Here is a 103,720-nt window from a genome sequence, read left to right as displayed (position 1 = left end):
GCGCAGCCAAAGCCGGAATTCCACATCCAGCCCAACCGGCTGGCGGATTACAAGACTGTCGTCCACGTCATGGCCGACGCACAGAGGCTCGGGGTCACCCAGATGGGTATCGTCGGGCAGGAACAGTTCGTCGATCAGTAAGGGAGCATAGAGCTCCGGATAAAAACGGGCGTGCCGTATGGCAGGCCCGTTTTTTTTATGTCAGGTGCAGGTGGCGCTCCGGGAGACGGCTTACCAGAGTTCATAAAAAGAACATCCGGGCAAAAATGTTTGCGGTGTGGGGTGCGCTCAAGGGAACCCAGTTCGCTGTCGGGCGTAAAGTGCGAACAGGGCGGCATTGCATAAAGGGAGCAAGGCATCATGCGCCGGATGGGGGGAGTGCTGGTGGCGGCTACGTTGCTGTGGGGGCACGCAGGGTCTGCGCTGGCCTACCAGCGCACTGTTCATTTTCGCACGCAGGGAGAGGAAGCAACTGTTGCTGGCACGGTCGAGGGGGAAGAGGTCGTGCAGTATAAGGTGCCAGCAAAAGTCGGGCAGTTTCTGCTTGTCGGGGGGCATGCAAAAAGCGCGCGCGTCAACTTCTGGGTGCGTGATCCCGGCGGGACGGAAGTTTACAGCAGCAAGGTCCAGAACGCTGCCTATATTGGCAGGCCCGAGCAGGACGGAACGTATGTTGTCGGGGTATTCCTGCGCAAGGCCGATGCCGCGCGTGGGCAGGCAGCGTTTTTTCGGCTGCGGTTTTCCCGCAGGCCTCAGCCAGAGGGATAAGGGCCGGGCGAACTGATGTGCGCAAAAGCATAGGCACATATCTGTATGGTGCAGGGCAACCGTGCTGCCCGTTGTGATATGGCGGACAAGGTGGTTGGAGTATGTTACAGCGCAAGCGGCAGTGCCCGCGGCTTATGCGCGCGGCGTAACGGAAGAAGAGACTCCATGAGAAAGCCCGAAACAATAGCCAAGTCCCTTATCACGCGGTTTAATGTGGCCGTTGCAGTTAAAATGACCATGCTGTTTGGCAGCATCTGGTGCGTTTATGCCTTTTTTGTCTTTTCTCTGGTTCCGGTTATTGTGCCGCAATGGCAGAACACGCTGCTTTACATAAGTAACTGCATTCAGTTGGTGGCCTTACCTGCCCTTATGGTTGGGAGTGCCGTGCTAAGTCAGGGGGCGGATCAGCGCGCATCGGAAGATCATGCCGCCTTGCTGGAAATCCTGTCCGATGTGCGTGAAGAACTTGCAGATCTGAAGGATAAGACCGCCGGGATCGCCCGGGATACAACCGAAGCTCTGGAGCGCCCGGCAGTTACCGATGTCTCCATTTCCGACCAGACCATCGTGCTGGGGGATAAATCGGACGGGGGCGAAAACTAAAACCATTTTGTGCGCTATATGCCTGCATGCGTGGTCATGTGCATGACGGGGAGATGTGCGCTGGATAAAGGTCATAAAAGGTACCAGACCTTGCGGCTCGTATGGGCGTGTTATGGGGTATCTGCCGTGTTTGTGGGGGCTGCGGGGTCTTCTGCTGCCATGGCGGCAGAAACCGCGTTGGCTGGCAGGGCGCAGGTTGTTACGGTGCATGCCAGCCTTGCGCACCTGCCCGCAGGTGGGGGGCTGATCCGCCCCCAGTCCGAGCCTCAGGCCCAGAGCGTGGTGAACGCCGAATATATTGCCCGTCAGGCTCCCTCTGCCACGGCGTTTGACCTTGTGGCCCAGTTGCCGGGGGCTACGGTAAGCGGGTCGGACCCGTTCGGCTTTTCTCCCCAGAGCAATATTTCTGTCAGGGGGATGAACGGGGACGCCATAGGGTATGTGCTTGAAGGCATGCCCCTGAATGACATTGCCTATTACACGGGCTATCCGAGCCAGTTTGCCGATAATGAGAATTACGAAACCATAAGCCTGCAACAAGGCGCACCAGACCTGAACAGCCCGGTGCTGAATGCGGCTGGCGGGTTGATGACGCTGCGGTTCAAAACTCCGGCGGACAAAGCTGGTGGGGTGTTTGATACCTCTTATGGTTCATACAATACCAACCGCCAGTTCCTGCGGCTTGAAAGTGGTGAAATAGGCCATACAGGCCTGCGGGGCTTTGTCTCCTACTCCCACGGAGCAACGGATAACTGGCGTGGCCCGGGGCGGGATGAGCGCCAGCATGTGGACTTCAAGCTGCTCAAAACATGGGGACAGCAGAGTAATGTTGCCCTGCTTGGGTCATGGAATCAGGCGGTAAACAGCTATTACCCACAGGTTACAAAAGACGCATGGCAGACCGACGGCATACATGGAGGCAACAATCTTGCCGCTCATTATAATGCCGACAATGCGGTAGGGGGAACGGATTACTGGCGTCTGGCCCGCCAGCCCGAGCGTACACTTTACATGGCCGCCCCTGTTAGCTTTGGTCTGGGCAATGGGCTGGAACTGAAGGTGACACCTTATGCGCAGGGGGCCTACGGTAATGCGCCGGGGGGCATGCAACTGCCGAGCACAGGCCTGTTCAACGGTACGGACGCCGTGCAGCTTGCTCCGGCTCTGGCGAACAGCCCCGATGGGTTCATACCCGTGCGGGCGGATTATACGCAGCGGAGCTACCGCTCAGGTTTTACCACGGCACTGGACTGGAAGCGTGGCCCCAATGACCTGACCATAGGCTACTGGTACGATTATGGGGACGATGCGCAAAAGCAGACCTTTGCCATGCTGGATGCCTCGGGGGCGGCCGGCTCCATATGGGGGGGCAACCCCTTGCGCACCGCCGGGGGGCAGGCGTTGTGGGGGGTTAACAACCATACCATTGCCCAGACCAATGCTCTTTTTATAGGCGATCGGCTAAGCCTGCTCCATGACCGGCTGTTGCTGAGTGCCGGTTTTAAGGAAGTCATGTTCTCCCGCACCGGTACAAACGCCATGCCGGGCAGCCGCTATAATATTGACACGAACACGGCCGTACCTTTGCCCCGCCTTGGTGCCAGATTCCAGATAACGCCGCATCATCAGGTCTTTTTGAACGCCACCACCAATTTTCGCACTCCGGCGGAAACAGCGTTGTATGATGTCTATGACCCCACAAGTGGTACGCTGGAGCAAAAAGGTACCGGTAATCTGAAGAATGAATACTCCATTACAGAGGAACTGGGGTACCGTTACGCGGATGACCTGCTTGTGGGGAGCTTGACCCTGTTCAATTACAATTTCACCAACAGGCAGGTTTCCACTCTTGTCATGCTCAATGGTGCGCCGGTGCAATCTACCATTAACGCGGGCGGGCAAACCACACGCGGTGTGGATGTGGAGGTGGGGCTGAGGCCGTGGCACCATATAAGCCCTTATTTTTCGGGTGAGTATCTGCACTCTACAATTGACAATGACCTGTCCTCGGGTTCGGAGGTCCTGCCAACACGGGGCAAACGCTCGGTGCGCTCCCCCACCTTGCAGGCCGCAGCAGGGCTGACATACGACGACGGACATCTTTTTGGAGTGATGACGGTCAAATATACCGGGCACCAGTATGCAACCTTTATGAATGACGAGCGCATGCCCTCCCACGTTACGGGTCATCTGGCGCTTGGTTACCGTATGAAGGATGTATCCGTGCTGCATGCGCCGCAGTTGCGCATGAACTTCATCAACATCACCAACCAGCATTATCTGTCTGGTATTGCCGACCCAACCCTTGCTGCGCACGATACGGTGGGGCGGCGGGGGAGTGTGGTTTCCGGCCAGTCGCCTGACTATTACATTGGCGGAGGTTTTGCCGCCCTGTTTACTGCATCCACCGGTTTTTAAGGCATGAGTGTGGAGGAGCAGGCCCAGTTTGGGGTAAACGGCGTGCAGCAGCGGCGCGACTGGCCCTGCCTGACACTGGATGAAAGCCGCTCGGTCCTGCGTTTTTTCCACAACATGCCGCCCGCGCAGGATGTGGCATGGCATAGCATGCGCCCTTTTTCCGCTCTGGGGCGTGTGCGGCTGGAGGGGCAGGGGGAATGTCTGCTCAAACGCCACCACGTAGCCCTGCGTTCTGTAAAATGGCTGGAGGAAGAACACGCTTTTATAAACCATCTGGCAGGGCAGGGGGCTGCTGTCTGCCCGCCGCTGGTTCTGCCCGATGGCCATACGGCCCTGACGGTTGGGGACTGGACATATGAGGCCTTTTTGCCTGCCCGTGGGGTTGATGTTTATCAGAATGTCATGTCCTGGCAGCCGTATTTTTCGGTAAAACAGGCTTATGGTGCGGGTGTTGCGCTGGGCAGGCTGCATCTGGCGGCAGCCGGGTTCAAAGCCCCTGCGCGTGGGGGGGCAGAGGTGGTGCCTCTGCTCTCGGGGTTGCAGGTTGTGGGGCAGCCAGAGCTGGTGCCTGCCTTGCAGCATTGGGTAGCCCGGCAGCCCCAGTTGCGATCTGCTCTGGCGCATCGCAACTGGGTAGAGGACGTGGAGGCAGTGCTGCTGCCTTTCCATCAGCGTTTGCAGCCCCTGTTGCCCCATATTGTTCCGGCATGGGGGCATGGGGACTGGCACGGCTCCAACCTGTTCTGGACTGGGGATGATGTAAGCACTGTGCTCGACTTCGGCATGGCGGACCGGACCTGCGCATCGTTTGATCTGGCCGTGGCTCTGGAGAGGGCTGTGGTGGACTGGCTGGCCCTGCCAGCCTCCGGTGTTGTTGCATGGGAGCAGGCGGTGGCCCTGCTGGAAGGGTATCAGTCCGTTCGTCCGTTGGGTGCTGGGGAATGTGCACAGGTTGTGGCGTTTCTGCCCCTTGTGCATGTGGAGTTTGCCTTGTCCGAAGTCGGCTATTTTGCCGGGCTGGTGCATGATCAGGCTTCGGCCGAGGTCGCCTATACGGATTATCTGCTCGGGCATGGGCGCTGGTTTGCCAGAGGAGAAGGCAGGGAGTTTCTGGCTCGCCTGTCCGCCCTGCTGCGCCAGACCGCAAGCCAGCAGGGGGCGGAATGAGCACGCTGGAATGGGCTGCCGCCTTGGCCAGCGCCCTTGGGGTCTGGCTGACAGGGCAGCGTATGGTGGTGTGCTGGCCTGTGCTGGTGGCGGCATCGGCCCTGTATGGCATAGTGTTTGTGCGTGCTGCTTTGTACGCGGATGCCGCCTTGCAGGGCGTGTTTGTTGCGTTGTCCCTTTACGGCTGGGCGCAATGGCTGCGCGGTGCCCGCGCAGAAGGGCAGGTGCGTGTGCTCCGCCCCCCCACAGCCCGGCGGCTATGGAGGCATGTGGGGGGCACGGGTCTTGCCGGTCTGGGTCTTGCACTGGTTTTGCGGCACTGGACGGACGATCCAACCCCCGTGGGCGATGCCCTGCTGAGTGCTTACAGTATTCTGGCGCAGTTCTGGGGTGCGTGCCGTTACAGGCTAAGCTGGGCGTTATGGGGGATGGTGGACGTCTTTTACACCGTGCTGTTTGTTGAGCGCGGCCTGTGGGTTACGGCAGTCCTGTACGCAGGGTTTGTGGTGCTGGCGTTGCGGGGCTGGCAAAAATGGGGGCAGGTTCCATAGGGCATGCTCTCCCATACTGACCCGTCTGACCAGCGGGCGTATGGGAAAGGCCAGCCAAACCGCGGTTCAGGAAAAAATAATGGTGCGATGCCCGTTGAGCATCACCCTGTGCTCCGTATGCAGTTTGACTGCGCGTGCAAGGACTTGCGATTCCACCCCCCGGCCTGTGGCAATATAATCGTTGGGGGAGAGGTTATGGCTCACCCGTGCGGTTTCCTGCTCGATAATCGGGCCTTCATCCAGATCAGCGGTCACATAATGCGCGGTCGCGCCGATCAGTTTGACGCCGCGTGCATAAGCCTGATGGTAAGGGCGCGCCCCTTTGAAGGATGGCAGGAAGGAATGGTGGATGTTGATGATCCGCCCGCTTAGCTGCGCGCTCAGAGTGTCCGAGAGCACCTGCATATAGCGGGCAAGAACAATCAGGTCCGCCTGTGTGGTGTGTACAAGTTCCAGCAGTCTGGCTTCCTGCTCCGCCTTGTTCTGCGGGGTGACAGGCCAGTAATAATAGGGAATGCCCGCCTGCTGTGCCGTGGCCTCACTGTCAGGGTGGTTGGAGACAATGGCGACAATCCGGGCCTGCAACCAGCCGACACGGACCTGATACAGCAGGTTGAGCAAAGCGTGGTCAAAGCGGGAGACCATAATAATCATGCGTGGCAGCATGGCTGCATCATGCAGGCGCATGTTCATGCCGAACTGCTCCGCCACGGGGGCCAGACAGGTTTTTATGTCCGCCATGTCATTGGGGGCGGGGGTGAAAAAAGCCAGCCGCATGAACAACTGGCCCGTGCTGCGGTCACTGAACTGGTGGGTCTCGGTAATATCTGCACCCTGCCGTGCCAGCGCCGAGGTCACGCCTGCAACAATGCCAGCCTTGTCCGGGCAGGAAAAAGTAAGAATAAACTGCATAAGGCTTTGTCTGCTCCACAGGCCAGAAAGGAATCGCGCCGTAGTGTGCCAGCCATTCCCATATCTGTGCAATCAGGAGCGTGGGACTGGAGCGTGGTTTGGGCGTGCCGTGGTGGGTAAGTCAGGCTGTGGATGAATTACAACACTCCGACTCGTTGTTGGAATAAGAGGTCAAGAGGGTTTGGTGTCATAAAAGCTTAAAAAAGCTACAAACCGCAGGAAACAGACATTTTTTATACTATTTAAACCCGGAGACGGGTAAGTTTATCCACAGTAGAAGGGGACGGATTACGGGAAAACCCTGTGGATAGTTTTGTGGAAGGCAGGAGCGCGCATATGTTTCATCGTCTTTCTGCATTTGTTCCTTATTTTGCCGGTCTGTGTGCTGGCTGGTGGGGAATGGGTTCGCATTTTATAAAAACCATGTCAGTTAGGCGGCATTCAGGACCAGTCCTGTCCGCCTTGGTGTGGGGGATCCCTCACTCTGCCTGTAACCCGCTGGAGCAGATTTTTTTGATATGCGCCTGACTTTGTACACCGACTATGCGTTACGCACCTTGCTTTATCTGGCCGTACATACGGACAGGCGTGTTTCCATACGCGAGGTGGCCCAGACGTATGGCATTTCCGAAAATCATCTGGTCAAGATCATCCATCATCTGGGGCGCGGCGGGTTTGTGCACACACAAAGAGGGCGCGGCGGAGGGCTGACTCTGGGCCGTCCTGCCGAAGAAATTTGTGTGGGAGACGTCGTACGACATACAGAAGAAGATATGGTGCTGGTCGGCTGTATGACCCGCAATGGGGAAGAGGGAATGCCCTGCCTGCTTGCAAAGGGGTGCAGCCTGCGCGGAGTGCTGGCGCAGGCGCTGGATGCATTTATGGGGGTTCTGGACAAGGCCACGCTGGCGGATCTGCTGCATCCTTATGAGCGGCGCACATTGTTGCAGGCGGCAGAACACCGCCACGACCCTGACCCTGCTGGCAGGTAAAGCGGGCTGCTCCTCGTATGCGTCATGCGTTTGTGTGTGGGGCAGGGCGGGTTACGGTGTTGGTGATACCAGCATGCTGGCATAGGCTGTTGAAGGTCTTCTGGCAGGAATGGAAACAGATCAATGTCGCAGAAATTCAGGATTGCACTGGTAACCGGGGCCACCGCCGGGTTTGGGCATGCCATAGCCTTACGCCTTGTGCACGAAGGATACCGGGTTATTGCCACTGGTCGCAGGCAGGAACGGCTGGAGGCTCTGGCGGAGCAGGTTGAGGCTGGCCGTATTCTGCCGCTGCGGCTGGATATGACGGATCTGCCCGCCTTACGGGCCCTGCCACAGAGTCTGCCGCAGGAGTGGCAGGCGGTTGATGTGCTGGTCAATAATGCAGGGTTGGCGCTTGGGCTGGAAAAAGCATGGCAGACCACTCCGCAGGATTGGGAGACAATGATCGCAACCAACGTAACCGGGCTTGTGGAAATCACCCGGGCCCTGCTGCCCGGCATGATTGCGCGCAATAGCGGGCATGTTGTGTCCTTGGGGAGCACGGCCGGGACTTACCCGTATCCCGGTGCCAATGTGTATGGGGCGACCAAGGCTTTTGTGGACCAGTTCATGCGGAACCTGCGCAGCGACCTGCTGGGCAGGCAGGTACGGGCAACCACCATTGCGCCGGGGCTATGTGGGGGGAGTGAGTTCAGCCAGGTCCGGCTTGGGGATCAGGGCAAGGCCGATGCCGTTTATGCGGGTACAGCCCCGCTGCTGCCGCAGGATATCGCCGAAACCGTGGCCTGGGTGCTTGGCCTGCCCGTCCATGTCAACATCAATCATGTGGAAATGATGCCAACCTGTCAGGCCTCCGCCGGTCTGGCGGTGGACCGGAGTATGCTGGGTTCATAAGCGCTGGGTGCCGCGTTGCCACACCAGACTGGAATGCAGGGCCATGTTGTGGCCGTGGACCCATCTGGTGCAGCAGGGCTAAGCCGCTCCCTGCATAACGGATCAGTACGTTCCGAGCTGCAGGGGGGGGCGCGGTAAAGCCGGGTTATTCGGGTATTTTACAGGCGATACACAGCTTGTTGCCATCCGGGTCGCGCAGATAGGCGAGGTAGAGCGGGCCAACGGGGGTCTGGCGCACGCCGGGCGGGTTTTCAATGGCCTGACCACCGTTTTCCACACCGGCCTTATGCCACGCGTCCGCCATGGCTGGAGTATCCGCCTTAAAGCCGATGGTGCCGCCATTCGCTGCGGTGGCGGGTTTGCCATCCAGCGGTGGGGTTACAATAAACCGCTCGCCATGCTTGCCATAGGTAATGCGGCTTCTGGTGTCGATTTCTGCTGGAGGAATGTTCAGGGCAGCAAAAACGGCATCGTAGAATTTTTTCGAGCGGGCAATATCGTTAGTGCCCACCATGATGTGCGTGAACATGGTCTGTCTGTTCTCCAGTGGTTGGAACACAGGGAGGATGGCCCGCCCCGTTCCACACGGCAAGTCCTGCTCAGCTTATGTCCGCAATGCGTGCAAACCGTTGCTGCCGCCGGATGAACAGTTTTTCCGAAACGCGGAACGCCACGGTCTGCAACCAGCTATGGGGGGGCAGACCAATGATCTTGAACACCATGGTTGTTACGCGGCGCAGGTGCTGGGGCCGGTAGTTGCGCATGGCCCGCACCATATAGGCCGCAATGCAGTGCGTATGGTCGTAGGGTTGGTCCGCCGGTACGTTGGTTGTGTAGTAGGCGGAGGCCAGTTCGTCGTCCTCGGTTTCCGTCACGCGGCCCAGCGCGATGCGGATACGCTGCCAGAGGCCAATATTCTCGCGGTGCAGGTAGCGGTGCATGTGGTCATAAAACAGTTTGAAATGCCGGTACTCATCAGCCGCAATCTGCTTGCACAGTGCTTTGAGCACGGGCTCTTCCGTGGTGTCGGCCAGCGCAGAATAAAAAGAGGATGTGCCGGTTTCCACCATACACCGGGCGATCAGTTCCCCCGTGCGGGAGCCGCGTACGGAGTGGTCAACATCCAGCGGAATCCTGTAAAAATCGCGGTAACGCTGGAATGCGGCCTGATAGTCCCACTCCGGGTCGGCCAGCATGGCCCAGCGACCCAGTGCATCTCCATGCTGGATTTCTTCTTCCGCCCAGTGGTTGGCAGCCGTGCAGAAATCCGGGTCATTGTGGAAGACGTTGTTGAGGTACAGCGCGTAGTCCACGCTGTTGCGCTCCACAACAGCGGCCGCCTTGATGGCGGGGATCAGTTCCGGGTCAACCTTGGAGGGATCAAACCGATCCCATGGCAGTTGATCAATCTGCCAGTGCTTCATGTACCGGACCTCCTGTTGCGCCAGATCCCTGCCAGCCCTGCATGGTTCGCCCTGTTGGAACAGGGGAGGGAGCAGAGGCGGCAGGCAGGTTTTTAAACCATATGGTGCGTTGGCAAAGTAGCGCGTGACAAAAAAATACATCTGTACCCAAAGCGCCGCATCTCCTGCCTGAGTTTGCCCCGTGCGTAGGGTCCGGCGGCATAAGGGTTTATTTATGGCACGGGTTGCTCATGGACTGAAACAGGGAAAAACATGGCACGGCAGATATGACCTGCTGCGCTGAGTGACTTCAGGGGGGAGCGATGCCACCTGCTCTTTGTGGAATATCCGCGTTTTCAGGGAGCATTCAGGCGTTTTCGTGGTTGGTTGAGGGGAGTGTGTCTTCAAACGGGGGGAGTGCGCGAGGGCGGCGTTTGTCATCCAGTGCGACAAAAATGAACTCCCCTTCCGTCACCTTGGACGTAATATGGGTGTGGCGCGCCCTGCGCCATGTTTCCACATGAATGGTCAGTGACGTGCGACCCGTCCGGATGATTTTGGTGTAGATGCTCACCTCATCCCCCACCACAACGGGTTCGAGAAAAACAAGGCTGTTGATCGCAACGGTCACGCACCGCCCATTGGCCCGGAAGGCAGCGGTTGTGCCTGCGGCAAGATCCATCTGCGAGACAATCCATCCGCCAAACACGTCTCCTGCGGGGTTGGTGTCTGTTGGCATGGCCACAACGCGGATCGTGGGCACACCCGGCGGCAGATTGGAACTGGATGAAGGGGGCATCGCAAGTATGTCCTTAAACTCTTTATGGGTCGTCTGGAGTGGCAGAGGTCAGCTTACACGATAAGCAGAATTGCGGCGAGGATACCCCTCAGTTTTGTGTGATCTGCATGTCATCCCTACGCGGTAGCCGTGCATGATCCGCCCGGAGCCGCACGGGGCCACAGGCCTAGTTGCGGATAAGGATGTAATTCACCGTGACGTCGAAGTTGATATGCTGATCCTTCATGTCCGGTGGAACAGGGGGGAGCTGCGCGCCTTCGAACATGCCAACGGTTGAGGCGTCCAGTGCCGGGGTTGAAGACCCGCTCATAAAGACTTTGAATACATGGCCGGAACGGTCGAGAATAACATGGACAGAGGTGCTGCCTTCTTCCCCCCGCTCAGCGGCTTCGGGTGGGTAGAACAGGTGGCGCTGGATCCATGCGTCAATTTCCGCAGCGTAGTCGCTGCTTACGCCATGTACGCTTGTGCGTGAGGCATAATGGGCATTCAGCTGCCCGTTTTCCACCATTGGCCCAATGGACAGGTCCAGCGGGGCGCTTGACCCGCCCGGGCGGCCCCGGTTGGAACGGCGGGGGGCTGGTGCCTCGTTAAATGAATAATCCATCGGGTGCTGGAGCAGGGACTGCAGGTTCTTTGGGAACTGCTGGGATTGGGTGTGCGGGCGCGGTACTGCGTGGCTGCTCGGCTTTGCCGTGGATTTGTGCGGGGTGGGCCGCGCCTTCCGGGGTGTGGTCTGGGGCTTTGGTAACCCGTCATCCGACTGCGGAAGGGGGGGCACGTCCGGTGCCGCCTCACTGGCTTCAGGCGGGGCTTTCTGGGTGTCGGGCTGCTGTTCTGCCGGAGGGGGTGGCGCCGCCTGTGGGGCCGCATTGCCGCTACCAGCTTCGGGCGAACGGGGGCCAACCATACCGCTGGAGGTAGTGGGCTGGGAAAAAACCATTTCCACCGGAGAAGACTGGCTGGCCTGGGGAGAACCAGTCTGCCCGTGGTGCGTCGCCTGATAAAGGAGTGCCGCCAGAAGCAGAAAATGCGCAAGGGCCGAGGCCGTAAACACCGGTCCCAATGTGGGGTCGGCGTATATATCCTTGCGGATCAGGGGGGTGGAGGACCCGCGTACCGGGCTGCCCGGTGGTTTGGGCACGGGCATGAACGGGAACAGCCGTGACCGTTGCCCTGCACCGCCTTCCACTTCAGCCGGTGGGGGGGCGGAAAGGGGGCGTGCAGGTTGCAGGCGGGGTTCCTGCCTGTTGGGCAGGGCAGCATTCGGGCGTGTGGAAGAGCGACGCGTATCGACCATGGACTGCCCGAGTTCTCCCTTGCCCCGCATGAGTATGGTATGCGTGGGTATAGCCCACTTGCCCGCTATTTTGCCATTGCTCAAGCCCCGGTGCTACAGAGAACTTTGCTCCGGGGTGTGTGCAGGTAACGGGCAGGGTAGAGGACCACTCAAGGAATGGTCCGGTGTTGCAAGGCAGCCTGCACTGCCACCAAAGGTGATTTTACCAGATTTTAACGCGTTGCTGCGTCGGCAGGTATAGCTTGTCGCCGGGCTGTACGTTCCAGACATCGTACCATGTGTCAATATTGTGCATGGGCAGGTTTACGCGCGCTTCAGGCGGGGAGTGCGGGTCCGTGACAACAAGCCTGCGGATGGTTTCCTCCCGCAGTTTTTCGCGCCAGACCTGCGCCCAGCCCAGAAATACGCGCTGCTCACCGCTCAGCCCGTCCACCACCGGGGCGGGTTTGCCATTGAGCGATGCGTGGTAGGCATCAAGTGCCAGGGTCAGCCCGCCCAGATCGGCAATGTTTTCGCCCATGGTCAGCTTGCCGTTTACATGCACACCCGGTAGCACCTCAAATGCGTCATATTGCGCACCCAGACGGTCAGCCAGCTTCTGGAAACGTTCGGCATCGTCCTTTGTCCACCAGTCGCGCAGGCGTCCGTGTTCATCAAACTGGCGGCCCTCATCATCGAATGAGTGGGTCATTTCATGGCCGATCACACCGCCAATGGCACCGTAGTTTACAGCCGGGTCAGCCTTGATATTGAAGAACGGCGGCTGAAGAATGGCGGCGGGAAAAACCACCTGATCAAACAGGGGGTTATTGTAGGCGTTCACTGTTTGTGGGGTCATGTCCCATTCGTTGCGGTCCACCGGCTTGTCCAGACGGTCCAGCCAGTAGCGCCATTCAAAGGCCACACCGTTGCGCGCATTGCCGTACACATCGCCTTTTTTAACCGCAAGGCCCGTATAGTCGCGCCAGTGGTTGGGGTAGCCGACCTGAATTTCAAAGTTTTCCAGCTTGCGGAGTGCGGCTTCCCTGGTGGCGGTACTCATCCAGCTATTGTTCTGCAACCGGACCCTGAAGGCGTTTTTCAGGTCGGTGGTCAGTTTTTGCATGGCCACACGGTTTTCGGGGGGGAAGTAGCGCTGCACGTAAACCTTGCCCAGCGCCATGCCCATGGCGGCACTGGTGGCCTGCACGCCCCGCTTCCACCGGGCGGTCAGGGTTGGCTGGCCGGTCAGGGCTTTGGTAAAGACAAACCGGGCCTGTTCAAAGCTGTCCGGCAGGTACGTTGTGGCGTTTTCCACCAGATGGAAGGCAAGCCACGCACGCAGGGTGTCCATGTCCGTTGCGGCCAGCACCCGGGCCTCGCCTGTAATGGCGGAGGGTTCTCCAACAATCAGGCTCCGCTTGTCCATGTCCTGTGCGGGCAGGCCGGAAGCGCTGAGCCATGCAGCCCAGTCAAACCCCGGTGCCTTGGTCCCCAGTTCGGCCAGTGTCATGGGGTTGTAGGTTTTCTGCGGGTCACGCAGGTCCGCGCGGGGCCAGTGCGCTTCGGCCAGTTTGCTCTCAAAAATCACAATGGCGGCTGCGGCCTTGCCGGGTTCGGGCCAGCCTGCGAGCGTGAGCGCTTTTTCGATATAACTCTGGTAAGCCGCTTTTTTGGCGGCAAATGCGGGTTTGAGGTAATAATCCCTGTCCGGCAGGCCCAGCCCGGCCTGATCAAGCGTGAGCGCATAGCGCGTGGGGTCCTTGGCGTCGGGGTTGATCCCCAGCGAGAACGGACCAAACTGGAACGACCCCACTGCCGTACCGCTGAGGGCCGCAAACCCCGCCATGTCCTTTATGGCCCGGATGGCATCCATATCCTGCGCCAGTGGCTGTGTACCCAGACGTTCCACTTCCGCCACATCCATGTAGGAGGCGTAGAAGGTGCCCAGTTTTTCTTCCGTGGTGCGGGGGGTGGCCACCGGGTGGGCGGACAGGTCATCCAGAATGCTCTGGACCCGTGTGCGGGAAAGCTCGGCCAGAGCATTGAACGGGCCGTAGCTGGTCATGTCCGCAGGGATTTTAAGGTGCTCCAGATACGTTCCGTTGGCGTAGCGGAAAAAATTGTTCCCCGGAACAATCGCAAGGTCCCGTCCGGCAAGGTCTACGCCCCATGCGCCAAAGCTGCCCTGTGTCGTTTGTGGCGTGCTCTGCGGCGCGGCATGGGCCTGCCCGGCCAGACTACCCGCGCCCATAACGACGGAAAGCAGAAGGGCATGGCGGAAAAGGGCGCGCAAGGACAGGTCTGGCACAGGGGAACTCCGGTTTCTTTATTATAGTTGCTGACATTACGGATTGCTGGCCGTGTTTCTTATGCAAAACACAAGACAAGTGCCTACCTTAGCCAGCTTGTTCCAGCCTGCCTACCCTCTTGTGGGGGGAAGGTTTCTTAAAAAAAACCTTATACGCGGATACAGGTCTTTTTGATCGGGATATGCATGAATATGCAGTCGAACGGTTGAAAATGAGATGAATTTGGGCGAACAACCTTGCATAAGAGGGCGTGTTTCCGTCATGAGAAAGCCAGCTTTGCCGGGGGAGCATGGCTTGCGTGGTCATGCGGCGGCACATGGGTGGGAAAGGAGCGGATCATTTTCGGGCAGCAAGCATATGGTCTTTTTCTGAGTATGCAGCGCCGCGCGTACTGGCAGCGTATGCTGTGCTGCGTCAGCCTGATCCCGCTCAGCCTGTTTGCGGTCTCCGCGGCACAGGCGCAGAATACGCCCGGCCCTGTAGGCAAACCGGCTGCATTGCCCAAATCCCCTGCCGCACCTGATAAGGCAGAACAGGCAAAACCTGCCCATGTGGCCGCCCGTGGCGTAACCCATGTGGATGTGGGGGCGCACCGGTCCGATTTTGCTTTTCCCGCAGCCCAGCACGAGCCGGATGCCACAACGCATCTGAGCGCGGAAATGCTGCGCAACAGGGACGTTACCACCTTGCGCGGGCTGGAGAGCGTGGCTCCAAACCTGACCATGCAGAGTATCAACGGCACAGCCTCGACCAATTTTTACCTGCGTGGTGCCGGGTTTAATGACTTTACGCAGAACAACATGCCCCCCGTTCTGACGTATATGGACGATGTGGCCTATGCGTACCCCGCCATGAGCAACGGGCTGCTGTTTGATATGGCCGATGCGGCCGTGGACCCGGGGCCGGTGGGTACAAAACATGGCCAGTCCACCACAGGGGGGGAGGTGCGCCTGCGCACCAACGACCCGACGACCACATGGCATTACGGTGGAATGGAGGACATAGCCTCCTACGCGCGGAGCCGGAGCGAGGCTTATGTGTCCGGCCCGCTGGCCAAGGGCTGGAGTTTTCGGCTGGCAGGGCAGACGCGTCAGGGCGGGGGGTGGCAGTACAACCCGACCAATGGCGCACATCTGGGGGATGCGGACCTTTGGGCATTGCGGGGCAAACTGCGCTGGCAGCCCAATGAGCGCACGACCATCCAGCTCGGTGGTCATTTTGTGCAGGATAACAGTCAGGTGGTCACGGCGGTTCCTGTTTACAGGCTTATCGGGTCACAGCCCTTGCCGGATTTCGGGCTGGGACGGCGGGCGGAATGGTCCATGCGGCCAGAGTTTGCAAATCTTGTGGGGCGTGGGGCGGGCCTCAAACCCAGCGAGCATAACCAGTACTGGGGGGCAGACCTGCGGCTGATCCATGATTTTGGTCCTGCCACCTTCACGGCCATCAGTGCGTTCGAAACCGAGCGGCAGGGCGAATACACGGATCAGGACGGCACGGCTCTCTCTCAGGCGGATACGTACCGCACCATAGATGCCAACGTGTTCACGCAGGAAGCCCGGCTGAACGGGGTTGCCCTGCATGGCCGCCTGAACTGGGTTGTGGGGGCATATTATCAGCGCAGCCGCATGAACCAGCAGTTTTTCTTTGATTATACGGATTACTCCGCACGTCAGTACATGATGGCTACGACCTTTGGCCTGAATCAGGAAAGTGTTTCAGAATTCGGGAATGTCAGCTACCGCCTGCCGCATAATGTGACTATCTGGGCCGGGCTTTTGCATGAGCTGGATGACCGGGGCCTTACCAGCCTGAAGTCTCAGATATTCGGCGGAGCGACCCGGAATTTTGACCCTGAGAGTACTGCCGCCAACCAGTTTGCCGGGCAGGTTGGGATTTCGTGGCAGTTTGTACCGCAGGCCTTGCTGTATTACAAAATGAGCAAGGGCTTTAAACCCGGAGGGTTTAGCGCCAACAATACGCAGGTGCAGGCCCAGTTGGACCCGTTTAGGCCAGAGACGGTTCTTACCTACGAACTCGGCCTTAAATCGGACCCCATACCGGGGCGTCTGCGGCTGAATGGTGCTGCGTTTTACAACGACTTTCATAACCAGCAGGTTATCGGCACCGTGCTGATCCCCAATTTTGGCCCGTTGAGCGAAATTACCAACGCTCCCAAATCCGAAAGCTGGGGGTTTGAGGCAACACTGGAAGCGCACCCGTTTGGTCATCTGTTTTTAATGCAGAACCTTGGCTGGCAGCGCGGGGATTTTCAGGATTTTCCGAATGTGGATCGGGCCGCTACCAATGCTTATCACATAAGCCACCCGCAGCAGTGGAAGGCCATTGAACGTAATTTTAGCGGCGTGGATAACGGCTCTCCCAAACTGACCTTGAACGGGGATGCCACATGGCGGCAGCCCCTGCCCCGGAACTACAGGCTGGATTTTGGGCCAGACTGGCAATACAGGGGCAGTCAGGCCATTACCGTGGGGGGCACCGGGTTTTACCGCCTGCCACCGTATTTTTTGCTGGGGGCCCATGTAACCCTGCATTCTCCCTCCCAGTTGTGGGACATAACGGTTTATGCCCGCAATATTCTGGACCGCCGCTATGCGGAGAGCGGGGGCATGGCCACCACAACCTATTTTTATATCCCCGGCGAGCCGCGTTTTATTGGTGGCCGCATTGCCTGCCATTTTTAACGGCTGCAAAAGTCATGGCCTGTAATCTGGCCCATTGAGGGCAAACAGGGCATGATGGCGGCATGACAAAACAGGCCGTTCAGACACAATCCTTCCTGCTCCGGCTGGGAGAGCAGACCGTACATATCCGCCAGACAGGGGAGGGGCCGGGTCTGCCGCTGCTGCTGGTGCATGGCTTTGGTGGCAGTGCAACCAACTGGCAGCTCACCCAGCAGGTGCAGGCGGCCCACCGGCGGGTTATTGCGTTTGACCTGCCCGGACATGGCCAGTCCAGTGCTCTGGCCCAAGCCCCCACACTGGCGCGTATGGCGCAGGTTACAGCCCTTGTGCTGGACGGGTTGGGGGTGAGCAAAGCCCATGTTCTGGGGCATTCGCTGGGCGGTGGTATTGCCCTGTCTTTGCTGGAAAGTGTTCCCGAGCGGGTTGCCAGCCTGTCCCTGCTGGCCCCGGCAGGGTTGGGGCGCACGGTCAACATGGCGTTCATGACCCGCTTTGTGGAGGCCAGCACTGCGGCGGATATGGCGCAGGCCATGGCCATGGCTGTGTATGATCCCAAATTGATCGGGCGGAAGGTTGCGGAGTTTTTAGTGGAAGCCCGCGCCACGCCGGGGGCACGGGCTGCGTTGCGCGCCATTGCGCAGACCTGCTTCCCCCATGGTGAGCAGGCCAATAACCTGCGCCCGGTGCTCAATAATCCGCCATGCCCCGTGCAGATCATCTGGGGGGAGGCAGATCAGGTATTGCCCGCCACGCAGGCACAGGGGATTCCTGCACAGGATAACTGCCATTTTCTGGCCCGCACAGGCCACCTGCCCCATATAGAGCAGGCGGCTACGGTTAATGCGCTGGTAAGGGATTTTTTATATGTGTGTGAAAAATCCTGATTCTATCATGATTTTTCAATGGAGAGGCATAACCCTTTCCCGTTAAAAAATGGGGGAAAGGGGATATGCTTAGGCTCAGGACCTATTAATTTATTGAACTGAGCGAGAGGTTGTGATTCACAGGCTTACCGATGGAGGGTGGGCCTGTGAGTGATGTGTTTATGCTGTCTGAGAGCCAGATGAAGCGGATTGAGCCGTTTTTCCCTCTGGCGCACGGAGTGCCACGCGTGGATGACCGACGTGTTCTGAGCGGGATCGTTTATGTCATCCGTAACGGTCTTCAGTGGAAAGACGCTCCGAAAGCGTATGGTCCGCACAAGACTTTATACAATCGCTTTATCCGGTGGAGCCGTCTGGGTGTCTTTGACAGGATTTTTGTTGCCCTGACAGAACAGGCTGGCCGTTCGAAGCGTCTGATGATCGATGCAACACACCTCAAGGCACACCGGACATCGGCGGCCCTGCTCAAAAAGGGGCTTTTCCCCGCCATATCGGACGGACAAAAGGCGGCCTGAACTCAAAACTTCATGCCGTGTGCGATGATCAGGGCCGACCTGTCCGCCTTCATCTGACTGCGGGACAGGTCAGTGATTTCAAAGGGGCTGATGTTCTGCTGGCGGACCTGCCGGATGAGACAGAGGAAGTCATCGGTGATCGGGGATACGACAGCAATAAAATCAGACAGTCTCTCGCAGACCGGAACATCTCCGCTTGTATTCCATCAAAGAAGAACAGGAAATCAAAGCCACCTTACAATTGGCATCTGTATAAGAAGCGCCACCTCATCGAAAACATGTTCGCAAAGCTGAAAGACTGGCGACGTGTTGCGACCCGATATGACCGCGGCACTCATACCTTCATGTCCGCAATCCACATCGCAGCAAGCGTCATCTTCTGGCTCAAAGAATGAGTCCTGAGCCTAGACAATAATTTCGAGGCAAACGAGGCAGGAGAAATACTATCTTTAACAAAGAGTTTTGAGAACTCTGCCAGAGATGCGTACAGCGAACCACAAGGAATACAAAAAATGATAACCAATAAGAGTTTAACAGATGCCGAAAGAGCAAAAAATGACGCAAAATAATAATGCCAAACGAATATTTTTTACCTTACTTCCCATGTTACTGCTGAGTGGCTGCGTGCACCCCGCGCCACCCAAAATACCATTCAACAGTGCTGAAGTCGCATGGGCTCAAAAACCGGGTCGTGCTACCATTAAAGGATGCGTCAGTGGTGGCGAATTTACAAAATATTATACTTACCAAGTACCTGATGGAAACTATGACTCTTACCCAATAGAAAGTTCATATCGTGAAAATTCGTCCAGAAATTTCACAATAGACCTCCTCCCTGAAAGTGACTATATGTGGATGCTCGCACAAAAAATGGAGCAATATTATTTATTAAATAGCTATCATACATTAAATGATTCCCGATGGGTTGAACCTTCGGTTATTCCTTTTATTCCTCATATTTCTTGTCCTGCAGATGGGCCCGATATTTGTACATCGAGAGGGCATTTTATTTTCAATAATCTTCCTGCAGGAAATTGGTATATAGTAGCTGGATATAATGCGACAAAAGAAGATAACGCTGTGGCAGTTACCGTGCAAAAAATAACCACTATTGAGGGGCAGACTGTTCCTTATGTGTCATGGGTAGGGGCGCGCAGTATTAAGAAATGTTCGCCATAGTCTATGGTGTTTAGTCCCGGGTTTTGATGGTGCATTATTCAGTCAGGAATGGAGGGATGCACTGTGGGACAGATTTTACACGGGAGCGCCCGCACGACAGAGGACGGTCCGTCGAGCGATACACGATAATTAAGAGAGCCTGAGGGTTCTGGCCAGGCGTTATGGGATCAACCCGAAGACGGTTGCGAAGTGGAAGAAGCGCACTGCGGTCGGTGATTTGCCGACCGGCCCCAAAGACGCGCATTCGACGGTGCTGAGCATTGAGGATGAGGCGATCATCGTTGCTTTCCGCCGTCACACGCTGCTGCCGCTGAACGATTGCCTCTACGCGCTCCAGGCGACGATCCCGCACCTGACGCGATCATCCCTGCATCGCTGCCTGCAACGACACGGGATCAGCCGACTACCCGAGGTGACGGGAGACAAAAAAACCCAAGCGCAAGTTCAAGGCTTACCCGATTGGCTATTTTCACATTGATATTGCTGAAGTGCAGACTGCGCAGGGTAAGCTGCGCCTGTTTGTCGCGATAGACCGCACGAGCAAATTCACCTTTGTCGAACTGCACCGAGAAGCCGGAAAGATGATTGCCGCAGGTTTTCTGCGGAACCTGATCGCAGCAGTCCCTTATGCCATCCACACGGTTCTGACCGATAACGGCATCCAGTTCACCAATCAGGCACGGCATCAATACGCCTTCCACCATATCTTTGATCGGGTGTGCGATGAAAACGGTATCGAGCATCGTCTGACAAAGGTGAAGCATCCATGGACCAACGATCAGGTCGAACGGATGAACCGCACGATCAAGGAGGCAACAGTCAAGCGCTTCTATTATGAAACACATGACCAGTTGCGTCAGCACCTCGCGGACTTCGTCATGGCCTACAATTTCGCCCGAAGGCTCAAGACGCTACGCGGTCTCACTCCATACGAATTCATTTGCCAGCAGTGGGAAAAGAACCATCACGGTTCATACATAATCCGCACCATCAAAGCCCGGGACTAAACAACTAGACAATGATTTCGAGGCAAACGAGGCAGGAGAAATACTATCTTTAACAAAGAGTTTTGAGAACTCTGCCAGAGATGCGTACAGCGAACCACAAGGGATACAAAAAATGATAACCAATAAGAGTTTAACAGATGCCGAAAGAGCAAAAAATGACGCAAAATAATAATGCCAAACGAATATTTTTTACCTTACTTCCCATGTTACTGCTGAGTGGCTGCGTGCACCCCGCGCCACCCAAAATACCATTCAACAGTGCTGAAGTCGCATGGGCTCAAAAACCCGGGCATGCGACCATCAAAGGATGTGTCAGTGGTGCCGAATTTACAAAATATTATTCTTATCAAGTACCTGACGGAAACTATGACTCTTATCCAATAGAAAGTTCTTTTAGAGAAACACCGCAAAAAAATTTTACAATAGATCTTCTTCCAGAGAGTGAGTATATGCGCATTCTGGCGAAGAAAATGGAAGTATATAATCTTCGTGTTAATGATTATAAAAACGTAAATGACCCTCGCTGGGTTGTTCCATCAGTGTTGCCTTTCATCCCTCATTTTACCTGTCCTATGGCTGGTCCCAGCATTTGTCCATCGGTTGCTCACTTTGTCTTTTCTAATCTTCCAGCAGGGAACTGGTACATTGTAGCTGCATATAATTCCACGCCAGAAGCGAGAGGAAATGCTGTAAATATACAAAAAATCACGACAGTAGAAGGTAAGACAGTTTCTTATGTGTCATGGGAGGGGGCACGTAGTATCAAGAAATGTTCGCCATAGTCTATGGTGTTTAGTCCATGCGTACGGAGGGGCGCACAAAACCGTCCAGCCAGTCCGTAAAGCAGGCAATGGCGCCACGGAAGGGGCCATGCAGTTCAAACTGATGCTGCCTGTAAAGGGCCATATGCCCAAGGCGTGCGCTCAGGCCATTTAAAAATCCGCCGCCAAAGGTCTTGCCATCGGCAAATGCGCCCCAGCCGTTATAGTCTCCAAGGGCGACAATGGCTCCCCGGTTACGGAAATGGAAGTCCGGAACAGGATTTTTGTTAAAGATGTAGCCCGGCAGGTGGCGGGCCAGATGGTGGGCCTGCTGGCGGGCCACCTGTGCCGTGGGGGCTACTGGCGCATCCTTGATAAAGGAGCAGTCCCCCAGAGCAAACACATGCTCGTCCACCGTGCTTTGCAGATTGGCCTGCACGGTAAGCTGCCCGCCACGCTGGTAATCCAGCCCGTCCATATCCCGCGTGACATCCGGCGCTTTAACGCCTGCGGCCCAGACGCGGAACTGCGCGTTAACACGGTTGCCATCCTTAAGTATAAACCCGCTTTCGTCCGCGCCGCTGACCATGGTGTTGGTGCGGACGGCAATGTTCAGGGCTTCAAGCTGCTTCTGGGCCGCGTCCGAGACATTCTGCGGGAAGGCGGGTAGAATGCGCGGCCCGGCTTCCAGCAGGGTTACGCGCATTTCCGGCGTGACCGGGGTAAAGTTGTACAATGCGCCAATGTCGAGCGCCTTGTGCAGTTCCGCGGCCAGCTGCACACCGGTTGCCCCACCGCCAACAATGGCGATATCGACCGGCGTGCCACGGCCATAGGCCTGAATAATGGCATGGCGGAAGCGTTCGTTAAAATGATTGGCCTCAACCACGTTGTCGAGGAACATGCAGTGTTCCACCACACCGGGGGTGCCAAAGTCATTGGCGCGGCTGCCAATGGCGAACACCACGGCATCGTAATCCAGATGCCGTTCTTCAAGCAGTAACTGGTTGTTTTCTTCCATCAGCGGGGCAAGGGTGATGCGCCTGTTGGCCCGGTCCAGATGCGCAATCTCGCCATAACAGAAGCGGAAACCGTGAGCCGCTGCGTGGGAGACAAACGTAATCCGGTCGTTTTCGTTCCGGGCGGTTCCAGCGGCAAAGCAGTGGAGCATGGGTTTCCACACATGGCTGAAGCCTTTGTCCACCAGCGTGATTTCCAGCCTGCCGGAGCGGCCGAGAGTGTTGCCCAGACGGGTCGCCAGGGCCAGACCGGCAACGCCTCCACCAATAATCACGAGCCGGAACCTGTTTGTCATATCATTCCTGTCCTCTGCCTCCCCCTTTTGGCCTGAGGGGGAGGCTGTTTTGCGGTATGTTATCTGTCTGTGCCACGGCACAGCGTGGCGGGCGGTGGCAGGGAGTGGTTTTGCCCGGCTCAGGCCGCGCTGGACAGGTCCAGCAGCCCGATCACACCATCTTCAGTGCCAAAGCCCAGTGTGCAGCCATCCGGGCTGTAAGCCAGCGCGGTAACAGCGCCAGCCTGCCCCAAGGAGACAGGAAGAACGCGCTGGGTCGTGGGCTCTATCATCACAACCGTGCCATTGGCAAAGCCCGCAGCTACAACGTCCTGCGAGGGGTGGAAGGCAACGCGGGTGCACAATGCGCCCCCTGCGCCGGGGAGCTCTGTCGGGGGTTTGCCCATGGGGCCGCCGCCAAAGAACGGCCACATCACCACAACGTCCGCACCACTGGTGGCCAGCCATTTGCCATTGCTGGAAAAAGACATGGAGCGCACCTTGGTCGGGTAGCCACTCATGCGGATGTTGTGCCCGTCTGCCAGCCGCCAGCCGTGCAGGTCGTTTTCCTGCATGGCGGTTACAACTGCATCCCCATTCGGGTGCATGGCAATGCCCAGATGGCTGCCTTTCCATTCCAGCAGCCGGGCACTGCCATCCTTGGACTGGGTGAACCACAGCGACACACCATTATAGTGCGATGCGGCAAGGCGCTTGCCCTTGGGGTCAAACGCAATGCCGCCAACGGTGGTGGGGTGTTCAAACGTGCGGATAATTGTGCGGCCCGTAGCGTCGCGCAGTTCCACATTTTTGCCCGATGCCGCAGCGATCAGGCTGCTTTTGTCGCTGACAAAGGTGGTAATGTGCTCTACCCAGCGGCGGGTTTTGGCCAGTTCTTCAATTTCGCCCGCAGGGTCAAGGCGGCACAGACGGCCATCATCCCCGCCGGTTAAAAAACTGTCTGCCAGCGTATCGGGGGAGAGGGCCAGCACCGGCCCGTCATGCACCGCGTAGGTTGCCCACGCATTGGGGGTCGTCAGGTCATGCCGGTGGGCGACCATCACATCCCCTTCACCCGTAGTAAAGGCGAACCGGCTGGAATCGCGCGAGGCAACGCAGCCCGTAATTTCTCCCTCGACCTGCCGGAAGGCACCACGCTTTTCAATCAGCCCGCGCAGAAGGGTTTCTGGGGTCGCGCTCATGCTGCAATACAGCTTTCAAGCCCACGGCGGAGCTGTGGCCTGTTCAGGTTGCGGCCAATAAAGACCAGACGGCTCTCCCGGGTTTCGCCATCCTTCCATGGGCCAATGGCGTTGCCATCGGCCATCATGTGCACGGCCTGAAACGCAAAGCGCTCGGGCTGGCCTGCAAAGTCCAGAATACCTTTGGTACGCAGCATGTCTGCCCCTTTTTCCTGCAACAGGGCACTGATCCATGCCTGAAAACGCCCCGCATCCAAGGGCTGCCTGACCTGAAGGGACACGCTGGAAATGTCTTCCTCATGGTGGTGTTCGGGATGTTCAAGAAAATCAGGCGTGTTTTCCAGTACACGGGCCAGATCAAACCCGCCACGGTCCAGTACATCGGTCAGACGCACAGTGCCCTTTTGGGCGTGGTGGATGGGGGCCGAGGCATTAATCTTGCGAATGGCGGCCTCAATCTGGGCAATCTGGCCTGCATCCACCAGATCAGTCTTGTTGAGGATAATCACATCGGCAAAGGCCACCTGCTCGCGCGCTTCGGGGCTTTCGGCCAGCGTGCTCAGAAAGTTAAAGGCATCCACGACCGTCACAACCGCGTCCAGTTTTGCTTTTTCGCGCACGTCTTCATCGGCAAAAAAGGTCTGGGCCACGGGGGCGGGGGCGGCAAGGCCGGTGGTTTCCACAATAATGCCGTCAAACTTGCCGCGGCGCTTCATCAACCCGTTCAGAATACGGATCAGATCGCCCCGTACGGTGCAGCAGATGCAGCCGTTGTTCATTTCGAACACTTCTTCATCCGCGTCCACAACCAGATCGTTGTCTACGCCCAGTTCGCCAAATTCGTTAATGACCACGGCGTATTTGCGCCCGTGTTCGGCGGTCAGGATATGGTTGAGCAAGGTGGTTTTGCCCGCGCCCAGAAAGCCGGTCAGCACCGTAACGGGCACACGGGTATCGGGCGTGCTTGTGGCAGCATTTTCCGGCGCGAGGGATGCGTCAGACATAGGGTAAGCCTCCAATTCAACAATCGTGCTTTTCATATAGGACGCCAGATTATGAGAAACCAGAGAGGCACGGCCCGGCCGCGCCATAATCGGAGCTTCCGTGGCGTGTAAAAAGCCTAGTTTGCGTGTGTGTCCGTGGTGTTTGTAAGGGACTGGGGTTTTTGTTTGGGGGCGGCAGAACGCAGGAACCGCACGGCTAGCGCGCCGTAAAGGGCATGGCTGCACAATGCGCGTGAAACCCCAAAGGCCAAAAAGGCACTGGCCATAAGCGCCAGCGTGATCTGCTGGTTATCGCACATTTCCATCACAATAACGGTTGCGGTCAGGGGGGACTGGGTGACCGCGGCAAAGTAGGCCACCGTGCCCAGCAGCACTACGGCACCGGGCGTGGTGTGGGGCAGAAAATGCGCGATCCACCCGCCCATGCCCGCCCCGACAGAGAGCGAAGGCGCAAACAGCCCACCGGGGATACCCGAACAGTAGGAAATAAGGGTGGCCAGCAGCTTGAACAAAAAGAACGAGGCCGGGTACTGGTCGGAGCCCATAATAATGTCACGGGCCTGCATGTAGCCCGTGCCATAGGTCATGCCGCCGCAAAGCAGGCCGATTATGGCCAGCGCCAGCCCGCACAACGCGGCGAACAGAACGGGGCGCAGGCTGATAAACCGCCCGAATGCCCCCGGAATCCCGCGGGAAATACGGACCAGAAGGGCCGAGAACATGCCCCCGCACAGCCCCCCCACAACTCCGCAGACCACCACGGCCAGCCAGCTTGCCCCAACCGGCACGGCGGAATAGGTGTGGCCGAAATAGGTGTAGTTCCCCACAAGGGCAATGGCGGTTACGCCGGAAACAACCACGCAGGTCAGCATGGTGCCGCTGGTGCGCTGCTCAAAGGAGTGGGCTAGTTCTTCTATGCCAAACACAATGCCAGCAAGTGGGGTATTAAAGGCGGCCGCTACCCCGGCAGCCCCGCCAGCCTTGATCAGGGCGCGCTGCTTGGTCACATCGGTCAGGCCAGCAAGGCGGCCCACCGTGTGCATGATGGACGCCCCCACCTGTACGGTTGGCCCTTCACGTCCGATGGAGGCGCCACTGAGCAAGCCAAGGCAGGTCAGGCAGATTTTGGCCAGTGCAATCCGCAGGGCCAGAACCTTGTCCACAATGGTCATGTCATGCAGGTGCATGCAGGCAATGGCCTGCGGAATACCGCTGCCCTGCGCGCCGCGGAACCATGTGCGGGTCAGCCAGGTGGAAAGGGCCAGCCCCAGCGGGGTCACCAGCAGCATCAGCCAGGGGTTGATGTGCACAAGAATGGTGCGCACATGTGCCGCCTTGTCCGCCAGCCCGGCGAAGGCCACGGCAACCACACCAACCAGAACCGCCCCCGACCAGTACATAAACTTGCGCCGCCAGCTTACGGTGCCAGCCTTGGCGTGTTCACGCAGATGGCGCAGGGACTCTGCGGTGGGTATCACGCTCGCGGAGGGCATGAGGCATCTCTTGCACAAAAGAAAAAAGATGCGACACAGTTTAACATTTCATGCGGCAGAAGAAAGACATTACCGTCTTTTATGACGGTTTTCTGTTTATTTTTCTGCTGAAGAACCGAAGCTGGCGGGGGATATCCCTGTGGGTGGTATGTTCAGGACCGTATTATCGTGCTTGGCGCAGGTTTCCGGTTCTATGTGAATATGGACCAGCGTGCTGCCCATATGCGCGCGCAGGGCGAGTTCAATGCGGTCACATATGTCATGCGCGGCCTTTACGCTCATGGTGCCTGGTACAACCAGATGGAACTCAAGGAATGTCATGGCCCCCACAATGCGGGTGCGGATATCATGCGCCTGAATGGCTCCATGCCCGTTAGCCGTAATAATTGCGCCGATTTCGCCCAGTGTCTGGGCGTCCGGGGCCTCGTCCATCAGCCCGGCAATGGAGTCCCGCATGACTTCCCAGCCAACCCGCAGCACGTTCAGGGCCACCAGCCCGGCCAGAACCGCATCCAGTTGTGGCCAGCCCAGCAGGGGGATCAGCGCAACACCGGCCACAAGGGCCACACCCGTCCACACATCGGACAGCACATGCTGCCCCCCGGCAATAAGGGCGGGGGAATGGCGGGCCTGCCCGGCACGGAGCATGATCAGCCCCCAGCCCAGATTAACGCAGGTTGCCGCCCCATTCAGCAGCAGGCCGTTCCATGGTGCCAGTGCGGGGTGGGGGTTCAGCCAGCCTTCCACGGCCTCGCGCCCGATAACAAATGCGGTAATGACCACCAGCGTTCCCTCGGCCACGGCGGACAGGTATTCCGCCTTGTAGTGGCCATAGGTGTGGTTGTGGTCCGCCGGGCGCTCTGCAACGCTTAACGCCCATAGCCCCCCTGCGGCGGCGACCACGTTGATAATGGTTTCTATGGCATCTGCATGCAGGGCAACGCTGCCGCTTACGGCAAAGGCTGTGTATTTGAGCCCCAGTGCCACAAGGCTGACAAACAGGCTGACAACGGCAAGGCCCCGGTTGCTTCTGGGGAGCGGGAGTTCGGGCATAGGTTCTTGTTTGTCTGGTGTTAGACGGTGTGCGGGTCAGACAGATGGCACGTGGGGCCGTAATCCTGTGTTTCCATCTGCACGGTGGGGTGAGCAATGCCAAAGCGCTTGCGCAGGGTGGTGACAAGTGTGTCGAGCAGGTGGCTATCGCTTTGCGCATCAGCAGCGTTTGTGCTGCGGACCAGATGCACGGTCAGGGCGGTTTCGGTCGTGCTTATGGGCCAGATGTGCAGGTCATGCAGGTCCGCAACGCCGGGGGTGTTGCGCAGAAAGCTTTCCACTGCACTGGGGTCCACCTCACGCGGGACCGCATCCAGCGCCATATCCAGCGAATCCCGCAGAAGGGACCATGTGCTCAGGACCACCACAACGGAAATGGCAAGGCTTATGGCGGGGTCTATCCATGCAACATGGGTCAGCAGCACCAGCCCCCCGGCAATAACCACGGCAAGGGATGTCAGGGCATCGGCCATGAGGTGCAAAAAGGCCCCGCGAATGTTCAGATCCCCTTTCTGTCCGGCGGCAAACAGCATGGCGGAGGCACCGTTTACCACAATGCCAATGCCTGCAACCACCATCATGGTCATGCCCGCAACCGGGGTGGGGTGCATCAGGCGGTGGATGGCCTCCCACGCAACGCCGCCAGTGACCAGCATGAGAATGATTGCATTGGCCAGTGCGGCCAGAATGGAGGAGCGGCGCAACCCATAGGTAAAGCGCACGGTCGGGCTTTTGCGGGAGAGGTACTCGGCCAGCCACGCGGCGGCCAGTGCGAGCACGTCTGAGAGATTATGTCCCGCATCGGCAATGAGCGAGAGCGAATGGGCATAAACACCCCATACCGCCTCGGCCACCAGATAAAGCGAGTTAACGGCAATTCCTACGGCAAAAGCCGTGCCAAAGGAGGTGGGTGTGTGCACGTGGTGGTGGCCAAATCCGTGCTTGTGCGTGCAGGCTGCCCCGTTATCTTCATGCTCATGCTCATGCTCATGCTCATGCTCATGCTCATGCTCATGCTCATGCTCATGCTCATGCGTGCAGGGCGAGGGGCCGGTATGGCCTGCGCAGCCCGAATGGTCCGTATGGTCATGCGTTGGCATGTCTGTGGCTGGCATGTCTGTGGCTGCTTTCATTCACACAAGGGGCCGTGGGGTGGCGCTATTTCAGGGTTGTCGCTTTATCTAGGGTGGGTTGCCGCGGAATGGAAGTGGAATATCCTCCACCGATTGCACGGCAGGCGTTGCACGCCCAAGCTGTTCCAGAATAGGGAAGGAGCCAGAGGATCGTTTTGCCTCATTTGCAATTATACTGGATGAACACGCCCCATGCTCCGTCTGACTGAACTGCGGCTACCGCTGGACCACCCGCCCGAGGCACTCCGGCAGGCGATCTGTGAGCGGTTGGGCATTGGTGCGGATGCGCTGGAACACTATACCGTGTTCAAGCGTGGGCATGATGCACGCCGCCGCTCTGCCATATGGCTTGTGTACACGCTGGATTGCGCCGTGCGGGACGAGGCAGATGTGCTGGCCCGTTACCGGAGCGCGCATCCCGGCAACACCCACGTACAATTCGCGCCGGACATGGCCTGGCATGCGCCCATTACCAATGGCGCAGCCCTTGCCGCGGCGGAAGGGTATAAACGCCCCATTATTATCGGGGCCGGGCCATGCGGGTTTATGGCGGCCCTGATTCTGGCCCGCATGGGGTTGCGGCCCCTGCTGCTTGAGCGCGGCAAGGTTGTGCGTGAACGTACGGTGGACACGTTTGCCCTGTGGCGTCACTCGGTGCTGACCCCGGAGAGCAACGTCCAGTTTGGTGAGGGCGGGGCGGGTACTTTTTCCGACGGTAAACTCTACAGTCAGGTGCGGGACCCGCGCTTTCTGGGCCGCAAGGTGCTGGAGGAGTTTGTAAAGGCCGGTGCTCCGGAGGATATCCTGTATCTGGCGCACCCCCATATTGGCACGTTCCGGCTGGTGTCCATGGTGGAGCACATCCGTCAGGAGGTGGAGCAGGCCGGTGGAGAATACCGCTTCGGGGCCAGGGTGGATGACCTGCTGCTCAACGCATCCACCCGCAAGGTGGAAGGGGTACGCCTTTCCAGCGGGGAGGTGATTGCAGCAGACCATGTTGTGCTGGCCGTGGGCCACAGTGCGCGCGATACGTTTGCCATGCTGCAAAAACAGGGTGTGAGCATGCAGGCCAAACCCTTTTCCATGGGGGTGCGGATCGAGCACCCGCAATCGGTTATTGATACGGCCCAGTTTGGCCCCAGCGCAGGCAATGAGCAGTTGGGGGCTGCCGAGTACAGGCTGGTCCACCACGCAGCCAATGGGCGGGGCGTGTATTCCTTCTGCATGTGTCCCGGCGGTACGGTCGTGGCGGCAACATCGGAGGAAGGGCAGGTCGTTACCAACGGCATGAGCCAGTATTCCCGTGCCGAACGGAACGCCAATTCGGGCATGGTGGTGGAACTGCGCCCCGGTGAGGACTACCCGGATGACCCGCTGGCAGGTATTGCCTACCAGCGCCACTGGGAGCGGCAGGCATTTCTGGCTGGAGGCGGGGATTACCGCGCTCCTGCCCAGCGTGTGGGGGATTTTCTGGCCGGTCGTCCTTCCACCGCGCTGGGGGATGTGGTGCCCTCCTACAAGCCGGGTGTCACGCCAGCGGACCTGTCCACCTGCCTGCCGGATTTTGTGGTGGAGGCCCTGCGGGAAGCCCTGCCCCGGTTCGAGCGCAAACTACGCGGCTTTACCATGGATGATGCGGTCATGACCGGGGTGGAAACCCGCACGTCCTCCCCTATCCGCGTGCCACGGGGGGAGGATGGCCAGTCCATCAACACACCCGGCCTTTACCCTGCGGGGGAAGGGGCAGGGTATGCCGGGGGGATCCTCTCCGCCGCTATGGACGGTATTCGCATGGCCGAGGCCGTTGCGCAGGATATGGCTGGCCTGCCGGTTACTCTGGCGTAAGGGCGTATCCCGCGTGTGCGGGGCTTTAGGGAATATTGGCCAGAAACTCTTCCACCAGTTCGGTAAAGCGCTGGGGGGCATCGGCATGGACCCAGTGGCCCGCACCGCGAATGCTCTCCAGCCGGTAGTTGGGAAAAAGTGCCCGCATGGCCGGGTAGTTATCCGGGCTGATATAGGGAGAGTTTTCCCCGCGAATGAACAGGGTTGGCCCCTCATAGCGTAAGTCCGGGGCAAGCTGGGGCCAGCCCATGATGTCGGGCATGGCGGCCAGAATATCGGGCAGGCCAATGGCCCAGCCGGGGTTATCCCCCTGCCGTATGTTCTGCGCCATAAGCTGGCGTACCGCATCACTCGCAATATAGGGGCGCAGCAGGTCGTTGGCACCGTGCAGGTCCAGATATGGGGGGAATTGCAGCCTGTCCAGAGTGTCGGGCAGGTCCAGCCGGTCAAACCCGCCCTGTGCGGGGGCTATGTCCACCACAATCAGGGCGCGTATGGCGGTCGGGTAGGTCAGGGCTGCCATCATGGCGGTTTTGCCTCCCATGGAATGGCCGAGCATAATGGCGGGGCTGGCGTGGAGGTGCTCCATTGTGTCCAGCACATCCTGCGCCATGGTGGGGTAGCTCATGGGGCCGTGGGGGCTGTTGCCGTGGTTACGCAGGTCCATGGCCAGCGTACGCCGGGTTGTGGCCAGCTTGCGCTGCACAAAACCCAGATTGCGCGCCCGGCCAAACAGGCCATGCAGCAGCACAACCGGCAGGGTTTTTTCGGGCGTTGGGTGTTCGGGGCCGCGCTCGCTCACGTTTAGCAACACTGTTCTGCTCTTTCCTCTGCTCTGGCGCGTATGGCGCATGGTGGGGCAGTTTTGCCCAGCTTTGCCGCTGAATGCGAGGGGCAGGGGCCCGTTTTTTCTTCACCTTCCAGAGAGAGGGCAGGTGTGCCACAGTCAGGCCCGTAATTTATGGTGTGCGAGGGGGGGAGTGCATGCAACGGTGCCTTGTTATTCTCAGCCAACTGGACCAGACCGAGGTTTTGCTGAGTATGGCAGCGCAGGCGCTCACCCGTATTCGGGGGATGCAGCGGATTGATGTGCTGGCCGCGCGGGAACCTCCGGAGCAGATTCTGGGGCGTATGGGGTTTTCCGATACACAGGCCCAGACCCTGCGGGCCAGACAGCGCGAATGGGCCGATGCCCTGCATACCCGCTTCCAGCAATGGCTGGCGCAGGAATATGGCACTCCCGCAGACCGGCTGGGCAAGGTGGAGGTCAACTGGCTGGACCCCGAAATTACGGTGGACCGCATTATTGCAGGGTACGGCAAGGACGCCGACCTGCTGATTCTGGGCTTCCCCGATAACCGGGACAGCGCCCAAAAGCATGTGGCCACCCGTGCCGCCATTTTTGAATCCGGTCGCCCCGTTCTGTTTGTGCCCCCATTCTGGTCGCAGGCCAGCGGGGACCGCATTTTCATGGCATGGAAAGACACCCCCGCCTGCCGCCGCGCGTTCTTTGCTGCCCGCTCCTTTGTGGGGGCAGCAAAGGCGGTTGAGGTGGCCGTGTCCGCCAGTGACCCGCTGCCGCTGGATATTCTGCCCGGAGTAAGCGTAACCCAGCAGCCTGTTGCGGATAGCCGCAATGTGGGAGAAACCCTGCTGGACATGGCCGGAACCTTCCGCGCCGACATGCTGGTGCTCGGAGGGTACCAGCATAACATGGTCTATAGTCGGCTTATGGGCAGTGTGACCGACTATATTCTGGCCACCCCCCGTGTGCCGGTGCTTTTACAGCACTGACAGCCTTGTGGGCTGGCCATCTGGCAGGGAGGTCAGGGTGCGCGGAGTGTTTTGTGCGCAAAGGCCCAGCACAATGCGCCAAAACCCAGCGTGCCCAGAATGGCGGGTACGTTCTGGGGCACAAAGGCTGCAAGGGAAAAAGCATTATCCCGTCCCGTGGCGCCGGAAAGAACCGCCAGTAACACCCCGGTCAGGCTTTCCCCCACAATAAAGCCAGATGCCAGCATGGTGCCGGTGGAACCACCCTCCGGGCTGCTCTGGCCGGTGGTGCTGGTGGCCTGTCGGTTACGGCTGATCCGCTTGAGCACCCATCCCAGTATGGCCCCGCAGGCCAGTGTCAGGCTGACGGAGGCTGGCAGGTACAGGCCCACGGCCACACCCAGCGGCGGGAGAGCCTGCCCCCGGCGGCGCAGGCCAAGGTCGAGCACGACCAGCCCCACCCCAAGTGCTATGCCGGTGCAAAGCATGCTCCAGTCCAGTGAATGGGTAAAAATACCTTTGGCGATCAGTGTGATCAGGGCAGGTTGGGGGGCAGACAGGGCATGGGCCGGGTCCATGCCGGGGCGGGGCATGGCGCCAGTAAACCCGTACGCCTGATACAGCAGGTTGAGAACGGGCGGGATAACCGCAGCCCCAACAAGGCAACCCGCTATAAGTGCGACTTCCTGCTTCCACGGGGTGGCCCCTACAAGCTGGCCGGTCTTGAGGTCTTGCAGGTTGTCGTTGGAAATGGCGATGGTAGCGGTAATGGCCGACAGGAGCAGGATGGTAAACGCTGTGGCCAGTTTCTGGCCATCCGCCATCATGGCGTCAGGTGTCAGGCCCAGAGCCTCAAGCGCCAGAATCATCAGCGCGCACAAGACTGCGCCAATAATGATAATGCCTGAAATGGGGGAGGAGGATGACCCCACAATACCGGCCATGTACCCGCAGGCTGCGGCCATGACAAAGCCGAATACAACGCAGAATACCACAGCCACGCCAACAATAGGCCAGAACCCGTGCGCCACGGGGGCCAGAAAGGCGGCAAAAAAACCAGCCAATAGCAGCATGGACCCCACCATAAGCCCCCCCATGGTGCGGACGGAAAGGTCCTTGTCTGTTGTGGCAGTCAGGCCCGTTGTACGTTGCAGCATGGTGCGTATGCCCCGCAGCACGGGGGGCATGAGCTCGATCAGGGTCCAGAGGGAGGCAATGGCAATGGTGCCAGCCCCCACAAAGCGGACCTTGTGCAGCCATATGTCCTGCGCAAACTGGGCGGGAGGCAGGTGCGCGGGGTTGGGTAACAGGCTGGTCAGCCAGGGCACGCCCACGCCCCATGCCAGTATGCAGCCTGTCAGCATGGCCATGCCCCCGCTCAGACCAACCAGATACCCCGCCCCGATCAGCGCGGGGGAAAACGCGGCACTAAGCTGGAATACGGCACTCCCCGCACTTGCGGTCAGGTTAAGCCCATCGCCCAGCAGGCGCAGGCCACCACTGCAAAACGAAAAAACAGAGGCCATGACCCCGCCGCTGATCAATGCCTGCAGGCCGCGCTGGTTGCTTCTGTCTGCCCCTGCGCGCAGGATTTCGGCCGCGGCCACACCTTCGGGGTAGGGCAGGCTACTTTGTGTTACCAGCGCGCGCCGGAGCGGGATGGTGAACAGTACCCCCAGCACCCCGCCGGCAAAGGACAGCCCCGCCGTCTGCCAGAAGGGAAAATGCGTCCAGAACCCGGCAATAATCAGCCCCGGAAAGGTCGCAAACACGCAGGACAGGGTGCCCGCGGCCGAAGCCTGACTTTGCACCATGTTGTTTTCCAGCAAGGTGCCCCCGCCCATAAGGCGCAGCACGGCCATGGAAATAACCGCAGCAGGTATGGATGAGGCAAATGTCAGCCCGATCCGCAGGCCCAGATACACATTGGATGCGGTAAATACGATGGTAATAAGCGCGCCAAGCAGTAGACCACGGAGTGTGAGTTCCCGTTGGGGGTTCGGGCTGGTCATGCGTCCTGTCTCTCCCGGAGGGTCATGGAGGTTGCGCCATCCATCATGCGGGTGGTCAGGCGTTCCCTCGCGTACGGTCTAAGGGCGGAGGGTTTGCGGGCAGGCCGCAATCCTCCGCTCTTTTGTGCACATACGATGCTCACCGGGATTTGTCTGCCCCAAAGCGGGTCAGAAGGTCAGTTCAATGTTGCTTTGTACAAACGCGCCAGATGTAGCTCCGGCATTGGTCATGGTGTGCGAGGCAAAAATGTATTCTCCGTCAATGCCAAGCGTAATGTGGCGTGTGGCCCGCCAGGTAAAGCTGGCCTGTGGCATGGTGGCTGTGTAGGCCCCGTGCGGGCGATAGGCGTAAAAGGCGGTGCCGCTGGCATAAATGGCATCCTGTCGGCTGTTGCGCCACACGGCGGGCACCTTGAGCAGTAAGGTGGTGTTGGGCGTGGGAGCGATGGTGGCAATGGGGCCTACGTCGATCAGGTTCGACTGACCGATATAGGTGCTTATATCCAGATAGTAGGCGCTGGGTATGTAGGGGGACATGAAGCTGCCCCAGGAACTGTTCTGGTCTTTGTGCATATTCCCGCCAGAGATACTGTCCACCTGTATGCCAATGGCAGGATGGCCGGGCCATTTTGCAAATCGCCAGGAGAGCGTGGCATCAATGGCATAGGCGGAAACAGGGCGTGTTGGTCCGTTTTTGGCCGCGCGGAACTCACCCCCCTGCCACATGGCGCCGACCGAAAATTCCAGCGGGCCAGCATTGCCCCATATGCGTGTGCCCGGCGTGTCGCGGTGGGTGGAGCCCGCAATGGAGCCACCCTCCAGAGTGGGCAGGGCACTTTTGGAGAGAATGAACCCCAGATAGAAAGTATCCACAAACACCTGACTGTTGCGCCCCAGAAACTTGAAGCTGGGTACCGCATAGGATGTATAGGCTCCGAACAGACGCGAGTTCCACCCGACCTGATCGTGGAACATGGCCGAAGGCGCAGTGTTGGTCAGGGTCAGGTAAAACCCGTCTATGCGGAAGTTTTTCCAGAACGCATAGCCCCGCAGGCCATTCCATGAATAGGGCAGGGAAGGGTACACGCTCCCTCCAGTAAAGTAGGGCGGCGCATCCAGAAAGGTCATGCGTCCTGCCATGCCGCCCACGGTGGCGTTAAGCACCTTGCCGCGCACTTCCACAAAGGCCTGTTGCACATCCAGCCGGCTGCGCCAGCGGCCTCCGGCATAGCCATAGTAATTGACCCCCGCCGCCTGACCGCTCATCAACTCCCCATACAGGCGGACATGTTCGCCCAGATGCAGGTCCGCGCCCGTATTCCAGCGGAAGTTGTTGCGGTAGGAAGGCTCTTTTTTGGTCGAGCCAAATCCTGCGCGCTGGTCATAAAAATTGTGTTGCCGGAAGTTGCCGCTCAGTGACAGGTAAATATCGCCTTCCGTGTTGAACGGAATGTATTTGAGCACGTCCATGGGGTCCAGCCGGTTGCGTTTGTCGCGCAGGTTCGACCAGTCTTCCGCCCAGCGGGAGACGGCATAATACCCTACGGTGCCAAAGCCTGCGGCTGCTCCGGTATTGGTGTTGAACACGCCCCACGGTCCCTGATGCAGCAGTGCTGTTGGCAGGGGCTTGAGTTCAAGCGACTGGGGCTGGCCGTAGGCTTCTGGGCGGCTGCTCAGGGGAGGGAGCAGTCGGCTGTTATCCCAAAAACTGGACTGGGGGGGCGTGGATGCAGGGGGGGTAATCGTAACAATGCGCGCTCCCGTAACATGCGCAGGGGCAGTGACGGTGGTGGTGGCCACCGTCGTGTCTGGCTGCGTGTCCGGCTGTGTGTGCGGCATATGGAGATATGCGGCATTAGGCGCGGTTTCGGCCCGGATGGGGGCTGCCCATAGGCAGAGCAGGGCCGAGCCAGAGGCCAGAAGCCCGGTACGCAGCGCCAGAGAAGGCGTGTAACCGCGCAGACCGGGCGAGGGGTGGCGTGCTGTGCCGGTCGGTTTTGGAGCGGTGTGGCTGGTGATTACGGTCATGGGCCGAGGTCACTTCTTGTTATTTTTATCAGGTCCGGTAATTCATTCAAATAATGAATTACTTATATTACCATTATTGCTATAAATGCGCTCATGTCATATCGCATTTGCGTGTGCTGCATTGCTTATACGGAATGCAGCGCTATTTTTCGATAAAAATTAAAAAAATCTGGTTAACAAATCAGTGTTTTTCAAAAATGTTAGAAAAAATTCAACTCAGGCGGACGGAGTCCTGCGCTGGAGTGTGTGCAGGCAGGTTTGCGCGCGCGTAGCCAGACGGATGTCATGGACTGTGGTCACGGCCTGTTCGGCCTGTCTGCGCCATGTGGTGGACATGCCCGTGGGCGAGCAGATGTTTCTGGTACTGCCAGTTGCGGCCGCATTGGGCCCGGTCGCGCTCAGCACCATTGCAGGCTGGCGGGGGAGCAGGCGTTGCAGCGTGTGCTCCAGTGTCCGGGCCGTACGGGCGTCGGTCTGTGGCAGAACGGTAGCCACAATGCGGGCGGCTTCCGGCCTGCCCTGTGCCAGAGCCTGCATCACATCGTCCCACCCATGGGGGCGGGAGAGTGCTGTTGCCGTCTGGGCCACGCCATCATGCGTTGCCATGTACAGCACATGATCCGTTCTGTCGCTCTGTATGGTCGGTGGCAGGGGCCTGTCCTGCGTGGCCATAACACACAGCCCGGCGGACAGGCTGATCAGCAGAGCGGACAAAAGAGGGCGCAGTGCTCGCACGATGTAGGTATCTCCCTTGATGAGAGAGACAGTTGCATGGTGGAAAGTGGCGCGGGCATGGCAAGGGCGTGGCACATCTGCCAAAGGTTGCCCCGCCCGAGCGGGATGGCCTATAGGGTGCGGAACAGATCGGAAGGCGCGCACGCCGGGTTTATGGTCGTTCACCTTTGGCGGGATGATCGGATACGCCCCGTGCCCTGTTTTTCCTGATGCGTGATTTGGCTCGACTAAGGAATGAATGACATGAGCGCTTCTCTTTCTGCTTCAGAGATCACCCGCCTCCAGAGCGCGCTGCGCCGCCTGCTGGGTTCACCTGAACTGACTGTAAACCCAGCCCCGCGTGCAGGTATGTCGGTCGAACTGGCCGTAAAGGGCGAAGTTATCGGCACCGTCCATCGTGATGATGAAGATGGTGATGTCAGCTACGCCATAAATATGGTGGTGCTGGAAGAAGACCTGCCCCGCGCCTGAACTGTAGCGACAGCAAAAAGCCAGTCCGCCGCAAGGGAGGACTGGCTTTTTTGTGGGTTCCGCTCCGCCTGTTTTCAGGTGTTGGAAGGCGTGGCCGATGCCTGCATGATGGGAGCGCGTCGCACGGGCAATTCCACGTTGGTAATTTTCCACTTCCAGCCTTGAATACGCAATTCAACCCGCAGGGGTGTTTCGTGCTCATGGCCGGGCAGGGGGAGTTCCATAACAAACTGGTTCAGCCGGTTGAAATGGACCGAAGCCCGTGTGGCCAGAGATGCAAAGGACGGCGTACCGGACTGCGCCGAAGACGCTGCGGTGGGCAGGGCCTCATCCAGCAATGTGCCAAGGTTGGCCTGCGTGACCGTGGTATCCACTGCGTTGGATACGGCTGTCGTGGCAAAGGATGACCCAAAATCAGGCAGTTCATCCGCTGCGGGCTGGATGTTCAGGTGCAGGCCAGCCAGTGTCTGCCGTTTGAGCGAGGCATCAAGCGCACCCCAGTTGATCATCCGGCCAAGGGCTGCGGCATCGTGGCGTTGCAGGTCGGTGGCGACAGACCACAACGTGACAAAAGGGGAGGCCAGATACAGGCCAAACGATGCAGCCGCCGTGGCAACACACACCCGGCGCGCGGTCTGGCGGCGGGGCAGACTGGCTGGCCGGACTGCGGGTCCGGGCTGGGTGAAGGTTGTCATGTTACACATTCCTCATATGCGTTTGATGCAATTCTTATAAACCAGATACCATCTTCTAACCAGATAATAATGTGTGTGGTTCCCTGTGTTATTACAAAAATGTGACCTTTGTTGCTCAGTGTCTGGGGCATTCATAACGCGTAAGGGGGAGCATATGCCCCGGACTACTCAGGAGCGGATACAGAAGACCCATGCAGCTTGACCTCAGCGAAAATGAAATCCAGCGCTATTCCCGCCACATTCTGTTGCCCGAGGTCGGCGGCACGGGGCAGGTCGCGTTAAAAAATGCTTCCGTGCTTGTGGTGGGGGCTGGTGGGCTAGGTGCGCCAGCAGCTTTGTATCTGGCTGCCGCAGGCGTGGGCCGAATCGGTCTGGTGGATGATGATGTGGTCGAACTGTCCAACCTTCAGCGGCAGGTGCTGCACACCACGCGCGGCGTGGGGCGCAAAAAGGTGGACACCGCGCGTGAGCAGCTGGCCGCCCTGAACCCCGAGATTGTGGTGGAGGCATGGGATATGCGGCTCAATGCCGGTAATGCCCACGATCTTGTCACCCGGTATGACCTTGTGTGCGATGGGTGCGACAACTTTGCCACCCGCTACGCGGTCAACGCTGCGTGCGTACAGGCTGGCAGGGTACTGGTCTCTGCCGCAGTGCAGCGGTTTGAAGGGCAGTTGGCTACATTCAGCCCCACGGCAGGGGGCGGGTGCTATAACTGCCTGTACCCTGCAACAGACGGGCAGGCATCCGGCCTGAGCTGTGGTGATGCCGGTGTGTTTGGCGCGGTGACAGGTGTTATGGGCACGTTGCAGGCAACGCAGGTGCTCAAGCAGATACTGGGCCTTGGCAACACGGGTGCGGGGGAACTGCTGATGTGGGATGCCCTGCGCATGAGGTTTACAACCATGACCCTGACAGCTGACCCGGCCTGTACGGTCTGTGGCGGAGGGCATGCTCATGGCTGAGGTGCATACTCCCCCCTGCGATCTGGCCTTGCTGGTCGTGGAGGCCCGATACGAGCGTATTCACGCGGCTTACATGCTGGCGGCCACGGCTGCGGCTATGGGGCAGAACGTTCTGCTGTTTGGCATGGGGGCTGGAGTATGCGCCTTTTGCAGGGAGTGGAACGGGCTGGATGGAGCCGAAGGCGGGCGCATGCGGGCGCATGCGGGCGTTGCCGGGCTGGATGACCTGCGTGAGGCGGTGGTGGATATGGGAGTGACCCTTATGGTGTGCGACTCCGGTGTAAAAACACTGGGGCTGAAGGCACAGGACCTGCTGGAAGGGGTTGAAACCGTAGGGCTGCCGAGTTTTTTTGACCGGGCTGGCCAAGCCAGACAACTCGTGTTTTAACGGATGAACGTGCATGCAAAGGCAGGTTTGAACAGGGTTGTGACGCAAGTCTGTCCTGCTGTGAAACGTAAAGTCACGTGCGAAGTGTGTGCGGCCTCTTGCCCCCGCGTCACTCTCTTGGCAGGGATGCAGCCATGATGTGCACTCGCTCCTTTTTCCGGTTTCGCCTGCTTGCCTGCGTGACGGGCTGCATGGTGGCTTTTTCTGGCATCACGGCGTCTGCCGGTGTTGCGGCCGATGGTGTGGCGCCTCCGCTCCACAAACACCATAAACACGCCCTGACGGCCCCACAGGCCACAGCCGCGCACAAGGCCGGGAGCAGAACCAGAGGCAAACATGAGACCGCTGCCGCGCGGCGCGGCAAAAAAGGCGCGCACTCCAAAAAGCATGAGGCCGCGAAGGCCAGACCAGCGCACCATGCTCCTGCGCATCACCATGCTGTGGCTGCTGCCACAGGGGCTGCGGCCGCAACGGCTGCGGCTGGTGCCGCTGCGGCGGCTCCCGCATCCGGTACGCCTGACATGGGAGCACCCGATGCTGGCGTACAGAACGACCCCGCAAAAGGGAGTGTAACCGGCCTGCCGCTGCCACGTTATGCCGCCCTGCGCTCGGATGAAGTGAACATGCGGGCTGGGCCGGGGCAGCGTTTTCCCATTCTGTGGGTCTATCATCGCCGGGGTATGCCGGTGCGGGTGGAACGGGAATTTGATGTCTGGCGTCTGGTGGAAGACCCCACCGGGCAAAAGGGCTGGATGCAGCAGGCCACACTGGCGGGTGGGCGCGATTTTCTGATCCCCGGTGAACCTCCCGGGGACGAAACGCCCGTGCCCGCACAGGCCGGTAAGGATGGCGAAAAGGCCTTGCCTTCGGGGCATATGGATGCTCGGGTCGTAGCCAGTGTTGGTACGGCGCAGGACGCGGCAAAACTGTCCGGTGTGGTGTTCATGCGCGCAGGTGCCAGTGAGGATGCCGCCATCGTGGCCGTGCTGCGGCCGGGTACGGTTGGCTCGGTCCGGGAGTGTGCGGCCGGCTCGGCCTGGTGCAAGGTTTCGGTCAAGCAGTATAACGGATGGGTGCCCCGCCGGGCCATCTGGGGGGTGGATGCTGAGGACGTGATCAGCCCCTCCTGAACTTTTCCGGCGGATTGTTAAGGAGAAACTGGTTCATGTCTCTTGTCACAACGCCGGATAGCAAAAAAACAGAGGTCGTGGCCTGTCGCACCAAAATTGTTGCAACACTTGGCCCTGCTTCCTCTGATTACGCAACCATCCGTGACCTTGCTCTGGCAGGGGCGGATGTGTTCCGCTTCAATTTCTCCCACGGCACACATGCCGATCATGCCAGCCGCCATGCTTTTGTCAGGCAGGTTGAGGCCGAACTGGGCCGCCCCATTGGTATTCTGGCCGACATGCAGGGGCCAAAGCTGCGGGTTGGGCGCTTTAGGGATGGCAAGGTCGAACTGGTGCCGGGTGCGCCTTTCCGGTTTGATCTGTCCGACACGCTGGGGGACGCCACGCGCGTGCAACTCCCCCACCCCGAAATTATCAAGGTGGCCACACCGGGCAGCCGTCTGCTGATGGATGATGGCAAACTGGCCGTGGTGGTGGAGGAGGCCGGACCGGACTGGCTGGCAACACGGGTGGAAATTGGTGGCCCGCTCTCCGACCATAAAGGGGTGAATGTGCCTGATGTGGCGCTGCCTATTCCGGCCCTGACGGAAAAGGACAAGGTGGATCTGGCCTACGCGCTGGAACTGGGAGTGGATTATGTGGCCCTCTCTTTTGTGCAGCGGCCGGAAGATCTGGTGCAGGCCCGCAGCCTTGTGGGCGAGCGGGCTGCATTGCTGGCCAAGCTGGAAAAACCTCAGGCAGTGGAAAACCTGTCCGCCATTCTGGCCCTGAGCGATGCGGTTATGGTGGCACGTGGGGATCTGGGGGTGGAACTGCCGCCAGAGAGTGTTCCCCTTATTCAGAAACGGATTATCCGCGAGGCCCGCAGGCTGGGTAAACCGGTGGTGGTGGCCACCCAGATGCTGGAAAGCATGATAACCGCACCAACCCCCACACGGGCGGAAGCGTCGGACGTGGCGGCCGCGGTGTTTGACGGGGCTGATGCGGTCATGCTTTCGGCGGAGTCGGCAGCCGGGCAATACCCGCGTGAGGCGGTGCGGATCATGAACCGTATTTTGTGGCGGGTGGAGCAGGATGCAGGCTGGCAGGCCCAGATGGCCGCAGCCCGTCTTGCTCCGGAGGATTATGTGGCTGACGCCATAGCCAGTGCCACCCAGCAGGTTGCAGCCACTCTGCGCTCTCCCGCCATTGTGGCCTATACGCATAGGGGGGCCACGGCCCTGCGCATTGCGCGTGAACGCCCGACCTGCCCGGTGCTGGGTGTTACGCCCACGGCGCAGGCCGCACGGCGGCTGGCTCTTGTGTGGGGTGTGCGGGCGTTTGTCAGCCCGCCGCACACGGTATCCACCACGGTAGAACGGATGGTGGAAGAGGCTCTGACTGTTGTGGCCCGCGCACAGATTGGCGCTCCGGGGGATTCGGTGGTGATTGCCGCAGGTGTGCCTTTTGGGGTGAGCGGCTCCACCAACCTGATCAGGGTTGCCAGAATTCCCTGAGCGTTATGCGTCGCACTGGAGCCTGCCGGAGGTGACAGCCCCCCCGTTGCAGGGTATGGCGGGAGGTCGAGCCGGGCGCAGGCCGTATGGGCGGCCTGCTGGCAGGGCAAGGCGCAGGGGACTCTCAGATGGTAACCTCATTACGGAACAGGTTGGTCAGGCGTCATGTGCTCAGGGGGTTGTCCGGCCTGTCTGCCGGTCTGCTACTGCCGCGCCTGAGTGGTCCCCGGCAGGCGCTGGCCACCAGTGCGGGTGCGGCGGTTACCGCCTTCCCACCTGATGTAACCACCCAGCCGCCCCGGCAATGGGGGCCGGAAGCGCCTCCGTCCTACGCGCCGGACCCCGATGTGATGGTGATAGACCGCTCTTTCCGCGATCTGATCAGTGGTCATGCGACCATCCATCGTGTGTGGAATGGCGGGGTGTGGCTGGAAGGTCCGGCATGGTCGGCCGAGGGGCGATACCTGCTGTTTAGCGATACCGTTACCAGTCAGCAGTACCGTTATCTGTGGGAGACTGGCGAGGTGACGCTTTTCCGTCCGGAATCCTACCATGCCAACGGCAATACGTTTGATTATCAGGGCCGCCAGATTTCCTGCGAGCATTTTTTGCGCCGTGTTGTGCGTTGGGAGCATGATGGGTCGGTGCATGTGGTGGCCGATCACTTTGAGAGCAAACCCCTGAGTTCCCCCAATGATGTGATTGCCCATCCTGATGGCAGCATCTGGTTTACGGACCCGGGGTATGGAGACAGTCTGGCAGAAGGCCACGCCGACGCCGCCGGAGGAGAGGCCAACCCCGATGGGCGTATTCGCTGGCGGGAGGGCGAGGAACTGATCGGTGCCGTGGGTGGCATGCACAGGCAGCCCGATCACACGTTCCGGGTTGATCCTTCGGGGCGGATTGATGTCGTGTTAACGCAGGACCAGTTGCCCAACCCCAACGGGTTATGTTTTTCGCCCGATTTTTCGCACCTGTACGTTATTTCTTCAGGGCGGCAGAATGGGGCAGGCGGACATGATGGGGATCTGGCCGTGCATGCGTTCGATCTGCACAGGCAGGAGCTTCCCCTTTCCAATCCGAGGCTGTTCACCAATATGCGTTTTGAAGGGGTCCAGATGATCCCTGACGGGCTGAAGGCCGATATTTATGGCAATCTCTGGTGTGGCGTAAGCGGGCCACTGGGCCTGTGCGGGGTGTTCATCTTCAACCCCGAAGGGCATTTGATCGGACGCATCCGCCTGCCTCATGGTGTGTCCAACCTGACCTTTGGTGGCCCCAAGCGGGACTGGCTGTTCATGTGCGCAGGGGGGGCTCTTTACAGCCTTCAGGTGAATACCCAGGGGGCTGGTCCAGCCTGATACAAAGCCAGTTATGGGGAAAGAGTAGATCTTCGGGAAAGTGGATGGCTGGAAGAAATTAAAATACGATACGTTGAGTATTGTAGTTACGCCCGAAAACGCCCCGATGATCTCAAGCCATTGGCGATAGGTTTTGATGACGGGCCATGTTTTGAGTTCATCTGTGCTCATGTTGATGTAGCTTGAAAGCAGCAGGCGCGGCGACCGACATCAGGCAAGATTGGGCAACTGGTGCGGCAGCGGTGTGAAAAGTGGTTTAGCAACGGCATTGGCCGCGGCGTCCACTGACAGTCCCGTCCTCACCAAGGATATCTGCTCTTTTGGAACACAGGATTATAAGGACCAGTTCTTCCCAGTCAGGTTAAGCTGTTGTCTGCATACACAAACAGTCCTGCGTCACCGGTTGGGAGCATGTTACACGCTCTTTTTCAAAATCAGGGGTAGCAGGGCGAACAGGCCGCATAATGTGGCGGCAAAAAGGGCAAGCCCGTGGGGGCTGGCCTGCATGGCCGCCGCACTTATGGCCGGGCCGGTAAAGCTGCCCAGCCCCCATGCCAGCGAACACAGGGCGTATACGGCAATCAGGTCTCCATCGCGGTAGCGGTTGCCTGCCGCGGCCATGGCAACGGAATACAGGCTGGCAAATGCTCCGTCCCACACAAACATGAGCGGGTAGGCCAAGGCAGGCTGGTGCATGACCAAAGGCCAGAGCAACGCGCCACCACAGGCCAGCAATGCCAGAATGATCTGTAAGGCCCGCCGGTTGGTTCTGTCTCCAATCCAGCCAATGGGCACCTGCATGACCGTTGCCCCCAGTAGCATGACGCTCAGCAGCAGGGTGGCCGCCCGCTCGCTCCAGCCAGACTGGATGGCATAGAGCGCCAGAAAGGACGTGGCCGCAGCATCCAGCATGGCAATCAGCAATGTGGCGGTAATGGCAATGGGGGCCAGCGACAGATAACGCCAGAGCCGGTGCCGCGTTGGGGCCGCAGGGGGTGGGGCTACCATCCATGGGGCCTGTGTTAGGGTTGCGGCCAGCAACAGGAGAGCGGCTGTGCCAAAAAAGGGCAGGTTCCCCTGTCTGCCAGTCAGGCTGAGCAGGGCCGGACCCAAGGCGATACCGACAAAAAGCAGCGTGTTGTAAAGCCCCATGACACGACCCCGCGCATGGTTGTCCGTGATCTGGTTCAGCCAGCTTTCGGACAGAACCAGAATGACCTCGCAAAAGGCTCCGAGCAGCACACGCAGAGGGAACCATGGCCAGATGGAGTGACCCAGCGGGAAGAGCAGAAGTGTTATCCCAGCACCCATAAGAGCCAGAAAAATGGCCCGCCGTGGCCCAAGATATGTGGCCAGGCGGGGCATGAAGGGCGCAATGCCCAGAGCACCCAGTGCCTGCATCATGCTGTTGGTGGCCACCATGCCCGTGCCATACCCCCGATCCGCCAGATCAAGCGTAAAAAGGGGAGCGCCCAGACCCATGACCAACCCAAAAACAAGGCCCATAAATGTCAGGGTGGCTGTGGGCCGGAACTGGATGCGCGGATTTAAAGGGGATACGTGCTCCGGCATGCGGTCCTTCGTGGTATTGGCGGTATCGGGGCATGACGTAAATCAGAGGCCCGGTGGAGTCGCACAGGGGGGGGAGCCCGTTGGGGCGCGGCATTGGACCTGTGCTGTGGCGCTCTGGTTCTGACGCACGCAGGGCTCAGGTCAACCCCCATGTGGGACAGACATAAGAATTTTACGTGCATTATGGTGCGGGGAGGGCTATCTGTGCGGCCACGCAAACACCACAGCGATCGCTGACCGCCCTTCCAAGCACGGAGGAGGCGGTAAGGCGCGCAGGAGCAATCAGGCCGACTTCATGGATATCCGCAATATCGCCATCATTGCACACGTCGATCATGGCAAGACCACTCTCGTTGACGAACTGCTGAAACAGTCTGGCTCTTTCCACGAGCATCAGCACGTTGCTGAACGCGCCATGGACAGCAATGATCTGGAACGTGAGCGTGGTATTACCATTCTGGCGAAATGCACGTCTGTTGTGTGGAAAAATACCCGCATCAACATTATCGACACTCCCGGACACGCCGACTTCGGCGGGGAAGTGGAACGTATTCTGAGCATGGTGGACGGCGCGGTTGTGCTGGTCGACTCTGCGGAAGGCGCTCTGCCCCAGACCAAGTTCGTTGTGGGCAAGGCTCTGGCCCGTGGGCTCAAGCCGATCGTGGTCGTGAACAAGATCGACCGTGGCGACGCCCGCCCCGACGAAGTGCATAACGAAGTGTTCGACCTGTTCGCAGCCCTTGGTGCGAATGACGAACAGCTCGACTTCCCCATGCTGTACGCTTCTGGCCGTCAGGGCTGGGCCGATCTGGAACTGGAAGGGGCCCGCAAGGACCTCAGCCCCATGTTTGATCTGATTATCAAGCATGTGCCTGCTCCCGTGCTGGACAAGGAAAAGCCGTTCGCCATGACGGCCACAATCCTTGAAAACGACAACTTTCTCGGGCGTGTGCTCACTGGTCGTGTCGAGCAGGGCCGCGCTCGCATGAACATGCCGGTCAAGGTGCTGCGTGCGGATGGCTCCGTGGTTGAAACAGGCCGCCTGACCAAGCTGCTCTCTTTCCGTGGCCTTGAACGCGTTGCGGTTGAGGAAGTGGAAGCAGGGGATATCGTGGCCGTGGCCGGTCTGTCCGAAGCTACCATTCCGGACACGATTGCCGCCCCCGAAGTGACCGAACCGCTGCACGCCATTCCGGTTGACCCGCCGACCCTGTCCATGACTTTCCGCCTGAACGATGGCCCTCTGGGTGGCCGTGAAGGCAAGAAGGTGACGTCCCGCCAGATTCGTGACCGTCTGTTCAAGGAAACCGAAAGCAATATTGCTATTCGCGTGACCGACAGCCCCGAAAGCGAAGCGTTTGAAGTGGCTGGCCGTGGTGAACTTCAGCTTGGTGTGCTGATCGAAACCATGCGTCGTGAAGGGTTTGAACTGACCATCGGCCGTCCGCGCGTGTTGTTCCGTACGAACGAAGAAACCGGTGAACGTGAAGAACCATACGAAGAAGTCACCATTGACGTGGACGAACCCTATTCCGGCGTGGTCGTGGAGAAGATGTCTCTGCGTAAAGGCCAGATGCAGGATATGCGTCCCTCCGGTGGGGACAAGGTGCGTCTGACCTTCATCATCCCCTCACGCGGGCTGATCGGCTACCACGGCGAATTCCTGACCGATACGCGTGGCACAGGCATCATGAACCGTCTGTTCTTCGGGTATCAGCCGTATGCTGGCACCATTGAAGGGCGTCGCAATGGGTCGCTGATCTCGGCTGAAGATGGCAACACCACAACGTATTCCCTGTTCTCCCTGCAAGAACGTGGCACACTGTTTGTGGACGCTGGCGAAAAAGTTTACGTCGGCATGATCATCGGTGAGCATTCGCGTGAAAACGATCTGGAAGTTAACCCGGTTCGTGAAAAGAAGCTGACCAACATGCGCGCATCCGGCAAGGATGATGCCCTGATGCTGACTCCGCCGCGTCGCATGTCCTTGGAACAGGCTATTGCTTACATTGAAGATGATGAACTGGTGGAAGTGACCCCTTCGGCCATTCGTCTGCGTAAGCGTTACCTTGACCCGAATGAGCGTAAAAAGCGGTCCAAAAGCCGCGAAGGCTGATTAAACAAGGGCCACGCGCAAGCGTGGCCCTTGTTTTTTGTGGGCATAGGCAAACTAAGGTTACTCTGTGGCAAGGATTATTTTTTTTGAGTGCATTACAGGCATGAAAACTAGGTACGTCTTTCTAAAATCAAGGAAAACTGCCCATTTCAGGTTATTTTTTTGTTGAAAATTCCTAAAATGTGGCAAAAATATGGCCTTAGTACGTTAAACTCATAATAAGTGAAAACGTTGCGCAAATTTTAAACGCAGACGGCCTGTCTATGCCGTGATATGCATGAACCCAGAAACCGGTTGAAGGTTTTTTGCACGGGATGGTGCAGTGAAACCAAAGGAATTCTGACCGGTTGTATTGGAGATTTAAGAAATGATTTCTCGTCGTCTGCTCGCCGCTCTTTCCACAGTCGCTCTGATGGGCGCTGCTGTTCCTTCTTTCGCTCAGGAAGCTGCTGCTCCTGCCGCTCCGGCTGCTGCCGCTCCTGCTGCTCCTGAAGCCGCGGCTCCTGCTGCTGCTGAAGAAGGCAAAAAAGCCGACAAGCATGCCAAGCATGCTGGTAAGCATGGCAGCAAGCACCACGCCAAAAAAGGCGCCAAAGGTGACGCTGCTCCGGCTGCTGAATCCGCTCAGTAAGTCTACCATATCCAGCGGTGGGGTGGCATAAGCCAGCCCACTGGTGATGTGGAAGCACAAGCGCCTTAAAATAAAAGGGCCGGAGAAGAAATTCTCCGGCCCTTTTATTGTGTCTGCTGGTTGTAGCCACCGCTTAACCGTAGCGGGTTAAGGCCAGATCCAGCGCGGGAATATCGGTTTTGCGGCCATCAATCATGTCTGCAATCAGGCGACCGGAGCCGCAGGCCATGGTCCAGCCTAATGTGCCGTGGCCAGTGTTGAGCCATAGATTACCAAAAGGCGTGGCCGGGCCAATAATGGGCGTGCCATCGGGCGTGCAGGGGCGCAGGCCGGTCCAGTATGTGGCGGCACTCAGGTCGCCCCCGCCATACAGTTCAGAAAAAGAGAGTTCCAGTGTTTCCCGCCGGTCGGGGCTGAGCTTGAGGTTATATCCGGTCAGTTCCGCCGTGCCGCCCACCCGTATCCGGTTGCCCAGACGCGTGATGGATACTTTGTAGAGCGCATCATTCACCGTAGAAACCGGGGCATGGCTCTCATCCGTCAGGGGGAGGGTCAGGGAATAACCTTTAACGGGGTATATCGGCAGGTGTAGCCCAAGTGGGCGTAGCAGGCGGGCACTGTAGCTGCCCAGCGCCATAACATAGGCATCTGCGCTCAGGTGGCCTGCACTGGTTCTGACGGAAATAACCGTGCCTGCTGTGGCGTCCAGCCCTTTGATGATGGTGTTGTAAAGAAAGCGCACCCCCTTGGCTTCGGCCATGCGGGCAAGCCTTTGGGTAAAGATATGTGCATCTCCCGACTGGTCATTAGGGAGGAATAGCCCCCCTTTGAGCAGATGGGCCGCATGGCGTAACCCCGGCTCGTGGTCAAGAATATCGTCTATACCGAGTAACTGATGGGGTATTCCGCTTTCGGCCAGCAGGCGCATGTCGCGCTGGCTTTTGCTGATCTGCTGGTCAGTCCGGAAAAGCTGGATCAGCCCTTGCTGCCGGTCATCAAAGGTCATGCCGGTTTCCTCGCGCAGGGCGTCAAGGCAGTCGCGGCTGTATTCGGCCACGCGGAGCATGCGGGCCTTGTTGAGTGCGTAAGACTGCGCGTTGCAGTTTTTAAGCAGTTGCCGCATCCAGCGCAGCATGGCCATGTCCAGCCGTTTGCGAATGACCAGCGGGCTATGGCGGGGGTGCAGCATCCATGTCATGGCCTGCCAGGGCAGGCCGGGTGCGGCCCAGGGGGAAGAATAACCGGGCGAAACCTGCCCCGCATTGGCAAAGGATGTTTCCAGAGCTGGGGCAGGCTGGCGGTCTATAACGGTAACGTCATGGCCCAGAGCGTTCAGGTACCAAGCAGAGGTCACGCCAACCACGCCTGCACCAAGGATAATGATTTTCACGGCTGCATCCTTATAAGAGGATGGGAGAGAACTCTCCCGCCAGTATGGAAACGGGGCCTGCGGGACACCCTGCCTTTACCCCCGTACCCGGCAAAGGCGGTGGCATTATGGCAGGCGGCCCGGCAGGTCAAACGGTGCAGATTACGCGGTGGGAACGCCCTTGCTGGTCGAATATTCAAAGTGCAGGGCCTGCTCGGGGTAAATAATGGGGTGAATGGCGTGGGCAGCCATGGCGGCCTCGCTAAAGCCTTGCAGGATCAGTTTGAGCTTGCCGGGGTAGGTCGCCACATCCCCAATGGCAAAAATGCCAGCAAGGCTTGTTTCGCAATTGGAGGGAGTAACGGGAATGGTGGAACGCTGGGTATCCATTCCCCAGCGGGCAACAGGGCCAAGGTCGGTTGCCAGACCAAAGAAGGGCAGCAGCACATCTGCTTCCAGTGTGCGGGTGGCGCCGTCCATGTCAATCACATCCACGCCGTTCAGCGCACCATTGATGCCTTGCAGGCCGTGGAGCTGGTAGGGCACCACTTTTTCGATCTGCCCGGTGGCTACGGCTTCATCAAGCTGGCGCAGGCTTTCCGGTGCACCACGGAAGCGGTCGCGCCGGTGCACCAGATAAAGCTTTGCAGCCGTGTCCTTGAGGGAAAGCGCCCAGTCCAGCGCGGAATCCCCGCCGCCAGCAATAACGATGCGCTTGTTCTGGAAGTCTGCCTTGCGGCGCACATAGTATTGCACCGCGCCACTTTCCTCATACGCGCCAAGGCCATCCAGCGGGGGGCGGTTGGGGCCAAAAGCGCCGGCACCGGCGGCAATAATCACGGCTTTAGCGTGCAGATGAGCACCCTTGTCCGTGGTGAGCGAGAAATCCCCGCGCTGGCCGCTCAGCCCCTCGACCCGGTGCCGGAGCAGGCGGGGAATATCAAACGGGGCAATCTGGCGTTCCAGATTGGCAATCAGTTCGGCCCCTTCCACGGCGGGGCAGGCGGGAATGTCGTAAATCGGTTTTTCGGGGTAAAGGGCCGCACATTGGCCGCCCACTTCGGGCAGAACATCAATGAGCACGCAGCGCAGGCGCAGCATGGCGCATTGGAAAGCGGCAAACAGCCCGGCCGGGCCTGCCCCTATAATGGCTACGTCTGTTTCTGCGGGGATGACTGACATGCGCAGGGTCCTGCTCTTAAGGTTATGCTAAGATTCAAAGCCCTGTTTTGCGTCAGCGCCGGTTTGGACGCAATGGCAAAAGGCATGGTTCCGAGCATATTTGGCAGGCTCTGCGGTGCGTGCTGGTGGGGGTATAAAAAGCAGGCCCGCATGTGCGGGCCTGCCAGTATGGGTTCAGGCTTTGGCCAGTTCTTTTTTCAGCCGTTCGTCCAGCACGTCCAGGAAGTCCTGAGTGTTGAGCCACTGGGCGTTTTTGCCAACAAGCTGGGCAAGGTCCTTGGTCATCTGCCCGGCTTCCACCGTATCAATGCACACTTTTTCCAGCGTGTTGGCGAAATGCACCACGTCCGGGGTGTTATCAAACCGGCCGCGATAGGCCAGCCCGCGAGTCCATGCAAAAATGGAGGCAATGGGGTTGGTGCTGGTGGGGTTGCCCTTCTGGTGTTCGCGGTAATGGCGGGTCACCGTGCCATGGGCGGCTTCGGCTTCCACCACGTCGCCAGAGGGGCTGAGCAGGACGGATGTCATCAGGCCCAGACTGCCAAAGCCCTGCGCCACAATGTCGCTTTCCACATCGCCATCGTAGTTCTTGCAGGCCCACACATAGCCACCGGGCCATTTGAGGGCGCAGGCCACCATGTCATCAATCAGGCGGTGTTCGTAGGTCAGGCCCAGTTTTTCAAATTCAGCCTTGAACTCGTTTTCATACACCTCGGCAAACACGTCCTTGAACATGCCGTCATAGGCTTTGAGGATGGTGTTCTTGGTGGACAGGTAAACCGGCAGACCGCGGTCGCGCCCATAGGAGAGGGAGGCCCGGGCAAACCCTTCAATGGATGCGCGGGTGTTGTGCATGCCCAGCGTTACACCGGGGCCTTTGAAGTCGTGCACATCCAGCGTAATGGGCTCTCCCCCGTCCTCTGGCACATAGTTCAGCGTGACCTTGCCGGGGCCGGGAATTTTTGTTTCCACAGCGCGGTAGATGTCCCCGTAGGCATGGCGGCCAATCACGATCGGCTTTGTCCAGTGGGGCACCAGACGGGGCACGTTGGAGCAGATGATGGGCTCGCGGAAAATGGTGCCATCCAGAATGTTCCGGATGGTGCCATTGGGGGAGCGATACATTTTTTTCAGGCCGAATTCCTTCACCCGGGCTTCGTCCGGTGTGATGGTGGCGCACTTGACTGCAACGCCGTAGCGCTTTGTGGCTTCGGCGGCGTCAATGGTGACCTGATCATTCGTGGCGTCGCGGTGTTCTATGCCCAGATCGTAGTATTTGAGGTCAATATCCAGATAAGGCAGGATCAGCCGCTCGCGGATGAAGTGCCAGATAATGCGGGTCATTTCATCCCCGTCCATTTCCACAACCGGGTTTTTGACCTTGATTTTAGCCATGATTACCAATCCATTTCCGACATGGTTTTCTTGTTCGTTCTCACAAATGCTGCGCAATCTGTATGACTGTCATACACTGTATGGATTGAGCACCTTGCCACAGCCGTAAACTGTCTCGCACTTCACATTCGGGACAGGAGAGGCGGATTTTAAGCGTATATCTGGCGGAAACAGGCCGTTTTTGCATCGGATTGGCCCTCTTCATCACAATCTGGTCAGGTCCGCAGGCGGTGGGGTGCGGGAGGCTTTGGCTCTGTGACCGGGCGTGGATTAATGGCCGGGTGCGACTGGAACCGGCTGCAAAATAGGGTCCATGGGAGTGGACATCTGCGCCTTCTGCTGCGCAATGGCCGAGTTTTCCTGTTCCTGAATAAGCCCGATCTCACTCCCGAACTGATCGGGAGTGTAAATGCCATCACGCAGGTGCCGGGCGGCCTCAACCCCTTTTGAGGCACCATCCATGTAAATGGGAGCGTAGGGGCCGTAAGCCTGCCCCCCGTATTTTTGGGTGGCTCTGGCCAGGCAGGTCATCAGCCTGCTCATGTTATCCTTGGCAACCTGTCCTGGGCGGGTCTGGTAGGTGTCCAGACAAGTCTGTTTGGCCCGGTACAATGCGGCCTCAGCCGGTGGCGTGTTGGGTGGGGCCACGGGGGCAGTGCAGGCCGGAAGCATGATCAGGGCGAGCAGGCTTAAGGGGGGCAACGTGCTTTGCATCCTGTGATTTTATGCCATTGCCACGGTGTTGGAAAATACACCAAACCGGGATTCTGGCCTGAATCAGCCTGATGCCTGCATTTTTTGTGGGGGGGGGCTGATGAAGCCTGCGTGTTTACGTAATTGCTGCATGTTTGCAGCCGTATTGCCCCACATGCCATGCGGTGCTGTCGCTATGGCAATCCAGAGACTGGTGGGTTTGGAAAACCTGATTTTAAAAGGGAATATGCTGGGGCGAACGACGGGACTTGAACCCGCGACCACCGGTACCACAAACCGGCGCTCTACCAGCTGAGCTACGTCCGCCGCACAGCAAGCGGACGTTTAGAGAAAAGAGTGTGGTCCGTCAATTGGATAATTGCGGAATGAGTGGAAAAAACCGTTTTACCGGTTTTTCCACATCTCCATGCGGTTCAGTGCCTCTATGAGCACTTCGGGGCGTTTGCAAAAGGCAAAGCGGATCAGGTTGCGGGGTGGGTTATCTGCATAAAATGCGGAAGCGGGAATGGTGGTAACCCGCGCCTGCTCCGTAAGCATGCGGCTAAAGGCCACGTCGTCCTGCCCGTTGGCCAGCGGGGTAATGTCGGCCATGATAAAGTAGCTCCCCTGATAAGGCAGCACACCAAAGCCCAGACGTTGCAGGCCGGACGCAAGGATTGTGCCCTGCGTGGCCATGTCCTGCGCAAGGGTGGTAAAATAGGCTGTGTCCTTGTTCAGCCCGAATGCTACGGCGCGTTGCAGGTTGGGCGGGGTGGCAAACACAAGGTTCTGGTGGGCCTTGGCAATAACGGCAGCCAGTGGGGCTGGTGCCGTGGCGTAGCCCACCTTCCAGCCGGTCAGGGAAAAACTTTTGCCTGCGCTTCCAATACGCACGCAGCGCTCACGCATGCCGGGCAGGGACATGAGCGAGATGTGCGGGGTGTTGAACACCAGATGTTCGTAAACCTCATCGCAGATGGCGAACGTATCGTGCTGCTGTACCAGCGTGGCAATAAAGGCCAGCTCGTCTGCCGTGAACACCTTGCCGGTCGGGTTCATGGGGGAGTTGAGGATAATCGCCTTGGTGCGGGCGGAAAAAGCATCGGCCAGCGCCTGCCGGGGCAATGCCCAGTCTGGTGCCTGCAGCCGCACAATGCGCGGCACGCCCCCCAGCTGGCGGATAACGGGCAGGTAGGTGTCGTATAAGGGTTCCATCAGTACCACCTCATCCCCCGGCTCGATCAGGGCCATAAGGGATGCCGCCAGTGCTTCCGTTGCGCCGGATGTAACCACGACTTCCGAATCGGCATCGACCGAAATACCCTGAAAGCGCAGATTGGCCTGTGCCACGGCCGCGCGCAGTTCGGGTAGTCCTGTCAGGGGTGCATACTGGTTCTGTCCGTCAAGCAGGGCATCGGCTGCAAGGCGAATCATGTCCTGCGGGCCTTCCTGGTCAGGAAAACCCTGCCCGAGGTTAATGGCGCCATGCTGGCGGGCCAGAGCGGACATGACCGTAAAAATTGTAACAGGAAGATCGGCAAACTGCCTGTTAAAAGCTTTTGTCATTACAAATTCCCTTGCCCGGCAGGCGGAAAAGAAGAAAGAAGGAGGCGGACCCGAAACTGTCGGGGTGAAATTTCTGTTTAATGCTTTACCGATACAAATCCGCATCTACCCGATTGCCCGACGGGTCAAGCCGTGCAAGTGTGTTTGGGTCTGATGCCTGAAGTTTGTAACGGGTCAGGCATGAGAACAAGAGAGTACAGGCCCCCATGCGGGTCCAGCAACGGTGTGTTGACGACGCGAGATGAAAAAGATCGAGGCCATTATAAAGCCCTTCAAGCTTGATGAAGTGAAGGAAGCCCTTCACGAGCTCGGGTTGCAGGGTATTACCGTGATCGAAGCCAAGGGTTTCGGGCGCCAGAAAGGCCATACGGAGCTTTATCGCGGCGCTGAATACATTGTTGACTTTCTTCCAAAGATGAAAATTGAGGTTGTCTGTCCCGCTTCCATGGTGGAGCGCGCTGTGGAGGCTATTTCCACGGCGGCGCGCACCGGACGGATCGGTGATGGCAAAATTTTCGTGATTCCGGTGGATGATGTAGTTCGAATCCGCACGGGTGAGCGAGGGGAAGACGCGATCTGATCCCTGCTGCATGCCAGCAGGTTCAGGCAAGGCGGGCTCCACAATTCCACGGCATGTTTCCGCAGGGTGCGGAACATAAACAGGCTTTTTAGGTGAAGAGAGCATGGTGAAGAAAACAGCTTCGGCGGGCGACAGCAAGGCTGCTGCAATTGCCAAGGTTTTTGACCTGATTCAGGAACATTCGGTCGAACTGGTTGACCTGCGGTTTACGGACACGCACGGCAAATGGCAGCACACGTGCCAGCACGTCAGCACCATTGAGGAAGACAGCTTTACCGACGGCTTTATGTTCGACGGGTCTTCCATTGCAGGCTGGAAAGCCATTAACGAAAGCGACATGGTCCTGCTGCCCGATCCCACATCGGCTGTTATGGACCCGTTTTCCGCCCGTCCGCAGCTTATCCTGTTCTGCGATATTATCGAACCGTCCACCGGGCAGCCCTATAACCGCGACCCGCGCTCCACCGCCAAGCTGGCCGAGCAGTACCTGAAGTCCTCCGGTCTGGGTGACACGGCCTTCTTTGGCCCCGAAGCCGAGTTCTTCATTTTCGATAACGTCCAGTTCGGCACGGGCCCCAACTACGGCACCTACCAGCTCGACAGCATCGAAGGGCCTGATGCGTCCCTCAAGGACTACCCCGAAGGCAACATGGGCCATCGCCCCGGTGTAAAGGGTGGTTACTTCCCCGTTGCTCCCGTTGACAGCGAAAGCGACCTGCGCGCTGAAATGCTGGCAACCATGGGCGAAATGGGCCTGGCCATTGAAAAGCACCACCATGAGGTTGCGCAGTCCCAGCACGAACTTGGCACCAAGTTTGAAACGCTGGTCCGCTCCGCCGACTTCATGCAGATTTACAAATACTGTGTGCACAACGTGGCGCACTCCTATGGTAAGACCGCCACGTTCATGCCGAAGCCGATCTTTGGCGATAACGGCTCGGGCATGCATGTTCACCAGTCCATCTGGAAAGACGGCAAGTCCACCTTTGCTGGTAACGGCTATGCGGACCTGTCCGATACGGCGCTGTACTACATCGGCGGGATCATCAAGCATGCCAAGGCGCTGAACGCCTTCACCAACCCGTCCACCAACTCCTACAAGCGTCTGATTCCGGGCTTTGAAGCGCCTGTGCTGCTGGCATATTCCGCCCGCAACCGCTCCGCTTCGTGCCGTATTCCGTACGCAACCAGCCCGAAGGCCAAGCGCGTTGAAGTGCGCTTCCCCGACCCGACGGCCAACCCTTATCTGGCATTCTCCGCAATGCTGATGGCGGGTCTGGACGGTATCAAGAACAAGATCCACCCTGGCGATGCCATGGACAAGGATCTGTACGACCTGCCGCCCGAAGAGCTGAAGCAGATCCCGACAGTTGCTGGCTCCCTGCGTGAAGCGCTGGAAGCTCTGGCCGCTGACCACGAGTTCCTGCTGGCTGGTGGCGTGTTCACCAAAGACCAGATTGAAAGCTACATCACCCTGAAATGGAATGATGTGTACCGCTTCGAACACACACCGCACCCGATTGAGTTCGAAATGTACTACTCCGTCTAATCTCTGGCCCCTCGGGGCTGAGGAATGGATGACGAAAAGGCGCGACCCTTGGATGGGGGTCGCGTTTTTTTTGTGACTTATCCTGAAATGAAAATTTATTCATTTTTCGATTATAATATGATAGATTTCTTCGCAAATAACATTGATCAACTCTGAATAACCGTTTCACTCCAGTAAAATGGTTTTCTGCAACGTAAGGAGAATGCCGGTCATGCAAGGCGGCCGTTCCCGTAGTCTGTCAAAAATCACGGCGCTGTTCTGCGTTGTGCTTGGTTTTGTTCTGGCGGGGGGAGGCGGCTGGCTGGCCGTGCTGGGTGGCTCCGCTTTTTACGCGGTATGCGGTCTGGCTCTTGTGGTAACCGGGGGGCTGCTCTGGATGCAGCGGCGCGAGGCATTGTGGCTTTATGCGGCCGTTGCCGCAGGCACACTTGTCTGGTCCGTGGCCGAAGCGGGGTTTGACTTCTGGGCACTGGCACCCAGAGGGGATATTATTCTACCGCTGGGAGTGTGGCTGCTGCTGCCTTTTGTTGCTGGGGCGTTGCAGCCGGCATCCCTCTGGAACCGTGTTCCCCTGCTGGCGGTTATTGTGGCCGGGTTGGGCGTCTATGGTTATGCACTTACGCAGGACCCGCAGGATGTGACGGGCGTGCTCCCGCGTGCACAGGCTGTCCATGCGGGTGTGCAGCTTCCGGGTGAGGTGGCCGCTGTACCGGCGCAGGACTGGCCCGCCTATGGGCGCACGCAGGCGGGGGACCGCTATTCCCCCCTCAATCAGATAACAACGGGCAATGTGGATAAGCTCAAGGTTGCCTGGACCTTTAGAACCCACGACCTGCGCGGGCCGGATGATCCGGTGGAAGTGACGGATGAGACAACGCCGATCAAGGTTGGCAACACGCTCTACCTGTGCTCCCCCCATCAGGTCGTGTTCGCGCTGGATGCGGCGACTGGCAGGCAGGTCTGGCGGTTTGACCCCAGGCTGGTGGTTAATCCGACGTTCCAGCATCTGACCTGCCGTGGCGTGTCCTATGCGCTAACGCCCCCCCATGCCGCAGACGGTGCAGAGGCGCAGGACGGTGCAGCAACGCCAGCCATCTGTGCTGCGCGTATTTTTCTGCCCGTCAATGACGGGCGGCTGCTGGCGCTGGATGCAGAAACGGGTCAGCTCTGCCCGGCCTTTGGCAATAAGGGCGTTGTGGACCTGACCGAAGGCATGCCTATGCGCGTCCTTGGGTTTTATGAGCCAACATCTCCCCCTGTGGTCACGGACAAGCTGGTTATTATCTCTGGCGCGGTTACGGATAATTACTCCACGCACGAGCCCTCGGGTGTGACGCGGGCGTATGACCTGTATAGCGGCAAGCTGGTCTGGGCGTTTGACCCGGGGAATGAGGACCCGAACCAGCTCCCCTCCGACAGCCACGAATACACGCCCAATTCACCCAATTCGTGGATTGTTTCGGCTTACGATGCCAGACTGGGACTGATCTATATTCCCACCGGTGTGGCGACGCCCGACATATGGGGTGGCAAACGGACAGATGTGCAGGAGCGGTACGCATCAGGCATTCTGGCGCTGGATGCCCGGACAGGGCACAAGGTCTGGTTTTACCAGACTGTTCACCACGATCTATGGGACATGGATATGCCAGCCCAGCCCAGCCTGATCGACTTCAGGCAGGAGGACGGCACGGTCATCCCCGCGTTGTATGCCCCGGCCAAAACAGGCAATATTTTTGTGCTCGACCGCCGTAACGGGCAACTGCTGGTGCCAGCCCCCGAGTTGCCTGTACCGCAGGGTGCCGCGCAGGGCGACCATGTCTGGGCAACCCAGCCGTTTTCTCAACTGACTTTCCGCCCCAAAAACAGGCTGACGGATGGGGATATGTGGGGTGCCACCATGCTGGACCAGATGGTATGCCGCATCATGTTCAAGAAGCTGCGTTACGAAGGACCGTTTACGCCGCCTTCCGTGCAGGGCACGCTGGTTTTCCCCGGTAATCTGGGTATGTTTGAATGGGGTGGTCTGGCCGTGGACCCCGTGCGGCAGGTGGCGTTTGCCAACCCCATAGCCATTCCGTTTGTCTCCCGTCTTGTGCCGCGCCCGACCGATAATCAGGTTGTGCCCGCAACCACGCATGACCCCGCCGCAAGTGGGGGAGAGAACGGGTTGCAGCCCCAGTACGGCACACCATTCGGGGTGGAACTGCATCCGTTCCTGTCTCCGCTTGGTATTCCGTGCAAGCAGCCCGGCTGGGGCTATGTGGCCGGGGTGGACCTGAAGAGCAACAGCATCATCTGGCAGCACCGGAATGGCACAACACGGGATAGTTCTCCCCTGCCATTTGGCTTTAAGGTGGGCATTCCCTCCCTTGGCGGGCCAATTATTACCGCAGGTGGGGTCGCGTTCCTGACCTCCACAGCCGATTATTACATCCGCGCCTATGATGTGACGACCGGCAAGGTCCTGTGGGCGGACCGTCTGCCCGCGGGTGGCCAGTCCACCCCCATGACGTATGAGGCCAATGGCCGCCAGTATGTTGTTACGGTTGATGGCGGACATGGCTCCTTTGGCACGAAGGAAGGGGATTACATTGTGGCCTATGCCCTGCCTGAAGCATCCCGCTGATAACGGGTAGGGTCACGGAGTAAGCCTTGCAGTTCCGTGCGGGATCGGTGATCCTGCATGGAATGTGGAATGACCCTTATCTGGAAACATGCTGCCGCTCCGCCCTGCACAGGCTCTACCTTGCCGGTGCAGGTGGCCGCCCCTGCGGCCTGATGGATGGCCCATGCCTTGAGCGGCTTGAGCGCATGGGGCTGGCTGAGCGCACGGCACAGTCACGCTTTGTGGCAACAGATGCCGGGCTTGCCCGCCATGCGCGGGACGTGCTCAGGCATCAGGGCAAGCCTGCACCCACTTCATCCTCCCGGTCATGATCGCGCAGTCGCAGGTCTTCTGGCATACGCTGGACATGCTTGCGCGCGAGCGGGGGTTTACGCCTTCCGCTCTTGCGCGGGCGGCGGGGCTGGATGCCACGGCGCTCAATCCTTCGCGCAGGGTGGGGGCGGGTGGTGCCATGCGCTGGCCGTCACTGCCCACGCTTTTGCGGGTGCTGGACGTTTTGCAGGTGCCGCTGGCGGTTTTTGCCCGCTCCGTTGCAGGGGAGGGGCTGAATCCGACCATGCCGGGCGAAGGCGGGGGACTGTTGCGTACCCTTGCGTATTCCATGCTCCAGCAGACTGGCGTGTTCGACCAGCACGGCCTGCCCTGTGGCCCGGTGTGGGAGCAGGAGGCCTCGCCCGGTCAATGGTGGGGTGAGCCTGATGCGTATGTTGTGCGGGTGGATACTGATGGTATGGAGCCAGTCGTGCGTGATGGCGGGGCAGTTGTTGTGGTGCCGTCACTTCCTCTGCGGGAGGGGGACAGGGTTCTGCGGCATGGCCCCGGTCGTGAGCCTGTTATGGGACTGATGCTGTATGGACCGGAAGGGCCAGCCGTTTGCTCTTTTCGCGGGGGCGAGGTGCATGCTCCTCCCGTGCGGGAGGATAAGGTGTGGGTGCACAGGATTGTCATGATGACGGTTTGAGAAAAACACTTTTTAAGGAGTATAGGGAGTGTTTTTTTAAAGACTGTGCCGAATAATGTTGCATAGATGGTGGTTCTGACGGCATTGCTGGTCAGTTTTGGGTTTTTTATAGCAGATTATTTTAAAATGTACTGTTTTTTCAATATGTTGAAAATTGGGGCATGCGTCGGATGAGGGTTGTAGGGTGCATTATTGGGCAGCATGACCTCGGGCTGGTCTGTGTGGCCGTCGTGTTGTGCATCTCTGGTGCCGGAGTGACTGCCTCTTTGTTCCGGCATGCTTTGCAGGCCAAAAACAACCAGTGGTACGCGTGGCTTTTTTTGACTGCTCTTTCAGGCGGCATTGCAATCTGGTGCACACATTTTGTGGCCATGCTGGGGTACGTGGGCAATACCCCCGCACGGTTTGATCCTTTGCTGACCAGTATATCCCTGCTGATTGCTGTTTTTGGCAGCACAGTCGGCTTTATGCTGGCGACCTGCCGTTTTGCCCGTTTCCTGCCCGAACTCGGCGGCGTTACTGTCGGGCTGACTATTGTGGCCATGCATTATACCGGCATGCTGGCTTACCGCGTGCAGGGGCAGACATTATGGAACGTGCCCTGCCTTGTGCTTTCGGTGCTGGCGGCCATTGTGCTGTGTGTGCTGGCTGTGCGCGCCGGGGTTCGGCCCGGGCGGTGGGCCAGTGCCTGTATGGCCGTTGTGCTGGCGCTGGCGGTTCTGTCCGTCCATTTTATTGGCATGGCGGCCTACCATGTGCAGGCTGGCTCTTCTGTCATGCAGAACATGGGCTACTCCGAGGATTCGCTGGTTCTGGCCGCGGCCATTGCCATCATGTCTTTCCTTATCCTTGGGGGTGGGCTGGTCAGCGGCATGATCGATGATAGTTCACGCGCGGAGTCGGTGGAAAAGCTGCGGCGGATGGCCCTGCACGACACGTTGACCGGCCTGCCCAACCGGCTGAACTTTCATCAACGTCTCGACCGTGAACTGGACTGGGCGCGTGAGAACAACGGCAGGCTGGCGCTGATCGGGATCGACCTGAACAGATTCAAGGAAATTAACGACCTGCGCGGCCACAGTGCGGGGGACGAGGTTCTGCGTATTCTGGGGTGGCGGTTGCGCGGATTGCTAAATAACAGTAGCGGCGAGTTTGTTGCCCGTACCGGAGGGGACGAGTTTCTGGCCCTGTGCCGTGTTGTCTCGACCGAACAGATCAAGGTTTTTTTGCGCAGGCTGGAGGAAGTCCTGTTCAAGCCCATCCGGTTTGAGGATACGGAAGTGCGGCCCGGTGCCAGTCTGGGCGTGGCCATATGGCCCGACCATGCAGCGGACAAGGAAACCCTGATCAACAATGCAGATCTGGCCATGTATCGCGCCAAGGCCGATCGGGGGCGACATCCGTGTTTTTATGAACCTTCGATGGATGAAAAAGTGCGTATCCGGCGCAAGCTCTCCGCGGACCTGCGGCAGGCGGTCGAGACCGGGCAGTTAACCATCTGCTATCAGGTGCAAAGAGTGGTCGCCACGGGAGAAATCCGTGGCTACGAGGCACTGGTGCGGTGGGAGCACCCCACACAGGGCACCATTATGCCGGATGACTTCATTCCGCTGGCCGAAGAGAGCGATCTGATCCTGCAGATTGGGGAATGGGTGCTCCGCTCCGTCTGTGCCGAGGCCGTGCAGTGGCTCCAGCCCTATACGGTTGCGGTCAACCTGTCGGGCATGCAGTTTGTCCACTCGGATATCGCCCGCATTGTAGCCAATATTCTGAAAGAAACAGGGCTGCCCCCCCAAAGGCTGGAACTGGAACTGACGGAATCGACCTTTATTGCCGATCAGGCCCGTGCTTTGCAGGTGCTGCACCAGATCAAGAATATGGGGGTCAGTCTGGCGCTGGATGATTTTGGCACGGGGTATTCCTCGCTGGATACGCTGCGCCGTTTTCCTTTTGACCGCATAAAAATTGATCGCTCATTTTTTGGGGTCATGCAGACCAGCGAGCATACACAGGCGATTGTGCGTGCGGTTCTGGCTTTGGGCAGGGCGTTTGGCACTTCGGTCATGGCGGAGGGGATCGAGACCGCGGAACAGTTGAGCATGCTCAATGCCGCCGGGTGTTATGAGGCTCAGGGGTTTCTGCTGGGACGGCCCGCGACACTGGCCGATATTGTTAAAAAAGGCCAGATCACCATGAGTGGTGCCCTCTAGTCAGCGTGTCCGGCAGGGGTGCTGGCAGGGCAGAGCACCTGTGCGTTAAAAAAATGTGCTAAAGTGGTGCCCAAGGCAGAGGAACAGGCTGACTTTTCTCTTTATTTACCGTAAAGGGGCAGCATGACCGACGTACCCCTTTCGCTCATCCGCAATTTTTCCATCATCGCCCATATCGATCATGGAAAGTCCACTCTGGCCGACCGCCTGATTCAGGCGTGTGGAGCCCTGACTGCCCGCGAGATGACCAATCAGGTTCTTGATAACATGGATCTGGAGCGGGAGCGTGGCATTACCATTAAAGCGCAGACCGTCCGGCTGGCCTATCCTGCCAAGGATGGCAAGACCTATGTGCTGAACCTGATGGACACGCCCGGACATGTTGACTTCGCCTACGAGGTCAGCCGCTCTCTGGCTGCGTGTGAAGGCTCGCTTCTGGTGGTGGATGCCTCTCAGGGGGTGGAAGCCCAGACCCTTGCCAACGTGTATCAGGCCATAGACGCCAACCACGAAATCGTGCCCGTGCTCAACAAGGTGGACCTGCCCGCGGCAGAACCTGAGCGCGTGAAGGCGCAGATCGAGGAAGTGATTGGCATTCCCGCCGATGATGCGGTCGAAATTTCGGCCAAGACCGGCCTGAACATCGAAGGTGTTCTGGAGGCTGTGGTCACCCGCCTGCCGCCCCCCGTAGGGGATGCGGAAGAACCGTTGCAGGCCATGCTGGTGGATAGCTGGTACGACCCCTATCTGGGCGTGATCGTGCTTGTGCGGATCAAGGAAGGCCGGCTGAAGCGGGGCATGAAGGTGCGCATGATGTCCTCTGGTGCGGTGCATCAGGTGGATCAGGTGGGTGTGTTCGCCCCGCGCATGACATCGGTGGAAAGTCTTGGTCCGGGCGAGATGGGGTTCATCAACGCCGCCATCAAAACCGTGGCCGACTGCAATGTGGGGGACACGATTACCGATGACCGCCGCCCCGCCGCGACGCCGCTTCCCGGCTTTAAGCCCTCCATTCCGGTTGTGTGGTGCGGTCTTTACCCCATTGTCTCGGATGATTTTGAAAAACTGCGCGACAGCCTTGCCAAGCTGCGCCTGAATGATGCGTCTTTCCATTACGAGGCGGAGACATCGGCAGCCCTTGGCTTCGGTTTCCGCTGTGGCTTCCTTGGCCTGCTGCATCTGGAAATTATTCAGGAACGCCTGTCCCGCGAGTTTGATCTCGACCTTATCGCTACAGCGCCGTCCGTTGTGTACAAGGTTTACCGCACCAATGGGGAGATGGAAGAACTCCACAACCCGGCCGACATGCCCGATGGATCTCTGATTGAAAAAATCGAGGAACCCTGGATCAAGGCCAACATCATGGTGCCGGACGAATATCTGGGTGCGGTCCTGACCCTGTGTACGGAGCGACGAGGGACACAGGTGGACCTGACCTATGTTGGCAACCGCGCCATGGCTGTTTACCGCCTGCCCCTGAATGAAGTGGTGTTTGATTTCTATGACAGGCTCAAGTCGCTCACACGCGGCTATGCCAGCTTTGATTATCAGATGGATGGGTACGAAGAGGGCGACCTTGTACGCATTTCCATTCTGGTCAATCAGGAGCCGGTTGATGCGTTAAGCTTCATAGCCCATCGCTCCGCCGCGGAAACACGGGGCCGGTCCATTTGCGCACGGCTGAAGGACCTTATCCCCCGGCAGTTGTTCAAAATCGCCATTCAGGCCGCCATTGGCGGCCGTGTGATCGCGCGTGAAACCATTGGAGCGCTATCCAAGGATGTGACGGCCAAATGTTATGGTGGGGACATCTCGCGTAAGCGCAAACTGCTGGAAAAGCAGAAAGAAGGTAAAAAGCGCATGCGCCAGTTCGGTAAGGTGGAAATCCCGCAGAGCGCCTTCCTTGCCGCGCTCAAAATGGAGCACTAGCTATTCAGTACCGGCTGCTGCCATATATGTGGCCGGTAAACCCTGGTCTGGCAGTGCCGGTGTAATCGGGGCTGACACGGTTTTTTACCCGGTTTTGCCGGGTTGGAGAATGCAGCGGGTTCATGAACAGCACAACGCCCCTTACCGTTGGTGACCACCCGCATGCCAGTTTTCCCGAAGGGGTGGAACTGGACTGTGGTGTAACACTGGCGCCTGTTGATATTGCGTATTGTACGTATGGTCAGCTTTCGGCCAACAAAGACAATGCCATTCTCATCTGTCATGCCTTTACCGGCGACCAGTATGTGGCGGAAACGCACCCCCTTACGGGTAAACCCGGCTGGTGGGAGCGCATGGTCGGGCCGGGCAAGCCGATTGATACAAACCGCTTTTTTGTTATTTGCTCCAATGTTCTGGGTGGCTGCATGGGCAGCACGGGGCCGCGCTCCCCAAGGACCGACGGGCAGGAAGCTCCGGGCGAGTTATGGGGCACTGCGTTCCCCCCCATTACCATCCGCGATATGGTGCGCGCCCAGCACAAGCTGGTGCGCAGTCTGGGCATAGAGCGCCTGTTTGCCGTAGTGGGCGGTTCCATGGGGGGTATGCAGGTGCTCGAATGGGCCGTGACCTACCCACAGATGATGCGCGCCGTGATGCCCATAGCCACAGCGCCTTTCCATTCAGCCCAGAACATTGCGTTTAACGAGGTCGGGCGGCAGGCTATTATAGCCGATCCGGACTGGCGGGGCGGACGTTACTGGGAGGCGGGTGTCGTGCCCGCGCGAGGGCTGGCTGTGGCCCGTATGATGGCGCATATTACCTACCTGTCGGAAGAAGTGCTGACCCGCAAGTTCGGGCGGCGCATGCGGCGTGGGCCAGTTGGCGGGCAGGGGCCGGAAGGCCCGGTTTCTACATTCGGTGATATTTTTGAGGTGGAATCCTACCTGCGCTATCAGGGTTCAAGCTTTGTCCGCCGGTTTGACGCCAATTCCTACCTGAGCATCACGCGGGCCATGGACTGGTTCGATATTGCCGCGGATCATGATGGAGACCTGACCCCGGCCTTTGCAGGCACGGCAGTCCGGTTTTGCGTTGTTTCCTTTTCCTCGGACTGGCTGTTCCCCACATCGGCCGCGCGTACGTTGGCCCGTGCCCTGAACAGGGCCGCTGCCAATGTGTCGTTCGTCGAGATTGAAACAGATAAAGGCCATGATGCCTTTTTGCTCGAAGAACCGGATTTTGACCGCACGGTGCGCGGCTTTCTGTGCGGTGTGGCCGAACATGCGGGGTTGTTCTGATGCGTCTTGACCAACGCCTGATTGCGGACATGATCGAACCCAAAACCCGTGTGCTCGACATCGGGAGCGGGGATGGCACACTGATCGGCCATTTATACCGCGAACGTGGGTGCGATGCGCGTGGCATTGAACTGAACATGGAACTGGTGACACGCTCCGTAGCCCACGGCCTGCCCGTTGTGCACGGGGATGCGGACCACGATCTGGCCTATTACCCCGACCATTCGTTTGATTATGTTGTGCTTCAGCGCACATTGCAGGCTGTGGAACGCCCAAGGGAAGTGCTGCGGCAGATGCTGCGCATAGGGCGGTATGCCATTGTGTCCTTCCCCAATTTTGGGCACTGGCAGTTGCGGCTGCGCCTGCTGCTTGGCGGGCGCATGCCCATGACGGCCGTATGGCATACCCCGTGGTATGAGACGCCCAATATCCACCCCTGTACGATTCGGGATTTTCTCGAACTCTGTCGTCAGGATGGATATATCGTGGAAAAATGGCTGGCTGTGGATGAAGATGGCGAGCGCGCTCCGTGGCGGCGGTCCATACGGCTGGCCAATCTGTTTGGCGAACAGGCGCTGTTTCTGCTGCGCAGGCGCTAGTGTAGTCTGGCCCGGGAGTGGTACAGAGCGGGATTTATGGGCGGGTATTAACAGTCTCCTGAAAAATAAGTTAGAATTCAGAGCATTCATTTCCTCTTCAAGTCGAACGGCGCATGGAGCGGATGTACAAAAATATATTGAAAATACTAGTTATATGATAGGAAACCTGTATATATCAGGTGTCTGATAATCGTGATTTGCAGATGGTGTGACAGTTCTGCGGGCTGCTTATTTTCGGACCGATATGGTACGGAACCCTTGCAGGGCGCACACACTGCTTTTATATAATCCTTTCAGGACAGTCTGTGCGGGATGCATGATTCCGAAAATTTCTTATTCTGTCTGTAATGTAATAAAATTCATGCTGACCTGTCAGTAAGGTCTGGCTTAGAGACGGTTCTGCTCTGTTTTAATTCTGGTTTTGCAGTGCGTGACTGAAAGTAAGGCGGACGTGACTCGTTTTCAGGTGCATGGAGAGGTTGCCCCTAAATGACTACTTTTTCGGATCTGAAACTAGCTGCACCCCTGTTGCAGGCGCTGACGGACCAGGGGTACGAAATACCGACCCCAATCCAGGCGGGTTCCATTCCCCATCTGCTCGAAGGGCGTGATCTGCTAGGTCTTGCGCAAACGGGCACAGGCAAGACCGCGTCTTTTGCACTGCCGATCCTGCAGCATCTGCATAACAACCCCAAGGCTGCAACGCCCAAGCAGCCGCGCGTTCTGGTGCTGGCTCCCACGCGTGAACTGGTTGCCCAGATCAGCGACAGCTTTAAAGCCTATGCGCGTTACATGAAGTTTTCTCAGGCCGTGGTGTTTGGCGGTGTGGGGCAGGGCCGACAGGTTGAAGCCATGCGCCGTGGCGTGGATGTGCTTGTAGCTGCACCCGGCCGCCTGCTGGACCTGATCGGTCAGGGTTATATTGACCTTTCCGGGCTGGAAGTTCTGGTGCTGGACGAAGCCGACCGTATGCTGGATATGGGCTTTGTGCGCGATATTCGCCGGATCATGAGCTATGTTCCAGCCCAGCGGCAGACCCTGCTGTTCTCGGCCACCATGCCAAAGAGCATTGAAGATCTGGCAGCCTCCCTGCTGAGCAACCCGGCCCGCGTGGAAGTGGCCCCACCGTCCAGCACGGTGGACCGTATCCAGCAGGCCATTATGTTCGTAAACGGCACAAGCGACAAGCGCGATGCGCTGCTGACCATGGTCGAATCTGACAAGGTTGCCCGTGCCGTGGTGTTCACGCTCATGAAGCATGAAGCCAACAAGGTTGCCGAATTCCTGAACAAGAACAGCGTCGTGGCCGAAGCCATTCACGGCAACAAGTCTCAGGGCGCACGCGAGCGGGCCATGAAGGGCTTCCGTGCAGGTTCGGTCAAGGTTCTGGTGGCAACGGATATTGCTGCCCGCGGGATTGACGTGGACGAAGTCAGCCACGTGTTCAACTATGACCTGCCCAATGTGCCGGAAAGCTATGTGCACCGTATTGGCCGTACGGCCCGTGCCGGGCGCGATGGCTGGGCTGTTTCCTTCTGCGATGCGGAACAGCGCGCATGGCTGAAAGATATTGAAAAAACAATCGGCAAGTCCATTCCTGTCGTCCGCGATCATCCGTGGCATTCAGAAGAAGCCGAGTTCTCCACGCAGCGTCCGCCCGTTCTGGGTGGTGGTGGCGGCGGTGGCCGGGGCCGTGGTGGTCCGCCGCGCAATGGTGGCGGTGGTGGCGGTCGTGGTGGCCCGCCGCGTCGTTCTGGTGGTGGACGTCCGGGGTCTTCGCACAGGTCCGGTGCTCACGCCTGAGCATGGTGAGGTGCAGAAAAGCCGCTACGGTTTGCGTAGCGGCTTTTTTTTATGGTGGAATCTGGCGTGGTATTCTTAATGTTATGGAAACGGGGCAATGATCACTCAGAGTTCGTGCGCCGTCCTGTGGTAAAACCATAACACGCAGGGAATCCGGCTGTACCCATTTGGAAGCGTCTCCCCCAAGGAGAATGTGATCAATAAAACTGCTGCCGTCCTGGCAGGGGCTGGCGCGCCCGGCTGTAACAAGTTCCAGCGGTGTGATCTGATTCAACGCCATGAACAGGGGGTCCGTGCGCGTCATGCGGCGATTAAAATCCCCTATGATAGCAAAGGCTTCCTGATTTTTTGCTCTTTGGACCAGCCAGTCCTGAAGTGCGCGGAATTGCTGGAACAGAATGGGGCAGGAATGGTGCGTTTCGGATAATGGGTTGTCCCAGCAGCCAGTTTTAAGATGAACAATCAGAACCCGTAACTCTGCGCTCTCCGTGCTTACAGTAACATCCAGCCCACTGCGCAGGTGGTGCTGTGCCGCGGTGGGGCTGAGTGCCAGAGCGGTTACGTCCGGGTTGCGTCTTACGCGCAGGCCTTGGCGCACCGCAAGAGCGGTATGCTGGGGAATGTCATCCCCGGAAAGAAAAAGCTGATAATCCTGCGTGCCAAACAGACGGGCAAGTGTTGCCGTATCCCCTACTTCCTGCAAGCCGATCAGGTCGGAGTGCAGGCGTTTGGCATAGGTGGCTAATGCGACAAGGTCATCTGCTGTTCTATGGGGGATGTCGGATGGAATTTGCGGCGCGTGCTGCATCTGGCTGTCCAGCAGCCATTCCACGTTCCATGTGCTGATTTTCAGGGTTTGCGCAGGCGTTGCAAAACTGGTGGCTGGCAAAAAAAAGCCGACACCCGCCAGAACGATCAGGCCCAGACGGTGTGCCGGCATGCAGAAGAGCGAAGTGTCAGGCAGTTTCCTACTCGGTCTGTTCCTGCAGTTTTTCAATAATGCCACTGATCGGAACAGTTGTGCGGGTCTGCTCGTCCAGCACCGAGATTTCTCCGGTACCAATGTCGTAGAACCACCCCTGCAGGAACAGCGTGTTACGCGCAAGCCCTGCTGCAACGGCAGGATGTGTGCGCAGGTGTGCGAGCTGGAGAAGGACGTTCTGTTCAGCAAGGCAGCGCACGGTAGCAGGCCCGGCATCCTCGGAATGCAGGGTGTTCATCGTGGCGGCCCGTGCGGCTTCGGCGTTGCGGAGCCAGCTGCGCACGGTGGGCATTTTATCCAGCCCGTTTTTTTCGGGTTCGAGCAGCGCTTTCATGGCGCCACAGTCGGAGTGGCCGCACACGATAATGGAGGATACTTCAAGCCCGAGGACCGCATATTCAATGGCGGAGGAAACACCCCCCAGCATTTCCCCATATGCGGGAACAAGGTTGCCAATGTTGCGCAGAATAAACAGATCACCCGGTTCGGTCTGGGTGATCAGGTTAGGGTTGATGCGGCTATCGGCGCAGGCAATGAACAGCGCGCCGGGAGCCTGCCCTTTGGCCAGACTGGCAAACAGGGCTTCCTTCGCGGGGAAAATTTCGGTGTTGAAATGCTCAACACCACGCAGGAGAGAAAGCAGCTTGCTTCTGGCTTCGGAACATGTCGGCATCAGTTAACTCCAGAAAACCTTGACGTTTGGCCTGTAGCAGCCTCATGGCCCTCAACAGGGACAATGTTAGGCCAAACGTGTGAGGAACAGATACGTTTTAGGGCATAAAGCAAAATTCTGTTTTGTAATATTGCATTTAGCTCAGCGGATCATCCTCGGGTTCACTCATCTGGTCAGCCGGGTGGCGGACTGGTGCAGGGTTGGTGCGGGGGCGGTTGGATTCGGTCTGGCGGCGTGTAAAGTTGGCGCCCAGAGAGGCGAGTTCAAGGAACTGGTCGGCCTGCCTGCGCAGATCATCCCCGATCAGGGGCGGGGAGGAGCGCATGGACGAGGCAACGGAAACGCGTGTACCCTGCCGCTGCACGGCTTCTACAACCCGGCGGAAGTCTGAATCCCCGCTGAACAGAATGGCGTGGTCTATATGTGGGGCCATTTCCATCATATCCACTGCGATTTCGATGTCCATGTTGCCTTTGACGCGGCGTTTGCCGGTCGAATCCGTAAATTCACGCGCAGGCTTGGTAACAAGAAAATAACCGTTATAGGAGAGCCAGTCTGTCAGCGGTTTGAGCGGGGAGTAATCCTCCGTGTCCAGAATGGCGGCGTAATAATAGGCGCGGATTATATGCGTTTTGGCAGCAAAAAATTCGAGCAGCTTTTTGTAGTCAACGTCAAATCCAAGGCTGCGCGATGTTGAGTACAGGCTGGATCCGTCAATAAAAAGACAGGTTTTTTCATCTTTTTTCAGGTTCATGAGTATAGTCCTCTAAATACATTCACTGTTGTTTCTTTTGGGTTTCGATTATGCGGAAATGAAATTTTTATCATGCGCTTCGTAATGAAAGCCCCTCTGGCTGTTAGTTTGCGGGGCACTCTTATAAAAGAGGCTCCAATTGTGTTCAAAACAAGATATTCCACTCAGGTGTGAGACATTGGATGGCGGAAGAGAGAAATCATACCAGATCGGTCCTAATAGCAATAGGTGCAAATCTGCCTCAGGGAGGGCAATCCGCGCTGGAAAGCTGCGAACAGGCCGTGCAGGCTCTGCGGCATGTGCCGGGGTTGCGTGTGCAGGCTGTTTCCCGCTGGTATGAGAGCGCGCCCATGCCGCCATCGGGGCAGCCTCCTTATGTGAATGGGGTTGTGCTGGGTGTGACGAGTCTGCCTCCTCTGGTCTTGCTGGATCATCTTCAGGACATAGAAACGCAGCAGGGCCGTGTGCGTTCCGTGCCCAATGCCGCGCGCACGCTTGATCTGGACATTATAGATATGGACGCGCTGTGTCAGACGGTGGAGCGGCTGGTTCTGCCGCACCCACGGGCTCATGAGCGCGCCTTTGTGCTGTACCCCCTGCACGATGTGCAGCCCGGCTGGGTGCATCCACGCACCGGACAGCCGCTGGAGCAGATGCTTCAGGCCGTTAAAGGGCAGGAAATCCGGGTGATCGGGTAATAAGCCTTTCCTGTCGGGGGTGGATGCGGTAATATGTCCTTTCTGTCTTTTTTATCTTATTTCTGTGCTGAACTGTCTGGAGGCTCTTCGTAATGGCCCGCGTCACCGTCGAAGACTGCGTTGAAAAGGTTCCAAACCGCTTTGAACTGGTGGTGTACGCCGCGCAGCGCGCCCGCAACATCTCCCGTGGCGAGGAGCTGACCATCGACCGCGACAACGACAAGAATCCCGTCGTTGCCCTGCGTGAAATTGCGGACGAAACCGTGCAACTGCCCGCTCTGCGTAACGATCTGATCCGTTCGCAGGCCCGCGAGCCCGAACCCGAGCCTGTGGAAGAAGATGTGCAGGATCTGGTGCCGACCGAACAGAACATTTTCGGTCTGCAGGAAGTCTCCGCCGAGGAAGAAGCCGCCGATGACGTGCGTGCGATTGAAGCGGCTCTGACCGGTCGCGCACGGCGGTAAAAGGCGCGTGGACCAACCGGGCGGCGATATTCCCGTTCACACCTCTTCCCCCGGGCGGGAGGGGGGTGCCCCGGTTGAGGCATCCATGGTGCCTGTAATCCCCCTTGCGCGTGAGGGGGAGATCGGTTGCGAGCGGCTGGTTGCCAAGGTGCAGAGTTACGCGCCGCAGGCCGATGTCCAGTCCATTCGTCGTGCGTTTGATGTGGCTAACCGGGCGCATCAGAGCCAGATGCGCGACAATGGCGATCCCTATATAACCCACCCTCTGGCTGTCGCCATGATTCTGGCGCGCTTCAGGCTGGATGTGCAGTCCATCTGCACGGCTCTGCTCCATGATACCATCGAAGATACTGGCGTTACGTATGATACGTTAAAGGCCGATTTCGGGTCGGTTGTGGCTGATCTGGTCGATGGTGTTACCAAGCTGACCCGGCTGGAACTTCAGTCTGACCGCACCAAGCAGGCGGAGAATTTCCGCAAGCTTGTGCTGGCCATGTCCAAGGATATTCGTGTCCTTCTGGTCAAGCTGGCGGACCGCCTGCACAACATGCGCACCCTCCATTTTGTGGAGCGGCAGGACCGCAGGCAGCGCATCGCGCGTGAAACGCTCGATATTTATGCGCCGCTGGCCGAGCGTATTGGTATGGACCGGGTCAAGACCGAACTCCAGAACCTCTCCTTCGCGCAGCTTGAGCCCGAGGCCGATACCACCATCCGCACGCGCCTGAACTACCTGCGCGGGCAGGGGGCGGATGTTATTGAGGACGTGCGGCGCGAACTGCTGCGCCTGTGCCATGAAGCGGGGCTGAAGGACGCTCAGGTTTCAGGGCGTGAGAAATCGCCTTATTCCATCTGGGAAAAAATGCAGCGCCGGAATGTGGCGTTTGAGCAGTTGTCCGACATCATGGCCTTCCGCATGATCGTGAACACGCGCGAGGACTGCTACATGGCGCTGGGGGCAGTGCATGCCGCCTACCCCATGATTGCAGGGCGGTTCAAGGACTACATCTCCACCCCCAAGGCCAACGGGTATCAGAGCCTGCATACAGGGGTTACGCTGCGTTCCCCCCGTAACCAGAAAATAGAAGTGCAGATCCGTACGCAGGCCATGCATGATGTGGCCGAAAACGGCGTTGCCGCCCACTGGGTGTACAAGGAAGGTGGCACCAGCAGCCCTGACGAGGACGGGTATGGTGGCGTACGCCGCCCACGCTGGGTGCAGGACCTGCTGGAAATTCTGGAAGCCTCATCCGCTCCCGATGAGTTTCTGGAAAACACCAAGCTTGAACTTTATCAGGATCAGGTTTTCTGTTTTTCCCCAAAAGGGCAGCTTATCTCGCTCCCGCGTGGGGCAACGCCGGTTGACTTTGCCTATGCGGTGCATAGCCAGATCGGGGATACCTGCGTAGGGGCTAAGGTTAACGGTCGCCTTATGCCGTTGCGGCATGAGCTGGAAAACGGCGATCAGGTCGAAATCATGACCGCCCGTGGTGGCGCGCCCTCTCCGTCATGGGAGCGGTTTGTCGTTACGGGCAAGGCGCGCGCGCGCATCCGCCGTTATGTGGCCCAGCAGCAGCGTCAGGTTTCGCTGGATAATGGACGCGCAGCACTGGCCAAGGCCTTCCGTCAGGAAGGTGTGGATGGCTCCGAAAAGATCATGGAGACCACGCTCAAGGCGCTCAAGCAGAGTTCCTTGCAGGATCTGTATGTTGCGGTTGGCTCCAGCAACCTGAACGCGCGGGATGTGGTGCATGCCGCCTACCCCGAACTGCGGCGTGTGCAGCGTGTGCCGCGCATGCTGGCTGGCCTGCCCGGTGTGCTGGGTACGGCAGGACCACGGCCACGCGGTGCGCCCGCCATGCGCCGTCCATCGGGTGGAGCGGTGCCGCTGGTCGGGCTTGGGGCCGGTGTTGCCGTGCATTATGCAGCCTGCTGCCACCCCTTGCCGGGGGACCGTATTGTGGGTGTGGTGGCAACGGGCAAGGGCGTGACCGTGCACACACGCACCTGCCAGACGCTGGAAAGTTTTGCCGCAACGCCCGAACGCTTTTTGGATGTGGACTGGGATTACGACGCCATGGCGCGCGCCGGTGGAACCGGGCAGATGCGCGTTGGCCGTATCAGCATCGTCGCCGAAAACGAAGGGTCTGTTCTGGCATCCATTACCAATACGATTTCCAAATGCGATGCGGCTATGGTCAACCTCAAGATCGTGCATCGTCAGCTCGACTTTACCGAAATCCTGCTGGATGTGGAGGTGCGTGACCTGCGCCACCTGTCCTCTGTTATTGCCGGGTTGCGGGCTGTATCGGGTATTACGCAGGCGGACCGGGCCAAGTCATGACCCTGCTGGCAACTGGTGTGGACCTGTGCGACATGCGGCGGATCGAGCAGGTCATGGAGCGGTTTGGGGAGCGTTTTCTGGACCGTGTTTTTACACCGTATGAGCGTGCCAAGGCTGAGCGGCGTGTGGGGGCTGCCAGAATAGGCACTTACGCCAAACGCTGGGCTGCCAAGGAGGCATGCGCCAAGGCGCTGGGTACGGGCTTTGCTCACGGGGTTGCGCAAAGCCAGATCGGGGTGGAAAACCTTGCATCGGGCCAGCCGGTGTTGGTGTTAACGGGCGTTGCGGCCCGGAAGCTGGCCGAGCTTGTACCCGCAGGCCACAAACCTGAACTGATGCTGAGCATGACCGATGAGCCCCCTTATGCGTTTGCACAGGTGTTTATCTCGGTCCGCGCGGGTTGACATCACACCAAGCGCACGGCTTGATCCGGCGGATTTTATTTTTCTGGCATGATTATGGGAGCAGATGGGGCAGCGCATGAGTAAATCGGAGACTTCTCCAACTGGAGCGCAGCACGCTGTTACCGTCAGACATGCTGTGGTGGAATATGTGCGGACAATTTTAACGGTCGTGATCGTTGTTGTTTTTGTCCGTACGTTTTTGTTTGAATCCTTTGTCATCCCCTCCGGGTCCATGATCCCCACCCTGCAGGTAGGCGACTACATCTGGGTGTCCAAATACAGCTATGGCTATTCGCGGTTTTCCCTGCCGTTTTCACCCGACCTGTTTAACGGGCGGGTCTGGGCAGGGCAGCCGCACCGGGGCGATGTGGCCGTGTTCCGGTTTACCAAAGATACGTCCATCGATTACATCAAGCGGGTTATCGGCCTGCCGGGGGACCGTATTCAGGTAACCGGGGGGCAGCTCTTCCTCAATGGTGTGCGGGTTCCCTGCACGCAGCCGCACGCTTATGTGGCGCAGGATGAAACGCGCATGCCCATGGAAGGCGAGGCCTGCACGGAGGAACTCCCCCTGCATGACGGGCAGGGAGTGGTCCGGCACGATATTCTGAAATTGACCAATGATGGCCCGCAGAATGACACTCCCGAATACGTAGTCCCCCCCGGCTACTTTTTTGCCATGGGTGACAACCGTGATGACAGCGCAGACAGCCGCTTTGTGGGGGATGGCCCCAAGGACCTTGGCTTCGTGCCCATGGAAAACCTTGTCGGCAAGGCGCAGCGTATTTTCTTCTCGGTCGAAGCCGCACATCCCATCTGGCAGGTCTGGTACTGGCCAGCCGAAATCCGCTGGGCCCGGCTGTTAAAAGGCGTGATGTAAATGAGTGCTGGCCACTCCACGCCGCAATATCTGGCGTCCATGGCATTGCAGGAGCGTCTGGATTACCGGTTTGCCGACCCCTCCCTGTTGCAGGAAGCGCTGACCCACCGTTCCGCCGCGCACCAGAAGGCGGGTGGGCGTAGGCGGAACAAAACCAAGGGGGCTGGCTCCAATGAGCGGCTGGAGTTTATAGGCGACCGTGTTCTGGGCCTGCTTATGGCGGAACTGTTGCTGGAACGGTTTCCGGGTGAGCAGGAAGGGGCTCTGGGCTCGCGGCTTGCGCATCTGGTTTCACGTGCAACGCTTGCGGATATTGCCGAGCAGCTTGGCCTGGCCGAAGCCCTGTCCGTTGCGGAGCATGAGGCCCGTGCTGGAGTGCAGACCGCCGCCAATGTTGTGGCCGATGGGCTGGAAGCCGTGCTTGGCGCGGTTTTTCTCGATGGTGGGCTGGCTCCCGCACGCAAGATTGTACGCGCATGCTGGAAGCGGATCCTCGATGCGCAAGCACTCCCCCCCAAAGACCCCAAAACCGCATTGCAGGAATGGGTTCTGGGGCGTGGGCAGGGTTTACCGTTTTACGAAACAATAGGGGCCGATGGCCCATCGCATGCGCCCCTGTTTGTGGTGCGGGTCAGTGCTGGTGGGTATTCGGCGGAAGGATGTGCAGGGAGCAAGCGGGCAGCAGAAAGTTCTGCCGCGGCAACCCTGCTGGAAAAACTTGGAGGCAGCCATCAGGGCTGAAGCAACAGGCATGACACAAACAACACGTTGTGGCTTTGCTGCGCTGGTGGGGGCACCAAACGCAGGCAAATCAACACTGCTCAACCGTATGGCGGGTGCCAAGCTCTCCATTGTCTCGCCCAAGGCGCAGACAACGCGCTTCAGGGTGCTGGGTATTCTCATGCGCGGGGCCAGCCAGATTCTGCTGGTGGATACGCCCGGTATCTTCAAGCCGCGGCGCAAGCTTGACCGCGCCATGGTGGCCGCCGCCTGGACTGGCTCGGATGATGCGGACATAACCCTGCTGCTGGTGGATGCCCGCACAGGCCTGACCGAAGCCGTGCAGGACATTATTACCCGTCTGGCGCAGGCTGGGCGCACCACATGGCTGGTGCTGAACAAGACGGACCTTGTGCCTGCGTCCGCCCTGCTGCCCCTTACGGCGGCAATTACCGCAAAACTGCCCGTTGAGCATGTGTTTATGGTCAGCGCGCGCACCGGTGGTGGTGTGGACGACCTGCTGGACAAGCTGGCTGCCAGCCTGCCCGAAGGCCCGTACCTGTACCCCGAGGATGATCTGACCGATCTGCCCGACCGCCTGCTTGCAGCCGAGCTGGTGCGTGAGCAGATTTTCATGCAGACGCATGAGGAAGTGCCCTATGGCACCACGGCCGAGACCGAGAGCTTTCAGGAACGCCCCGATGGTTCGGTGCGGATTGAGGTCACAATTTACGTTGGCCGCACCGGACACAAAGCCATTCTGATCGGGAATGGCGGGCAGAAGATCAAAATGATCGGCGAGCGGGCGCGCAAGCAGCTGACCAGCCTGCTGGAACGCCCGTGCCACCTGTTTTTGAATGTCAAGGAACGTTCTGGCTGGGATGAAGAACGGGCCCGCCTGCGCGCCATCGGGCTGGATGACGTGCCATAAAGCACGGCTTGGCGCTTGTGGCCGTGCGCCTTGGAGGATAAGAGAGAGCGATCTTACACGCTGCGCGCCTGCGCGTGGCGGAGGTCTGTTTTTTGTCGGACTTTGCATGATTGAGGGCCTATGACTGCTTCTGTCTCTGAAACGCCAAGGCGTAAACGTGTATTGCTCAAGGTGTCTGGTGAAGCCCTGATGGGTGAGGGCGCCTTTGGGGTGGAACAGAAGACGGTTGAGCGGATTGCCAAGGATGTCGCCGAGGTCGTTCGCGGCGGTACGGAAGTGTGCCTTGTTGTGGGTGGTGGCAACATTTTTCGTGGAGTGGCCGCCGCGGCCAAAGGCATGGACCGCGCGCAGGGTGACTATGCGGGTATGCTGGCAACGGTCATTAACGCCCTGCTGCTCCAGAATGCGCTTGAACGTGAACTGATCACAACGCGGGTCATGTCCGCCATTCACATGTCTTCCGTGGCTGAGCCGTATATCCGGCGCAGGGCGGTCCGGCATATGGAAAAAGGCCGGGTGGTTATTTTTGCCGCAGGTACGGGCAACCCCTTCTTTACCACGGATACGGCAGCAGCCCTGCGTGCGGCGGAAATGGAATGCGATATCCTGCTTAAAGGGACGCAGGTCGATGGCGTGTATTCGGCCGACCCCAAGCACGATCCCAGCGCCACACGGTATGATGAACTGACATACATGACCGTGCTCTCCAACCAGTTGAGCGTCATGGATGCCGCAGCCATCAGCCTTGCGCGTGAGAACAGGCTGCCGATTATTGTCTTCAATATTGGCGAGGAGGGCTCGTTCGGCCGCGTTATGCGCGGCGAGGGCGCATTCACGCGGATTATTGAAGCAACCTGACATCATGTAAACCGCTGCCCGTTAAGGCAGCACGCGGAATGAACTAGGGCGGAGGCAGGACAGCACAGTGCCTTCGCGACAAAACGGGAGAAACCGCCGTGTCTGACTTGAATGACCTGCTTGATGACATCAAGCGCCGTATGGATAGCGCGCTGGAAAGCCTGCGTCGTGATTTTTCGGGCCTGCGCTCCGGCCGGGCCAGCCCTGCTCTGCTCGAACCCGTTCGGGTGGAAGCCTATGGGGGGGAAGTGCCGCTTACGCAGGTTGCTTCCATTGCCGTGCCCGAAGCGCGCATGATTACCGTACAGGTCTGGGACCGTGTTCTGGCCGGGGCCGTGGAACGCGCCATCCGCGATGCCGGGCTGGGGCTGAACCCCGCCGGTGAAGGCCAGACCATCCGGGTGCCTATTCCGCAGTTGACCGAAGAACGCCGTAACGAACTGGCAAAAGCTGCCGCACGTTATGCGGAAGGAGCCAAGATTGCCGTCCGTGGTGTGCGCCGCGATGGCATGGACAAGGCCAAGGGCTTTGAAAAGAAAGGCGACATCAGTCAGGATGACGTCAAGACATGGTCTGACGCCATTCAGAAAACGACTGATCAGTATGTCAAAAAAGTAGATGACATGCTTGCCGAAAAAGAGAAGGAAATCAAGCAGGTCTGAGGACCTGCCTGAACGGGGCCGGTTTTATTCCCGCTGAACTGAAACGGTGGATTTTTTCCTGTCATGTCTTCCTTGCCAGCCGACAGAAAAGCGGTCGTCCCTTCGCATGTTGCCATTATCATGGATGGCAACGGGCGCTGGGCGTGTGAGCGGGGGTTGCCGCGTCTGGCAGGGCATCGTGCCGGGGCGGATGCCGTGGCGCGGTGCATCAAGGCGGCCATTCAGCGTGGTGTGCCCTATCTGACCCTTTATGCGTTTTCATCTGAAAACTGGTCACGCGGTCCCAAGGAAGTCTCGGATCTGACCGGCCTGTTGCGCTACTATCTGCGCCACAAGGTCAAGGAACTGCATAGCGAGGGCGTCTGCCTCCGGTTTATTGGTGATCTGAGCCGGTTTGACACGAGTTTGCGTGAAGAACTGGCCCGAGCCGAAGCCATGACCCGCAATAACGGGCGGCTGGTGCTATTGCTGGCTCTGTCCTACGGGGGGCGGGGGGATATTATGCAGGCGGTCCGGCGCGTTGCGCAGGAAGTGCGCGATGGCTGGCTAACCCCTGACCAAATTGATGAAAGCCTGTTTGCCAACCATTTGTGGACCGCTGGTGTGCCTGACCCCGATGTGGTCGTGCGCACGAGCGGGGAATACCGGCTTTCCAATTTCCTGCTCTGGCAGAGCGCATATGCGGAACTTGTTTTTCTGGATGTGTTCTGGCCAGACTTCAATGAAGGGCATTTTGCAACGGTGCTGGATCTTTATGCCCGCCGTGAGCGGCGCTTTGGTGCGCGGCCGGTGGCCTCGCCATGACAACGGCCGGGCAATCCTCCGCATGGCGGGACCTGCGGCCGCGTGTTCTGTCTGCCATGGTCATGGTTGCGGTCGCGGGTGGCTGCATCGGGGCAGGCGGGGTTGCCTATGTCCTGATGGTGCTTGTGGCCATGGGCGGTATGGCGTTTGAGGCGGCGGGACTTTTCAAACTCCCCGTCAGGAGCTGGCGGGGCGGGCTTTATGTGCTGTGGGCGGTCTGTGGCGGGCTTTCTGCTGCAACCGGGCACTGGCGTTATTTTATTCTGTTCAGTATCGGCTCATGTGTATTTGGCGCGGAGCTGTGCGCCATGATGTGCGTGATCATCACGGCGGGTACGGCTCTACTGTGGCTGCGGGTGGGAAGTATCTGGCCTGTTCTGTTTGTTGTCGCCGTTGTGGTGGCGAGTGATACATCAGCCTACATGGCAGGCCGCCTGATTGGCGGGCCAAAGCTGGCCCCGCGCATTTCCCCCGGCAAAACGCGCTCTGGCGCTTTGGGCGGGTTTGTGGGGGCTGTGCTTATGGGGGGGGGCATAGCGCTTCTGTCTGGTCTGGGAAGTGTGAAGATGGCGCTGGTCTGGGGAGGCATTCTGGGCGTGTCCGCCCAGCTTGGAGACCTGGCCGAAAGCGCCATGAAGAGGGCGCTGGGCGTTAAGGATTCCGGCACGCTACTGCCCGGCCATGGTGGTCTGCTCGACCGGTTTGACGGTCTGGTTATGGCTGCACCTGTTGCTGCCGCCGTTTCCATGACCGTGCCTGATGCGCCCTTCTGGAGTGCTGGTCTGCACGATCTTGTTTATAGCCTTGTTTCTGGCATGTCTGGTTAGTCCAGTCCTTGGCTTTTGCCCTGCATGGTCGGGGCCTGTGTTATTTTTCGGGTTTGGAAAGACAAGACATGAGAACCGTAACCGTTCTGGGAACTACCGGCAGCATTGGCTGCTCTACCGTGGATCTGCTGGAGCAGGCGCGTGACCAGTATCGGGTGCGTGCGCTTGTAGGTGGTAAGAACGCGGCCAAGCTGGCCGAGCAGGCCCGCAGCCTCAAGGCCGAGCTGGCCGTGCTGGCTGATGAGAGCGCCTATGCTGAGCTCAAGGCGCTTCTGGCAGGGAGTGGTGTTGAGGTGGCCTGTGGCCGCAAGGCGGTCATAGAGGCGGCTGGTCTGCCGGCAGACTGGACCATGGCGGCCATTACTGGCGCTGCGGGGCTGGAACCTACCCTGGCCGCTGTGAAGAACGGCAACAGCATTGCGCTGGCCAACAAGGAAGCGCTGGTCTGCGCGGGGGATGTCATGCTCCGTGCGGTGCAGGATGCCGGAGCAACGCTGCTGCCTGTCGATTCCGAGCATAATGCCGTTTTTCAGTCCATGGCGGACCGGCAGGCCGATCAGGTTGAAAAAATAATTCTTACCGCCTCTGGTGGCCCTTTCCGCAATGCTTCGATTGATGTCATGCGTGCGGCTACGCCGGCTCAGGCACTCAAGCACCCGACATGGAGCATGGGGGCCAAAATCAGTATCGATTCCGCGACCATGTTCAACAAGGGGCTGGAGGTTATTGAAGCGGCCCGTATTTTCGGCCTGACCGAAGACCGGATAGATGTGCTGGTGCACCCTCAGTCCGTGGTACACGGTATGGTGCAGTACACCGATGGCAGCCTGATTGCGCAGATGGGGTCGGCTGACATGCGCATTCCCATCGCCCACACACTGGCATGGCCGCGGCGTATGGCCACGACTTCCAGCCGTCTGGACCTTGCCGCCTTTGGCACGCTGGAGTTTATTGCCCCTGACGAGGTGCGTTTTCCCGCCCTGCGTCTGGCGCGGCAGGCCCTACGGGCAGGCAGGGCTGTTCCGGCCATTCTGTCCGCGGCAAATGAGATTGCGGTTGAAGCGTTCCTGAAAGAGCAGATCGGTTTTCTGGACATTGCGCGCGTGGTCGAGGATACCATGAACGCGCTTGGAGCTCCCCCGGCTGACACGCTTGATGCCGTGCTCCATTGGGATGCGGAGGCCCGGCGCGTTGCAACCCTGCAGATTTCTAGCGTGGTTGCTTGAGAAAGCCGCCTTCAGTCCCGATATCGGAGGAATGATGATACACGAATATCTACGCACCCTGATTTCCTTCGTTTTCGTGCTGGGCGTGCTGGTCACCTTTCACGAACTGGGGCATTACCTCGCTGCCCGCTGGCGCGGTGTGCATGTGGAGGTCTTTTCGCTCGGGTTTGGCCCGGCCCTGTTCAAATGGCGTGACCGGAGCGGGACGGAATGGCGTATCTGCCCGATTCCTCTTGGCGGATATGTGCGCCCGCACGGGTTTGATGACCCCGAGAATGCGACCGAAGAGCAGAAGGCCGCATGGATTCCGGGCCGGACTTTCCATGATAAATCCGTATGGTCACGCGCCATCGTTATTCTGGCCGGGCCGGTTTTTAACTTCATTCTGGCTTTTGGGCTGTTTGTGCTGCTGTTCGCCACGACTGGGCAGCCGCATGTGCGGAACGAGGTCGCCTCCGTCCTGCCCGGAAGTGCCGCGCAAAGTGCGGCCCTGCAGAAGGGTGACGTTATCCTGCGCATAGGCACGCACGATATCTCAGGGGTTGAGGACGCACAGGCCACAGTGGCGCAGGTACCGGGGCAGAAGACAACATTGCTGGTGCAGCGCAATGGCCAGTCGCTGGAAATCCCCCTGACCATTGGTTCCTCGCAGGATTCGCGTGGTGGGCCAGCACATGGCCTGCTGGGTGTGGTCTTTGCGGTTGAGCCGGGTAAGGCTCTGCCGTTGCCGCAGGCTGTCTCTGCCGGGGCTAAGGCCACGTGGAATACTATTGTGCAGACGCTCAATGGCGTGTGGCAGATTTTTAGCGGGCAGCATAGCGCGCGGGATTTGGGCGGTCCGCTCAAGATTGCGCAGCTTTCGGGGCAGGTTGCTCAATATGGGTTTGCCAGCCTGCTTTCCTTCATGGCGCTGCTGTCTGTTAATCTGGGTCTGATCAATCTCTTTCCCGTTCCGCTTCTTGATGGTGGACGTCTGGTTTTTTATGCCATAGAGGCAATAAGAGGGCGTCCGGTTTCCAAACGGGTGCAAGAGGTTAGTTTCCAGACCGGGTTTGCTGTGCTGGCGGGCCTGTTCTTGTTTTCGACGTTCAACGACCTGTCCAGCTTCGGGTTGTTCAGATGGATTGCAAGGCTCGCGGGATGATAGTGAACCGGGCGTGAAGGGAAGGCTTGCGTGACAAGGGTAATTTCGGATACGTCCCTTGCGGGCGAGACAGGAACGGGAGATAGGCTTCCGTGCTGAACCGACCCCGATGGAGGGAGGCAGATCTTGACGGGTAAACGTTCGGCCCTGTTCGTTTCTGTCTGCATGTTGCCTTTTTTCCTGCTTGAGGGACGGGGGGCTATGGCCGCCCGGAACCAGGACACACAGGCACCAGCAGCTGTTGTTGCATCGCCCGAGGGGGATGCCGAAAGTCCTCCAGCACCTCTGCCAGCTGCTCAGCCAGCCCCGGTGGGCGTGATTGATGAGATCCGCGTCTCAGGCAATACCCGTATCGAGACCAACACGGTCTTGTCCTACATGGTTGTCCGTCCGGGTGATCCGTTTACGCAGGATGACCTCGATCGTTCCCTGAAGACCCTGTATGCAACCGGGCTGTTCAAGGATGTGACCTTGCGGCGTGAGGGGAATACCCTCCTCGTCAAGCTCAAGGAAAACCCGATCGTCAACCGGATCGTGTTCGAGGGTAATCATGCCGCCAAGGATGAGGACCTGCGCAAGGTGCTCTCCCTGCGTCCGCGTGCGGTCTTCTCGGCGGAAACAACGGCGGATGACCGGCAGCGTATTCTGGAAGTCTATGCCCAGAAGTCCCGCTTTGCGGCTGTGGTGACACCCCAGATCGTGCGCCTTGCGCATAATCGTGTGGATGTGATCTTCCAGATCAATGAAGGCCCGAATACCAAAATCCGCAAAATCGCATTTGTTGGGAACAAGGCTTACAACGAGGCCGAATTGGCTGGCGCGATTTCCTCCAAGGAAACAGCCTGGTACCATTTTCTGGGTTCGTCTGACGAATATAACCCAGAACGTGTGAAGTATGACGGGGAGCTGCTGCGCCGGTTTTACCTGCATAACGGGTATGTTGATTTCCAGATCAAGGATATCAAGGGCGAACTTTCGCCTGACCGTAAATCCTTTTACATTACCATCACAATGGATGAGGGCATCCGCTACCGTCTGGGCAAGGTGGACATCCGCTCCAGCCTGCGGCACGTGCCTGCCAAGTCGCTGCGCAAGTATGTCGAACTGTTCCCGCACCAGTGGTATGACGGCAAGGCCGTGCAGGACAACGCGACCGACATGGAGGAACTGCTCCAGTCGGAAGGACATCCTTTTGCCGTGGTGCGTCCGGTCATTGCCCGCAACCCCGAAAAGCATATTGTCAATCTGCTCTTTGACGTAAGCGAAGGCCCACGCCGGTATATTGAGCGGATCGACATTAACGGCAACACCATTACGCAGGATAACGTGATCCGCCGGCAGCTTCCGTTTGCCGAGGGTGACCCCTACACAAGCAGCTACAAGAAATACGCCAAGGAAGGGGTCCAGGATCTGGGCTACTTCAAATCGGTGGATGTAAAGGACGCTCCGGGTTCCTCTCCCGACCGTGCCAACGTGTCCGTTAACGTTGTGGAGAAACCAACGGGCGAGTTCTCGCTTGGTGGTGGTTACTCCACCGACGTGGGTATTATTGGTAACGTCGGGCTCAAGCAGCACAACCTGCTGGGTACAGGGGTGGATGCCGGGTTCTCGGGGACTGTTTCGTACTACCAGAAGCAGGCGGACCTTTCCGTTACGGACCCGGTCTTCCTCGGGCGCAATCTGGTTGTCGGTGCGGATATCTTCTTCATCGAAAACAATTACCAGACGTATCAGAACTACTCGGAAGGGCGCTACGGTATTACCCTGCGCATGGGGTATTCGTATAACCGCTATCTTTCGCAGTCGTGGAACTACAGCCTGATCCGCCGCTGGGTAGGGGATATGTGGAGTGAATCCTCTCCCTATGTTCAGGAGCAGAAGGGCAAGTCGCTTCTTTCCCAGCTGAGTACCACGGTCATGTATGACCGGCGTGATAACCGCATGCAGCCGCATAGTGGTTACTTTGTCTCTGTGGGTGGGGACTTTGCCGGTATTGGCGGGGACGAAAATTACGTTCGCGGCAAGATCAACGGTGCTTACTACATTCCGCTTGACGACCTGACCAACAGCCATAACTGGACAATCATATTCCGTGGCGGCACCGGCTATCTTGCGGACTGGGGCAGCAACGGCCGTCATGATATTATCGATAACTTCTATCTGGGTGGTAATAACCTGCGTGGCTTCCTTGATGGTGGTGCAGGTCCACGAAGCGTAGGTAACGCAGCCCATCACTCCGAAGATCTGATCGGTGGGCGGTTCATGTACAACGCTACGGCGCAGCTGAACTTCCCGATCCCCTTCCTGACAGAAATGGGCGTGGGTGGCCGTGCCTTTGTGGATATGGGGTCCGTGGCCGGTTTGCGTGTGAAGCACCTCTACACCAACCCCGCGACTGCTGGTGCAAACTATACGGCCGTATCGGGTGACATGGTGAGTCCACGTGTCAGTGCAGGTGCAGGTTTTTCATGGAAAAGTCCGTTTGGCCTGCTGAATATTGACCTTGGTGTGCCGGTCAGACGCAGCTATAATGACCGTACACAGCTCCTTCGCTTCGGCTTCGGCCAGCAATTCTGAGGTAATGATGCGTTTCAGTTCAAAAGCTGCCCTTCTGGGGGCTGTTTGCCTTTCTTTTTCCGCAGCCCTCATCCCTGCTGCTCAGGCAGAAGGTGGGAATGGCTGGTTCGTGCCCAAAAGCCAGCCTGCAGCACAGGCACCGCATCCTGCCAGCCGTAATGCCGCTCCTGCTCCCGTTGCATTGCCCGCGCCTGCGGCTGATAGTCAGGAAGCAGCCGATCAGGCGCCTCCGGTTCTGCCCTTGCCGCCTATTCCCAGCGCCCCTGAAATTGCCAAGGAAGCGCCTCCGCCCACTACCATTATTGGTGTGATCAGCGTATCTGGCGTTATGCGCCAGACTTCTGCTGCCATGCAGGTGGAACGTGTTCTGGGTGCCCGCCGCGATGCGCTGGCACAGGATCTCCAGCATGAGCAGGCTGGCTGGCGTGATGAGCAGCAGACGTTGCAGGCTCAGGCCAAATCCCTGACATCTGACCAGATCCAGACCCGTGAACGCAGCCTTCAGGCCAAGGTCATGAAGGCGCAGCGCGACTTCCGCAACCGTAACCGGATTATTCAGGAAGCGGCTCAGGTTTCTCTGGGGCAGATCGAGCGTGAACTGGTGCAGGTTATCCAGAAAGTTGCCGCCGCGCACGGCATGAACCTGGTGCTGCATAGCGAGCAGGTCGCCCTGCATGTGGATGGTCAGGACATTACGAACGAAGTGGCGGCAAACCTGAACAAGGTTCTGCCTAGCGTCTTCATTCCCGATGCCAATGTAGACCCCGAAGAACTGGCAAAATCCGGCAAAATGCCTACAACGGCTGATGGGGACCCGCAGATGGTAGCGTCCGGTCCGGCTCCGGCGGCCCCTGCTACCCCCGCCGGGAAAAAATAAGCATGGTGGATTGCAGGGCGTCTTCCGGCCCGGCTGATCCGCGTTTTTTTACGCGCGTCGGACCTTTTGATGCATCGGTACTGGCAGAAGCAGCCGGTGCCGACCTGCGACCTCCCCGACAGGGGAGTTTTCCGCAGGAGGGGTATGTCGGCATAGCGCCCTTGCAGGTGGCCCGTGCGCGTGAGGTGAGTTTTCTGGATAACCGCCGCTATGCTCCACTGCTGGAACATACACAGGCTGGTCTGGTGATTGTTGCCCCAGCTTTTGCGGACAGGGTGCCAGAACATTCCGCAGCCCTTGTAACGGCCACGCCGTATCTGGCGTGGTCGCGCATTGCGCGGCTGTTTCATCCACGCCAGACGGGCAAGGGTGGTGTTCACCCTTCCGCAGTGGTAGATCCTTCCGCGGTTGTAGACCCCACGGCGGAGGTGGGACCTTTTGTGGTTATCGGGCCTGACGTGCAGGTTGGGGCTGGCTGTATTATTGGGTCTCATTCCGTTTTGGACCACGGTGTGCAGCTTGGTGCGGAATGTCGCATTGGCTCCATGGTGACGTTGTCTCATGCTCTGGTGGGGGACCGCGTTACCATTCTGCCCGGTGCGCGCATTGGGCAGGAAGGTTTTGGGTTTGCGGTCGGGCCTGAGGGGTTTGAGAGTGTACCCCAGCTTGGTCGTGTTATTATCGAGCATGACGTGGAAATTGGTGCCAACAGCACCATTGATCGCGGCTCGGTTAATGACACGGTCATTGGTGCGGGGTCCCGGCTCGATAATCTGGTCCAGATCGGGCATAATGCCCAGCTTGGGCGTTGCTGTATTGTGGTGTCGCAGGCTGGTATTTCTGGCTCCACGGTGCTCGAAGACTACGTAACGGTTGCCGCTCAGGCCGGTCTTATCGGTCACATCCGTATTGGTGCCAAGGCGCGCATTGGTGCGCAGTGTGGCGTCATGTCGGATGTAGAGAGTGGTGCAGATGTCATAGGTAGCCCCGCCATGCCGTTCCGGGAGTTTTTCCGTAACGTGGCGGTGCTGCGCAAGTTGGCAAAAAAAGCGTCTGGGTCGGCCAAGGGCGATTCAGACAAGGTATGAACTTATCCCGGATTGCGGTCCGGTACAGAGGGTGGTTTAGGGGACGTGGAGACACAACAAGAATCCCGGCAGGACGGCAAGACAATCGCACGGATTGATGTCAACCGTATCATGCAGGCGATTCCTCACAGGTATCCTTTCCTTCTGATCGACAGGATGGAAGATATTGTCCTGGGGGAAGAAGCAACTGGTATCAAGAATGTCTCGGTTAACGAACCGTTTTTTCCGGGGCACTTTCCCGGACGGCCCGTTATGCCCGGCGTCCTTATTGTGGAGGCCATGGCCCAGACTGCGGCAACGCTTGTTGTTCTGTCGCTCGGGGAAGCCTTTGAGGGCAAGCTCGTCTATTTCATGACGATCGAAGGGGCAAAGTTCCGCCGCCCCGTAGAGCCGGGTGACCAGCTGCGTATCCATGTGGTCAAGGAACGGCACCGCTCCAATGTATGGAAGTTCCGTGGGGAAGCGCGTGTTGATGGTGTTGTGGTTGCAGAAGCAACCTTTAGCGCCATGATCATGGGGTGATTTTTACGCTTGGTGTGCCGGTTGGCTCAAGATATGCTTCAGCCCGGTTCGCTTTTACCGGCCGGCAGTCTGGAGCATGCGCCCAGTGTTTCTGTGTTGCAGGTCAGGCGGAATATAAGGAACTGAAGTGGTGCACGCTGTAGAGGAAGCCAGGCAGACGCTTGTTCATCCAACGGCTCTGGTTGCCCCGGGGGCAAAGCTTGGGCAAGGCGTGGTTATTGGTCCGTGGTGCTCTGTTGGGCCAAATGCAGTTTTGGATGACGGGGTGGAACTGATCTCCCACGTTGTTGTGGATGGGCATACCCATCTGGGTGCGTATTCGCGCTACTTTCCGTTCTGCACGGTGGGTATGGCGCCACAGGATCTCAAATACAAAGGCGAGCCAACCCGGTGCGAGGTCGGGGCCCGTACGGTTGTGCGTGAGCATGTGACCATTCATCGGGGGACGGCCACAGGGTCTGGCGTTACGCGTGTTGGTCAGGATGTGCTCATCATGGCCAATGCGCATGTCGCGCATGATTGCGTGCTGGGTGACCGTGTGATCATTGTCAACAATGTGGTCATGGGTGGCCATGTGACGATTGGCAACGATGCACGGGTCATGGGGTCTGCCGCCATTCACCAGTTTGTCAGGATCGGGCATGCCGCGCTCGTGGGCGGAGTGGCCGGTGTTGAGGCCGATGTTATTCCTTATGGGAGTGTACTGGGTAACCGTGCCAGACTGATTGGCCTGCACTGGATATGGCTGCGCCGTAACGGTGTGCAGTCGGTCGAAATCCAGTTGATGCGCAAAGCCTTTTTTACCCTGTATCCCAAAGTCTGTGGCGATCTGTCCTTTCAGGCACGATTGGCGCATGTGCGTCAGACTTTTGGAGATAATGGCCGGATTCGGGAAATTCTGGATTTTATTGATGCTCCCAGCCATCGCGGGCTCGTGCGCCCTGCACGGGGTGGCGCTGCTGATCAGGCGGAAACCGAAGGCGCGTGAGTGCCCCGCCAACAGCGGTTGGCATTCTGGCAGGGGGAGGTCCTCTGCCAGCCAGAGTGGCAGAGGCAGCGCATGCCGCGGGCCGACCTGTTTTTATTATTGGATTTGAGGGGTTTGCCGACCCTGCCACGCTAGCACCCTGGCCGCATGAATGTGTGCGTCTGGGGGCTGCGGGCCGCATGTTGAGCCTGTTACGTGCCCATGCCTGTTCCGATCTGGTGCTGATCGGTCCTATCCGCCGTCCTTCCCTGCGTAGCCTTTACCCCGATGCCGAGGGGGCCCGTATTCTGGCGCGTCTTGGCAAAGCCCTGTTCGCAGGGGATGACGGCCTGCTGGCAGCCCTTGTGCGTATTCTGGGGGAAGAGGGTTTTCAGGTGCGTGGCGCACATGAATTTTTATCCCACTCCGTGGCTGAGGCAGGTGTGCTGGGCCAGTCAAGGCCGGATGCGCAGGCTCTGGCAGATATCAAGCACGGCGTAGCCGTTACCCAGGCACTCGGTCGGCTGGATATAGGGCAGGGCTGTGTGGTGCAGAACGGCGTTGTGCTGGCCGTGGAGGCTATGGAGGGTACGGATGCCATGCTGGCGCGCTCAGGGGTGTGTCGGCAGCCCGGAGATGGCGGTGTGCTAGTCAAGCTGCTCAAGCCGGGGCAGGAAAAAAGAGCCGATATGCCCACCATAGGGCCGACAACCCTGCGGAATGCACATGCGGCAGGCTTGCGCGGGATTGCGTTTGAGGCCGGGAACACCCTGTTAACAGACCGTGCCGCCTGTGTGGCGGAGGCCGAAAGGCTGGGTTTGTTCCTGATCGCCATAGATCCGGCAGAACTGCATTGCGTGGAATAACGGCGTAAAAGAGTTCTTTGTTAAGCTGAGGGGAGGAACATTATGTCCAGTTTTTTGCATACGATGGTGCGTGTTCGTAATCTGGAGCAGAGTCTGGCATTCTACACGCTGCTGGGTATGCGCGAGTTGCGTCGCCGTGATGTGCCAGAAGGCAAATACACCCTTGTTTTTATTGGCTTTGCAGATAACGCAGCAGGTCAGGCGGAAATTGAACTGACCTATAACTGGGGGCAGGACGATGGGTACGAGGTTGGTACAGGGTTTGGGCATTTTGCCATAGGCGTGGCTGACGTTGCCGCTGTTGTGGAACGTGTTCGCGCAGGGGGTGGCAAGGTGGTGCGGCCTGCCGGGCCAGTCAAGTTTGGAACCAGCATCATTGCGTTTGTGGAAGACCCGGACGGTTACAAGGTGGAACTGATCGAACGCCCGTAAGGCAGCGTTTAATCCGTTTTGCGCTGCTTGAGGCGGGCAGTCAGGCGGTCCAGCGAATCATTAATGGTTTCGGCCGCTTTTTTTGTCGCAGGGTCCGGGCTGAGCGCCAGTTGATCCGCAACCAGCATAACGGGCGAAATAATACCACGAATGTCATGGCGCAGCTTGGGGTCGTTCTCCCCTGAGGCTGCGACAGGGCTGGGTGAGGCGTCTTCCTGTCTGGTAGGGGCGGGTCCAGACTGACGTGTCGCTATCCATGCCGCACAGGCCCCTGCGAGCCCCACAATTACGGGGGTAAGCCTATGCGGCGCGTCTATCTCCACAGCCAGCAGGCAGGCCAGAACAGGCAGGCCGATAATGGCCGGAATGGCCCAGAAGCGGGTGGAGGAGAGAGGCATACGGCCTTCCATCATGCGGGTGATCGTGCGGGGAATGGGCGTGCGACTCTGCGCTGCACATTGACGTTCTTCTATCTGAACTTTATAAGCCGCGACTTCAAGAGAGAGTGGCTCGTACTGCGGCCACTGGCGAAGCATATTCAAACTGAAGGGAGTGCAGCCATGAAGCGCACTTATCAACCGTCCCGGCTGGTCCGCAAGCGTCGTCACGGGTTCCGCACCCGTTCGGCTACCGTTGGCGGCCGTCGTATTCTGGCAAACCGTCGTTCCAAGGGCCGCAAGCGTCTTTCCGCGTAAGCGTTGCCCGGCAGTCCGGTTTTGATGGACTGGTCTGAAGGTCAGGAGCAGCCAGCAGCAGGGGCGCAAGCGTCCATGCGGCTAAAGAAGAGAAAAGAATTTCTCTTCATGGCGGCCAAGGGGCGAAAAGCTCCAGTGTCTGGTCTTGTCCTTCAGCTTTTCAGGCGGCCCGATTCGGACCCTGCGCGTGTTGGTTTCACGGTAACCAAAAAAGTCGGGAATGCCGTGGTGCGTAACCGGGTGCGCCGCAGGTTGCGTGAGGTTGTGCGCAGAGTGGAAGCCGATACACCGTTAAATGGGCTTGATCTGGTGCTGATAGGGCGGGGTGCCACGCGCGACCGCTCTTTTGACGCACTGGTGGCCGATTTTCGGAAAGCGTTGAAACTCTGTATGCGGGAGTCGTGAATGTCCCGTCTTGCATTCCTGTCAATCCTGCGCTGGAACACGGTTGTGCCGTTCAAGACCGCCCCTTGGGGTGGGTGTTGAGTTTTCCACTTTTGTTATGTGCAGGGGGCCTGTAGGCCAGAGCTCATGGATTCAAAACGTCTCATACTGGCAACGCTGTTGTCAGCTCTGGTCCTTATCGGGTTTGATTACTTCTTTCCCCAGGCTCCGGCACACCAGCCTGCTCCGCAGGTAACGCAGAATGTGGCCAGCCAGACGGCTCCGGCCTCGGCGGCTGTGGCTGGCGCGGGTCAGGCAGCAACCGTGCAGGCGGCCAGTGCGGCGGTGGCGGATGTGCCTGATGGGCCGGATACCCGTATTGCCATTAATGCGCCGTCCGTTCAGGGGAGCATCAACCTGCGTGGTGCCCGGCTGGATGATCTGGTGCTCAAGCAGTACCGCGAAACCGTAAAGCCCAACAGCCCGGACGTACGCGTTCTCAGCCCTGTGGATACCAAGCGGGCTGATTATGTGGATTTTGGCTGGCGTGCCGCATCGTCCGATGTGCCGGTCGCCCTGCCTAACGCCCACACATTGTGGAAAGCCTCTGGCACGCAGCTTGATGGCGAACACCCGCTGACCCTGAGTTGGGACAACGGCGCAGGGCTGACGTTTGAAGTCGCTCTTGGGGTGGACAAGGACTATATGTTCACGGTCACCCAGCGCGTACACAATGCAACGGGGCAGAGCATTGCCCTGTACCCCTACTACCGTGTGAACCGTGGTTACACGCCGGAAGAAACCGGCGGCATGCTGGTGCATGAAGGCCCGATTTCGGTCATTGATGGCCGCCTGAACGAAGGGTCCTACAAGTCCGTCCGTAATGATGGTGTGCCGCCTGAAAACGTGGCCTGGAGCCATCAGGGCACAGGTGGCTGGGCCGGGATTACCGACAAGTACTGGCTTATGGCCATTGTGCCCGATCAGGCTGCCAGCGTGGTGGGGACGTATACGTGGCAGGCTGCGCAGACGCAGTATCAGGTCGGGTTTACGGCAACCGCTCCCATGCAGGTAGGTGCGGGGCAGACCATTTCCACGCAGGCGCATGTGTTTGCAGGGGCCAAGGAAGTGCGGCTGCTTGAGCAGTATGAGCACGACCTGCATATTCCGATGTTCTGGAAGGCCGTGGACTTCGGGTGGCTTTCCTTCCTGACCCGTCCTGTGTTTTTTGTGCTGGACTGGCTGAACAGCCATCTGGGCAGCTTTGGTCTGGCCCTGCTGACCTTTACGGTTATCGTGAAGGTGGCCTTCCTGCCGCTGACCATCAAGCAGATGCGCATGACCTGGAAGACCTCCCGCCTGAAGCCGCAGGTGGACCTGATCCGGGCACGCCACAAGGATGATCCGGTGGTGATGCAGCAGCAGATCATGATGCTGTATCGCAAGGAAAATGTCAGCCTGTTTGGTGGCTTCCTGCCTCTGTTCATTCAGGCTCCCGTGTTCTGGTGCCTTTACAAGGACCTGTATGTCACGATTGAAATGCGGCATGCGCCCTTTATCGGCTGGGTGAAGGACCTTTCTGCTCAGGACCCGACCAATATCTTCAATCTGTTCGGACTGATCCCCTTTGATCCGGCACAGATCCTGCCCATGCTCACGCTTGGGGCGTGGCCCATCATTTACGGTGCGACCATGTTTGTCATGCAGAAGGTCAGCGCCAGTTCCACCAGCATGGATCCCGCACAGCAGAAGGTGATGATGTTCATTCCGCTGCTGTTTACCTTCTTCATGGCGCGGCAGCCGGTGGGGCTGGTCATTTACTACTGCTGGAGCAACGTGCTGACCGCCATACAGCAGATTATCATCATGGGTCGGCTCAAGGCAGCGGACGCCAAGCCCCAACTGGTTGCCAAAAAATGACGTATCAAGAGCCTTCTTTCCGCGAACTGAAGGACGAAGCAGACATCGCCGCCGCTCTGGAAGAAGGGCGGCGGCTTTTTGCCGGTTCATGCGATTTTGTGTTTGGTGCCCAGAAGCTGGGCCAGTTGCCACCGCAGACACTGCCAGAAATCGCATTTGCCGGCCGCTCCAATGTAGGCAAGTCCAGCCTGATCAATACCCTTACAGGGCGCAAGACGCTGGCCCGCGCCTCGTCCGAGCCGGGGCGGACCAAGCAGCTCAACTTCTTTGATCTCGCACAGCGCCTGATGCTGGTGGACATGCCCGGTTACGGCTATGCCCGCGCTGCCAAGTCCGTAAAGGAAGACTGGCAGGAAATGATGTTCGATTACCTGCGTGGCCGCCCCAGCCTGCGCAGGGTCGTCCTGCTGCTGGATGCACGGGTGGAAATGAAAACGCATGATCAGGAGGTTATGAAGCTTCTGGACCGTGCGGCTGTCAGCTTTCAGGTTGTGCTGACCAAGTGTGATGATGTTAAGCCCACTGCACTGGCGCGCAAGCAGGCTGATGTAGAGGCTGAAATTGCACGCCATGCAGCCGCTTTTCCGCATCTTTCTCTTACCAGCAGCCAGACCGGGCTGGGTATTGAGGCATTGCGGGCGGAACTGGCAGAGTTTGCCCTGGCGTGATCAGGGATTATGGACAGACGACGGCAGGATTTTCACAGCATGACTGAACCGAGACTTCCTTCTACCGGCGACAAGCATGATGCTTTGCATGAAGCTGCCGTGCTGGCCAATGCCCTGCCGTATCTGCGGCGCTACGCGGGGGATACCATTGTGGTCAAGTACGGTGGCCACGCAATGGGGGATGTAGGGCTGGCCAAAACCTTCGGGCGGGATATTGCCCTGCTCAAGCAGGTGGGCATTAACCCGGTTGTGGTGCATGGGGGTGGCCCGCAGATCAACCAGATGCTCAAGCGGCTGGATATTCCCTCCCACTTCATTGACGGGCTGCGGGTTACGGACGCCAATGTGGTGGATGTGATCGAGATGGTTCTGGCGGGTTCGGTCAACAAGCAGGTGGCCGAGCTGATCTGCGAGGCCGGGGCTCTTGCCGTCGGGATTTCGGGCAAGGATGGCAAGATGATCACCGCCCGCAAGATGCGGCGCACCGTGCGGGATATGGACAGCCAGATCGAGCGTGTGCTGGATCTGGGTTTTGTGGGGGAACCGGTCAAGGTTGACCCGCGTGTGATCTATGCGCTCTCCGGTTCGGGGCTTATTCCGGTTATTGCTCCGGTAGGTCTTGGTGAAGATGGCGAGACCTATAACATTAATGCCGATACCGCAGCGGGTGCCGTGGCGGGGGCCGTGCATGCCACCCGCCTGCTGATGCTGACCGATGTTCCCGGCGTGCTGGACAGGCAGGGCAATCTTATTCCCGAACTGACCGCAGCACAGGCGCGTCAGGCCATTGAGGAAGGGGTGATTACCGGCGGCATGATCCCCAAGGTGGAAACCTGCATCGAGGCTGTGCAGGGTGGCGCAAGCGGGGCTGTTATCATTGATGGCCGCATGCCCCATGCCTGCCTGCTGGAACTGTTTACGGCCTCGGGCTCGGGCACGCTGATCCGCGCGGAATAAGGCTGCGCGGGCAGGGGTGACAGAACAAGACCTGACGTTGACAGGACAGGCCCCTGTCCGCATGGTCTTTTCCTCTTTTGTTGCCGGGCGGGCCTGTCGTCCGGGTTTATTTTTCATGTTTCTGATTGGTGTGCCATGACAGACGAAACCCTCCGCGCTCACATTGAAACCTTGTGGGAAGAGCGTGACCGCATTTCTTCCGCAACCGTGGGTAAAGACCGTGACGCCATTGAAGCAGCGCTTGAAGGGCTGGATTCAGGTCGCCTGCGTGTGGCTGCCCCGCAGGAAGATGGTTGGGTTGTGCATGAATGGCTGAAAAAAGCCGTACTGCTCTCCTTCCGTCTGAATGACAGCATTGTTCAGCCCGGTGGCGCAGCAGGCGCTCCGGCTTATGATAAGGTGCCCCTCAAGTTCGCTGGCTGGGATCAGGCCCGTTTTGACAAGGCCGGCTTCCGTGTGGTGCCCGGTGCGGTTGTGCGCCGTTCTGCCTTTATTGCTCCAGGGGTTGTGCTGATGCCGAGCTTTGTCAACGTTGGTGCCCGCGTGGATAGCGGGACCATGGTGGACACGTGGGCAACTGTTGGCAGCTGTGCGCAGATTGGCAAGAACTGCCATATCAGCGGTGGCGCAGGCATTGGTGGCGTGCTGGAGCCGTTGCAGGCTGCCCCGGTGATTATCGAGGACAACTGCTTTATCGGTGCCCGCTCCGAGGTGGCCGAAGGTGTTATTGTTGAACGGGGTTCCGTCCTGTCCATGGGTGTGTTCCTTGGGGCTTCCACCAAGATCGTAGACCGCGCAACGGGCGAAATCTACATGGGCCGCGTACCGGCCTATTCCGTGGTGGTGCCGGGCACCATGCCGTCTTCCAATCCGGTCGGCCCGGATGGTCGCCCTAACCCGGCACTGGCCTGTGCGGTGATTGTCAAGCGTGTTGATGAGCGCACCCGGTCCAAGACCTCCATCAACGACCTGCTGCGCGACTGAACACGCCAGACGTAAAGGACGAGACTGACGTATGACAAAGGCCACATCCGGTCCACTTCCGGCTGATCTGGCGTTAACAGACCCGCTGGGTGTGGCCCGTTTGCTCATCCGTCAACCGTCTGTTACTCCCGACCCCGGTGAATCCCAGCGCCTGCTGGGGGCCATGCTGGAGCGCCTTGGTTTTACCGTAACGCACCTGCCTTTTGGTGAAGGGGCAGAACGCACCCCCAACCTGTTTGCCCGTCTGGGGGAAGGTGCGCCCCATATCTGCTACGCAGGCCATACGGATGTAGTGCCTGCCGGGAATGAGGCAGACTGGACGCACCCTCCCTTTGCCGCCGATGTTGTGGACGGTGTGCTCTATGGCCGCGGTGCGTGCGACATGAAAGGCGGTATTGCCGCCTGCGTGGCTGCCATTGCGCGCCGGGTACAGAGCGGGGTCGGCAAAGGGTCCATCAGCCTGCTGATTACAGGCGATGAGGAAGGCCCAGCCACTTATGGCACCCAGAAGGTGCTGGAATGGATGGCCATACAGGGCCAGATTCCCGATTACTGTCTGGTGGGGGAGCCCACAAACCCTCAGACACTGGGCGAGATGGTCAAGGTAGGCCGCCGTGGCAGCCTGAACGCCCGTATTGTCGTCGAGGGTACGCAGGGGCATGTGGCCTACCCGCACCGGGCGGATAATCCCGTGCATCGCCTGCTTGCGGTGCTGGCCGCTCTGCGCGCTGCGCTGCTGGACCATGGTTCGGAGTATTTTGAGCCCTCAAACCTTCAGGTCACCAGTCTGGATGTGGGGAATACGGCCACCAATCTTATTCCCGCACGGGCGGAAGCACGGCTGAACATCCGGTTTAATGACCTGCACACCGGTGCGGCCCTTGGTGGGTGGATCAGAACCGTATGCGCCCAGCATGCACCACGCGCACAGGTGAAGATCAGCATGAGCGGCGAATCCTTTTTTGCTCCACCAGGGGCGGAAATGGCCGTGCTGCAAGAGGCCATTACAGGTGTGACCGGGCTTTCTCCCAAGCTGGACACGGGCGGGGGCACGTCGGATGCGCGCTTTATTGCCCGTTACTGCCCGGTTGCGGAGTTTGGTCTGGTCGGGGCCAGTATCCACAAGGTGGATGAACATGCCGCTGTTGCCGACATGGAAAAACTGACCCGGATTTACGAAGCCTTTTTAAAAGGGGTAGGGGTGTGATCCCAGATACAGGCAAGTTGGGCGCGGTCCGGCGTATAGTGCAGGGCATGTTGCAGTTGGCCGCTGGCAAGCGGGAAGGTCTGGCCTGTTTTGAAGGCACGCCAGACGCCTTTGGCGCAGCCCTTGCGCCACAGCTGGCCTGCATACTGGTGGGGGGGATTCAGGTCTTCCTGCTGCCAGATAAAGTCATGTCCGCGATCAAGCTGCTCCTTTCCCTTTGCGTCATGTTTCTGCCTGCGGTCATTTCCCATTTTTATGCCCAGCGCTGGGGGCGTGGCGCACTCTGGCTGCGCTACATAACAGCCGCAACATGGTGTGGCTGGGTTGTGGTGCTGATCTCGCTGGCCTGTGCGGTTATTGCGGCTGTTATGACGCCGGACATCGCGCGCCAGCAGGTTTTTATCGGGGCGCTGGCATTATGTGCCGCAGCGTATGAACTGTGGCTGCAATGGTTTGTGGCCAGGGTGGGGCTGGGTATTTCCGGCGGTCGGGCTGCGTTGCTGTATGTGTCCATTCTGGTGGCATCAGCCGCGCTCTATGGGCTGGCCGCACTGCTGCCCCCGCATTACATGGTTATTCACGACCTGCTTCAGCCTATGGTGACTGTTAAGGCAAAGTAAGGGAGATACCTTTTTTGCCTTAAGGTCCGGATGTGAACCGCCGGTAAGGTGGCTTATGTGCGGTTTTGTGGGACCAGGCTGGCAAATGGGTCTGGCTCATAGCCAACACCATTTAAGTATAAGCCATCTGGCGGGGCTGTGGGGCCAGCGGCACTGCGGTCGCGCGCAGCCAGAGCCAGAGCCACCCGTTCGGGCTCCCATGCGCCGGTTCCCACCTTTTTGAGTGTCCCCACCATGTTGCGGACCTGATGGTGCAAAAATGATCGGGCCTTGGCAAACACCACCACTTCATCCCCTTCACGCGTAATGTCCAGCTGGTCCAGTGTGCGGACAGGGCTGTTGGCCTGACAGGCCACGGCGCGGAAGGATGTAAAATCGTGCAGGCCGAGCAGCATGTTGGCGGCCTGCTGCATGCGGTGCACATCCAGCGGGGATTTAACATGCCAGACATGGCCTTCGGCCAGAGCAGGGCGTGTGCGCCTGTTGAGAATACGGTAGCGATAAGAACGCCATGTGGCAGAAAACCGGGCGCTCCAGTCCAGACTGACCGGGGCCGCATCCAGCACAACCACGGCATGGGGTTTAAGGTGGTAGCTCAACCCCTCCCGCACGGAATAGCTGGAAAAACTGGCATCCGCCGGGAAGTCCAGATGCGCGACCTGCGCAAGCGCATGCACGCCAGAATCCGTGCGTCCCGCTGTAATGCTGGGCACGGGCCTGCCACCGGCAAGGCGAAAAGCGGCTTCTTCCAGCAAAGCCTGAACAGACAGGCCGGAAGCCTGCCTTTGCCAGCCGACAAGCCCACGTCCGTCATATTCCAGTTGAACAGCCCAGCGCTGGATGGCGGGGGTGGTCATGGGGTGCTGTCAGGTGCGGGGGTGCCAAGGCATGTGCCCGCAGGCAGGGGTTGCCCGCGCAGGAATGCATCGGCTTCCATCATGCCGCGACCGGGGCGTTGCAGGCGGGTCAGGCGGATGCAGCCTGTGGCACAGGCCACGGTTAGCTGGTCGTCCACAATCGTGCCGGGCTGCTGTGCAACCGGGTTGCGGGGCAGAGGTATGCCCCCCCCGATTTTGATAACAGTACCATCTTCCAGCGTGGTGAAGGTGCCGGGCCAAGGCGTGAGGGCACGGATCTGACGGTCAATGGTTGTGGCGTCCTGCGTCCAGTCAATACGGCCGTCTTCGCGCGTCAGGCGGGGGGCGTAGGTTACGCCTGTATCTGGCTGTACCTGCCGTGCCGGGCGGCTTGCGGCTATGCGGGCCTGTGTATCTGCCGTGTCGGATTCGGTCGGGGGGAAGTCCTGCAATACCCGCAGCACCATTTCTCCCCCCAGAGTGCTCAGGGCGTCGTGCAGGGTGGAGGCGGTTGTCTTGTCTGTAATGGGTACGGCCTCACGCAGCAGCATGGGGCCTGTGTCCAGCCCGGCTTCCATCTGCATGATGGTCACACCACTTTGGGTATCTCCGGCCAGAATGGAACTCTGGATCGGGGATGCTCCCCGCCAGCGGGGCAGCAGGCTGGCATGGATGTTCAGGCAGCCCAGCCGGGGAGCGTCCAGCATGGTCTGGGGCAGGATCAGCCCGTACGCAGCAACAATGGCGGCATCGGCCTCCAGTGCTGCAAACTCTTCCCATTCCTGCGGATTCTTGCGCAGTGAAAGCGGGTGGCGCACAGGCAGGCCAAGCTCCTGTGCGGCCTGCTGCACGGGGGATGCACGTAGCGCCTTGCCCCGCCCGGCCGGGCGGGGGGGCTGGGAATATACGGCAACAATATCGTGCCCGGCGGCATGGAGTGCTTTTAGGGCGGGTACGGCAAAATCTGGCGTACCCATGAAAACAAGACGCATCGGGCGGGATTTTTCCACTTAGTTGCGTTTCAGGTCCTTGGCCAGACGGCGCAGGATCATGTTGCGGCGCAGGGCGGACAGGTGGTCCACAAACAGAACCCCCTCAAGGTGGTCAAGCTCGTGCTGGATGCAGGTAGCCAGCAGCCCATCCACATCGCGCTCCTGTCTGTCGCCATGAATGGTCTGCCAGCGCACACGCACTTTTTCGGGGCGGACCACTTCGGCGTACTGGCTGGGGAGGGAAAGGCAGCCTTCTTCCCGTGTGGTCATTTCTTCCGTTTCGGCCACAATTTCCGGGTTGATCAGGATCATGGGCTCGCGGTTTTCTTTTTCGCCCAGATCAATCAGAACAAACCGCTGGCTCAGGCCAACCTGCGGGGCGGCCAGTCCAATGCCGGGGGCCTGATACATGGCCGCAAACATGCCGGGGAGAACCTTCTGGATTTCCGCCATGTCTTCGGGTTTGACCAGTCTGGCTTTCTGGCGCAGCACGGGGTGGGGCGGCGTCAGGATGGTCAGGGGGGCCGCTTTATCCGAGGCAGCGGAAAATACGGCGTCTGTCAGGGCTGCGTTTGTCATACAGCCGGATTTAGCGTTCCGTTGTGGTGGATGCCAGCACAAAACGGCATGAAAAGCCTTTCTGATACAAAAAATCTGTAACTTTGCCGCCACAATATGGCGTGCAGACCACAGTGTGTGCCCATCAGGCCATAATGAAGCGGGACACAGGGTTGCGTGTGCCCGCTTCTATCCCATATCGTGAAGAGACCGGATGCCGTGGCGGGTCCGGTTTTATACGTCTCGCTCAGAAAGGAGGAGGCTTGTACGATGTCAGGCAGGCTTTTTGGCTCGCCCATGTTTTTGGGTTTTGATCATCTGGAACAGATGCTGGAGCGCGCCAGTAAGGGTTCGGGTGACGGGTATCCACCTTACAACATAGAGCAGATAGCCCCCAACGGCCTGCGTATTACCCTTGCGGTTGCCGGTTTTCGGATGGAAGATCTCCAGATCACGCAAGAGGACAACCAGCTTGTTATCCGTGGGCGTCAGGCGGAAGAGGGGGAAGAGCGTGTTTACCTGCATCGTGGTATTGCCTCCCGCCAGTTCCAGAAGGCGTTTGTGCTGGCCGAGGGAATAGAAATCGGCGGAGCATGGCTGGATAACGGGCTGCTGCATATTGACCTGTTCCGCCCTCAGCCCGAGGTCAGGGTCAAGCAGATCGAAATTATGCAGGGTGGGCAAAAAGGGCAGGCTGGTGCGAGCACTGGCGTTAAGCCCCGGCCCACGCCGCGTATGCTGCATCCGGTTATGGATGTGGATGGTAGTTGAAACCCGAAAGGAGGACGCAATGAAAAGCAGCATGCAGGGTGGTTACATGCAAGCTGGCCTGCCGCAGGCCGAACGTGTGGCGGATGTGCGGCAACTTTCGGATATGCAGTTCCGCTCCCTTGGGCTGAGCAAGGTTGCCTATACGCGCCCGGCTACTCTGGAGGACGGCGAGGAAGGCTGCGCCATTTATGCAGCCGACGGGTCGCTGCTGGCCGTGGTGGATGACATGGAAACAGCATGGGGCGCCATTGTGCAGAATGACATGGTGCCAGCCTCTCTCCAGTAACCCGTGATGACGGGATTATAAAAAAAGGACCGGTTTGCGCCGGTCCTTTTTTATTAGGGTCATGGCCCGCCAGATCAGGCTGGAGGGGCATCCAGCGGGGCTGTGTCCAGCCAGCCGATATTGCCATCGTCCCGGCGGTAAACAAGGCTGATATGGCGGCTGGCCGAATTGCGGAAAAGCAGGAAGTTCTGGCCCGCCAGATCCAGCCGCATCACGGCCTCACCCACCGAGAGCACGGGAATATCCGCAGGCTGTTCGGCAATAATGGTGGCAAAGGTTTCCTCATCCGCTGTCAGGGGGGCGGAGGAGGGCGTGTCTGTTTCGAGTTCTTCTTCTATGGGTTGCAGAATATAGGAACGTGCGCGTTCGGGCAGTTCCTGCCGGGTGGTGGAACGGGCGTGGGAGGTTACGCGCTTGTGGTAACGGCGCAGGCGCTTGGCAATGTGCTCGGCAGCGTCATCAAAGGCGGCATTGGCATCTGCGGCCTCGCCTTCTCCGCGCAGGACCAGACCACGACCGGCCTTTACGTTGATGTCGCATGTAAAAAAGGAACGGGCTTTACCAAAGGTGACCTGCGCCTGTAGCCCTGTATCAAAATATCGCTCTGCAAGATTGCCCAGATGGGTGTTAACCCGATGTTTCAGGGCGTCGGAAAGATCAATCTGTTTACCGGAAACCTGAATATGCATAGGACATCGTTCCTTGCGACTGGCAGGACGGTCCATCCTCGAAGCAGCTTCAGTGCGCCTTCAGGCGACACTGCGGAGCAATGGACTGGCCTGTGTGGCATTGCAGGCGGGGCCTGCAATGTTTCACCCTGTATTTGGGCATGGGTAAGGTGTTTATGTCCATGCCTTTATTACAGATATAATGCAAAGCTTTGCCCGCTGGTTGCATGGCCGGGGCGTTGGATAGAAATATAAAGGCGCATGGCAGGCTTGTCGCCAGCCCCACCCTGTGCCTACACAGGATATGCAGGTCTTACACGTTGTCATCCGGATATTTGCCCACCATGCTTTTACGTTCCGCTCCACCTGAGCATATGCCCAAAATGCCGCGTGGCTGGGGGTGGCAGATCAAGCTGGGGTGCCTTGCGGCCCTTGTGGCGTTGTATGGCGGCTTTATGTGGCATGTTACACACCAGAAAATACGCCCGGTCATGGAGCGGGTGGATATTCCGGTAACTGTTGTGGTCACCCCCAGACAGGCAGCGCCACCAGCACCCCCCATAACCATGCTTCCACCGCCACCGCTGGCTGTGGCGGTTCCTCCGGTTCTGCCGGGGGTTGCGGCGCAGCATCCCTGAGTGCCTGAACTGGAGATAGGGTGTGAGTGAACTATGCGTGACCAGCCTGCATATCTACCCGGTCAAGGGATTGCATGGGCTTTCTCCCCCCATGGCCATGCTCAGTCCCTGGGGGCTGGATGGTGACCGCCGGTGGATGGTGGTGGACCCCGATGGCAGGTTCATAACCCAGCGCACCTGCCGCGCCATGGCGCTGGTGACACCTATTCCCACGGCGGAGGGGCTTACGCTCACCCGTGCGCGCATGCAGCCCTGCCCGGTGCGTTTTCCCGGCTCCGAAGCCCCCATGGCGGTGGTGACGGTCTGGAAGGATCAGGTACAGGCGCGGGATGCGGGCGATATGGTCGCGGCATGGCTGGAACAGGCGCTGGGGCAACCGTGCCGTCTGGTGTGGATGCACCGGCCAGAGCTGGCACGTATCCGCCAGCTTGGCGCGCAGCAACGCCCTGTTTCGTTTGCGGATGGCTACCCGCTCCTGCTGGCCAACACCGCCTCGCTGGATGAGCTGAATACACGCCTGCCCGCTGGGCAGGGGGTGCCCATGACCCGCTTCAGGGCCAATATTGTGCTGAGTGGCGCACAGCCCTGGGCGGAGGACGGGTGGAGGCGTTTATCCATTGGCGGGAGTGTTGTGGTGCGTGTGCTCGCCCCGTGCTCGCGCTGTGTGGTTACATCCATCGACCAGAATACGGCGCAGGTGCCCAACCCCAAGGAACCACTGGCCACACTGGCCAGCTTCCGGCGTGCGCAGGGTGGAGTTATGTTTGCGCAGAATGCAGTGGTGGAAAAAGGTGGGCTGATCAGCGTGGGGGATAAGGCCCAAGTGCTGGAGGAAGGCCCTTCCAACCTGCTGGACACGCAGGGTATGCTGGCCTGAACAAAGCCGGGGGGCATCAGAGCCCTGTATCCTCCGGTTCCACCATGTCTGCTGCGGGTGCCGGGCTAGAGCGAGAAGCTGTCGCCCAGATAAACGCGCCGGACGTCCTCATGCGCGACAATTTCTTCCGGCACACCCTGCATCAGCACCTGTCCGCTATGCATGATGTAGGCGCGGTCAATCACTTCGAGTGTTTCACGCACGTTGTGGTCGGTAATCAGCACCCCGATCCCGCGGTCCTTGAGGTGGGAAACCAGATCACGGATTTCGCCCACGGCAATGGGGTCAATCCCGGCCAGAGGTTCGTCAAGCAGGATGTAATGCGGCTGGCTGGCCAGAGCGCGTGCGATTTCCAGCCGTCTGCGCTCCCCACCGGACAGGGCGAGGGATGGGGAGTGGCGCAGGCGGGTAATGCCAAACTCGTTGAGCAGCCCATCCAGCATGACCTGCCGCTGGTCGGGGTCGGGTTCAACCACCTCCAGTGCCGCCATAATGTTCTGCTCCACATTCAGGCCCCGAAAAATGCTGGCTTCCTGCGGCAGGTAACCAATGCCAAGGCGTGCGCGCCGGTACATGGGGAGCTGGGTAATGTCGGCCCCATCCAGCGTAATGGTGCCGGTATCGGGCTGGACCAGCCCTACAATCATGTAAAAACTGGTGGTTTTGCCCGCGCCGTTAGGGCCAAGCAGACCAACGGCTTCCCCCCGATGGACTTCGAGCGAGACGTTTTTGACCACCTGACGCTTTTTGTAGCTTTTGCCAAGGTCATGGGCGATCAGGCCGTGGCCTGACTTGTGGGGGGCGCTCAGGTCAATGGGTTCTGGGCCAATGCTTACAACTTCTTCGCGCACCGTTTCTTCGGACGTCCAGCTTACTTCCCGGTTCATTGTTACTTCCTGTCCGATGAATCGCCATTATTGGGAACAATCAATCCGCTGACCCGGCCACCGGGCCGTTCCGTCATGGTGGCGATACCCGTGTGCATGTTGATAATGGCCGCAGCCCCCTGAATCTGGTTTGGCCCGCGTGTAATGTGCACGTTGCCAACAATGCGGGCTATGCCCGAATCCGGTACATACACGCCGCGATCGCCGGTTACGATTTCGGTCTGGGTGCGGACCCACACATGGCCGAAGGCATTAACCTTTTCCAGCTTGTTGGAGCCGGAGGCAAGGGGGTCATCCGAAGTGCCGGTTTTGTTCTGGCCGGAAGTTTCCGTCTTGGGGGTGTCGACCTGGGAACTGTACCCTACAAGCACATCGGCCCGGATCTGCCTGTGATCATCCGTGGTGACGGTGGCGTCTCCCCGACCAATGGAAATATGCTGCTGCGAGTAGTATTCCATGGAATCACGCGCGGTCAGCACATCCTGCGGAGTTGTCAGCCGGAGGTTTTTGCCGGTCATGATCAGCACGGCCTTGTCCATATCATAAACTGCCTTATCCCCCCATGCCTGATCGGTATCGGTAAAGATATGGACGTGGCCTATGGCTTCCAGCCGGTAGATTTCGTTCGAACCGGAGTCCTGATCATCAGCGGTCTTGCCGTCACCCGTTGTGGCGGTGGCGGCAGGGGCGGTGGTGCCCGGCGGCGTTGCCGTTGTGGTGGACGGGGCCGGGTCGGGGG

99 protein-coding genes, 1 tRNA gene and 1 pseudogene are annotated in these 103,720 nt (G+C 58.8%); 66 read left to right on the top strand and 35 right to left on the bottom strand.

From position 1 onward, the window contains the following. The 6 genes from AB2L51_RS09280 to pnuC form a co-directional block, all read left to right on the top strand. On the top strand, positions 1-141 hold a 141-nt coding region (locus AB2L51_RS09280; RefSeq protein ID WP_395582170.1), incomplete at its 5' end, for an ExbD/TolR family protein. A 219-nt stretch (positions 142-360) separates the two neighbouring features. Next, positions 361-768, top strand: a complete 408-nt coding sequence (locus tag AB2L51_RS09275; protein ID WP_395580996.1) for a hypothetical protein — start codon at positions 361-363, stop codon at positions 766-768. Between the two features lie 165 nt (positions 769-933). Continuing rightward, positions 934-1,371, top strand: a complete 438-nt coding sequence (locus AB2L51_RS09270; RefSeq protein WP_166111175.1) for a hypothetical protein — start codon at positions 934-936, stop codon at positions 1,369-1,371. A 159-nt stretch (positions 1,372-1,530) separates the two neighbouring features. Beyond that, positions 1,531-3,789: a TonB-dependent receptor gene (locus AB2L51_RS09265; RefSeq protein WP_395581230.1), complete on the top strand. Its 2,259-nt coding sequence runs from the start codon at positions 1,531-1,533 to the stop codon at positions 3,787-3,789. Between the two features lie 3 nt (positions 3,790-3,792). Next, positions 3,793-4,956, top strand: a complete 1,164-nt coding sequence (locus AB2L51_RS09260) for a phosphotransferase enzyme family protein (RefSeq protein WP_395580997.1) — start codon at positions 3,793-3,795, stop codon at positions 4,954-4,956. Then, positions 4,953-5,507, top strand: coding sequence for a nicotinamide riboside transporter PnuC (pnuC, locus tag AB2L51_RS09255; RefSeq protein WP_395580998.1), 555 nt, complete (start codon positions 4,953-4,955; stop codon positions 5,505-5,507). Before AB2L51_RS09260 ends, pnuC begins: the two co-directional genes overlap by 4 nt. Before the next feature lie 66 nt (positions 5,508-5,573). Here the strand turns inward: pnuC and purU are convergent, their stop codons facing one another. Beyond that, a complete protein-coding gene (gene purU / locus AB2L51_RS09250; RefSeq protein WP_395581000.1) occupies positions 5,574-6,419 on the bottom strand; it encodes a formyltetrahydrofolate deformylase in 846 nt (281 codons plus the stop codon). A 518-nt stretch (positions 6,420-6,937) separates the two neighbouring features. On the opposite strand from purU, the gene AB2L51_RS09245 reads away from it, so the two are divergent. Both AB2L51_RS09245 and AB2L51_RS09240 read left to right on the top strand, forming a co-directional pair. Next, positions 6,938-7,411, top strand: coding sequence for an RrF2 family transcriptional regulator (locus AB2L51_RS09245; protein ID WP_395581001.1), 474 nt, complete (start codon positions 6,938-6,940; stop codon positions 7,409-7,411). 123 nt (positions 7,412-7,534) lie between these two features. Beyond that, positions 7,535-8,308, top strand: a complete 774-nt coding sequence (locus AB2L51_RS09240; protein ID WP_395581002.1) for an SDR family NAD(P)-dependent oxidoreductase — start codon at positions 7,535-7,537, stop codon at positions 8,306-8,308. Positions 8,309-8,453: 145 nt separating this feature from the next. Here the strand turns inward: AB2L51_RS09240 and AB2L51_RS09235 are convergent, their stop codons facing one another. The 5 genes from AB2L51_RS09235 to AB2L51_RS09215 all read right to left on the bottom strand — a co-directional run bounded on the left by AB2L51_RS09235 (position 8,454) and on the right by AB2L51_RS09215 (position 14,043). Beyond that, positions 8,454-8,837 carry a VOC family protein gene (locus tag AB2L51_RS09235; protein ID WP_395581004.1) on the bottom strand — a complete coding sequence of 128 codons (384 nt, stop codon included), beginning with the start codon at positions 8,835-8,837 and terminating at the stop codon, positions 8,454-8,456. A 70-nt stretch (positions 8,838-8,907) separates the two neighbouring features. Beyond that, on the bottom strand, positions 8,908-9,732 hold the full coding sequence (locus AB2L51_RS09230) for a ferritin-like domain-containing protein (RefSeq protein WP_395581005.1): 825 nt from the start codon (positions 9,730-9,732) through the stop codon (positions 8,908-8,910). A gap of 346 nt (positions 9,733-10,078) precedes the next feature. Then, positions 10,079-10,510, bottom strand: a complete 432-nt coding sequence (locus tag AB2L51_RS09225) for an acyl-CoA thioesterase (RefSeq protein ID WP_395581006.1) — start codon at positions 10,508-10,510, stop codon at positions 10,079-10,081. A 166-nt stretch (positions 10,511-10,676) separates the two neighbouring features. Further along, positions 10,677-11,894 carry an energy transducer TonB gene (locus AB2L51_RS09220; protein WP_395581007.1) on the bottom strand — a complete coding sequence of 406 codons (1,218 nt, stop codon included), beginning with the start codon at positions 11,892-11,894 and terminating at the stop codon, positions 10,677-10,679. Positions 11,895-12,012: 118 nt separating this feature from the next. Then, positions 12,013-14,043 carry a M13 family metallopeptidase gene (locus AB2L51_RS09215; RefSeq protein WP_395581231.1) on the bottom strand — a complete coding sequence of 677 codons (2,031 nt, stop codon included), beginning with the start codon at positions 14,041-14,043 and terminating at the stop codon, positions 12,013-12,015. 432 nt (positions 14,044-14,475) lie between these two features. On the opposite strand from AB2L51_RS09215, the gene AB2L51_RS09210 reads away from it, so the two are divergent. From AB2L51_RS09210 to AB2L51_RS09185, 6 genes and pseudogenes are all read left to right on the top strand, one after another. Then, positions 14,476-16,806: a TonB-dependent receptor gene (locus tag AB2L51_RS09210; protein ID WP_395581008.1), complete on the top strand. Its 2,331-nt coding sequence runs from the start codon at positions 14,476-14,478 to the stop codon at positions 16,804-16,806. A gap of 62 nt (positions 16,807-16,868) precedes the next feature. Then, complete coding sequence (locus AB2L51_RS09205) at positions 16,869-17,690, top strand: alpha/beta fold hydrolase (RefSeq protein WP_395581009.1); 822 nt, start codon at positions 16,869-16,871, stop codon at positions 17,688-17,690. A gap of 146 nt (positions 17,691-17,836) precedes the next feature. Continuing rightward, positions 17,837-18,600, top strand: a protein-coding gene (locus tag AB2L51_RS09200) for an IS5 family transposase (protein ID WP_395581011.1) whose coding sequence is annotated in 2 segments (ribosomal slippage) — positions 17,837-18,170 and positions 18,170-18,600 — 765 coding nt in all. Because the reading frame shifts where the segments join, the coding sequence is not laid out codon by codon here. A gap of 142 nt (positions 18,601-18,742) precedes the next feature. Next, positions 18,743-19,384 carry a hypothetical protein gene (locus AB2L51_RS09195; protein WP_395581012.1) on the top strand — a complete coding sequence of 214 codons (642 nt, stop codon included), beginning with the start codon at positions 18,743-18,745 and terminating at the stop codon, positions 19,382-19,384. Positions 19,385-19,447: 63 nt separating this feature from the next. Next, positions 19,448-20,399: pseudogene (locus tag AB2L51_RS09190) on the top strand (IS481 family transposase). A 129-nt stretch (positions 20,400-20,528) separates the two neighbouring features. Then, entirely contained in the window at positions 20,529-21,173 is a 645-nt protein-coding gene (locus AB2L51_RS09185) for a hypothetical protein (protein ID WP_395581013.1), read from the top strand. Between the two features lie 10 nt (positions 21,174-21,183). Here AB2L51_RS09185 and AB2L51_RS09180 read toward each other — a convergent pair whose 3' ends face one another. From AB2L51_RS09180 to AB2L51_RS09155, 6 genes are all read right to left on the bottom strand, one after another. Next, a complete protein-coding gene (locus AB2L51_RS09180; RefSeq protein WP_395581014.1) occupies positions 21,184-22,467 on the bottom strand; it encodes an NAD(P)/FAD-dependent oxidoreductase in 1,284 nt (427 codons plus the stop codon). 119 nt (positions 22,468-22,586) lie between these two features. Beyond that, positions 22,587-23,648, bottom strand: a complete 1,062-nt coding sequence (locus tag AB2L51_RS09175) for a WD40 repeat domain-containing protein (protein ID WP_395581015.1) — start codon at positions 23,646-23,648, stop codon at positions 22,587-22,589. Continuing rightward, positions 23,645-24,652: a CobW family GTP-binding protein gene (locus tag AB2L51_RS09170; protein ID WP_395581016.1), complete on the bottom strand. Its 1,008-nt coding sequence runs from the start codon at positions 24,650-24,652 to the stop codon at positions 23,645-23,647. The genes AB2L51_RS09175 and AB2L51_RS09170 overlap by 4 nt, the downstream gene beginning before the upstream one ends. A gap of 116 nt (positions 24,653-24,768) precedes the next feature. Beyond that, on the bottom strand, positions 24,769-26,145 hold the full coding sequence (locus AB2L51_RS09165; RefSeq protein WP_395581017.1) for a chloride channel protein: 1,377 nt from the start codon (positions 26,143-26,145) through the stop codon (positions 24,769-24,771). A gap of 96 nt (positions 26,146-26,241) precedes the next feature. Next, positions 26,242-27,198 (bottom strand): cation diffusion facilitator family transporter, encoded by a 957-nt coding sequence (locus AB2L51_RS09160; RefSeq protein ID WP_395581018.1) that lies wholly within the window; start codon positions 27,196-27,198, stop codon positions 26,242-26,244. A 20-nt stretch (positions 27,199-27,218) separates the two neighbouring features. After that, the gene (locus AB2L51_RS09155) at positions 27,219-28,313 is read right to left on the bottom strand and encodes a cation diffusion facilitator family transporter (protein WP_395581019.1); all 1,095 of its coding nucleotides are present in this window, start codon (positions 28,311-28,313) and stop codon (positions 27,219-27,221) included. Positions 28,314-28,523: 210 nt separating this feature from the next. Here AB2L51_RS09155 and AB2L51_RS09150 point away from each other — a divergent pair, with 210 nt between their 5' ends. Further along, positions 28,524-30,176, top strand: a complete 1,653-nt coding sequence (locus tag AB2L51_RS09150) for an NAD(P)/FAD-dependent oxidoreductase (RefSeq protein WP_395581020.1) — start codon at positions 28,524-28,526, stop codon at positions 30,174-30,176. A gap of 25 nt (positions 30,177-30,201) precedes the next feature. On the opposite strand, the gene AB2L51_RS09145 is transcribed toward AB2L51_RS09150, so the two are convergent. Next, positions 30,202-30,990: an alpha/beta fold hydrolase gene (locus tag AB2L51_RS09145; RefSeq protein WP_395581021.1), complete on the bottom strand. Its 789-nt coding sequence runs from the start codon at positions 30,988-30,990 to the stop codon at positions 30,202-30,204. A gap of 170 nt (positions 30,991-31,160) precedes the next feature. Between AB2L51_RS09145 and AB2L51_RS09140 the strand changes: the two genes are divergently transcribed. Then, positions 31,161-31,970 carry a universal stress protein gene (locus AB2L51_RS09140; protein ID WP_395581022.1) on the top strand — a complete coding sequence of 270 codons (810 nt, stop codon included), beginning with the start codon at positions 31,161-31,163 and terminating at the stop codon, positions 31,968-31,970. 32 nt (positions 31,971-32,002) lie between these two features. On the opposite strand, the gene AB2L51_RS09135 is transcribed toward AB2L51_RS09140, so the two are convergent. The 3 genes from AB2L51_RS09135 to AB2L51_RS09125 all read right to left on the bottom strand — a co-directional run bounded on the left by AB2L51_RS09135 (position 32,003) and on the right by AB2L51_RS09125 (position 36,889). After that, complete coding sequence (locus AB2L51_RS09135; protein WP_395581023.1) at positions 32,003-33,961, bottom strand: OPT family oligopeptide transporter; 1,959 nt, start codon at positions 33,959-33,961, stop codon at positions 32,003-32,005. Between the two features lie 168 nt (positions 33,962-34,129). Beyond that, positions 34,130-35,989, bottom strand: coding sequence for an alginate export family protein (locus tag AB2L51_RS09130; RefSeq protein ID WP_395581024.1), 1,860 nt, complete (start codon positions 35,987-35,989; stop codon positions 34,130-34,132). A gap of 216 nt (positions 35,990-36,205) precedes the next feature. Continuing rightward, a complete protein-coding gene (locus AB2L51_RS09125) occupies positions 36,206-36,889 on the bottom strand; it encodes a hypothetical protein (RefSeq protein ID WP_400921619.1) in 684 nt (227 codons plus the stop codon). 78 nt (positions 36,890-36,967) lie between these two features. Between AB2L51_RS09125 and AB2L51_RS09120 the strand changes: the two genes are divergently transcribed. Beyond that, entirely contained in the window at positions 36,968-37,195 is a 228-nt protein-coding gene (locus AB2L51_RS09120; protein ID WP_166111106.1) for a DUF3126 family protein, read from the top strand. 74 nt (positions 37,196-37,269) lie between these two features. Here the strand turns inward: AB2L51_RS09120 and AB2L51_RS09115 are convergent, their stop codons facing one another. Next, positions 37,270-37,890 carry a DUF2939 domain-containing protein gene (locus tag AB2L51_RS09115; protein ID WP_395581026.1) on the bottom strand — a complete coding sequence of 207 codons (621 nt, stop codon included), beginning with the start codon at positions 37,888-37,890 and terminating at the stop codon, positions 37,270-37,272. Positions 37,891-38,081: 191 nt separating this feature from the next. Between AB2L51_RS09115 and AB2L51_RS09110 the strand changes: the two genes are divergently transcribed. From AB2L51_RS09110 to AB2L51_RS09090, 5 genes are all read left to right on the top strand, one after another. Next, on the top strand, positions 38,082-38,855 hold the full coding sequence (locus AB2L51_RS09110) for a HesA/MoeB/ThiF family protein (protein WP_395581027.1): 774 nt from the start codon (positions 38,082-38,084) through the stop codon (positions 38,853-38,855). Beyond that, complete coding sequence (locus tag AB2L51_RS09105) at positions 38,848-39,243, top strand: DsrE/DsrF/DrsH-like family protein (protein ID WP_395581028.1); 396 nt, start codon at positions 38,848-38,850, stop codon at positions 39,241-39,243. Before AB2L51_RS09110 ends, AB2L51_RS09105 begins: the two co-directional genes overlap by 8 nt. Before the next feature lie 134 nt (positions 39,244-39,377). Then, on the top strand, positions 39,378-40,373 hold the full coding sequence (locus AB2L51_RS09100; protein WP_395581029.1) for an SH3 domain-containing protein: 996 nt from the start codon (positions 39,378-39,380) through the stop codon (positions 40,371-40,373). A gap of 35 nt (positions 40,374-40,408) precedes the next feature. Beyond that, positions 40,409-41,869: a pyruvate kinase gene (gene pyk, locus AB2L51_RS09095; protein ID WP_395581030.1), complete on the top strand. Its 1,461-nt coding sequence runs from the start codon at positions 40,409-40,411 to the stop codon at positions 41,867-41,869. Positions 41,870-41,997: 128 nt separating this feature from the next. After that, complete coding sequence (locus AB2L51_RS09090; RefSeq protein WP_395581031.1) at positions 41,998-43,230, top strand: SMP-30/gluconolactonase/LRE family protein; 1,233 nt, start codon at positions 41,998-42,000, stop codon at positions 43,228-43,230. Between the two features lie 414 nt (positions 43,231-43,644). Here the strand turns inward: AB2L51_RS09090 and AB2L51_RS09085 are convergent, their stop codons facing one another. After that, the gene (locus tag AB2L51_RS09085) at positions 43,645-44,802 is read right to left on the bottom strand and encodes an MFS transporter (RefSeq protein ID WP_395581032.1); all 1,158 of its coding nucleotides are present in this window, start codon (positions 44,800-44,802) and stop codon (positions 43,645-43,647) included. A gap of 181 nt (positions 44,803-44,983) precedes the next feature. Next, the gene (locus AB2L51_RS09080) at positions 44,984-45,196 is read right to left on the bottom strand and encodes a hypothetical protein (protein WP_166109652.1); all 213 of its coding nucleotides are present in this window, start codon (positions 45,194-45,196) and stop codon (positions 44,984-44,986) included. On the opposite strand from AB2L51_RS09080, the gene typA reads away from it, so the two are divergent. Both typA and AB2L51_RS09070 read left to right on the top strand, forming a co-directional pair. Then, positions 45,098-46,918 carry a translational GTPase TypA gene (typA, locus tag AB2L51_RS09075; RefSeq protein ID WP_275176132.1) on the top strand — a complete coding sequence of 607 codons (1,821 nt, stop codon included), beginning with the start codon at positions 45,098-45,100 and terminating at the stop codon, positions 46,916-46,918. The genes AB2L51_RS09080 and typA overlap by 99 nt on opposite strands. 367 nt (positions 46,919-47,285) lie before the next feature. Continuing rightward, on the top strand, positions 47,286-47,549 hold the full coding sequence (locus AB2L51_RS09070; RefSeq protein WP_166111085.1) for a hypothetical protein: 264 nt from the start codon (positions 47,286-47,288) through the stop codon (positions 47,547-47,549). A 133-nt stretch (positions 47,550-47,682) separates the two neighbouring features. Here the strand turns inward: AB2L51_RS09070 and AB2L51_RS09065 are convergent, their stop codons facing one another. The 6 genes from AB2L51_RS09065 to AB2L51_RS09040 all read right to left on the bottom strand — a co-directional run bounded on the left by AB2L51_RS09065 (position 47,683) and on the right by AB2L51_RS09040 (position 53,754). Then, entirely contained in the window at positions 47,683-48,939 is a 1,257-nt protein-coding gene (locus tag AB2L51_RS09065; protein WP_395581033.1) for a D-amino acid dehydrogenase, read from the bottom strand. Positions 48,940-49,080: 141 nt separating this feature from the next. Then, positions 49,081-50,100 (bottom strand): NAD(P)/FAD-dependent oxidoreductase, encoded by a 1,020-nt coding sequence (locus tag AB2L51_RS09060; protein WP_395581034.1) that lies wholly within the window; start codon positions 50,098-50,100, stop codon positions 49,081-49,083. A 174-nt stretch (positions 50,101-50,274) separates the two neighbouring features. After that, positions 50,275-51,495, bottom strand: coding sequence for an NADP-dependent isocitrate dehydrogenase (locus AB2L51_RS09055; RefSeq protein ID WP_395581035.1), 1,221 nt, complete (start codon positions 51,493-51,495; stop codon positions 50,275-50,277). A gap of 270 nt (positions 51,496-51,765) precedes the next feature. After that, positions 51,766-52,197: a hypothetical protein gene (locus tag AB2L51_RS09050; RefSeq protein WP_395581036.1), complete on the bottom strand. Its 432-nt coding sequence runs from the start codon at positions 52,195-52,197 to the stop codon at positions 51,766-51,768. Positions 52,198-52,439: 242 nt separating this feature from the next. Further along, positions 52,440-52,515: transfer RNA gene (locus AB2L51_RS09045), tRNA-His, on the bottom strand. Between the two features lie 78 nt (positions 52,516-52,593). Beyond that, entirely contained in the window at positions 52,594-53,754 is a 1,161-nt protein-coding gene (locus AB2L51_RS09040) for an aminotransferase (RefSeq protein ID WP_395581037.1), read from the bottom strand. 241 nt (positions 53,755-53,995) lie between these two features. Between AB2L51_RS09040 and AB2L51_RS09035 the strand changes: the two genes are divergently transcribed. From AB2L51_RS09035 to AB2L51_RS08990, 10 genes are all read left to right on the top strand, one after another. Beyond that, a complete protein-coding gene (locus tag AB2L51_RS09035; protein WP_025826259.1) occupies positions 53,996-54,334 on the top strand; it encodes a P-II family nitrogen regulator in 339 nt (112 codons plus the stop codon). 103 nt (positions 54,335-54,437) lie between these two features. Next, a complete protein-coding gene (glnA, locus tag AB2L51_RS09030; RefSeq protein ID WP_166111067.1) occupies positions 54,438-55,883 on the top strand; it encodes a type I glutamate--ammonia ligase in 1,446 nt (481 codons plus the stop codon). A 211-nt stretch (positions 55,884-56,094) separates the two neighbouring features. Further along, entirely contained in the window at positions 56,095-58,512 is a 2,418-nt protein-coding gene (locus AB2L51_RS09025) for a glucose/quinate/shikimate family membrane-bound PQQ-dependent dehydrogenase (RefSeq protein ID WP_395581038.1), read from the top strand. Between the two features lie 26 nt (positions 58,513-58,538). Then, a complete protein-coding gene (locus AB2L51_RS09020; RefSeq protein ID WP_395581039.1) occupies positions 58,539-58,823 on the top strand; it encodes a hypothetical protein in 285 nt (94 codons plus the stop codon). Then, the gene (locus AB2L51_RS09015) at positions 58,820-59,473 is read left to right on the top strand and encodes a helix-turn-helix transcriptional regulator (protein ID WP_395581040.1); all 654 of its coding nucleotides are present in this window, start codon (positions 58,820-58,822) and stop codon (positions 59,471-59,473) included. Before AB2L51_RS09020 ends, AB2L51_RS09015 begins: the two co-directional genes overlap by 4 nt. Before the next feature lie 161 nt (positions 59,474-59,634). Beyond that, positions 59,635-61,683 (top strand): putative bifunctional diguanylate cyclase/phosphodiesterase, encoded by a 2,049-nt coding sequence (locus tag AB2L51_RS09010; protein ID WP_395581041.1) that lies wholly within the window; start codon positions 59,635-59,637, stop codon positions 61,681-61,683. 123 nt (positions 61,684-61,806) lie between these two features. After that, on the top strand, positions 61,807-63,612 hold the full coding sequence (gene lepA, locus AB2L51_RS09005; protein WP_395581042.1) for a translation elongation factor 4: 1,806 nt from the start codon (positions 61,807-61,809) through the stop codon (positions 63,610-63,612). A 122-nt stretch (positions 63,613-63,734) separates the two neighbouring features. Beyond that, the gene (gene metX, locus AB2L51_RS09000) at positions 63,735-64,910 is read left to right on the top strand and encodes a homoserine O-acetyltransferase MetX (RefSeq protein WP_395581043.1); all 1,176 of its coding nucleotides are present in this window, start codon (positions 63,735-63,737) and stop codon (positions 64,908-64,910) included. Further along, positions 64,910-65,509 carry a methionine biosynthesis protein MetW gene (gene metW, locus AB2L51_RS08995; protein ID WP_086645192.1) on the top strand — a complete coding sequence of 200 codons (600 nt, stop codon included), beginning with the start codon at positions 64,910-64,912 and terminating at the stop codon, positions 65,507-65,509. The genes metX and metW overlap by 1 nt, the downstream gene beginning before the upstream one ends. 489 nt (positions 65,510-65,998) lie before the next feature. Then, entirely contained in the window at positions 65,999-67,312 is a 1,314-nt protein-coding gene (locus AB2L51_RS08990; protein ID WP_395581044.1) for a DEAD/DEAH box helicase, read from the top strand. A 49-nt stretch (positions 67,313-67,361) separates the two neighbouring features. Here the strand turns inward: AB2L51_RS08990 and AB2L51_RS08985 are convergent, their stop codons facing one another. The 3 genes from AB2L51_RS08985 to AB2L51_RS08975 form a co-directional block, all read right to left on the bottom strand. Beyond that, positions 67,362-68,252, bottom strand: coding sequence for an endonuclease/exonuclease/phosphatase family protein (locus AB2L51_RS08985; protein WP_395581045.1), 891 nt, complete (start codon positions 68,250-68,252; stop codon positions 67,362-67,364). 28 nt (positions 68,253-68,280) lie between these two features. Beyond that, a complete protein-coding gene (locus tag AB2L51_RS08980; RefSeq protein ID WP_395581046.1) occupies positions 68,281-68,967 on the bottom strand; it encodes a carbonic anhydrase in 687 nt (228 codons plus the stop codon). A gap of 136 nt (positions 68,968-69,103) precedes the next feature. Further along, positions 69,104-69,721 (bottom strand): LabA-like NYN domain-containing protein, encoded by a 618-nt coding sequence (locus AB2L51_RS08975; protein ID WP_395581047.1) that lies wholly within the window; start codon positions 69,719-69,721, stop codon positions 69,104-69,106. 182 nt (positions 69,722-69,903) lie between these two features. Here AB2L51_RS08975 and folK point away from each other — a divergent pair, with 182 nt between their 5' ends. The 20 genes from folK to gloA all read left to right on the top strand — a co-directional run bounded on the left by folK (position 69,904) and on the right by gloA (position 89,012). Further along, positions 69,904-70,419: a 2-amino-4-hydroxy-6-hydroxymethyldihydropteridine diphosphokinase gene (gene folK / locus AB2L51_RS08970; RefSeq protein ID WP_395581048.1), complete on the top strand. Its 516-nt coding sequence runs from the start codon at positions 69,904-69,906 to the stop codon at positions 70,417-70,419. 92 nt (positions 70,420-70,511) lie between these two features. Further along, positions 70,512-70,883, top strand: a complete 372-nt coding sequence (gene rpoZ / locus AB2L51_RS08965; protein ID WP_166111037.1) for a DNA-directed RNA polymerase subunit omega — start codon at positions 70,512-70,514, stop codon at positions 70,881-70,883. An 85-nt stretch (positions 70,884-70,968) separates the two neighbouring features. Next, a complete protein-coding gene (locus AB2L51_RS08960; RefSeq protein ID WP_395581232.1) occupies positions 70,969-73,227 on the top strand; it encodes a RelA/SpoT family protein in 2,259 nt (752 codons plus the stop codon). Continuing rightward, on the top strand, positions 73,224-73,631 hold the full coding sequence (gene acpS / locus AB2L51_RS08955) for a holo-ACP synthase (protein ID WP_395581049.1): 408 nt from the start codon (positions 73,224-73,226) through the stop codon (positions 73,629-73,631). The genes AB2L51_RS08960 and acpS overlap by 4 nt, the downstream gene beginning before the upstream one ends. Positions 73,632-73,707: 76 nt before the next feature. Continuing rightward, entirely contained in the window at positions 73,708-74,511 is an 804-nt protein-coding gene (gene lepB / locus AB2L51_RS08950) for a signal peptidase I (RefSeq protein WP_395581050.1), read from the top strand. Beyond that, entirely contained in the window at positions 74,512-75,252 is a 741-nt protein-coding gene (gene rnc / locus AB2L51_RS08945) for a ribonuclease III (RefSeq protein ID WP_395581051.1), read from the top strand. 10 nt (positions 75,253-75,262) lie between these two features. Continuing rightward, on the top strand, positions 75,263-76,162 hold the full coding sequence (era, locus tag AB2L51_RS08940; protein ID WP_395581052.1) for a GTPase Era: 900 nt from the start codon (positions 75,263-75,265) through the stop codon (positions 76,160-76,162). A 120-nt stretch (positions 76,163-76,282) separates the two neighbouring features. After that, positions 76,283-77,020, top strand: coding sequence for a UMP kinase (gene pyrH / locus AB2L51_RS08935; RefSeq protein ID WP_395581053.1), 738 nt, complete (start codon positions 76,283-76,285; stop codon positions 77,018-77,020). A 140-nt stretch (positions 77,021-77,160) separates the two neighbouring features. Then, complete coding sequence (frr, locus tag AB2L51_RS08930; RefSeq protein WP_221441729.1) at positions 77,161-77,682, top strand: ribosome recycling factor; 522 nt, start codon at positions 77,161-77,163, stop codon at positions 77,680-77,682. A gap of 63 nt (positions 77,683-77,745) precedes the next feature. After that, complete coding sequence (uppS, locus tag AB2L51_RS08925; RefSeq protein WP_166111022.1) at positions 77,746-78,486, top strand: polyprenyl diphosphate synthase; 741 nt, start codon at positions 77,746-77,748, stop codon at positions 78,484-78,486. Next, positions 78,483-79,313: a phosphatidate cytidylyltransferase gene (locus tag AB2L51_RS08920; RefSeq protein ID WP_395581054.1), complete on the top strand. Its 831-nt coding sequence runs from the start codon at positions 78,483-78,485 to the stop codon at positions 79,311-79,313. The genes uppS and AB2L51_RS08920 overlap by 4 nt, the downstream gene beginning before the upstream one ends. Before the next feature lie 68 nt (positions 79,314-79,381). Then, the gene (dxr, locus tag AB2L51_RS08915) at positions 79,382-80,539 is read left to right on the top strand and encodes a 1-deoxy-D-xylulose-5-phosphate reductoisomerase (protein WP_395581055.1); all 1,158 of its coding nucleotides are present in this window, start codon (positions 79,382-79,384) and stop codon (positions 80,537-80,539) included. Between the two features lie 31 nt (positions 80,540-80,570). Next, positions 80,571-81,683 carry an RIP metalloprotease RseP gene (rseP, locus tag AB2L51_RS08910; RefSeq protein WP_395581056.1) on the top strand — a complete coding sequence of 371 codons (1,113 nt, stop codon included), beginning with the start codon at positions 80,571-80,573 and terminating at the stop codon, positions 81,681-81,683. A gap of 126 nt (positions 81,684-81,809) precedes the next feature. Continuing rightward, positions 81,810-84,260, top strand: a complete 2,451-nt coding sequence (gene bamA / locus AB2L51_RS08905) for an outer membrane protein assembly factor BamA (protein ID WP_475557842.1) — start codon at positions 81,810-81,812, stop codon at positions 84,258-84,260. 4 nt (positions 84,261-84,264) lie between these two features. Next, complete coding sequence (locus AB2L51_RS08900) at positions 84,265-85,137, top strand: OmpH/Skp family outer membrane protein (protein ID WP_395581057.1); 873 nt, start codon at positions 84,265-84,267, stop codon at positions 85,135-85,137. A 2-nt stretch (positions 85,138-85,139) separates the two neighbouring features. Then, positions 85,140-86,225 carry a UDP-3-O-(3-hydroxymyristoyl)glucosamine N-acyltransferase gene (gene lpxD / locus AB2L51_RS08895; RefSeq protein WP_395581058.1) on the top strand — a complete coding sequence of 362 codons (1,086 nt, stop codon included), beginning with the start codon at positions 85,140-85,142 and terminating at the stop codon, positions 86,223-86,225. A gap of 45 nt (positions 86,226-86,270) precedes the next feature. Beyond that, complete coding sequence (gene fabZ, locus AB2L51_RS08890; RefSeq protein ID WP_166111007.1) at positions 86,271-86,747, top strand: 3-hydroxyacyl-ACP dehydratase FabZ; 477 nt, start codon at positions 86,271-86,273, stop codon at positions 86,745-86,747. Between the two features lie 130 nt (positions 86,748-86,877). Further along, positions 86,878-87,735 carry an acyl-ACP--UDP-N-acetylglucosamine O-acyltransferase gene (lpxA, locus tag AB2L51_RS08885; protein WP_395581234.1) on the top strand — a complete coding sequence of 286 codons (858 nt, stop codon included), beginning with the start codon at positions 86,878-86,880 and terminating at the stop codon, positions 87,733-87,735. Continuing rightward, positions 87,732-88,580, top strand: a complete 849-nt coding sequence (locus AB2L51_RS08880; protein WP_395581059.1) for an LpxI family protein — start codon at positions 87,732-87,734, stop codon at positions 88,578-88,580. Before lpxA ends, AB2L51_RS08880 begins: the two co-directional genes overlap by 4 nt. A 42-nt stretch (positions 88,581-88,622) precedes the next feature. Then, entirely contained in the window at positions 88,623-89,012 is a 390-nt protein-coding gene (gene gloA, locus AB2L51_RS08875; RefSeq protein WP_395581060.1) for a lactoylglutathione lyase, read from the top strand. Positions 89,013-89,020: 8 nt separating this feature from the next. On the opposite strand, the gene AB2L51_RS08870 is transcribed toward gloA, so the two are convergent. Further along, on the bottom strand, positions 89,021-89,548 hold the full coding sequence (locus AB2L51_RS08870) for a hypothetical protein (RefSeq protein ID WP_395581061.1): 528 nt from the start codon (positions 89,546-89,548) through the stop codon (positions 89,021-89,023). Between the two features lie 24 nt (positions 89,549-89,572). Between AB2L51_RS08870 and rpmH the strand changes: the two genes are divergently transcribed. The 8 genes from rpmH (at position 89,573) to AB2L51_RS08830 (ending at position 96,447) form a co-directional block, all read left to right on the top strand. Further along, complete coding sequence (gene rpmH / locus AB2L51_RS08865) at positions 89,573-89,707, top strand: 50S ribosomal protein L34 (RefSeq protein ID WP_081774758.1); 135 nt, start codon at positions 89,573-89,575, stop codon at positions 89,705-89,707. 24 nt (positions 89,708-89,731) lie between these two features. Next, positions 89,732-90,112, top strand: coding sequence for a ribonuclease P protein component (gene rnpA, locus AB2L51_RS08860; protein WP_086645211.1), 381 nt, complete (start codon positions 89,732-89,734; stop codon positions 90,110-90,112). A gap of 126 nt (positions 90,113-90,238) precedes the next feature. Continuing rightward, entirely contained in the window at positions 90,239-92,011 is a 1,773-nt protein-coding gene (gene yidC, locus AB2L51_RS08855; RefSeq protein WP_395581062.1) for a membrane protein insertase YidC, read from the top strand. Next, a complete protein-coding gene (yihA, locus tag AB2L51_RS08850) occupies positions 92,008-92,679 on the top strand; it encodes a ribosome biogenesis GTP-binding protein YihA/YsxC (protein ID WP_395581063.1) in 672 nt (223 codons plus the stop codon). Before yidC ends, yihA begins: the two co-directional genes overlap by 4 nt. Before the next feature lie 39 nt (positions 92,680-92,718). After that, positions 92,719-93,636 (top strand): acetylglutamate kinase, encoded by a 918-nt coding sequence (gene argB / locus AB2L51_RS08845; RefSeq protein ID WP_395581064.1) that lies wholly within the window; start codon positions 92,719-92,721, stop codon positions 93,634-93,636. A gap of 135 nt (positions 93,637-93,771) precedes the next feature. Beyond that, entirely contained in the window at positions 93,772-94,620 is an 849-nt protein-coding gene (dapD, locus tag AB2L51_RS08840) for a 2,3,4,5-tetrahydropyridine-2,6-dicarboxylate N-succinyltransferase (RefSeq protein ID WP_395581065.1), read from the top strand. Between the two features lie 31 nt (positions 94,621-94,651). Then, positions 94,652-95,827, top strand: coding sequence for a succinyl-diaminopimelate desuccinylase (dapE, locus tag AB2L51_RS08835; RefSeq protein ID WP_395581066.1), 1,176 nt, complete (start codon positions 94,652-94,654; stop codon positions 95,825-95,827). Then, positions 95,824-96,447 (top strand): hypothetical protein, encoded by a 624-nt coding sequence (locus tag AB2L51_RS08830; protein WP_395581067.1) that lies wholly within the window; start codon positions 95,824-95,826, stop codon positions 96,445-96,447. Before dapE ends, AB2L51_RS08830 begins: the two co-directional genes overlap by 4 nt. 53 nt (positions 96,448-96,500) lie before the next feature. On the opposite strand, the gene truA is transcribed toward AB2L51_RS08830, so the two are convergent. From truA to def, 3 genes are read right to left on the bottom strand one after another with little or no spacing between them, the layout of a single operon-like run. Next, on the bottom strand, positions 96,501-97,304 hold the full coding sequence (gene truA, locus AB2L51_RS08825) for a tRNA pseudouridine(38-40) synthase TruA (RefSeq protein ID WP_395581068.1): 804 nt from the start codon (positions 97,302-97,304) through the stop codon (positions 96,501-96,503). Further along, on the bottom strand, positions 97,301-98,296 hold the full coding sequence (gene fmt / locus AB2L51_RS08820; RefSeq protein WP_395581069.1) for a methionyl-tRNA formyltransferase: 996 nt from the start codon (positions 98,294-98,296) through the stop codon (positions 97,301-97,303). Before fmt ends, truA begins: the two co-directional genes overlap by 4 nt. A gap of 18 nt (positions 98,297-98,314) precedes the next feature. Further along, positions 98,315-98,875, bottom strand: a complete 561-nt coding sequence (gene def / locus AB2L51_RS08815) for a peptide deformylase (RefSeq protein WP_395581070.1) — start codon at positions 98,873-98,875, stop codon at positions 98,315-98,317. A 249-nt stretch (positions 98,876-99,124) separates the two neighbouring features. Here def and AB2L51_RS08810 point away from each other — a divergent pair, with 249 nt between their 5' ends. Both AB2L51_RS08810 and AB2L51_RS08805 read left to right on the top strand, forming a co-directional pair. Next, positions 99,125-99,625 (top strand): Hsp20 family protein, encoded by a 501-nt coding sequence (locus AB2L51_RS08810; protein WP_395581071.1) that lies wholly within the window; start codon positions 99,125-99,127, stop codon positions 99,623-99,625. Positions 99,626-99,644: 19 nt separating this feature from the next. After that, positions 99,645-99,911, top strand: a complete 267-nt coding sequence (locus AB2L51_RS08805) for a hypothetical protein (RefSeq protein ID WP_395581072.1) — start codon at positions 99,645-99,647, stop codon at positions 99,909-99,911. Positions 99,912-99,985: 74 nt separating this feature from the next. On the opposite strand, the gene hpf is transcribed toward AB2L51_RS08805, so the two are convergent. Continuing rightward, entirely contained in the window at positions 99,986-100,600 is a 615-nt protein-coding gene (hpf, locus tag AB2L51_RS08800) for a ribosome hibernation-promoting factor, HPF/YfiA family (RefSeq protein ID WP_395581073.1), read from the bottom strand. Positions 100,601-100,923: 323 nt separating this feature from the next. On the opposite strand from hpf, the gene AB2L51_RS08795 reads away from it, so the two are divergent. Both AB2L51_RS08795 and AB2L51_RS08790 read left to right on the top strand, forming a co-directional pair. Beyond that, positions 100,924-101,217 carry a hypothetical protein gene (locus AB2L51_RS08795; RefSeq protein ID WP_395581074.1) on the top strand — a complete coding sequence of 98 codons (294 nt, stop codon included), beginning with the start codon at positions 100,924-100,926 and terminating at the stop codon, positions 101,215-101,217. Positions 101,218-101,239: 22 nt separating this feature from the next. Beyond that, on the top strand, positions 101,240-102,094 hold the full coding sequence (locus tag AB2L51_RS08790; RefSeq protein ID WP_395581075.1) for an MOSC domain-containing protein: 855 nt from the start codon (positions 101,240-101,242) through the stop codon (positions 102,092-102,094). 65 nt (positions 102,095-102,159) lie between these two features. Here AB2L51_RS08790 and lptB read toward each other — a convergent pair whose 3' ends face one another. Both lptB and AB2L51_RS08780 read right to left on the bottom strand, forming a co-directional pair. Then, the gene (lptB, locus tag AB2L51_RS08785; RefSeq protein ID WP_395581076.1) at positions 102,160-102,981 is read right to left on the bottom strand and encodes an LPS export ABC transporter ATP-binding protein; all 822 of its coding nucleotides are present in this window, start codon (positions 102,979-102,981) and stop codon (positions 102,160-102,162) included. Between the two features lie 2 nt (positions 102,982-102,983). Beyond that, positions 102,984-103,720, bottom strand: a 737-nt coding sequence (locus tag AB2L51_RS08780; protein WP_400921574.1) for a hypothetical protein, incomplete at its 5' end; no start/stop codon positions are given.

It is taken from the genome of Acetobacter fabarum, from assembly GCF_040702925.2.
GTDB lineage: Bacteria > Pseudomonadota > Alphaproteobacteria > Acetobacterales > Acetobacteraceae > Acetobacter > Acetobacter fabarum_B.
The sequence above is the reverse complement of the archived record's forward strand: the minus strand, read 5'-3'. Positions and strand labels throughout refer to the sequence as shown.

Coding starts and splice junctions, on each gene's coding strand:
- AB2L51_RS08980 (WP_395581046.1), bottom strand. CDS start 68,967: ATGCCGACATGTTCCGAAGCCAGAAGCAAGCTGCTTTCTCTCCTGCGT.
- AB2L51_RS09105 (WP_395581028.1), top strand. CDS start 38,848: ATGGCTGAGGTGCATACTCCCCCCTGCGATCTGGCCTTGCTGGTCGTG.
- AB2L51_RS09165 (WP_395581017.1), bottom strand. CDS start 26,145: ATGCCCTCCGCGAGCGTGATACCCACCGCAGAGTCCCTGCGCCATCTG.
- truA (WP_395581068.1), bottom strand. CDS start 97,304: ATGACCACCCCCGCCATCCAGCGCTGGGCTGTTCAACTGGAATATGAC.
- AB2L51_RS09240 (WP_395581002.1), top strand. CDS start 7,535: ATGTCGCAGAAATTCAGGATTGCACTGGTAACCGGGGCCACCGCCGGG.
- AB2L51_RS09275 (WP_395580996.1), top strand. CDS start 361: ATGCGCCGGATGGGGGGAGTGCTGGTGGCGGCTACGTTGCTGTGGGGG.
- AB2L51_RS09060 (WP_395581034.1), bottom strand. CDS start 50,100: ATGTCAGTCATCCCCGCAGAAACAGACGTAGCCATTATAGGGGCAGGC.
- lpxD (WP_395581058.1), top strand. CDS start 85,140: ATGGTGGATTGCAGGGCGTCTTCCGGCCCGGCTGATCCGCGTTTTTTT.
- AB2L51_RS09225 (WP_395581006.1), bottom strand. CDS start 10,510: ATGCCCCCTTCATCCAGTTCCAATCTGCCGCCGGGTGTGCCCACGATC.
- AB2L51_RS09205 (WP_395581009.1), top strand. CDS start 16,869: ATGACAAAACAGGCCGTTCAGACACAATCCTTCCTGCTCCGGCTGGGA.
- AB2L51_RS09210 (WP_395581008.1), top strand. CDS start 14,476: ATGCAGCGCCGCGCGTACTGGCAGCGTATGCTGTGCTGCGTCAGCCTG.
- AB2L51_RS09140 (WP_395581022.1), top strand. CDS start 31,161: ATGCAACGGTGCCTTGTTATTCTCAGCCAACTGGACCAGACCGAGGTT.
- pnuC (WP_395580998.1), top strand. CDS start 4,953: ATGAGCACGCTGGAATGGGCTGCCGCCTTGGCCAGCGCCCTTGGGGTC.
- yihA (WP_395581063.1), top strand. CDS start 92,008: ATGACGTATCAAGAGCCTTCTTTCCGCGAACTGAAGGACGAAGCAGAC.
- AB2L51_RS09185 (WP_395581013.1), top strand. CDS start 20,529: ATGCCGAAAGAGCAAAAAATGACGCAAAATAATAATGCCAAACGAATA.
- hpf (WP_395581073.1), bottom strand. CDS start 100,600: ATGCATATTCAGGTTTCCGGTAAACAGATTGATCTTTCCGACGCCCTG.
- AB2L51_RS09215 (WP_395581231.1), bottom strand. CDS start 14,043: ATGGGCGCGGGTAGTCTGGCCGGGCAGGCCCATGCCGCGCCGCAGAGC.
- AB2L51_RS09085 (WP_395581032.1), bottom strand. CDS start 44,802: ATGCCGGAGCACGTATCCCCTTTAAATCCGCGCATCCAGTTCCGGCCC.
- AB2L51_RS09195 (WP_395581012.1), top strand. CDS start 18,743: ATGCCGAAAGAGCAAAAAATGACGCAAAATAATAATGCCAAACGAATA.
- dapD (WP_395581065.1), top strand. CDS start 93,772: ATGACAGACGAAACCCTCCGCGCTCACATTGAAACCTTGTGGGAAGAG.
- lptB (WP_395581076.1), bottom strand. CDS start 102,981: ATGAACCGGGAAGTAAGCTGGACGTCCGAAGAAACGGTGCGCGAAGAA.
- AB2L51_RS09235 (WP_395581004.1), bottom strand. CDS start 8,837: ATGTTCACGCACATCATGGTGGGCACTAACGATATTGCCCGCTCGAAA.
- AB2L51_RS09175 (WP_395581015.1), bottom strand. CDS start 23,648: ATGAGCGCGACCCCAGAAACCCTTCTGCGCGGGCTGATTGAAAAGCGT.
- AB2L51_RS09150 (WP_395581020.1), top strand. CDS start 28,524: ATGCTCCGTCTGACTGAACTGCGGCTACCGCTGGACCACCCGCCCGAG.
- AB2L51_RS08960 (WP_395581232.1), top strand. CDS start 70,969: ATGGTGCCTGTAATCCCCCTTGCGCGTGAGGGGGAGATCGGTTGCGAG.
- AB2L51_RS09170 (WP_395581016.1), bottom strand. CDS start 24,652: ATGTCTGACGCATCCCTCGCGCCGGAAAATGCTGCCACAAGCACGCCC.
- gloA (WP_395581060.1), top strand. CDS start 88,623: ATGTCCAGTTTTTTGCATACGATGGTGCGTGTTCGTAATCTGGAGCAG.
- AB2L51_RS09110 (WP_395581027.1), top strand. CDS start 38,082: ATGCAGCTTGACCTCAGCGAAAATGAAATCCAGCGCTATTCCCGCCAC.
- AB2L51_RS08805 (WP_395581072.1), top strand. CDS start 99,645: ATGAAAAGCAGCATGCAGGGTGGTTACATGCAAGCTGGCCTGCCGCAG.
- lepB (WP_395581050.1), top strand. CDS start 73,708: ATGAGTAAATCGGAGACTTCTCCAACTGGAGCGCAGCACGCTGTTACC.
- AB2L51_RS09130 (WP_395581024.1), bottom strand. CDS start 35,989: ATGACCGTAATCACCAGCCACACCGCTCCAAAACCGACCGGCACAGCA.
- AB2L51_RS09120 (WP_166111106.1), top strand. CDS start 36,968: ATGAGCGCTTCTCTTTCTGCTTCAGAGATCACCCGCCTCCAGAGCGCG.
- AB2L51_RS09160 (WP_395581018.1), bottom strand. CDS start 27,198: ATGCCCGAACTCCCGCTCCCCAGAAGCAACCGGGGCCTTGCCGTTGTC.
- AB2L51_RS09155 (WP_395581019.1), bottom strand. CDS start 28,313: ATGCCAGCCACAGACATGCCAACGCATGACCATACGGACCATTCGGGC.
- AB2L51_RS09265 (WP_395581230.1), top strand. CDS start 1,531: ATGGCGGCAGAAACCGCGTTGGCTGGCAGGGCGCAGGTTGTTACGGTG.
- rseP (WP_395581056.1), top strand. CDS start 80,571: ATGATGATACACGAATATCTACGCACCCTGATTTCCTTCGTTTTCGTG.
- AB2L51_RS09100 (WP_395581029.1), top strand. CDS start 39,378: ATGATGTGCACTCGCTCCTTTTTCCGGTTTCGCCTGCTTGCCTGCGTG.
- AB2L51_RS08795 (WP_395581074.1), top strand. CDS start 100,924: ATGCTTTTACGTTCCGCTCCACCTGAGCATATGCCCAAAATGCCGCGT.
- rnc (WP_395581051.1), top strand. CDS start 74,512: ATGAGTGCTGGCCACTCCACGCCGCAATATCTGGCGTCCATGGCATTG.
- argB (WP_395581064.1), top strand. CDS start 92,719: ATGACTGAACCGAGACTTCCTTCTACCGGCGACAAGCATGATGCTTTG.
- metW (WP_086645192.1), top strand. CDS start 64,910: ATGCGTCTTGACCAACGCCTGATTGCGGACATGATCGAACCCAAAACC.
- AB2L51_RS09180 (WP_395581014.1), bottom strand. CDS start 22,467: ATGACAAACAGGTTCCGGCTCGTGATTATTGGTGGAGGCGTTGCCGGT.
- glnA (WP_166111067.1), top strand. CDS start 54,438: ATGGTGAAGAAAACAGCTTCGGCGGGCGACAGCAAGGCTGCTGCAATT.
- yidC (WP_395581062.1), top strand. CDS start 90,239: ATGGATTCAAAACGTCTCATACTGGCAACGCTGTTGTCAGCTCTGGTC.
- AB2L51_RS09090 (WP_395581031.1), top strand. CDS start 41,998: ATGGTAACCTCATTACGGAACAGGTTGGTCAGGCGTCATGTGCTCAGG.
- AB2L51_RS08810 (WP_395581071.1), top strand. CDS start 99,125: ATGTCAGGCAGGCTTTTTGGCTCGCCCATGTTTTTGGGTTTTGATCAT.
- rnpA (WP_086645211.1), top strand. CDS start 89,732: ATGGACTGGTCTGAAGGTCAGGAGCAGCCAGCAGCAGGGGCGCAAGCG.
- AB2L51_RS08900 (WP_395581057.1), top strand. CDS start 84,265: ATGATGCGTTTCAGTTCAAAAGCTGCCCTTCTGGGGGCTGTTTGCCTT.
- purU (WP_395581000.1), bottom strand. CDS start 6,419: ATGCAGTTTATTCTTACTTTTTCCTGCCCGGACAAGGCTGGCATTGTT.
- AB2L51_RS08985 (WP_395581045.1), bottom strand. CDS start 68,252: ATGCCGGCACACCGTCTGGGCCTGATCGTTCTGGCGGGTGTCGGCTTT.
- AB2L51_RS08870 (WP_395581061.1), bottom strand. CDS start 89,548: ATGCTTCGCCAGTGGCCGCAGTACGAGCCACTCTCTCTTGAAGTCGCG.
- AB2L51_RS08975 (WP_395581047.1), bottom strand. CDS start 69,721: ATGAACCTGAAAAAAGATGAAAAAACCTGTCTTTTTATTGACGGATCC.
- pyrH (WP_395581053.1), top strand. CDS start 76,283: ATGACTGCTTCTGTCTCTGAAACGCCAAGGCGTAAACGTGTATTGCTC.
- AB2L51_RS09230 (WP_395581005.1), bottom strand. CDS start 9,732: ATGAAGCACTGGCAGATTGATCAACTGCCATGGGATCGGTTTGATCCC.
- lepA (WP_395581042.1), top strand. CDS start 61,807: ATGACCGACGTACCCCTTTCGCTCATCCGCAATTTTTCCATCATCGCC.
- dxr (WP_395581055.1), top strand. CDS start 79,382: ATGAGAACCGTAACCGTTCTGGGAACTACCGGCAGCATTGGCTGCTCT.
- typA (WP_275176132.1), top strand. CDS start 45,098: ATGGATATCCGCAATATCGCCATCATTGCACACGTCGATCATGGCAAG.
- AB2L51_RS09270 (WP_166111175.1), top strand. CDS start 934: ATGAGAAAGCCCGAAACAATAGCCAAGTCCCTTATCACGCGGTTTAAT.
- AB2L51_RS09245 (WP_395581001.1), top strand. CDS start 6,938: ATGCGCCTGACTTTGTACACCGACTATGCGTTACGCACCTTGCTTTAT.
- AB2L51_RS09070 (WP_166111085.1), top strand. CDS start 47,286: ATGATTTCTCGTCGTCTGCTCGCCGCTCTTTCCACAGTCGCTCTGATG.
- AB2L51_RS09040 (WP_395581037.1), bottom strand. CDS start 53,754: ATGACAAAAGCTTTTAACAGGCAGTTTGCCGATCTTCCTGTTACAATT.
- AB2L51_RS09080 (WP_166109652.1), bottom strand. CDS start 45,196: ATGCTCGTGGAAAGAGCCAGACTGTTTCAGCAGTTCGTCAACGAGAGT.
- rpmH (WP_081774758.1), top strand. CDS start 89,573: ATGAAGCGCACTTATCAACCGTCCCGGCTGGTCCGCAAGCGTCGTCAC.
- frr (WP_221441729.1), top strand. CDS start 77,161: ATGGATAGCGCGCTGGAAAGCCTGCGTCGTGATTTTTCGGGCCTGCGC.
- fmt (WP_395581069.1), bottom strand. CDS start 98,296: ATGCGTCTTGTTTTCATGGGTACGCCAGATTTTGCCGTACCCGCCCTA.
- AB2L51_RS08990 (WP_395581044.1), top strand. CDS start 65,999: ATGACTACTTTTTCGGATCTGAAACTAGCTGCACCCCTGTTGCAGGCG.
- AB2L51_RS09010 (WP_395581041.1), top strand. CDS start 59,635: ATGCGTCGGATGAGGGTTGTAGGGTGCATTATTGGGCAGCATGACCTC.
- dapE (WP_395581066.1), top strand. CDS start 94,652: ATGACAAAGGCCACATCCGGTCCACTTCCGGCTGATCTGGCGTTAACA.
- AB2L51_RS09015 (WP_395581040.1), top strand. CDS start 58,820: ATGATCGCGCAGTCGCAGGTCTTCTGGCATACGCTGGACATGCTTGCG.
- AB2L51_RS09135 (WP_395581023.1), bottom strand. CDS start 33,961: ATGACCAGCCCGAACCCCCAACGGGAACTCACACTCCGTGGTCTACTG.
- metX (WP_395581043.1), top strand. CDS start 63,735: ATGAACAGCACAACGCCCCTTACCGTTGGTGACCACCCGCATGCCAGT.
- AB2L51_RS09055 (WP_395581035.1), bottom strand. CDS start 51,495: ATGGCTAAAATCAAGGTCAAAAACCCGGTTGTGGAAATGGACGGGGAT.
- AB2L51_RS08920 (WP_395581054.1), top strand. CDS start 78,483: ATGACAACGGCCGGGCAATCCTCCGCATGGCGGGACCTGCGGCCGCGT.
- AB2L51_RS09260 (WP_395580997.1), top strand. CDS start 3,793: ATGAGTGTGGAGGAGCAGGCCCAGTTTGGGGTAAACGGCGTGCAGCAG.
- pyk (WP_395581030.1), top strand. CDS start 40,409: ATGTCTCTTGTCACAACGCCGGATAGCAAAAAAACAGAGGTCGTGGCC.
- acpS (WP_395581049.1), top strand. CDS start 73,224: ATGACCCTGCTGGCAACTGGTGTGGACCTGTGCGACATGCGGCGGATC.
- AB2L51_RS09025 (WP_395581038.1), top strand. CDS start 56,095: ATGCAAGGCGGCCGTTCCCGTAGTCTGTCAAAAATCACGGCGCTGTTC.
- folK (WP_395581048.1), top strand. CDS start 69,904: ATGGCGGAAGAGAGAAATCATACCAGATCGGTCCTAATAGCAATAGGT.
- rpoZ (WP_166111037.1), top strand. CDS start 70,512: ATGGCCCGCGTCACCGTCGAAGACTGCGTTGAAAAGGTTCCAAACCGC.
- AB2L51_RS09115 (WP_395581026.1), bottom strand. CDS start 37,890: ATGACAACCTTCACCCAGCCCGGACCCGCAGTCCGGCCAGCCAGTCTG.
- era (WP_395581052.1), top strand. CDS start 75,263: ATGACACAAACAACACGTTGTGGCTTTGCTGCGCTGGTGGGGGCACCA.
- AB2L51_RS09035 (WP_025826259.1), top strand. CDS start 53,996: ATGAAAAAGATCGAGGCCATTATAAAGCCCTTCAAGCTTGATGAAGTG.
- uppS (WP_166111022.1), top strand. CDS start 77,746: ATGTCTTCCTTGCCAGCCGACAGAAAAGCGGTCGTCCCTTCGCATGTT.
- def (WP_395581070.1), bottom strand. CDS start 98,875: ATGACAAACGCAGCCCTGACAGACGCCGTATTTTCCGCTGCCTCGGAT.